This is a genomic window from Streptomyces sp. SID13726, assembly GCF_010548375.1.
Taxonomy (GTDB): domain Bacteria; phylum Actinomycetota; class Actinomycetes; order Streptomycetales; family Streptomycetaceae; genus Streptomyces.
On sequence record NZ_JAAGLY010000001.1, the window covers coordinates 799,637 to 914,160 of the forward strand.

Below are 114,524 nucleotides of genomic sequence, written 5' to 3' on the forward strand. Positions count from 1 at the left end.
GCGCGCATCGACGAGGAGATGGTCTACGCGGCCGCCCAGGGCTCGCTCGCGATGATGGCCCGTGGCGGTGTCACCACCGCGATGGACCACCACTATGTCTTCCCCGCCGGCTCCGGAGACCTGTCCGGCGCCATCATCCGCGCGGCCCGCGAGACCGGTGTCCGCTTCACCCTGGCCCGCGGCTCGATGGACCGCAGCGAGAAGGACGGCGGGCTGCCCCCGGACTTCGCCGTCGAGACCCTCGAAGGCGCCCTCGCCGCGACCGAGGCCACCGTCGAGGAGCACCACGACTCCTCCTTCGACGCGATGACCCAGGTCGCCGTGGCCCCCTGCTCGCCGTTCTCCGTCTCCACCGAACTCCTGCGCCAGGGAGCCGAGTTGGCCCGCCGGCTCGGGGTGCGGCTGCACACCCACGGTTCGGAGACGGTCGAGGAGGAGCAGTTCTGCAAGGAGCTGTTCGGCATGGGCCCGACCGACTACTTCGAGTCCACGGGCTGGCTCGGCGAGGACGTGTGGATGGCGCACTGCGTCCACATGAACGACTCCGACATCGCCGCCTTCGCCCGGACGAAGACCGGCGTGGCCCACTGCCCTTCGTCCAACGCCCGTCTCGCGGCCGGGATCGCGAGGGTCCCGGACATGCTCGCGGCCGGTGTCCCGGTCGGCCTCGGCGTCGACGGTACGGCGTCCAACGAGTCCGGCGAGCTGCACACCGAGCTGCGCAACGCCCTGCTCATCAACCGCCTCGGGGCGCACCGGGAAGCCGCTCTGAACGCCCGTCAGGCGCTGCGTCTGGGCACCTACGGCGGCGCCCAGGTCCTCGGCCGCGCGGCCGAGACGGGCTCCCTGGAGCCGGGCAAGCTCGCCGACCTGGTGCTCTGGAGGCTCGACACCCTCGCGCACGCGTCGATCGCCGACCCGGTGACCGCGCTGGTCTTCGGCGCGGCGGCACCGGTCACGGCCTCCTTCGTGAACGGCCGTCAGATCGTCGAGGACGGACGCCTGTCGCACGTCGACGAGGACGCGATCGCGCGCTCGACGCGGGAGCAGGCCCGGCGCCTGGCCCGGATCGCCGGTCACTGACCTCTCGTACGGCAACGATCTCCGGCCGGGAGGGACGGCTCCCGGCCGGCAGTCGTGGACGCCCAGCGGTGTTCACGACGGCCGTGCCCGGGGCGCGTGTTGGACGCGCGCGCCCCGGAACGGTCCTCCGTCAACGGTCCCCGCACGGCCGCGCACCACCTCCATGAAACCCACGGCACCGCCTTTCCGCGGCCGTGTACCCGCCCGGAGGAGAGCCGCAGTGTCAGTTCACCCCGTCGACGAGAAACTCCCCGCCCTCAAGATGGCGACCACCGGCCTCCAGCACGTGGCCGCCATGTACGCCGGAGTCGTCGCCCCGCCCCTGATCGTCGGCGCGGCCATCGGCCTCTCCGCCGCCGACCTCACCTTCCTCACCGGCGCCTGTCTGTTCACCGCGGGCCTCGCCACCTTCCTCCAGACCCTCGGCGTCTGGAGGATCGGCGCCCGGCTGCCCTTCGTCAACGGCGTCACCTTCGCCGGTGTCGCCCCCATGACCGCGATCGTCGCCTCCACGGACGACCGGTCCGACGCCCTGCCGGTCATCTTCGGCGCGGTGATCGTCGCGGGCCTCCTCGGCTTCCTCGCCGCCCCCTTCTTCAGCAAGGCGATCCGCTTCTTCCCGCCCGTGGTCACCGGCACCGTCATCACCCTGATCGGCGTCTCGCTCCTGCCGGTCGCCTTCGGCTGGGCGCAGGGGCCCGACCCCACTGCCCACGACTACGGTTCGGCGACCAACCTGGGCCTGGCCGCGGCAACCCTCCTGATCGTGCTGCTGCTACGGCGGTTCACCCGGGGCTTCGTCAAGCAAGTGGCCGTGCTGCTGGGCCTGGTGGCCGGCACCCTGGTCGCGATCCCCTTCGGAGCCACGGACTTCGCCCCCGTCGCCGACGCGGCCGTCGTCGGATTCCCGACCCCCTTCCACTTCGGCGCCCCGCAGTTCCAGCTCGCGGCGATCCTCTCGATGTGCGTGGTCATGGTGGTCTCGATGACCGAATCGACCGCGGACATGCTGGCGTTGGGCGAGATCGTCGAACGCCCCGCCGACGAGCGGACCATCGCGGCCGGCCTGCGCGCCGACACCCTCGGCTCCGCCCTCAGCCCGCTCTTCAACGGCTTCATGTGCAGCGCCTTCGCCCAGAACATCGGCCTGGTCGCCATGACGAGGATCCGCAGCCGGTACGTCGTCGCCACCGGCGGCGCCTTTTTGGTGCTGATGGGACTGTGCCCGATGGCCGCCTCTCTCATCGCCGTCGTACCGCGCCCGGTGCTCGGCGGCGCCGGGGTCGTGCTGTTCGGCTCGGTCGCCGCGAGCGGCATCCAGACCCTGGTCAGGGCGGGCCTGGACAAGGACAACAACGTCCTGATCGTCGCCGTCTCGCTCGCCGTCGGCATCATCCCGATCACCGCGCCGGAGTTCTACCACGCCTTCCCGGAGACCGCGCGGATCGTCCTGGACTCGGGGATCTCGACCGGCTGTGTGGCCGCGGTGGCGCTCAACCTGGTCTTCAACCACCTCGGCAGGGGCAGCGACGCGCAGGACGTCACCCACCCCATGGAGGCCGTCCCCGCTCAGTCGATCTCGTAACCGTCCCCGTACACCTTCCACTTGAGCGGGGTGTCGAGATCGAGGTTGCCCGCCTTCAGGAACACCCGCTGGGCCGTCTCGACCCGGCTGACATCACTGTGGGCGGCCTCCTGTCTCATCGCCCACACCCGGGCGTCCAGGAAGGCGTTCAGATACGTCTTCTCGCCGCCGCCGTCCGTCGGGGTGGCCGCGTGCCGGCGGGCCCGGGCGCGGATGCCGCCGAAGCTGAGGGCGTCGGTACCGGGGCCGTGCATGACCATCGCGTCGTAGTAGACGAACTGGCCGAGCGTGCCGAGGCCGTCCTTCTTGGCGCGCCCGACCGCCGGGCCGAAGTAGACGCGGTCCCGCTCGTCCCGCTGCGCCTTGCGGAACGCCGAGGTCTTGGCCGCCTTCCGCCAGGCGGCGGGGAAACCGTCGAGCCCGTCGTGCGAGTCGGTGCCGTCCGCCGCGCGCAGGGCGGGCAGATACCCGGCCAGGGGGTTGCCGGAGACCCGGTCCGTGTAGAGCTCGACCAGCGCCAGCATGTCGCTCGTACCGGAGCAGAAGCCGATGATGCCGCCGGTGTAGCCGCGGCCGTCCCCGATGTCCTCGATGTACTTGTACTGCGCCTGCCAGTCCAGCGAGGAGTTCTCCGCGCTGGACACCAGCCGCATCGCGATGTCCTTCTTGCCGGGGTCGTCGAGCCCGGTCGGATCCGCGGCCTCGGCGGACGGCCACTGCGTGCTCAGCACCCCGGCCCCCAGGACGGCGAGCAGGGTGCGGCGGGCGGCGGTTCTGGACAGGAGGGGCACGTCGTCTCCAAGTGAGGCGCTGTGAAAGGGGTTTGAGAGTTGCGCGCCGACTTGGGAATGCCGTGGGGTGCCCATGGCAGGTCACTGTGAGATCGGGTCACTTCCTGTCGACCGCCTGCGAAGGGCCCGGGCGCAGGGCCACCGCCGCCAGCAGCAGGGCCGCCGCCGCGATCGCCGTCCCCACCCGGAACGCCAGCTGGTAGCCCGCCGCCGTGGCCGCCACCGTCTCCGCGCCACCGGCCAGCAGGCCCTCCGTCCGGCTCGCCGCCAGGACCGACAGCACCGCGAGACCCAGCGAACCACCCACCACCTGCGTGGTGTTGAACAGCCCCGACGCCAGTCCCGCGTCCTCCTCCCTCGCCCCCGACATCGCGAGCCCCGTGAGCGCGGGCATCGCCGCCGCGAACCCGGCGGCGAGCAGGAGCAGCACCGGCAGGACGTCCACGGGATACGAGCCGTCGGCGGGGGCGCGGCTCAGCAGGGCCATCCCGGCGACGATGAGCGTGAGGCCCGCCAGCAGCACCCGGTACGCACCGAACCGGCCCACGGTCCGCGCCGACAGCCCGAGCATCAGCACACCGATCGCCACCGGCGCCGGCAGGAAGGCGGTGCCGGTGAGCAACTCGCCGTAGCCGAGGACGCGTTGGACGTAGAGCGCGCCGAGGAACTGGAAGCCGTACATGGTGGCGATCATCAAGATCTGGACGGCGTTCGCCCCGGACAGCAGCCGGGACCCGAACAGCCGCAGCCGCAGCAGCGGACGGACGGTCCGCGCCTGGCGCAGGACGAACGCCGTGAACAGGGCGAGGGCGAGCGCGGCCAGGAGGAGCGTGCAGGGCAGGCCGCGGTCGCCGGAGCCGACGATGACGTACACCGTCAGCATCAGCGCGCCGGTCACCAGCGCGGCTCCCGGGTAGTCGGCGCCCCGGCCGAGACCCGCGCCCTCCTCGGGGGCGAGCACGCGCACGGCGGCCAGCAGGGCGACGAGCCCGATCGGCAGGTTGATCAGGAAGATCCAGTGCCAGTTCAGGGCCTGGGTCAGCGCCCCGCCCAGGAAGGTGCCGAGCGCCCCGCCCGCCGCGCCGACCGCGCTGAACACCGCGATGGCCCGGGCCTGTTCGCGTGGCTCGGGGAACAGGGCGACCAGCATGCCCAGCACCACCGCCGCGGTCATCGCCCCGCCCACGCCCTGCAGAGCCCGGGCCGCGATCAGCGTGCCCTGGCCGGTGGCCACCCCGCACAGCACGGACGCCGCGGTGAACACGGCGAGCCCCGCCGTGAACATCCGCTTGCGGCCGACCAGGTCACCGAGGCGGCCCACCAGCAACAGCAGCCCGCCGAACGGGATCAGATAGGCGTTCACCACCCAGGCGAGCCCGGGCCCCGAGAAACCGAGGTCGCTCTGGATGGCCGGCATGGCGACCGTGACGATGTTCCCGTCCAGGATCGTCATCAGCGTGCCCGCGCACAGGACGGCGAGGGCCGCCCGGCGGGAGTGGGTTCGGTGCGCCCCTGGGGTCGGGGTCTCGACGACGGTCGTCATGACGGCGTGGCCTCCGCGGTTGCCGTAGGTTCCGGTAAGTGTCGTAGGTGCACGACTTGTAACGGAGGACATCGTCGGTGACCATGGGGGAGCGGCAGAAGGAGGCAGTTCGATGTCCCAGAGGAACACCGGTGTTACCTCGCAGGTGGTGAACGCGCACGCGTGCCCGGTGCGGGAGGTTCTTGACAGGGTCTCCGGCAAATGGAGCGTGCAGATCCTCGTCGCGGCGGCCCACGGGCCCATCCGCTTCACCGAACTGGAGCGCAGCATCGAGGGCATCAGCCGCCGCATGCTGACCCTGACCCTGCGCAACCTGGAGCGCGACGGACTCGTCACCCGTACCGTCCATCCCACGGTGCCGCCCAAGGTCGAGTACGAACTCACCCCGGTCGCCCGCGAGTTGCACGACACCCTGCAACGCCTGACCGACTGGGCCGAGCGCAACAGGGTCTACATCGCCGAGGCCCGGGCGAGCTACGACGCCGAGCGGGAACCGGAGCCGGCCTGAGCTCATGACGCCGGGCGGGAATCCTGGCTACAGCAGGCTCGGGTCCGAGGCCAGCCCCTTGAAGACCTCGCCCGCGTTCGCCACCAGGCGGCGCTCCTTGAGGTCCATCAGGCCGCCGACCGCGGTGATCTCGGCCGCGACCGTGCCGTCCTTCTTGCGGATGGTCTGCTGTATTCGGAACGTCTTGCCCTCGCCCCACTCGAAGGCGCAGCTCACCTCGACCTCGTCGCCCGCGAGCAGCTCCCGCCGGTAGCGGACGGTGGTCTCCAGGGCCACCGGCCCCACCCCGCTGCCGATCAGCTCCGCCTGGGTGATGCCCGCCGCCTTGAGCAGCGACCAGCGGGCGTGCTCGGCGTAGTTGATGTACACGCTCTGGTTCAGATGGCCCTGCACGTCCGTCTCGTACCCGCGGACGGTCACCGGAACGGAAAACGACTCGCTCACGTCAATCCCCTCTCGTACCAAGCCGGTTGCCGACCCGATCCTGACACGTGCCCGCTACACGCGGCGCGGGGAGGCCAGCAGGTACCGGGCTCTGGTGCGGGGCTCGGTGTACTCGCCGGTCTGCCAGCCGGCGCTCTCCAGGGTGATCGCGCAGGCCCGCAGCGCCCCGGCGTCCTGCGCGTGCACGGCGACCGCCTCCGGCTGCGGGGTCGCCCGCACCCGGTAGCCGGGCACGCCCCCCGCTTCCGGCGGGTGACCGGCCGCCTCCAGGGCCAGCGCCGCCGCCTGCACCAGATGACCGCGCTCCCAGCCGCACGGCCGGTCCGTGGCCCCGTCCGGGTTGGTCATCCGGCGCAGCTCCAGCAGTCCCTGCCAGGCGCTGTGCACCTCACGCACCCGGGCCGGACCGGTCGCCGCGGGCTCCTCGGTGCCGCCGATGTGCGCGGCGAACACCTCGGTGGCCGGGGCGGCGGGCTGCGCGGGCGCCTCCTCGACCGTCTCCCGGACACGATGGCCCGTCGGCGTGAGGAAGTGGTCGTGCGGCGGCCTGGGGTGCCGGAAGGCCAGCCCACGTCTGACCAACTGCGCCAGCTGAGCCTCGGTGCCCCTCAGCCGCCCGGTGACGGGATCGGCGGCCTCGATGACCCGCCGCTGCGCTGCGGTGGGCGGTCGCGTCACGGCGGGCTCCTTCCTGGAGACGGGGTCACGGCCGCCTCCGTCTTGAAGGCCGGCTGCCGGCCCCGTTCCTCCCGAAGGCAGGCAACGTCCCCGTCCGTCGGCGACACAGCTCACCACCCCCTCCGTCGGCGAGGCGGCTCACCGCCCCCTCCGTTCCGAAGGCTACGACCCCGGTCTGACATTCCAGCCCGCGATCACCGGTCGCCCGTGCTCCGTGCCCAGTCGGCACAGCGTCCCCGTGGCCAGCTGGAACAGTGCCCCGGCCGACGGGGGCAGGCCGAGGCGGCGGGCGGTGAGGACGCGCAGGAAGTGGCCGTGTGCCACCAGCACCACGCACCCCTCGGTGTTGGCGTGGGCCGCGTCCACCTTGGCCAGCATCCGGTCGGCCCGCTCCCCGACCTGCTCCGGGCTCTCCCCGGGGTGGTCGGGCGGGCCCGGCGCGACCCCGTCCGTGAAGAGGAACCAGTCGGGCCGCTCCCGCTGGATCTCGACGGTCGTGACGCCCTCGTAGCCGCCGTAGTCCCACTCGCGCAGATCGACGTCGACCCGCAGGTCGTGCAGCCCGATCAGCTCCGCGGTCTCCCGGGCCCGCTGGAGCGGGCTGACGAAGGCGGCGCCGATGCGGTGGGAGCGGATCAGCGGCACCAGCCGGCGCGCCTCCTCCCGGCCGCGCTCGGTCAGCGGCACGTCCGTCCAGCCCGTGTGCCGTCCGGACCGCGACCACTCGGTCTCGCCGTGCCGGACCAGAAAGAGATCACCCACGCGCGCGCCCTCTCCCGCTCGCTGCGAGCACCGTCTCGCCTGCGAGCACCGTGCCACACGGTCCCCGGGGCCCGCAGGGCGGACTGGGCCGGACAGCCCCTAGAACCCCGGCAGCGCCTGCACCGACTGCGCGAGCTGCCCGACCGCCAGCACCAGCGGGGGCACGGGCTGCACGAACTCGGTGAGCCGGGTCAGGGCCCGCCGCAGGACCGAGGGCTGCGGCTCGTCCTCGTCCAGTTCCTCACGCAGCCGGCGCAGCTCCCGCGTGGTGGCCTCGGGGTCGGCGAGCGCGGCCCGGTGCTCCGCCAGCAACCGCTCGACCTGCGTGAGGAGTTCGGCCGTACGCTCGGCGTCGGCCGGCTGGAAGGAGACCGAGCCGGAGAACGCCCGGGCGTGGTCGCCGATGGCCTGGTTGCCGACGTAGTGGGTGCCACCGCTGATCATCAGGCCGTTGTTGACCGGAGGATCCTGTCGCCTGTCGTCACTGTCCATGAGCCGCCTCCTGCCCGCGCTACTTGCCGGACCCGCCGACCGCGCCCAGGGCCGTCGCCCCGGACTGCTGCGGGACGTTCTGGTTGGCGGTCGCGCCCGAGCCGATCGCCTGGTTGCCGATGATGCTCATCCCGCCCTGCTGGATCAGGCCCTGGTTGAGGATGGTCTGCTGCTGGGCGCGGAAGTCGGTGGTGTCGTAGCCGCGCGCGTCGAGGAACTCGCGGATCGCGGCGAGGGTGTGCCGCTCCACCAGGGACGTGATCCGTACGGCGTCCACGACCTGGAAGTAGTTCTGGTAGTCCGGGCTCAGGGCCAGCTCCCGGACGCTCAGCCGGGCGCCGAAGTCGTAGACCGGGTCCTGCTCCAGGGCTTTGAGCTCGTCCGCCATCCGCCTGCTGTGCCGCTCCTCGAAGCGGGCCTGGCGCAGCGCCCGGAACGGAGCGGCGTAGAAGGCGACGCCGGTGCGGGGGACGGCCTCCAGCAGCAGCCCCCGCCGGGCCTCGGCGGAGAGAGGCCCGCGCAGCCGGTCCACGACGTGGTAGTCGGCCCGGACCGGGCCGAGCACGTGGTTGCTGCAGTGCAGATGGAGCGTTCTGCCGGTGGTCGAGAAGTGCAGGAACACGCTCGGCACCACGTCCCCGCCCCACAGCGGCACATGGACCGCCAGATAGTGGCGGACCGCGCCGGTCGGCTGCTCCATGATCCGCTCGATTTCCTCGGCGGACAGCCGGGCCGCCGGGGCGAGGCTGGTGGTCCTGATGAACCGGTCGTCGTCACCGATGCTGGTGCCGCTCGCGAAGACCCGGTCCTCGACGACGAGGGACCCGAGCGGCCGCGCCCCGTCCGCCGCCGCGTCGGCCGGCCCGCGCGCGGCGGTCGCCAGCAGCCGCGCGCGTACGTGGTCGACGAGCTCGGTGACCGTGAACGGCTCCGGCACGGCCGGGCGCGGGACCGCGCCCACCGGGTCGTCGGCGGGCAGCAGTGGCACCGCGATCGGCCACTGCGAGGCGGCCTCCGAGTAGCCGATGAAGGGCGTGTAGCCGCTGTACACCGTGACGTTGCCGTCCTGCGCCTCCCTGATGGCCGCCAGCCGCTCGGCCATCCACTTCCGCGGCGGCACGGTGGGACGCGGCTGCCGGGCGAACGCCTCGCGGGTCATGGTCGTGCGCAGCAGCCGGTCGACGTCGAGATCATGGCGTACGACGGTGGCGTACGCGTAGGCCACCGCCACGAAGGAGACGAGGGCGGCCGGCACCCCGGCCAGATAGGCGCCCAGCACCCAGCTCACGAAGCCGGGGGTGGGCAGCGCCGAGACGACGACGCCGAACAGGAAGCCGAACGCGACCGTGACACCGGCCGCGATCCCGGCGCCCACCAGGACCCTGCCCTCGGGCTGGTGCCGGCCGCGGGTGGCCAGGCTGGGTCTGCCGTCGGCGCGCTGGGCGGCGGACAGGAGCAGCGCGGCGAACACCAGCCACAGGGGCGCGAACACCGCCACGGCGGTGAAGGCCGCGGTCAGCCGCTGATCGCGGCGCAGCCGCATCTCCTGGGCCGTCAGACAGTGGCGGGCCACCGTCACCAGGTCGACGTCGGGTGAGCCGGCCACGGCCGCGGCCTCGTCGGCCAGGAGGTCCTCCACCACCCGGTCGGCGAAGCCCTCGTCGACGTAGGCCGCGGCGCACAGATACCGGGTGACGTCACCCGGAGTGCTCCCGACCGGCATGTGGACCGGCGCGGACGTCATGCCGGGCCCTCCCTTGCTCCAGCGGCGCCGCCGCGCCGCCAGGGCGCCGGTGGACCTGGTGGTGGGTGTCGCGGGCAGACCGGTGGTCAGCAGCGCGAGCAGCGCGCCGACCGCCAGGCCGAAGATGAGGGCGCTGAGCAGCAGGTCCTTCAGCAGTTCGTCGGAGGGCGCCAGCAGCACGTCGGGGACGAATGCCTTCTGCATGCCCCACCACGACAGGTTGGCGACCGCCGACACCAGCACGCCCACGGCGAGGCAGCGCGGCCAGGTGGCCGTCCCGCGGGCCTGCATCCGGGCCGCGAAGAAGGCGAGCCCCACGAGCAGCAGCAGCACGGCGAGGTCGTTGACGACCAGGGCGGAGGTGCTGCCGTAGCGGTCGGAGGAGAGCGACCAGGCGGGCAGGAACGCGGCCTCCAGGACCCGGCGCAGCAACTCCTCGTCGGTCCGCAGCTGCCGGTAGAACTCCTCCTCGTACACGTCCCACAGCGGTCCCTGGACCCATGGGCTGCCCGCGAGGACGACGGTCAGGACCAGGAGCGTGATCCGGCCGCGTAAGGCCGGGGGCGTGCCCGAAGCACGCCTGTTCGAGATCAACAACCGGGACCCCCATCCCCCCGATCCCCCCGGATCAGTGGCCGCACTCTATGGCATCCCCGCTCTCGCCGACCGTGAATCCCATCCACACCACCCGCTACTGCCGATAGCCGCTCAGGAACCGGCCGATCCGCCCGATCGCCGCCTCCAGGTCCTCCGCGTGCGGCAGGGTGAGGATGCGGAAGTGGTCGGGGGAGGGCCAGTTGAAGCCGGTGCCCTGGACGACCTGGATCTTCTCGCGCAGCAGCAGGTCCAGGACGAACTTCTCGTCGTCGTGGATCTTGTGGACCTTGGGGTCGAGCCGGGGGAACGCGTACAGCGAGCCCTTCGGCTTCACGCACGAGACGCCCGGGATCTCGTTGAGCTTCTCCCAGGCCACCGTGCGCTGTTCGTACAGGCGCCCGCCCGGGGCGGTGAGGTCGTGGATGGACTGGCGGCCGCCGAGCGCGGCCTGGATGGCGTACTGCGCGGGCGCGTTGGCGCACAGCCGCATGGAGGCCAGCATGGTCAGGCCCTCCAGGTAGTTCTTCGCGTGCTGCCTGGGTCCGGTGACCACCAGCCAGCCCGAGCGGAAGCCGGCCACGCGGTACGTCTTGGAGAGACCGCAGAAGGTCAGGACGACCAGGTCGGGGGCGAGGGCCGCGACCGAGTGGTGCACGGCGTCGTCGTAGAGGATCTGGTCGTAGATCTCGTCGGCGAAGACCATCAGGCCGTGCCGGCGGGCGAGGTCGAGGATGCCCTCGATGATCTCCTTGGGGTAGACCGCGCCGGTGGGGTTGTTCGGGTTGATGATGACGACGGCCTTGGTGCGGTCGGTGATCTTCGCGGCCATGTCGTCCAGGTCCGGGTACCAGTCGGCCTGTTCGTCGCAGAGGTAGTGGACCGCCTTGCCGCCGGCCAGCGTGGTGACCGCCGTCCAGAGGGGGAAGTCCGGGGCGGGGATGAGGATTTCGTCGCCGTCCTCGACCAGTGCCTGTACGGCCATGGAGATCAGCTCGGAGATGCCGTTGCCGAGGAACACGTCGTCGACGCCGACCTCCAGGCCCAGGGTCTGGTAGCGCTGGGCGACGGCCCGGCGGGCGGAGAGGATGCCGCGCGAGTCGGTGTAGCCGTGCGCCTGCGGGAGCATCCGGATCATGTCCTGGACGATCTCCTCCGGCGCCTCGAAGCCGAACAGCGCGGGGTTGCCGGTGTTGAGGCGCAGCACGCTGTGGCCCGCCTCCTCCAGTGCGTCGGCGTGCTCGATCACCGGGCCGCGGATCTCGTAACAGACCTCGCTGAGCTTGCTCGACTGCCGGAACTCCATGCGCTGCCGCCTCTCCGGTTTCGGGTGTTGCTTGGTTTTACCAAGTAGCTGCTTGGAAAGTCCAACAACTTGTCTAGACTGCGTCGCATGTCACCTCGCCGAAGCTACGACCAGTACTGTTCCGCGGCCCGGGCGCTCGACGCGGTCGGCGACCGCTGGACGCTGCTGATCGTCCGGGAGCTCCTCGCCGGCCCGCGCCGCTACACCGATCTGCACGCCGACCTGCCCGGTGTGAGCACGGACGTACTCGCCTCACGGCTGAAGGACATGGAGCGCGACGGCCTGACGACCCGGCGCCGGCTGCCCCCGCCCGGCGCGGCCTACGTCTACGAACTCACCGCCCGCGGACGCGAGTTGCTGCCCGTACTCCAGGCTCTCGGCACCTGGGGCGGACCCGAGCTCGGCGACCGGCGGCCCACCGACGCGGTACGCGCGCACTGGTCGGCGCTGCCCCTGCTGCGCTCCCTGGAGGGCGAGGGACTCGTCGAAGTACGCCTGGAGGAAGGCGACTTCCACCTGTACGTCGGCGCGCAGCACGGTCCCGCGTACGGCGACGGACCCGCCCCCGGCGAGCCCGACGCCCGGCTCGTCCTGGACGCCGGGACCTGCGGGGCCGTCGGCCGGGGGGAGCTGAGCCTGACGGACGCGGTGCGGGACGGGCGGGTCGAGGTGACCGGGGACGGGGCGATCGCCAAGGCGCTCAGGGAGGGGTGAACGCGAAGAAGGCCCGCCGGAGCGGGCCTTCTTGACGGTGTGTCAGGGTGCGGGCATCAGGCGCCCGGCGGCACCCGGGACGGCCGTCCCGAACCGCGTGTCAGCGCGTATCCGCCGACACCGGCGAGCGCGGCCAGCGCCCCGCCGATCGCGGTCCACACCCAGCGGTCGGACCACCAGCCGGAGGACCAGCCGTCCTCGGGCTCGATCGCGGACAGCACGGCGGAGGAGGAGTCCTCCGAACCGTCCTTCTCCGCCTCGGACCTGACCGCGATCCCCGGCACCAGCGGCTCGGCGAGCGAACCGTCCACCGCGGCCGACCCGCCGATGTCCTTGGAGCCGACCCGCAGTTCGGCGCCGACCGGGAGGCCCAGGTCGGCGGTGCTGAGCCCGGTGACCGTCAGCCGGACGTAGTACGTGCCCGGCAGCGGGTCGTTGGCCCAGGTCTCCGACCAGGCGCGGACCGTGCGCAGCGTGCAGGCCAGCTCCACCTCGCGCGCGTCCGCGGCGGCGGTGCGGGTCTGGGCGCCGTACTGGCAGGACTGGCGGCGCCGCAGCCCGTCGTACACGTCGAGCTGCCAGGTCTCGGCGGCGTGGGTCTCCGGCAGCTTCACCGTGGCCTCGACGGTGGGCCGTTGACCGGCGTCCGCGGGGAACGACCAGTACAGGTAGTCACCCGTCGAGCCGCTCGCCGTGGCGGTCTGCCCCTGCTCGACCTCGGTCGCGGTACGGAACGACGTGCCCGCCAGGGTGGGCGCGTCACCGTCCGTCGAGGCCGAGTCCGAGGGGGTCGGCGAGGAGTCGGCCGCGGCCGGTGCGACGGCCAGGCCCAGCAACAGCAGGGAAGCGCTCAACGCGCGTGTGATCCGCATCAGTTGGTCCTCCAGACCGCTACCCGCCAGCGCGACAGCCAGCCCCACAGCAGACCGGCGACGAAGCCGGCGAGGATCAGCGCGCCGAGCAGCCACCAGCCGCGCCCGAGGCCGAACGAGGCCACGTCGCTCGCCTTCGACGGCCCGTCCACGACGTCCACCGTCAGCTCCAGCGGCAGACCCGGAGCGGTCTTCACCCCGGAGGCGGCCGAGAAGGAGTTGGTGACCTGGAGGCACACGGTCTCGGCCGGGGCGTCCTCGTCGTCGGAGTCGCTCTCGGCCTTCGGGTACCTGAGCCCCGTGGAGATCACGTCCGTACGGCCGTTGCCCGCCGCCTCGCCGCGCACGATCTCCCGGCCGTGCACGGTGACCGCCCGCAGCAGCACCCCGTACGACGGGTTCACCGCCCGGTCGGCCCCCACGCTCACCGAAGTCCGCAGCTCCTGGCCGGGCTTGACGTCCACCCGGTACCAGCGCTGCTGGGTGAACTCCTCACGGTCGGTGTACAGCCCCGACTTCAGGGTGGGCGCCGTGGCGCAGGAGTCGGTGCCCTCGGTGGCCACCGGCGTCACCACCGGGTCGGCCGCCCGGTCCACCAACTGGTTGACCTTGTCGGTGAGTTCGGTGGTGTGCTCGACCGAGGTGTAGGTGCCCCCGGTGGCCTCCGCGATACAGCTGAGCTGCTTGCTCATCTTGGTGTTGGGGACCAGGCCGAGGGTGTCGATGGTCAGGTCGACGCCCTTCGCGGCGATCTCCCGGGCCACCTCGCACGGGTCCAGCGGCGCGCAGGTGTCCTCGCCGTCGGTGATCAGCACGATCCGCTTGGAGCCGTCGCCCGCGGCGAAGTCGCCGGCCGCCTTCAGCAGCGCCGGGCCGATCGGCGTCCAGCCGGTGGGGGAGAGGGTCGCCACCTGCGTCTTGGCCTCGGTGCGGTCCAGCGTGCTGACCGGGTAGAGCTGCGCGGTGTCCTTGCAGCCCGTCTTGCGGTCGTCGCCCGGGTAGTCGGCGCCGAGGGTCCGGATGCCGAGCTGGACCTCCTCGGGCGTCGCGTCCAGCACCTCGTTGAAGGCCTGCTTCGCCGCCGCCATCCGGGTGCCGCCGTCGATGTCCGCCGTCCGCATCGAGCCGCTCACGTCGAGGACGAGGTCGACCTGGGGTGCGGCCTGGCCGGTGGGTTCACCGGCGACCGCCGCGACCGGGAAGGCGATCCCGGCCGTCAGGGCGACGAGCAGGGCGCACACTCCTGCCGCCAGCCGTTTTCTTGTGATCATCGCCGGATCCTATTGATCAGGTGCGCCGCACGACAAAACGGCCGCTCAGAGCAGGGGGTTGGGCAGCCGGGTCCACTGGTCGCCCGGTGTCCCCGGCGACAGCCGCATCAGCGTCAACGCCTTGGCGGGCAGCGGCTGTTCGAGCAGCGCGGCCAGATCGGGGGTGCGCGGCAGATCCCGTACGGCCGTCTCCAGCGCCCCGCGCAGCTCGGCCGCCGAACCCGCCGTACCCGCGAGCGCGCCCGCCACCAGGGAGCCGAACAGCTTGCGGCGCAGGGTGGTTTCGTCGTCCGTGACGATCCGTCCGGACAGCGCCGGGACCGGAACGCCGTGCCGGGCCAGCCGCGCGGGGCTGACCCGGATGTCGGCGAGGTCCCGGTACACGAGGCGCACGGGCGCGTCCGACTCGGACAGGACGACGAGGAGGTTCTGGCCGTGCGCCTCCAGGGCGACACCGAGGTCGAGCAGGCGCAGTCCGGCCGTGAGGGCCAGCCGGGCGAACTGGGCCAACCAGGCGGGGTCGTCGGCCAGTTCGGTGGTGGCGAGGGCGGCCACCGGCAGGACCCGGTCGCCGTAGGCCTGGGGCGACTCCCGCAGCACGGCGGCGAGATCCGGGGAACCGGCCGTCGCGGCCCCGAGGGTGCGGGTGAAGTGCAGCAGGCCGTCCATGCGTTCCGACAGGGTCTCCGCGAACGCGGAGAGGGCCGCGGACATGCCGATGGAGTAGACGGAGATGTCCCGCACCGAGGACGTCAGCCGGGCGCTCAGCGCGGTCTTGACGTGCGTCGGACCGTCGGCGAGGGCGAGGGTGCGCAGGGACATCAGCGGGTGCGCGTCGAGACCGTCGGTGACCGTCCGCTTCAGCACATGCTCCGCCTGCCACGGATGCACGGGCAGCAACAGCCGCTCCCCGTCCCGCAGTTCCGACGGCCACTCGCCCGTCACCAGGCACTCGCCCGCCGGGGCCGGCACCAGCCCCAGCCGTACCGACGGCCGGTGCTCGGGCCCGTACGCCAGCTGCTCGGCCACCGAGAAACCGGGCCGGGAACGGCAGTTGGGGTGATAGGGGTGCCCGTCGACGATCCGCTGTTCCCACTCCCAGTCGTGCACCGGCCACTTGGCCGGGGTCCCGGGCTGCCCGGCCCTCGACAGCGCCAAAGAGGCCACGCTGTCGGCGAGTTCGGCCGCCGGCTCGGCGCCGTGCGGTACGCCGAGGGTGGTCATCAGGCGCGCCGGATCGTCGTAGCCGGCCTCGTCGAGGTGTACGACGGTGACGTAGGCGGCGGTGGCGAAGGGGTCCGGGTGCGGGCCGTGCAGCCGGCGGCCGTCCGAAAGGCGCAGGGTGAGACCCTCCCGGCCGGCGGTCCGCTCCGCGATCCACGGCAGCGGATCGTGCGTGAGCCCACGCCACAGGCGGGACAGCACCGCCGCACGGGCGCCGGGCAGTGCGGCCGAGTACCGCGCCGCGAGGTCGGGGCGCAGCACGGCCAGCTCCTCGGCGAACTCGGCCTCGGCGGCGGGAGGACGGTGCACGGGGGGCTCCTCGGGTACGAGTGGGGTCACGGCGGGGCGGTGACGGCAGACATACTGATCGTCATCGCCCCAGATGAACCGTAGAGAACGAGTGGATCGCGTGGATCTCCAGCCCCCGCCCGCCGACAGCGCCGACGTCGCCCACCGCGCCGACGCGTACGCGGCAGCGCCCCTGCTCAACTGCCTGCTGCGGGAGGTGGCCGAGCCACTCCCGCGATCCGGCGGGCACCGCGTCCACCGGCTGCCCGGCGGCAGACTGCTCAGGGTACGGGGCGAACGGCGGCCCGCCGAGCCCGAGGTGCGCACGGAGGACGGCTGGCGGCGCGTCGGCCACCCCGAGCTGGTGAAGCTCGTCGCCGAGGAACTGACCCGGCACACCGGACTGTCCAACCACGAACTGCCCGCCGAGATGACCGACAGCCGGGACGCGGTGGCCGCCCTGCTCACGGCCCGGGAACGGGCCACGGCGCCCGCGGACCCGTATCTGCGCTCCGAGCAGTCCCTCGTCACCGGCCACCCGCACCACCCCGCTCCCAAGGCCCGCGGCGGCGGACCCGTCGCCGCCTGGCTGAAGTACGCCCCCGAGGCCCATGCCCGTTTTCCGCTGGTCCTGCTCGGCGTGCGCGCGGACACGGTCGTCGAGGAGGGCGACACCTCGGCCCTCGACGCGCTGGGCGAGGCCCCGCCCGGCTACCGGCTGCTCCCGGCCCACCCCTGGCAGCTCGACCTGGTCGGGAGCGCCGGGGCCTGTGCGGAGGCCTTCGGGGACGGCCGGCTGATCCGGCTCGGCACCACCGGCTTCGAGACCTGGCCGACCGCCGCGATCCGCACGGTGTACGCCCCCGAGCGGGACCTCTTCCTGAAGTTCAGCCTCGACGTGCGCATCACCAACGACATCCGCCGGCTCTGGCGCCACGACCTGCTGAAACTCCGCCGTACTGATGAAGCGGCCGCCTCGGCCCTCGCCGCGGGTCCCGCCGGGTGGCTCAGTGACCGCGGCTACCGCACCGCCGACTTCGCCTTCGAGGAACTCGCCGTCCTGGTCCGCGACGGCCTGTACGACCGCATCGCGCCCGGCACGACCCCGCTGCTCGCCGCCGCCCTGGTGGAGGGCTTCGAGGGCAGCCCCCTCGACGGCACCGAGGACCCCGGGGCCTGGTGGGAGGCGTATCTGGGCGCGGTGGTCCCGCCCGCGCTCGCGGCCTTCGCCGACCACGGCGTCGTACTCGAAGCGCATCTTCAGAACACCCTGGTCGCCGTGGACGCCGACGGCACGCCCGTGCGGGCGCTGTTCCGGGACGCCGAGGGCGTGAAGCTGCTGCCGGACGTGTCCAGGGCGGCCGGGTGGGAGCGGCTGGTGTACTGCCTGGTCGTCAACCACCTGTGCGAGGTCGCCGCGGCCGGCGGCGAACGGCACCCCGGGTTCGACCCCTGGCCGGCCGCGCGCCGGGAACTGGCCCGCCACGACCTCCCCGAGGCCCGGGCCCTGCCGGCCGCGCCGACCCTCCCCGGCAAGACCAACCTGCTGCTGCGGTGGACCGGCGCGGACGGGGCGGACGCCCGCTATCTGCCGCTGCCCAACCCGCTGGCCGGGGCCTGAGCGCCGACACGCCTCGGGGGCGCCCACCACGGAACCGATCCGCGGCGGACGCCCCCGAGGCGTCTGTCGGTACCTGCTGATCAGAACCAGCTCTGGTACGTGCCGGCGTTGCACCCGAGGGTGCGGAAGCCGACATTGCTGTCGTCGATGCAGCGGTTCGTCGCCTGGTTCTTCAGCTCGATCGTGTTGTCGGCCCACTTCTTGACGTACCAGCTCTGGTTCGGGCTGGAGTCACAGTTCGCGGTCTTGAAGCCCTGGTCGCTGTCGAACATGCAGCGGTTGGTGTTGACGTTCTTCAGCTGGACGGTGCCGTCGTTCCAGCGGTGCACGATCCAGTTCTGGGCGTTGCTGCCGTTGCAGTCCCAGGTGCGGAACCCGTTGTTGGTGTCGTCGATGCAGCGGTTCGTCGCCTGGTTCTTGAAGGTGTTGATGGCGTCCGCGGCCGAGGCGGTGGACAGCGGCAGCAGGGCGAGCGCGGTGGCGGTGGTGCCGAGCGCCGCGATGCGGCCGAGCGTGGCGAGGGACATGGGTGTGCCTTTCGGTCGGGTGGGACTCCCGCACCGCGGTATGCGGCGCGGGAAGGGAAGGAAGGACGGATGCGGCGGCGGACCGGTCAGCGGCACTGGGTGCTGACGTTGCCGGTCTCGTCGCCCTTGAGGTAGATCGCGCTGACGTAGCCCACTCCGCCCGCGCGGAGCGGGAGTTGGATCCACTTGTCGTTGGTGTAGCCCTCGGCGGAGATGCGCTCGCCGGTCTTCCAGCAGTTCGCCGGGTAGGTCTCGTTGGGATAGACCTTGCTGACCGGATCGCAGCCGGTGACACCGGCGCAGGCGCGGACGTTGGCCTCCGCCCACGCGGTCACCGTGGTCTGCCCGCCACCGCCTCCGCCCCCTCCGCCGGGCGTGCAGGGCAGGTTGACCCCGCGCTCGCGCAGATACGGCACCGGGTCGATGCCGCGGACCGTGGTGGACGTACCGATCCGGACCCGCAGATGCAGGTGCGGCCCGGTCGCCTCGCCCTCGGCGCCCATGAGAGCGATGCGCTGCCCGGCGGTGACGCGCTGGCCGACGGAGACGTCGCGCTGGTACATGTGCCCGTACTCGGTCACGGTGCCGTCTTCGTGCAGGATGCGGATCCACTGCCCGTAGCCGCTGGCGGGGCCGGAGGCGATGACCTCACCGGCGCCGACGGCGTAGATGGGCGTGCCCAGGGCGTTGGCGATGTCGACGCCGTCGTGGCTGCCGCTGTAGCCCTGGCTGATGACTCCGGCGGTGGGGCACGAAGCGGCGAACGCCGCCGCGGCGGCCGGCGCGGCGACGGCCGGGGCCGCGGCCGTCAGGGGCAGGAACACGGCGGCCGCCGCGACGAGTCCGGCGAGCGGATGCAGACGCACGGGACTTCCTCTCCGGTGATGCGGTGTGGGGACGGCCCGGAAGCTATCCGCGCCGCGGCACCGGGCGGCACCCGGAACGTTCCGGAATGACAGCGCGCGACCGCGGCCGATAGGGCTCTCCAAGACAACCGGACGGTTTCCGAGCCCATGGGGGAGACACACCGTGCGAACCACCACCCGACGCCTGATACAGGGGCTGTGCGCCCTGCTGGTCGTGGGCGGGCTGACGCCCGCCACGACCGCCACCGCCGACGGCGGGGAGAGACCCGCCGCGCAGAACCCGGCCGCCGACTGGCGCGTCGACCTCGCCAGCACCTCGGCCGATCAGCACAACACCCGCCACCAGGCGGACGGCCGGCTCACCATCGGCGACCGCCGCGCCCGCCCCGCCTCCGCCCCCGGCCGGGCGTACGCCCTCTACACCGCCCCGGCCCAGAGCCTCGGGCGGCAGACCGACTCCTTCACCGTCCGCCGCGAGGCCCGGGTGCCGTCGGGGAGCCAGGTGCTCACCGAGGTCCGCGGCAGCGGCCACCCCGGCGACTGGACACAGTGGACCGCCCCCGACTCGGCGGGCCGGCTGCGGCTGTCCCAGGCCGTGTCCGTCCTCCAGGTGCGGCTCACCCTCCTGGGCGGCGGGACCGGCTCCCCGGTCGTCTCGGACGTCCGGGTGCACGCCGACCCGTCCCGGTCCGCCGCCCGTGCCGGTGCCGGGGCGAGCGCCGCGGCGTCCGTGTCGTACCGCCTCTTCGCCACCCGTGAGGGACTGACCGGGCAGACCACGGCCAACGGCCATGTCATCCAGCCGCGCGACCACTTCGTGGCCCTGCCCTCGCGGCGGATGCTCGCGAGCAACGGAGGCCGCGAGTACCAGGTGCGGCTGTGCTACGCGCGCACCGGACGCTGCGAGACCGCCCCGGTGTGGGACGTCGGTCCCTGGAACACCAAGGACGACTACTGGAACCCGCCGGGCCAGCGCCAGATGTGGAACGACCTCCCGCAGGGCACCCCGGAGGCCCAGGCGGCCTACCAGAACGGCTACAACGGCGGCCGTGACGAGTTCGGCCGCCGGGTCGCCAACCCGGCCGGGATCGACGTGGCCGACGGCACCTTCTGGGACGGCCTCGGCATGACGGACAACGACTGGGTCGACGTCACCTTCCAGCCCACCGACGGCGGCGGGGGCGGCGGGACGACCAACGTCACGGCCTGGGCGGAGGCCAACGTCCGCGCCTGCGCGGGCATCACGGGCTGCGATCCGGTCAGCAAGGTCTACCCGAACGAGACGTACCCGGCGAACTGCTGGAAGACCGGCGAGCGGATCTCCGCCGAGGGCTACACGAGCGACAAGTGGGTCGAACTCCCGCTGCGCGCGGGCGGGGTGGGCTACGTCAGCGCGATCTACCTCAAGGGCGACGAGACCGGCGGTGTGAGCCGCCGCTGCGGCACCTGACCCGCTGAGCGCCGCCGCCCACCCCGTAACGTGCCGGAGTCCCTTCCCGGCCGTCCTGCGGCACTGTCGCCGCAGGACACCGACTGGAAGGACAGGGACCCGTGAGGCTGTGGCGAGGGAAACCGGGCTGGGTGGCGGCGCTGATCGCGCTGCTGATGACGGCGGGGGTGTGCGCGAGCGCGCCCGCCGCGACGGCGGCGCCCGCCGCCCGCCCGGACTTCAGACTGCCGTTCGCATGCGGACAGACCTGGCAGTTGCAGACGTACCTGGGCCACGCGCCCGACGACAAGAAGCTCGACATGTACCGGGTCGGCGGCCCCACCCTCGGCGCCACGGTCGCCGCCTCCGCCGCCGGCACGGTCACCGAGTTCTTCGAGCCCGGCGGGCTGGAGATCAACCACGGCGGCGGCTGGTTCACGGTCTATCTGCACATGGACCGCATCGACGTGCGCCTCGGCCAGCGCGTCGACTCCGGCACCCCCCTGGGACGGCTCGGCCTCGTCGGCACGGAGGAGGCGCACCTGCACTACGAGCAGCTCTACGACACCAACGGCGACAACGACGGCGAGACCGACGAGATGGTCCACCCGGTGATCCAGGGCACCGAGTACCGGCTCAGCCCGGACGGACCGTTCCCGCAGGTCAAGAGTACTAACGCGTGTGACGGCGGGGGCGGTCAGCCCGACCGGTTCTGGGTGGACACCTACGCGGACGCCACCGGATACAAGTACGTCGACTGCGTCGGCGACAGCGCACCGCGCTGCGCACCCCAGGGCACCCTGCGCAAGGGCACCAACTACGTGCTGTGCAAGCAGTGGGGGGACAAGGTGGGCAACGACACCTCGTACAACCACTGGTGGCTGCTCACCGACCTCGACGAGGTGGCGCCGGGCGGGTCGGGGCGGGCGTACGTCTCCGCCTACTACCTCCAGAAGTGGGGCAACGACGAGGCCAAGGACAACGACGGCCGGGACATCCGTACCTGCACCTGACCGACCGGTCCGGCCGGCGCCACGCGGCACCGGCCGGACCGGGGAGGATCACGTGCACTCGGACACGGCGGGGCGGTCCTTCGTCCGTACGGCCGGAAGCCACGCCTTGCCGTCCCGCAGCCGGACCCGGTACCACGTGGTGGTGCGGGTGCCGACCTCGTCGGTCACCGGCAGGCCCTTGCTCGTCCGGCACTCCGCGGACAGGGCGTCCCCGTGCCACACCCGGGTGGGTACGACGTTGTCGATGGTGTACGCCGCCTCGGGGTCGACCGCCAGCCCCAGACTGCACATCGGGTCGCGTGCTTCGGCCCGGTCGCGGCAGAGCTTCTCCACGTTGTACACCGTGACCCGGGCGATGGCCGGGGCGGTGCCGGAGATGTTCTCGGCGTGCACCTCGGTGTCGTTCCGCGCGCCCCGGTCCCCGCCGTTCCCGACGAGGTACGGCAAGCCGACGGCCGCCGCCGCGCCCAGCGCCGTGGCCGTCACGGCGCCGAGCACCAGCCGCCGCCGACGGCGTGGCGGACTGCTGGGACTGCTGTCGGACCCCGTCTCGGCCCCCGTTTCGGACGCGGCCTGCACACGGGCCAGCAGCTCCGCCGCGGTGTGCTCGGCGCGGGTCGCGTGGGCCGGTGCCAGGCAGTCGGTGACGAGCGCGCGCCACGCCGGAGGCACGGCGGGATCCAGCCGCAGCGGCGCCCGCCCGGCCGCGAACTCCTGTACGGCCGTGCCGCGGGCCGCCGCCGTCGCGCCGGGGAACGGCGAGGCGCCCCCGGTGAACACCTGGTGGATCACGATGCCCAGGGCCCAGACGTCGGTGCTCGGCCGCACCTGCACCCCGCGCTCGCCCAGAGGGGCCCGCCAGCGCTCGGGCGGCAGGTAGTCGGGCGTGCCGGCGGGCGGCATCCAGCCGTGCGTGCCGAGGGTGCCGTCCAGCTCGGCGGCGAGCCCGAAGTCCGACAGCCGGACCGAACCGTCCGCCATCAGCAGGACGTTGTCGGGCTTGAGGTCGCCGTGCACCCAGCCCTGGGCGTGCAGATACGCCAGCCCCTCGCAGATCTGCGTCAGGATCCGGGCTCCCGCGCCGTCGGGCAGGTCCCCCTCGCTCTCCAGCAGCTGCCGCAGACTCCGCTCGGCGCGCTCCATCACCAGGACGACCGCCCCGTCGAGCTCGGGACGGTCCGGCTCGTCCAGGACGACGGAGTCGAGCAGCCGCACGAGCCGGGGGTGGCGGGTCCGGCGCCCGAACTCGCTCTCCCGGCGGGCGCTCTCCGCGAGCCCGCGTGCCTGGCGGGGCGCGAGTCCGGCGGTGGGCATGAACTTCAGGGCGACGATTTGGGTGTCGTCCGCGGCGGGCGTGCTGTGGTCCTTGTCAGCCGGGGCTGTGCTGCGGCTGTTGTCCGTGGGGCCGGTGTTGCGGCCCTTGTCCGTGGCGCCTGTGCTGTGGCCGTTGTCCGTGGCGCCCGTGCTGCGGCTCTTGTCCGTGGCGCCCGTGTTCCGGTTCTTGTCCGTCGCGTGGGCGCCACGGTCGGCGTCCGCCGGGCCCACGCGACGCCCCTCGTAGACCCATCCCCAGCCGCCCTCGGCGATCGGATCGCCGACCTCCCAGTCCCCGACCCGCAGTCCGCGGGGAACTCTCGGCACCGCCCCGCTCACCGGCCCGCTCCCGCCCCGGCCGCCGTGCGTGCGGGAAGGAGGCCGAGGTGCCGCTCGTCGACCAGGCCGAAGCGGAGCGCGACCCCGACGAGCGTCTCGCGTTTGCCATTGCGACGGGCACCGCGGCCCGGCTCCCGCTCGGCGGGCGGGACGATGCGGAGCTTCTCGTCGGCGAGGTAGTCGATGTGGGCGCTGACCGCGCGGGCCGTGAGCCGTTCGCACTGCGGGTGCCGGCGCAGCCGCTCGACGATCTCGGGCGTGGTCGGTACCGCGAGCGCCGACTCGTCGCGCAGCCGGGGCTCGCAGAGCGCGACCAGCACCAGGAAGTACGCGGCGGTCTGGTCGAGCGAGTACGCGGTCAGGGTCCGGGTGCCCAGGTGCTCGCCCTCAGGACCGCTCGGATCGAGGTAGACGTGGTCGGGCGCGAAGACGTGGAAGCTCACCCCGGCTCCCCGCGTGGGCAGCACGACCCGCGCGAACTCGAAGGGGATGGGCGCCCCGACGCGGCGCGGCGGCACCCGCAGATACTCCCCGGCGCCCTCCGGGTTCTCCACCAGATAGCTCTGCGTCGTACTGAAGTTGCTCAGCAGCCAGTGCTCGTCGGTCACCCGGATCTCCCCGGCCAGCCGGGACACCGACGGGTCCGGGAGCCGCAGCTCCACGGGTGCCGTGTCGCAGCCCCGGCCGAAGCGCGCCACCTCTCCCGGGCCGAGCCGTACCGTCCGCACCGGTTCCTGTGGCAAATGGATCACTATGCCGCTCATCGTCCCCCGATTCTCACGGTTTCCCTTGCGCCGTGCGCCGGTCAAACGCACGGACTCCCTGCAGTAACACCCTCCCCAGGCGGATCCGGTTGCACCCGCACGCGGTCCGTCGCGGGCGTACGCAGAACTACGTATAGCCTGGTGAAATGCTGAGGGAGGTCACCGCAACCCATTACGTCGAGCCCCTGCGCTCGGGCGGCTCCGTCCCCGGCGTCTTCGAGGCCGACGACCTCGGGACGTACGTCGTGAAGTTCACCGGCTCCGCGCAGGGCCACAAGGCGCTGGTGGCCGAGGTGATTGTAGGGGAACTGGCGCGGGCGCTGGGGCTGCGCTTCCCCGAGCTGGTCCTGGTGCACTTCGACCCGCGGATCGCCTCGGACGAACCCCACCAGGAGGTCCGGGAACTCCACGGTGCCAGCGCGGGCCTCAACCTCGGCATGGACTACCTGCCGGGCGCCCGCGACTTCACCCCCGAGGCCGCCGAGGTGTTCCCGGTCGACCCGCTGGAGGCCGGCCGGGTGGTCTGGCTCGACGCGCTCACCGCCAACGTCGACCGTACGGTGCACAGTTCGAACCTGATGATCTGGCCGACGCTCGGCATCGCGCCGCCGCGTCTGTGGCTGATCGACCACGGCGCCGCGCTCGTCTTCCACCACCGCTGGGAGGGCACGGACCCGACCAAGGCGTACGACTTCCGCCACCACGCCCTCGGCCACTACGGCCCCGACGTGCGCGCCGCCGACGCGGAACTCGCGCCGAAGGTGACGCCGGAACTGCTGCGCAGGATCGTCGCGGAGGTCCCGGACGCCTGGCTGACGGACTTCGGCACGCCCGCCGAGATGCGCGAGGCGTACGTCGACTACCTGCACGCGCGTGTGCGGGCCTCCGCCGACTGGCTCCCCACCGACTTCCCCACCCGGGAGGAACTCGCCGCCGAGCAGGCCCTGCGGGCGGCGCGGACGGAACAAGGACGGCCGAAGTGGCTCAAGCGGGTCCCCGACCTGCACGGCGAACCGGCCGCGGAACAGGACTGGTCGGTGCACCTCGGATGAGCCCCGTCGTACAGATCGAGTACTGCACCCAGTGCCGCTGGCTGCCCCGCGCGGCCTGGCTGGCCCAGGAGTTGCTCACCACCTTCGAGACGGAACTCGACGAGCTGTCCCTCAAGCCCGGCACGGGCGGCGTCTTCGTGGTCCGCGTGGACGACGAGATCGTCTGGGACCGCCGCGAACAGGGCTTCCCGGAGCCGACGGCCGTGAAGCGGGCCGTACGCGACCGAGTGGCCCCGGGGAAGTCCCTGGGCCACTCGGACAAGAACTCCGAGGACAGGCTCAGCCCTTGAGCTGCTCGTACGCCGGCAGCGTCAGGAAGTCCGCGTAGTCGGCGTCGAGGGAGACCTGGAGGAGCAGGTCGTGGGCCTGCTGCCAGTGGCCGGCCGCGAAGGGCTCCTCGCCGATCTCCGCGCGGATGGCGGACAGTTCCTCGGCGGCGACCTTGCGGGCCAGTTCCGGGGTGGCCTTCTCGCCGTTCTCGAACTCGACGCCCGCGTTGATCCACTGCCAGATCTGCGAGCGGGAGATCTCGGCGGTGGCCGCGTCCTCCATGAGGTTGAAGATGGCGACCGCGCCGAGCCCGCGCAGCCAGGCCTCGATGTAACGGATGCCCACCTGAACGGCGTTGACCAGTCCGTTGTACGTCGGCTTCGCCTCCAGCGAGTCGACCGCGATCAGGTCGGCGGCCTCGACGTGGACGTCCTCGCGCAGCCGGTCCTTCTGGTTCGGCTTGTCGCCGAGGACCTTGTCGAAGGACTCCATGGCGATCGGGACCAGGTCGGGGTGGGCGACCCAGGAGCCGTCGAAACCGTCGCCGGCCTCACGGTCCTTGTCGGCGCGGACCTTCTCGAAGGCCACCTTGTTGACCTCGGCGTCCCGGCGGGACGGGATGAACGCCGCCATGCCGCCGATCGCGTGCGCCCCGCGCTTGTGGCAGGTGCGGACGAGGAGTTCGGTGTACGCCCGCATGAACGGGGCCGTCATGGTGACCGCATTGCGGTCCGGCAGGACGAACTTGGCGCCGCCGTCACGGAAGTTCTTGACGATGGAGAACAGGTAGTCCCAGCGGCCCGCGTTCAACCCCGAGGCGTGGTCGCGGAGTTCGTAGAGGATCTCCTCCATCTCGTACGCGGCCGTGATCGTCTCGATCAGGACGGTCGCGCGGACGGTGCCCTGCGGGATGCCGCAGTACTCCTGCGCGAAGACGAACACGTCGTTCCAGAGCCGCGCTTCGAGGTGCGACTCGGTCTTCGGCAGGTAGAAGTACGGGCCCTTGCCGAGGTCGAGCAGACGCTGGGCGTTGTGGAAGAAGTACAGGCCGAAGTCGACGAGGGCGCCCGGCACTTGGGCGCCGTCGGCGTCGGTCAGGTGCCGCTCGTTCAGGTGCCAGCCGCGCGGGCGCATGACGACGGTGGCGAGCTCCTCGTCGGCCTTGAGGGCGTACGACTTGCCGGACCTCTCGTCGGTGAAGTCGATGTTCCGGGTGTAGGCGTCCGCCAGGTTGACCTGTCCCAGGACGACGTTCTCCCACGTGGGCGCCGAGGCGTCCTCGAAGTCCGCGAGCCAGATCCTGGCACCGGAGTTGAGCGCGTTGACGGTCATCTTGCGGTCGGTGGGACCGGTGATCTCGACCCGGCGGTCGTTCAGGGCCGCGGGGGAGGGCGCCACCTTCCAGGAGTCGTCCGCGCGGATCGCGGCGGTCTCCGGGAGGAAGTCGAGCGTGGAGGTGCGGGCGATCTCGGCGCGGCGCTCGGCGCGGCGGGCGAGGAGCTCGTCACGCCGGGGCGTGAACCGGCGGTGCAGCTCGGCCACGAAGGCGAGCGCCGCCTCGGTGAGGACCTCCTCCTGCCGCGGCAGGGGCTCGGCGTCGACGATGGCCAGCGGGGACGGCGCTGGTGCGGACATGAGCGGTCACTTCCTTCAGCGGTGGCACCGGGTGCCAGTCGAACCGGGTACGCGAGCGGCGCCCCTCGCAAGGGTGGGGCGCTTCTGAACAGTGGATACTAGTTTCCTCATCGTGGAAGTTCAATCGTCTGTTGATGTCGAGATTCTCCGAGTCGAGCGAACGTGGCTCTGCGTGCCACCGCGCTCACTCAAGGTGCGCCAGATCCGCCGCCGTGTCGATGTCGTACGGCTCGGCCACGTCCCCGCACTCGACGAGCACGAGCGCGTCCCGGTGCTCCCTCAGATAGGCGCGTGCCCCCCGGTCGCCGGTCGCAGTCGCGGCGATCCCGGCCCAGTGCGCGGCGCCCAGCAGGACGGGATGCCCGCGTACACCGTCGTAGGCGGCCGAGACCAGCGAGGACTCGTCCTCGAACGCGGCCAGGACTCGGGTCACCGCCTCCGGCCCGATGCCGGGCTGGTCGACGAGCGACACCAGCGCCGCCCGCGCCCCCGTACCGGCCAGCGAGTCCAGCCCGGCCCGCAGCGACGCCCCCATGCCGTCGGCCCACTCCGGGTTCTCCACCAGCACACAGCCGCCGAGATCCGCCGCCGGCGGTCCGGCCGCCGCGGCCGCCCCCAGGACCACGTGCAAGCGGGCGCAGCCGGCCGCGCGCAGGAAGCCGACCGCGTGTTCGACCAGCGGGCGGCCCCGGTGCCGGAGCAGTGCCTTGGGCCGGCCGCCGAGCCGGCGTCCGCCGCCCGCGGCCAGGAGCACTCCGGCGACCTGCTGTTCGTTCTCCGTCATGCGTCCTGCATACCTGACGTGCCGGGGTGCGCCGGGTTTCGCGGGGCTGAATTTCGGTCCGCACGGTGGCGCCCGGCGCCCTGCGTGGCGTTTACTGACCCGCGTCCCCCGGCGCCCGACCAGCGTCACGGGGCTGTTCGGCGGGATTCACCACGCAGGGCGCACGACGGCGTGCGAGGGGGAGTGCTGTGTTGCGGAGCTTGGGGCAGAGACCAGTGACCGGCAGCGACAACGATCCGAGAGTGGCGGAACTGCGGACCGCGGTGTCCCGGCTGCGCCGCGAACTCGCCGCGCACCCCGCCGAGTTCCCGGACCGCGGCATCGCCGAGGACGAACTCGCCGCGCTGGCCGCGATGACGATCGACGGAACGCCCGAAGTCCCGCGCCTGCGACGGTCGTTGCTGCTGATCGCCGGGGCGATCGGGTCGGTCAGCGCGCTGTCGCGGGGGCTGACGGACGTACGCAACGCGGTGGAACTGTTCGGGGAGCCGCGCCGCTAGGGCCCGCGACGCCGGGCCGATCCGGACGCACCCCCTAGGGGAACGAACCCCGGTACCCCTTGTGCGTGCCGCGGTGCTCGAACTCCGGGCAGAGCCAGGTCTCCTGGACGAACTCGGTGAGGTCGTCCCAGACCGCGAAGATGCCCGTCGGACCGTGCTTGGCGTCCACCCTCCGGTAGCGGTCCTTGACGTCCCGGAAGCAGGCCAGCCCGGCCATCATCCCGTTGCCCAGCGGGCTGTAGTCGGACCACGCGCACGAGACGCAGGCCCGCAGCCGGGCGGCTCGCGGCAGTGCGCGCTGGATGTCGCGCAGCGCCTGCTCGAAGTCGAACCGGAGCGTCCCGCTGCCGAACTCGTATCCGTCCAGGTGCAGGGTGGTGCTCAGGGTCTGCAGATCCGGCCCGGGCCGGGGGCCCGCCGGATCCCCGAGCCGCAGGACGCAGCGCAGCGTGCCGGGCCGGACGCCGCTGCCCCTGACGTCGACGGGCAGGGGTGTTTCCCACTCCAGGAGGCAGAAGTACAGCGCCCCGTCCCTGAACGAGAACATCCGCTCGGGCGGCTCCCCGCCCAGCGCGCCCAGGTCGTCCATCACGTCGCCCTCGAAGTGGACGCCCCTGATGGTCGTACGGATCGACTCCCGCCCGTCGGACTCGAAGACGACGTCCTCCGTGCCGTGCCGGTCGGTGTACCGCCCGGGCCAGCGCTGTAAGGCCGTCACGCCGGGCTCTGGCTGGCCAGTGCCTCGGAGAGTTCCGACGCCACCTGCTGGAGCACCGGCACGATCTTCTCGGTGGCCGCCTCGGTGACCCGCCCCGCCGGACCGGAGATCGAGATGGCCGCCGCGGTGGGGGAGTCGGGCACCGACACCGCGAGGCAGCGGACGCCGATCTCCTGTTCGTTGTCGTCGACGGCGTACCCCTGGGCGCGCACGTCGGCGAGGGCCGCGAGGAAGCCGTCCGGCGTGGTGATCGTCTTCTCCGTCGCGGCCGGCATGCCGGTGCGGTGGAGGAGGGCGCGCACCTCGGCGTCCGGGGTGTTGGCGAGCAGGGCCTTGCCGACGCCCGTGGAGTGCGGCAGGACACGCCGGCCGACCTCGGTGAACATCCGCATCGAGTGCTTCGAGGGCACCTGGGCGACGTAGACGATCTCGTCCCCGTCGAGCAGTGCCATGTTGGCCGTCTCGCCGGTCTCCTCGACCAGGCGGGCGAGATAGGGGCGGGCCCAGGTGCCGAGCAGCCGGGAGGCGGACTCGCCGAGGCGGATCAGGCGCGGGCCGAGGGCGTAGCGGCGGTTGGGCTGCTGACGGACGTAACCGCAGGACACGAGGGTGCGCATCAGGCGGTGGATGGTGGGCAGGGGCAGTCCGCTGCTCGCGGACAGCTCGCTCAGTCCGACCTCTCCGCCCGCGTCCGCCATCCGTTCCAGCAGATCGAAGGCGCGCTCAAGGGACTGGACCCCGCCACCGGCGGACTTGGCGGAGTCGGTGGTGCTGGCGCTGGACGTCGGCACGGCGCGTTCCTTTCGGGGCTGCCTTTCGGGTCTGGGCAGGAGGGCAGAAGCCTACCCGGCAGTCGGTTGACTCCCCGCTGGTGCATAGCTACGTTCTGCTTGTTGGAATTCTAATTCCGCTTTGTGGAAACGTCCAGAGTTCCGGCGGTCGGCGCACTGTGAGGAAGTGTGCCCTTGACGGCGCCCGACCGGGAGTGAAGACTCCTTCAACAGAAAGTTGAATTCCGTTACGCGGAAGTCAACTGCGGCAGAGAGGGGTGCGGGTGTCCGACACTGAACTGGTGCTGCGCTCGACGCGTGTCATCACACCCGAAGGGACGCGGGCCGCCTCGGTCGCGGTCGCGGACGGGACGATCACGGCCGTCCTGCCGTACGACTGCGAGGTGCCGTCGGGCGCCCGGTTCGAGGACCTCGGCGACGACGCCCTGCTGCCCGGCCTGGTCGACACCCACGTGCATGTCAACGACCCGGGCCGCACCGAGTGGGAGGGCTTCTGGACCGCCACGCGCGCGGCGGCGGCCGGCGGCATCACCACCCTCGTCGACATGCCCCTCAACTCCCTTCCGCCCACCACGACCGTCGACCACCTGCGCATCAAGCAGGAGGTCGCCGCCGACAAGGCCCACATCGACGTCGGCTTCTGGGGCGGCGCGCTGCCCGACAACGTCAAGGACCTGCGCCCGCTGCACGAGTCGGGGGTCTTCGGCTTCAAGGCGTTCCTGTCCCCGTCCGGCGTCGAGGAGTTCCCGCACCTCGACCAGGACGGGCTGGCCCGGTCACTGGCCGAGATCGCCTCCTTCGGCGGCCTGTTGATCGTGCACGCCGAGGACCCGCACCACCTGGAGGCCGCCCCGCAGCAGGGAGGTCCCCGCTACGCCGACTTCCTGGCCTCCCGGCCGCGCGATGCCGAGGACACGGCGATCGCCCAACTCATCGCGCAGGCCAAGCGGTTGGACGCGCGTGTGCACGTGCTGCACCTGTCGTCGAGCGACGCGCTCCCGCTGATCGCCCGGGCCAAGGCGGACGGTGTGCGCATCACCGTCGAGACCTGCCCGCACTACCTCACCCTCACCGCCGAGGAAGTCCCGGACGGAGCCAGCGAGTTCAAGTGCTGCCCGCCCATCCGGGAGTCCGCCAACCAGGACCTGCTGTGGCAGGCGCTGGCCGACGGCACCATCGACTGCGTGGTCACGGACCACTCGCCGTCGACGGCGGATCTGAAGACCTCCGACTTCGCCACGGCGTGGGGCGGCATCTCCGGCCTCCAGCTGAGCCTCGCGGCGGTGTGGACGGAGGCCCGCAAGCGCGGCCACTCCCTGGAGGACGTGGTGCGCTGGATGTCCGGGCACACCGCCGAACTGGTGGGTCTGGACGCGCGCAAGGGCGCCATCGAGGCCGGCCGTGACGCCGACTTCGCGGTCCTCGCGGCCGACGAGACCTTCACCGTGGACCCGGCCGCCCTCCAGCACCGCAACCGGGTGACGGCGTACGCAGGCAAGACCCTCCACGGAGTGGTGAAGTCGACCTGGCTGCGCGGCCGACGCATCGTGGCGGACGGCGAGTTCACGTCCCCGCAGGGTCAACTGCTCACCCGTACGCCCTGATCGACCCGCACCGGCCAACTCCCGAAAGGTACAAGTACGTGACGGCGATTCCCAGCTTCACCGGCGACGCGAACCCGTACGGCGGCGGTGACCCGTACGCGGACTACCGCACCGCCGACTTCCCCTTCACCCAGCACGTCAACCTCGCCGCGCGGACCCTCGGTGCCGGGGTCATCGCCGCCAACGACGAGTTCTTCGCCCAGCGCGAGAACCTGCTGATGCCCGAGCCGGCCGAGTTCGACCCCGAGCGCTTCGGGCACAAGGGCAAGATCATGGACGGCTGGGAGACCCGGCGCCGCCGGGGTGCCTCGGCCGAACACCCCTGGCCGACGGCGGAGGACCACGACTGGGCGCTGGTACGGCTCGGCGCGCCCGGCGTGATCCGGGGGATCGTGGTCGACACGGCGCACTTCCGCGGGAACTACCCGCAGGCGGTGTCGGTCGAGGGCACCTCCGTCGCCGGCTTCCCGTCCCCGGAGGACCTCCTCGGCGACGACGTGAAGTGGACGACGCTGGTCCCGCGCACACCGGTCGGCGGCCACGCGGCGAACGGCTTCGCCGTGTCGCTGGAGCAGTGCTTCACGCATCTGCGGGTCAAGCAGCATCCCGACGGCGGCATCGCGCGCCTGCGGGTCTACGGCGACGTGGTCCCGGACCCGGTCTGGCTCTCCGCCCTCGGCACCTTCGACGTGGTCGCTCTGGAGAACGGCGGCCGGGCGGAGGACGCCTCCAACCTCTTCTACTCACCCGCGTCCAACACCATCCAGCCGGGGCGTTCCCGCAAGATGGACGACGGCTGGGAGACCCGGCGCCGCCGTGACCAGGGCCACGACTGGATCCGCTACTGCCTCGCGGCCCAGTCCGTGATCCGGGCGGTCGAGATCGACACCGCGTATCTCAAGGGCAACAGCGCGGGCTGGGCGTCCGTCTCGGTCCGCGACGGCGAGTCCGGCGACTGGACGGAGATCCTGCCCCGCACCCGCCTCCAGCCCGACACCAACCACCGCTTCGTCCTCCCGGCCCCGGCCGTGGGCACGCACGCGCGCGTCGACATCTTCCCGGACGGAGGCATCTCCCGGCTCCGGCTCTTCGGTTCCCTGACGGAGAGCGGTTCCGCGGCGCTGGCGGCGAGGCACCAGGAACTGGGCGGCTGAGCCCGGGAGTTCCCCGCCACCGTCTCTCGCGTGCCGGAGGGGCCGAAGTCGTTCGACGACCTTCGGCCCCTCCGGCACACGAGGACCAGGAAAACGCCCCTACGTCACGCCGCATGACCCCCGTCCACCGCGAACTCCGCCCCGGTCACGTACTCCGCCCCCGCCAAGTACGCGACCACGGACGCCACTTCGTCCACCGCCCCGAACCGCCCGAGCGCCGTCATCGCCGCCTGCCCGGCAGCGAAGGGCCCGTCCGCCGGATTCATGTCCGTGTCGACGGGCCCGGGATGCACGACGTTCGCGGTGATCCCCCGAGCCCCCAACTCCCGCGCGAGCGCCTTGGTCAGGCCGACCAGCGCGGACTTGCTCGTCGCGTACAGGACCCCACCGGGCCCCGGAACCCGCTGGGCCATACAGCTGCCGATGGTGATGATCCGGCCCCCCGACCGCATCCGCGAGGCCGCCGCCTGCGACGCGAGGAACACGCCCCGGACGTTGACGGCCAGCACCCGGTCCACCTCCGCCAGGGACAGCTCCTCCAACGGCCCCAGCACCCCCACCCCCGCGTTGTTCACCAGCACGTCCAGCCCGCCGAGCGTCTCCGCCGTACGGGCCACGGCGCCCGCCGCCTCACCGGCGTCCGCGGAGTCCGCCCGCAGGGCCACGCCCCGCCGCCCCAGCGCCTCGACCCGCCGTACGACGTCCGAGGCCCCCTCCTCGCCGTGCACATAGGTCACGGCCACGTCCGCTCCCTCGCGCGCCAGCCGCAGCGCCGTGGCCGCGCCGATCCCGCGACTGCCCCCGGTGACGAGCGCGACCTTGCCGTTCAGCGTTCCGTACGTCGTTGTCATGTCACCCATCCCACCGCCCGCGCCCCCGGACCGCTGGCGGCCGGCGGACATCGACCTCGGCCGGACCGGCGCCCGCCGATGAGTTGCGGGCGCGGGTGGGGTCTGAGCTGATGACAACAGACCGCACCGCAGGAAGAAGGCACCCACCATGGGCAAGCTCGTCTCCCAGATCTTCGTGACCCTCGACGGCGTCTACCAGGCCCCCGGCGGCCAGGAGGAGGACCGCAGGGACGGTTTCGCACAGGGCGGCTGGGTCGTCCCCTACGACGACGAGGACTTCGGACGGTTCGTGGACGACGTCTTCGGCGGCGTCGGCGCGTTCCTCCTGGGCCGCCACACGTACGACATCTTCGCCGGGTTCTGGCCGAAGGTGACCGACCCGGCCAACCCCGTCGCCGCCAAGCTCAACGCCCTGCCGAAGTACGTCGTCTCGTCCACCGTCACCGACCCCGGATGGAGCGGCACCACCGTGATCGCCGGCGACCTCGCCAAGGAGGTCACCGCGCTCAAGGAACGCACCGACGGCGACGTCCAGGTGCACGGAAGCGGCGTCCTGCTGCGGTCCCTGCTGGACCTCGGGCTCGTCGACACCCTGCACCTGATCACGTTCCCGGTCGTGCTCGGCGCGGGCCGCCGGCTCTTCCTCGACGGCGCCACCCCGACCGCCTTCCGGCACGCGGGCGGACGGATCACCTCGACCGGCGTCTCGATCCAGTCGTACGACCTCGCGGGTAGCCCGGAGTACGGCTCCTTCGAACTCCCCGAGAACGCCTGAACGCGCCCTGAACGCGCCCTGGTGCGTCCTGTCGAACGCCCTGCTCCGCCCGGCCGCCCGGTGATCGTGAAGACGCCGGGCGGCAGGTTAACTTCCTGAAAACTCATCGGACTTGCCGGGAAATTCTCCGGAGTTGTCATTGACATGCCACTGTCTACGCGCGTCATCATGAGGGCATGAGATTCCCCCCACGGATCACTCGAATCGGCGCCGCGGCCGCCGTCCTGTCCGCCGTTCTCGTCGGCGGCACCGTCAGCACCGCCACCCCGGCGGCCGCGGCGGTCGGCAGCGTCTGCTACTCGAAGCTGCCGTCCCAGGCCTACGACACCCTGGACCTCATCGACCAGGGCGGTCCCTTCCCCTACTCGCAGGACGGAGTCGTCTTCCAGAACCGGGAAGGCGTCCTGCCCAGCCAGTCGACGGGGTACTACCACGAGTACACCGTCATCACCCCTGGTTCTTCCACGCGCGGCGCGCGCCGGATCGTCACCGGTCAGAAGAACCAGGAGGACTACTACACGGCGGACCACTACGTCACGTTCAAGCTGGTCAACTACGGCTGCTGACACCGCCGCCGGCCCCTGGAGAACGGTGCGACCAGCCGGAGGTCCGGTCCGCGTTCAGCCGGACCTCCGGCTCTCCGCGACGGCGAACAGGGCGAACGCCAGCACGACGAGGGCGACGCTCACATAGATCCCGTAGCCGTCGAGGAAACCGATCCGCTGGACGAGCCCGACACGCCAGTCGGTGAACTCGTGCAGCAGACCCATGACGCCCTGCACCAGGGCGAGGAAACCGAGCAACTCCAGCAACTGCTTCATGGTCGGACTCTCGTCCCGCGGACCCCCCACGCACATCGGCCGCGGGGCGGGACCCGGCCCGCGAAAGCATCGCCCGCGCGGGGCGTCGTACACCGAAAGTCTGCGGCGCCGCGACTTTGGTCGCGGATCGCGCTCGCGGGGAGGTGTGGCAGGCCCTCACTGCGTAGATTTGTCGACCGTGAATGGTGACGAGACGGTTCCCGAACCCCCGGCCTTTCCCGGGCGGCGCTGGCTGATGCCGTCCGCCGTGATCCATGAGTTCGACCCCGCGGCCGCCCGGCCCGGACGGCGGCCCAAGCGCACCGCGCGCGACTGGATCGTCGACTTCTCCTGCTTCCTCGTGGCCGTCTTCATCGGCCTGGTCGCCGCGGACGCGCTGGGCGACAACCCGCGGGTGTCCCACACCGCCGCCGGCATCGACCAGCTGCTCGGCGCGCTCGCCTGCGCGGCCGTGTGGCTGCGCCGCCGCTGGCCGGTCGGCCTCGCCGTGGCCACGATCCCGCTCTCGGTGCTCTCGGACACCGCGGGCGGCGCCTGCATGATCGCCGTGTTCACCCTCGCCGTGCACCGCCCCTTCCGGTACGTCGCCTGGGTCGGCGGCCTCAACATCGCCGTGGTCCCGATCACCTACCGGCTGCGGCCCGACGCGGACCTGCCGTACGTCGTCACGGTCGTCCTCGCCGTCCTGCTGATCGCCGGGATCGTCGGGTGGGGCCTGCTGGTGCGTGCCAAACGGCAGCTCATGCTCAGCCTGCGCGACCGCGCCCGGCGCGCCGAGAACGAGGCCCGGCTGCGGGCCGAGCAGGCGCAGCGGCTGGCCCGTGAGGCCATCGCGCGCGAGATGCACGACGTCCTCGCGCACCGGCTGACCCTGCTGAGCGTGCACGCGGGCGCCCTGGAGTTCCGGCCGGACGCGCCCCAGGAGGAGATCGCGCGGGCCGCCGGAGTCATCCGGGAGAGCGCGCACGAGGCGCTCCAGGACCTGCGGGAGATCATCGGCGTCCTGCGGGCCGGGGACCACGACGACTCAGGACGCCCCCAGCCGACCCTCGCCGCCCTGGACACACTGGTCGCCGAGTCCCGCGAGGCCGGCATGAAGGTCACCCTCGACCACCGGGTCACCGACCCCGCCACCGTCCCCGCCTCAGCCGGCCGCACCGCCTACCGCATCGCCCAGGAGTGCCTCACCAACGCCCGCAAGCACGCCCCCGGCACCGAGGTCACCGTCACGGTCACCGGCGGCCCCGGCGACGGCCTCGCCGTGACCGTGCGCAACCCCGCGCCCGAGGGCGAGGTGCCTCCCGTCCCCGGCTCGGGGCAGGGCCTGATCGGACTCACCGAGCGCGCCACCCTGGCCGGGGGACGGCTGTCGCACGGGGCGGAGCGGGACGGGGGGTTCCGGGTGGAGGCGTGGCTGCCGTGGGGGTGACGGACCCGTGGGACCCATGGGGGTGACGGCCCCGGCCCGCCGGGACGCAACTCACCGGTCCGCAAGGGTGATTGCGCCCCGCCCCGGCGTGATTACGTAAGGCCCATGACTGTGATCAGACTGCTCCTCGTCGACGACGACCCCCTGGTGCGGGCCGGCCTGTCCCTGATGATGGGCGGCGCCGACGACATCGAGATCGTCGGCGAGGCGGCGGACGGCGCCGAGGCCGAGGCCGCCGTGGACCGGACCCGTCCGGACGTCGTCCTCATGGACATCCGGATGCCGTCGGTGGACGGCCTCACCGCCACGGAACGCCTGCGCGCCCGCCCCGACGCCCCGCAGGTCGTCGTCCTGACCACCTTCCACGCGGACGAACAGGTGCTGCGCGCCCTGCGGGTGGGGGCCGCCGGGTTCGTCCTCAAGGACACCCCGCCCGCCGAGATCCTCGCCGCCGTCCGCCCGGCGGCGGCCGGCGACCACGTGCTCTCGCCCACCGTCACCCGTCAGCTGATGGCGCACGCGGTCGGCACCGCCGCCGACACCCGCCGCACGCGCGCGCGTGAGCGCATCACCGCCCTCAACGACCGTGAGCGCGAGGTCGCCGTCGCGGTCGGCCGGGGCCTGTCCAACGCCGAGATCGCCGCCGCCCTCTACATGAGCGTCGCCACCGTCAAGACCCACGTCTCCCGCGTCCTCGCCAAGCTCGACCTCAACAACCGGGTGCAGATCGCCCTGTTGGCGTACGACGCGGGTCTGCTGGAGGACGCGGAACCGGAGCCGGAGGGGCACTAGCGGGGGCCGTCGTGCGTTGACGGTGTGAAGGGGGAGTCCATGGCTGAGGAAGTGATCGACCTGGGGGAGTACGGCGAGGCGTTCCGTACCGACCCGCATCCCGTGTACGCCGAGCTGCGTGCGCTCGGCGCCGTCCACCGGGTGCGACCGCCCGGCTCGGACGCCGGGTACGCGACGTGGCTCGTCGTCGGCCACGAGGAGGCGCGTGCCGCGCTCGCCGATCCGCGGCTCGCCAAGGACGGCCGCCGCATCGGGGTGACGTTCCACGACGAGCAGCTGATCGGCCGCCACCTGCTCGGCAGCGACCCGCCCGAGCACACCCGGCTGCGCGGCCTGGTCTCCCGCGCCTTCACCATGCGCCGGGTGGAGCGCCTGCGGCCCAGGATCCAGGAGATCACCGACGACCTCCTCGACGCGATGCTGCCGCACGGCCGCGCCGACCTCGTGCGCTCCCTCGCCTACCCGCTGCCGATCACCGTGATTTGCGAACTCCTCGGCGTGCCCGAGATGGACCGCACGGAGTTCCGCAAGCTTTCCACCGAGGCCGTGGCACCCACCAGCCCGGAGAGCCTGTACGACGCCATGCTGCGCCTCGGCGAGTACCTGGCGGAGCTGATCGAGGACAAGCGCTGCGCGGGCCCGAGCGACGACCTGCTCGGCGACCTCATCCGGACCACCGCCGAGGACGGCGACCGGCTCTCCGCCGCGGAACTGCGCGGCATGGCCTTCATCCTGCTGATCGCGGGCCACGAGACCACGGTCAACCTCATCACCAACGCCGTCCACGCCCTGCTGACCCACCCCGACCAACTCGCCGCCCTGCGCGCCGACATGAGCCTGATCGACGGCGCGGTCGAGGAGGCGCTGCGCTACGAGGGCCCGGTGGAGAACGCGACGTTCCGGTACGCCGCCGAGCCCGTGGAGATCGCGGGGCGCACCATCGCCGAGGGCGACCCGGTGATGATCTGCCTCAGCGCGGCCGACCGCGACGACTCCCGCTACCCGGCCCCGGACCGCTTCGACATCCGCCGTGACCCCCGCGGCCACCTCGCCTTCGGCCACGGCATCCACTTCTGCCTGGGCGCCCCGCTTGCCCGCCTGGAGGCCCGCACCGCGATCGGGACCCTGCTGGACCGCGCCCCGGACCTCGCCCTCGACGGACCGGCGGGGGAGTGGCTGCCGGGGATGCTGATCAGGGGGGTGCGGAGCCTGCCGGTGCGGTGGTGAAGCCCGGTGGTCCCGGGCGGGTTCAGAGGGCCTCGGCGGGCCCCGGTGGGTTTCAGAACGCGGCGGCGGCGCTCGCGCCGCCCGGGATCTCCGCCAGCCGTACGGCCCGGCGCTCCCGCCGGGACACCTCGCACGCCTCGGCGATCCGCAGTGCCTGCAGGGCCTCGCGGCCGTCGCAGGGGTTGGCTCTCTCGCCCCGGACCACCTCGATGAACGCGGCCAGCTCGGCCTCGTAGGCCGGTCCGAACCGCTCCAGGAACCCGGTCCACGGCTTGTCCGCGGCGGGCGGCCCCGTGGGCTCGGTGGACGCGATGGGCGTACGGTCGTCCAGGCCCACCACGACCTGGTCCAGCTCGCCGGCCAGCTCCATGCGCACGTCGTACCCGGCGCCGTTCATCCGGGTCGCCGTGGCCGTCGCGAGGGTCCCGTCGTCGAGCGTGAGCAGGGCGGCGGCGGTGTCGACGTCCCCCGCGGCCCGGAACATCGGCGGACCGGCGTCGGACCCGGCCGCGTACACGTCGACGATCTCGTGCCCGGTCACCCAGCGCAGGATGTCGAAGTCGTGGATCAGGGTGTCCCGGTACAGCCCGCCGGACAGCGGCAGCCACTCGGGCGGCGGCGGTGCCTGGTCGGAGGTCAGCGCCCGCACGGTGTGCAGCCGTCCCAGCCGCCCTGAGCGCACGGCCTCCCGCGCACCCGTGTAGCCCGTGTCGAAGCGGCGCTGGAAGCCCATCTGGAGAATCGTCCCGGCGGTCTCCACCTCGGCGATCGCGTGCAGCGTGCCGGGCAGGTCCAGGGCGATGGGCTTCTCGCAGAACACCGGCAGTCCCGAGCGCGCCGCCCGCCCGATCAGCTCGGCGTGGGCCGAGGTCGCCGTGGTGATCACCACGGCGTCCACGCCCCATTTGAAGATCTCGTCGACGCCCGGCGCCGCGGTCTCCCCGAGGCGCTGGGCGAGCTCCTGGGCCCGCCCGCCGTTCGCGTCCGTGACGATTAAGGAACCGACCTCCCGATGGCGGCTGAGCGTGTTCGCATGAATGGTGCCGATGCGGCCCGTCCCTATGACCCCGATGCGCATGTGAACAAAATGTGGTCGCGAACCCCGCGCTGTCAATCCGTATGTCCGGACAATCTGACTACACGACTTCCCGTCAACAACGCACGGAGCTACGCTCGCTCCCGTGCCGAAACCAGAAGTAGACCCGACCGTGACGCTTGAGCTCAGTGTGGACCGCGGCAGCCCGGTGCCGTTGTACTTCCAGCTGTCCCAGCAGCTGGAGGCGGCGATCGAGCACGGAACCCTCACCCCCGGCAGCCTGCTGGGCAACGAGATCGAGCTCGCCGCCCGGCTCGGCCTGTCCCGGCCCACGGTCCGCCAGGCCATCCAGTCGCTCGTCGACAAGGGCCTGCTCGTGCGCCGCCGCGGGGTCGGCACCCAGGTCGTGCACAGCCAGGTCAAGCGCCCCCTGGAGCTCAGCAGCCTCTACGACGACCTGGAGGCGGCCGGGCAGCGCCCCGCGACGAAGGTCCTGGTCAACACCGTCGTCACCGCCACCGCCGAGATCGCCGCGGCACTCGGCGTCCCCGAGGGCAGCGACGTGCACCGCGTGGAACGCCTCCGCCTCGCCCACGGCGAGCCGATGGCCCACCTCTGCAACTACATCCCCCCGGCCCTCCTCGACCTCGACACCGCCCAGCTGGAGACCACCGGCCTGTACCGCATGATGCGCACGGCCGGAATCACCCTCCACAGCGCCCGTCAGACGATCGGCGCGCGAGCGGCCACGACAGCGGAGGCGGAACGTCTGGCCGAGGAGACCGGCGCCCCCCTCCTCACGATGCAGCGCGTGACGTTCGACGACACGGGCAGAGCGGTCGAGTACGGCACGCACACGTACCGGCCGACGCGCTACTCATTCGAATTCCAGCTGCTGGTGCGCCCCTAGAGCGACGTGGCCGGCCCCCACGCACTTGCGGGCGGCGGCGAATCGCACACCCCCCTGTGCTGCCCCGTTCGGCACCTCGTGTGAGCGTGCGGCAGAATCGGGCCTTGATGAGCACCTACGGCAACTTCAGCGCCCCCATAGGCTCCCGCCGCGCCCCCGCCCTGCGAACGGTGGGCACGAGGGAACGCCGCTCACACCTGACCGCACCCCGCGTGCCGACGGTGGGCATCGACATCGGCGGCACCAAGGTCATGGCGGGTGTCGTCGACGCCGACGGCAACATCCTGGAGAAGGTCCGCACCGAGACCCCGGACAAGTCCAAGAGCCCCAAAGTCGTCGAGGACACCATCGTCGAACTGGTCCTGGACCTCTCCGACCGCCACGACGTCCACGCCGTCGGCATCGGCGCGGCCGGCTGGGTCGACGCCGACCGCAACCGCGTGCTGTTCGCCCCCCACCTGTCCTGGCGCAACGAGCCGCTGCGGGACCGTATCGCCGGTCGCCTCGCGGTCCCCGTCCTGGTGGACAACGACGCCAACACCGCCGCCTGGGCCGAGTGGCGCTTCGGCGCCGGACGCGGCGAGGACCACCTCGTCATGATCACGCTGGGCACCGGCATCGGCGGCGCGATCCTGGAGGACGGCCAGGTCAAGCGCGGCAAGTACGGCGTCGCCGGCGAGTTCGGCCATATGCAGGTCGTGCCCGGCGGCCACCGCTGCCCGTGCGGCAACCGCGGCTGCTGGGAGCAGTACAGCTCCGGGAACGCGCTGGTCAGGGAGGCCAGGGAGCTGGCCGCCGCCGACTCCCCGGTGGCGTACGGGATCATCGAGCACGTCAAGGGCAACATCGGCGACATCACCGGCCCGATGATCACCGAGCTGGCCCGCGAGGGCGACGCGATGTGCATCGAGCTGCTCCAGGACATCGGCCAGTGGCTCGGCGTCGGCATCGCCAACCTGGCCGCCGCCCTCGACCCGTCCTGCTTCGTCATCGGCGGCGGTGTCTCGGCCGCCGACGACCTGCTGATCGGCCCCGCGCGGGACGCCTTCAAGCGCCAGCTCACCGGCCGCGGCTACCGCCCCGAGGCCCGTATCGCCCGCGCCCAGCTCGGCCCCGAGGCCGGCATGGTCGGCGCCGCAGACCTCGCCCGCCTGGTCGCCCGCCGCTTCCGGCGCGCCAACCGGCGCCGGGTGGAGCGGCACGAGCGCTACGAGCGGTACGTGGAGGCCCGCCGCACGTCGAGGGACACCGCATGACGGCATCCCTGCCGCGCCAGGCCACGGCGCCCCCCGACGAGCCGCAGCGCCCCACCGAGGACCGCCAGCACCGGATCCGCCGCCGGGCGATCACCCTGCTCATCATCGTGCTGCTCATCGGCGTCCCGGCCGGCTACCTGGTGATCTCCGCCAACCAGAGCCGCGACAGCGGCAAGGACAAGGAGGAGAAGTACTCGGCGACCGGCCTCACCCCCGGCTGGCCCTCCAAGGTCCAGCGCCGCCTCTACCAGGTGCCGGTCCCGCACCCCTCCGACCTCGTCGCCTCCTACGAGACCAACAACTGGAAGACCAGCCGCCTCTACGTCCAGTTCCGGACGACCGACGCGGGCCTGGACGCCTTCCTCACCGGCATGGGCGTCAGCCGCGCCGACCTCAAGAGGGGCGACGTCTCCATCGGCGAGCGCGACCAGAAGGTCACCGGCTGGAAGTTCACCGAGATGAACCGGTGGTGGGGCCTGACCCACGCGCAGAAGGACCCGGCGCCCACCCAGGACGTCATGATCAACATGGCCGTGCCGAGCAAGCCCAGGGTCTACGTCGTCTCACGCACCGTTCCGTGATCTGTCCGCTCCGGTGAGCGGGCCTGGGCCTGGGTCTGGGTCTGGGTCTGGGCCTGCCCGGCCCTGCCTGGCCCAGTCCAGCCCGTCGCCGGAGCCGATTGTCAGACCCCGCCCGTAGAGTCGAAGACGACTGATCCGACATGCGGGCGGGAGGTGACAGGACGTATGACCGACAGGGCTGTGGTGGTGGCTGAGCGCGGGGGCGAGCGGCGGGATGAGCAGCGGGGGTCGGCCGAGCGCAGGGGTGAGCCGCAGAGGTTGGCCGAGCGCAGGGGTGCGTCGCAGGGGGTGACCGTCCCCGTCCGGCTCGCCGCCGTCTACCTGCCCGCGCCTCTCCCGCGCGCGGGCCGGATCGCGTTCTGGGACCCCGAGGGCGCGCCCCTTCCGACGGGGGACCTCGAAGCGCTCGGCACAGACACCGGCCACCTGCCCACCGCCTCCGCACGGCAGGGTGAGGACCCCTCGATCGCCGACGTCCTCGCCGCGGGGCCCGAGTCGCGCGACGGCGGTCCGCCGCTCGTCGAGCACATCGACCTCACTGTCGTACGGCCGCACGGCCCGGGGGTCCGGCGCCGCACCGCCCCCGCGCTGTCCCTCCCGCTCGGCGAGGCCCTGCCGCTCCTCGTCCGGGCCCGGAGCGACCCCGCAGCGCATCCCGCCACCGCCTGCTGGGGCGCGGCAGCCCTGCACGCACTGCGGCTGACCGCCCGCGGCCGGCTGCTGCCCGGCCTCACCTCCGGCGGCCACGACGCCTGGCGGGCCGGCCCGCTGGACCCCGGCGACATCGCGCACCTGCGCGCGATCGCGGCCGCCCTGCCGTACGAGGGCCACGCGGTACCGCTGCCCGGCCCCGGCCCGCTCCGACTGCCCGAGCCGGAAGCGCTGATGCGGTCCTTCCTGGACGCGGTCGCCGACACCCTGCCCCGCACCCCCGCCGCCCCGTACGCGTCCGGCAAGCCCTTCGCGGCCCGCGCGGCCCAGCGGCTGCCGCACGCCCAGGACTGGGCCGCCGAGGTCGCCGCCGGCATGGACGCGGGCGTGCGGGTCTCGCTCCGTCTGGACCTGTCGGCCTACCACCTGTTCAACCGCGAGGACACCGGAGCGCGCAGCGCGGGCGCGGCGATCGTCCAGGTGCACAGCCTCGCCGACCCGACCCTCGTGACCGACGCGGCGACCCTGTGGGCGGGGGCCGCCGACGCCGTCTTCGGACCACGCGCACGCGTGGACGCCGCTCTCGCGGTGCGGCGCGCGGCCAGGGTCTGGCCGCCTCTGGACCGGCTCTCCGAGCAGGACGTCCCCGACGTACTGGCCCTGTCCGACGAGGAGTTGGGCGATCTGCTCGGCGTGGCGGCGTCCCGGCTCGCCGCCGCCGGAGTGGCCGTGCACTGGCCGCGCGACCTCGCCCAGGACCTCACCGCGGCCGCCGTGGTCCGGTCCGCGCCGGGCGCGGCGACCGACGGCACCGGCTTCTTCGAGAGCGAGGAACTCCTCCAGTTCCGCTGGCAGTTGGCGCTCGGCGGCGACCCGCTCAGCGAGGCCGAGATGGACGAGCTGGCGGAGGCCCACCGACCCGTCGTACGCCTCAGGGACCAGTGGGTCCTGGTCGACCCGGCCCTGGTCCGCAAGGCCCGCAAGCGCGAACTGGGACTGCTCGACCCGGTCGACGCGCTCTCCGTCGCCCTCACCGGCAGCGCCGAGGTCGACGGCGAGGCGGTGGAGGCCGTGCCGGTCGGCGCGCTCGCCGCGCTGCGCGACCGGCTGACGGCCGGGGTGCTCCCCGCCGAGCCGCCGCCGGGCCTGCACGCCACCCTCCGCGACTACCAACTCCGCGGACTGGCCTGGCTGGACCTCATGACCTCGCTCGGCCTCGGCGGCTGTCTCGCCGACGACATGGGGCTCGGCAAGACGATCACCGTCATCGCCCTGCACCTGCGCCGGGCGCGCCGCGAGCCGACCCTCGTCGTCTGCCCCGCCTCCCTCCTCGGCAACTGGCAGCGGGAGATCACCCGGTTCGCACCCGGCGTCCCGGTCCGCCGCTTCCACGGCCCGGAGCGCACCCTGGACGGCCTCGACGGCGGCTTCGTCCTCACGACATACGGCACCATGCGGTCGACCGCGCCGCGACTGGCCGAACAGCACTGGGGCATGGTCGTCGCGGACGAGGCCCAGCACGTCAAGAACCCGTACTCGGCGACCGCGAAGGCCCTGCGCACCATCCCGTCACCCGCGCGCGTGGCCCTGACCGGCACCCCGGTCGAGAACAACCTCTCCGAGCTGTGGGCGCTGCTCGACTGGACGACCCCCGGACTGCTCGGCCCCCTGAAGTCCTTCCGCGCCCGGCACGCGCGCGCGGTGGAGAACGGCGAGGACGAACAGGCGGTGACCCGGCTCGCCCGGCTGGTCCGGCCCTTCCTCCTGCGCCGCAAGAAGTCCGACCCGGGCATCGTCCCGGAACTCCCGCCCAAGACGGAGACCGACCACCCCGTCCCGCTCACCCGCGAACAGGCCTCCCTGTACGAGGCGGTGGTGCGCGAGTCGATGCTGGCGATCGAGACGGCGGAGGGCATCGCGCGCAGAGGGCTGGTGCTCAAGCTGCTCGGAGCGCTGAAGCAGATCTGCGACCACCCCGCGCTGTACCTCAAGGAGGAGGTCCCGCCCGCGGCCGGCGACCGCATGGCCACCCGCTCCGGCAAACTCGCCCTGCTGGACGAGCTGTTGGACACCCTGCTGGCCGAGGACGGCTCGGCGATCGTCTTCACCCAGTACGTGGGCATGGCCCGCCTGATCACTTCCCACCTCGCCGCCCGCGCGGTCCCGGTGGACATGCTGCACGGGGGGACGCCGGTGCCGGAGCGGGAGCGCATGGTGGACCGTTTCCAGAGCGGCGCGATCCCCGTCCTGGTCCTGTCCCTGAAGGCCGCGGGCACCGGCCTCAATCTCACCCGCGCGGGCCATGTCGTCCACTTCGACCGCTGGTGGAACCCGGCCGTCGAGGAACAGGCCACCGACCGCGCCTACCGCATCGGCCAGACCCAGCCCGTCCAGGTCCACCGCCTGATCACCGAGGGCACCGTCGAGGACCGCATCGCCGAAATGCTCGAATCCAAGCGCGCCCTCGCCGACGCGATCCTCGGCTCCGGCGAGTCCGCCCTCACAGAACTGACCGACCACGAACTCACCGACCTGGTCTCCCTGAGGAGGCCGTCATGACACCGGGCCCCGCGGACGAGGCCCGACGAGCCCTACGAGCGGCCCGTGAGGCGAGGGCACGTGGTTTGGCGACGGGGGGTGACGGGGCCGCCGGGGAGGCGGGGGCTGACGGGGGCGTGGGGCGGGGCGGGTCCGGGGGCTCCGGTGGTACGTCGGGTTCTTCGGCTGCGTCGGGTTCGTCGGGCGGGGTGGCGGCACAGGGGGACGCCGACGGGGCCGGGGTTGGCTGTGCGGCCGGGGCGAGTGACGCGGTTGGGGCCACTAATGCTGTCGGGGACTCCGGCGTGGCCCGAGTTGCCGGCGGGGCCGGGGCTATCGACGTGGCCCGAGCTGCCGACGGGGCTGGGACCACCGACAGGGCCGGGGCTACCGACGTGGCCCGAGCTACCGGCGGGGCCGGGACCACCGAGGCGAGCCCTGGGGACGTCGGCCGACACCCCGACGACTCCGTCCGGCTTCTCGATGATCCGGATCACCTCTCTGGTGGCCCTGGCCATCACTCCGGTGAGTCCGGCTACTACTCCGGCGACTCCGGTCGGCCTCCCGGTGGTTCCGGCCACAGCTCCGGTGACTCCAGCCGCCAGCCTGGTGCCCTCGGCCGCTACTCCGGTGACTCCGGTGGGCCTTCCGCTGGTTCTGGCCGCTACTCCGGTGCTTCCGGCCACATTCCCGGTGGTTCCGGCGATCACTCCGGTGATTTCGACGGTCACTCGGGTGACTCCGGTCGGCCTTCCGCCGGTTCCGGCCGCCACTCCGGTGATCCCGGCTACCTCCCCGGTGTCCCTGGCCGTCTTTCCGGTGACTCCGACGGTTACTCGGGTGACCCCGGTGGGCCGTCCGCTGATCCCGGCCGCCACTCCGATGGCCCCGGCCACCTCCCTGGTACCCCCGGCCATCACTCCGGCGAGCCCGGCTGCTTCTCCAGCGACTCCGGTCGGCCGTCCGCTGATCCCGGCCGTCACTCCAGTGACCCCCACCACACCCCTGGTGCCCCGGCTCACCACTCCGACGACTCCGGCCACCACCCCGACGCCCCCGACCGGCCCCCCGCTGATCCCAGCCGCCCTCCCAGCGGCGCCGAAGGCTCCCCGGGTGCCCCCGTCCAACGCCCCGTGCCCCGCCCCGCGGACGCCGCCCGAGAAGCGTTGCGTGCGGCTCGCAAGAGCCAGGCGGAAGCGGCCGCCCGTGAGGTGGAGGCCGTACTCGCGCGTCGGTCGCGGCCCGCCAGCTCGGCCGCGTCCCGGGACCGTACCCGTGCGCGCCGCCCAGCCGCGGGGAACCGGGCGCGTGACGTACGGGAGTTGCTGGCCGACGCGTTCCGGATGCCGGACGAGGCGTCCGCTCCCGCCGACACCGACTCGTCTCCCCGGCCCGACGAAACTCCTGCCCGCAGCGGCACCGCTTCTCCGAACCCGCCGCACGAGCCCCCCGCCCCCACCATCGACACCAACCCTTCACTCACACCCGAAGCCGCCCCGGCACACCTCGACACCGCCCAGCCCCGGCTCACCCCCGGGCACGACACCCCGGCACACCTCGACACCATCGAGCCCCGGCTCACCCCCGGGCACGACACCCCGGCACACCTCGACACCATCGAGCCCCGGCTCACCCCCGGGCACGACACCCCGGCACACCTCGACACCGCCGAGCCCCGACCCACCCCCGGACACGACACCCCCGCGAACACCCCCACCCCCCGCCACCCCAACTCCATGGCCGCCCCCAACCGGGACAACGACCTCCGCCGTACCTTCCCCGCCTTCCCACCCCACGCCTCCCCGGATTCCCCGGACTCCCGGTTCGCCGCCACCTGGTGGGGCAACGCGTGGGTCACCGCGCTGGAAGAGGGCGCGCTGGACGTCAAGCGGCTGGCCCGGGGGCGTGGTTACGCCGAGCAGGGGCATGTGGACGCGATCACCGTGACGCCGGGGCTGGTGCTCGCCTACGTGCAGGGGAGCCGACCGCGCCCGTACCGCGTGCAGGTGCGGCTGCGGACGCTCGGGGACGCGGACTGGGACCGGTTCCTGGACCTCGCCGCCGACCGGACCGGGCACATCGCCGCGCTGCTCGACAAGGAGATGCCCCAGTCGCTGGCCGAGTGCGGAGTGCCGTTGCTCCCGGGCCCCGGCGACCTGGAACCGCAGTGCAGCTGCCCCGACCGCGGTCACCCCTGCAAGCACGCCGCCGCCCTCTGCTACCAGACGGCCCGGCTGCTCGACGCCGACCCGTTCGTGCTGCTCCTGCTCCGCGGCCGGGGCGAGCGCGAGCTGCTCGACGCCCTGTCCCGCCTCAGCGCCGCCCGCGCGGCCCGTGCCGCCCAGGACCAGGAGCCGACGCGGTTCCCCGGAGTGCGGGCCACCGAAGCCCTCGCGGCCCGTCGACTCCCGCCGCTCCCGGCCCCGTTGCCCGCGCCCGCCCACCCCGAGCAGCCCCCGGCGTACCCCGCCTCGCCGGGCGGCCCCGACCCCTTCGCCCTGGACCAGCTGGCCACCGACGCCGCCGCCCGCGCCCACGCCCTGCTCGCCACCGGCCGCGACCCCGTCGGCGAACTCACCCTGTGGCAGGACGCGGTACGCCTCGCCGCCGCCCGCCCCGGCTCCGGACTCACCGCCGGGACCCGCGCCCTCTACGCCTCCCTCGCGGCCGCCACCGACCGCACCCCGGCCGACCTGGCCCGCGCGGTCGCCGCCTGGCGCCAGGGCGGGCTCGAAGGTCTCGCCGTACTCGAAGAGCCGTGGGACCCTCCGGCGGGCCGTTTCGACCGTGCCCGCCCCCTCCTCCTCGCCGCCGACCTCCCCGCCTTCCGCCCCGCGCACAACCGCCTCACCCACCCCCGCGGCCATGTCCAGCTCCGCCTCGGCCGCGACGGCCTCTGGTACGCCTACGAGTCGGAACCGGGCCACGACGACTGGTGGCCCCGCGGCACCCCCGACCTGGACCCGGTCGGCGCCCTCACGGGCCTCGGCACACCGGGCGACCTCTGACCGCCCCGTGCGGACCCCGCAGGCCGCTCCGCCCCCCGTCAGGTGAAGGCGGTGTGAGAGTTCCCCGGTGATGTTCGGGAGCCGGGTACGGGGTCCGGGGTCCCAGGGGCTGGCCGCTCAGAAATGGCGGCTAGCGTGGAGCCGTGAGTGAGACGAAGACCCCCGCCCTCCAGTACCGCTTCGACGGCCCGGAAGACGCCCCGGTCCTCATCCTGGGCCCGTCGCTCGGCACGACATGGCACATGTGGGACCGGCAGGTCCCGGAGCTCGTCAAGCAGTGGCGTGTCTTCCGGTACGACCTGCCGGGACACGGCGGCGCGCACGCCTACCCGGCGGGCTCCGTCCGCGACCTCACCGACCGGCTGCTGGCCACCCTCGACCAGTTCGGGGTGCAGCGCTTCGGCTACGCGGGCTGCGCGCTGGGCGGCGCGGTCGGCATGGAGCTGGCCCTGCGCCACCCGGAGCGGATCGCCTCGCTCGGCCTGATCGCCGCCTCGCCGCGCTTCGGGACGGCCGACGAGTTCCGCCAGCGCGGGGTGATCGTACGGACGAACGGGCTCGACCCCATCGCCCGCACCTCGCCGGAGCGCTGGTTCACCACCGGGTTCGCCGCCGCCCAGCCCGCGATCACCGACTGGGCCGTGCAGATGGTGCGCACCACCGACCCGGGCTGCTACATCGCGGCCTGCGAGGCGCTCGCCGCGTTCGACGTACGGGCGGAACTCGCCGGTGTCACCGTGCCGACCCTGGTCCTCGTCGGCTCCGACGACCAGGTCACCGGACCGGCCGAGGCCCGCACCCTGGTCGCCGGCATCCCGGACGCCCGGCTCGCCGTTGTCCCCGGCGCCTCCCACCTGGTGCCGGTCGAACAGCCGGCGGCCGTCACGGACCTCCTGGTCAGACACTTCTCGACCGCCTGGCAGCCCGCCTTCGACTCGTCCACCGGCCAGACCGCGATCCCGGCGGCACCGGCCAAGGCGGTCCTGACGGCCGCTCCGCCGCAGCCGGTGCCGATCGCCGAGATCGCCCCGGCCGTCCCCGACCCGCAGACGGCGGTCCGCGCCGACCCGTACGACGCCGGCATCAAGGTCCGCCGCGAGGTGCTCGGCGACGCGCACGTCGACCGGGCGCTCGCGCAGGCCGACGAGTTCTCCGGCGACTTCCAGGAGTTCATCACCCGCTACGCCTGGGGCGAGATCTGGGACCGGCCGGGCCTCGACCGCCGCTCCCGCAGTGTCGCCACCCTCACCGCCCTGGTCGCGGGCGGGCACCTGGACGAGCTGGCCTTCCACACCCGGGCCGCCCTGCGCAACGGCCTCACCCCCACCGAGATCAAGGAGGTCCTGCTCCAGGCGGCCGTGTACTGCGGTGTCCCGGCGGCCAACAGCGCGTTCAAGGTGGCCCAGCAGGTCATCCGCGAGGAGACCACGCCCACCGAGTGAGCCCGGCGCCCCGCTCGGCGCCCGCGCGGAGGCAGGATGGGGGGCATGAAGCTCACGAAGATGTCGCACGCCTGTGTCCGCCTGGAGAAGGACGGACAGACACTCGTCCTCGACCCCGGGGCCTTCAGCGAGGAGGACGCCGCCCTTGGCGCCGACGCGATCCTCGTCACCCACGAACACCCCGACCACTTCAGCGAGGAACGCCTGCGGACGGCCCTGGACGCCAACCCGGCCGCCGAGATCTGGACCCTGAAGTCGGTCGCCGACAAGATCGGGACGGCCTTCCCGGGCCGCGTGCACACCGTCGGCCACGGCGACACCTTCACCGCCGCCGGCTTCGACGTCCAGGTCCACGGCGAACTCCACGCGGTGATCCACCCCGACATCCCGCGCATCACCAACGTCGGCTATCTGATCGACGGCGGCCGCGTCTTCCACCCCGGCGACGCCCTCACCGTCCCCGGGAACGCCGTCGAGACGCTGATGCTCCCCGTCATGGCCCCCTGGAGCAAGATCTCCGAAGTCATCGACTACGTCCGCGAGGTGAAGCCCCAGCGCGCCTACGACATCCACGACGCCCTCCTCACCGACCTCGCCCGCCCGATCTACGACAACCAGATCGGCGCCCTCGGCGGCGCCGAGCACCTGCGTCTGGCGCCGGGGGAGAGCACGGCTCTGTGAGTGTCAGTGCCGCCTAGTAGGTTGTGAGGCATGCGCATCGCGACCTGGAACGTCAACTCGATCACCGCCCGTCTCCCGAGGCTGCTGGCCTGGCTGGAGAGCACCGGCACCGATGTGCTGTGCCTCCAGGAGGCCAAGCTCGCCGAGGAGCAGTTCCCCTTCGACCAGCTCCGCGAGGCGGGCTACGAGTCGGCGGTCAACGCGACCGGCCGGTGGAACGGCGTGGCGGTGATCTCCCGGGTCGGCCTGGAGAACGTGGTCAAGGGCCTGGCCGGCGACCCCGGTTACGACGGCGCCCCGGAACCCCGCGCGATCTCCGCGACCTGCGGCCCGGTCCGCGTCTGGTCGGTCTATGTGCCCAACGGCCGCGAGGTCGACCACCCGCACTACGCCTACAAGCTCCAGTGGTTCGAGGCCCTCAAGGCCGCCGTCGCGGGCGACGCCGCGGGCAGCAGGCCCTTCGCGGTCCTGGGCGACTACAACGTGGCACCGACGGACGACGACGTCTACGACGTGGCCGCCTTCGAGGGCCTCACCCACGTCACCCCGGCCGAGCGCGCCGCCCTCACCTCCCTGCGCGAGGCGGGCCTGTCCGACGTCGTCCCGCGGCCCCTGAAGTACGACCACCCGTACACCTACTGGGACTACCGCCAGCTCGCCTTCCCCAAGAACCGCGGCATGCGCATCGACCTGGTGTACGGCAACGAACCGTTCGCGAAGGCCGTCACCGACGCCTACGTCGACCGCGAGGAGCGCAAGGGCAAGGGCGCCTCGGACCACGCGCCCGTGGTGGTCGACCTGGAGGTGTAGCCGCCGGTCACGGCACGAGCGCGGCCAGGTCCACCGACCCGGCCAGCGCGGCGAGCCCCTTGTCGCCGGGGTGCAGATGGTCGCCGCTGTCGTACGCCGGCAGCATGCGTGAGGGGTCGGCCGGGTCGCGCACCACGGCGTCGAAGTCCAGGACGCCGTCGAACACATCGGTGTCCCGGATCCAGTCGTTGACCGCGACCCGCTCGGCGTCGACGGCGGCCGTGCAGCGGGCCTCGCCGCCGCACGGCACGATCGTCGCCGCGAGCATCCGCAGCCCGCGCGCGTGTCCCCGCTCGGCCAGCTCCCTCAGTCCCGCGACGACCTCCCGCGCCGAGGTGCCCCACCGCACGTCGTTGACGCCCTGGAACACCACCGCCGTACGCGCCGAGGTCTGCGCGAGGACGTCCCGGTCGAACCGGTGCAGCGCGCTCACCCCGGAGGTGACCGTGGAGACCCCGTCCCCCGGATACCGGTCGCTGACCACACGGTTCCCGGAGATCCCCTGGTTGAGCACCCCGTAGTGCGGGACCACATGCTGGGCCCGCAGCCGGGCGCCGAGCACGTCGGGCCACCGCCGGTTCGCGTCCACCGTGGACTTGTCCCCGTCGGTGATCGAGTCCCCGAGCAGCACCACCGACCCCGGCCCGCCGCCCACATCCACCCCGGTCAGCAGCGGCCAGCCGGTCAGGACCGAGGTGTACGCCGCCGAGGAGCCGTCCGCCGTGTGGTCGCCCGGGACACTGAGGTACGACCGCTGCTGCGCGAGCGCGTGCACGGGAGCCGCCGCCACCGGGCCGGGCAGATGGAGGCTGACCAGCAGCCCGGTGTCCGCGGGCACCACGAAGGCGAGCGGATCGCTGAACACCTGCGTCCCGGCCGGGATGTCGATGCCGGAGGCACCCCCGAACGACACCGCCACCGGCGCCTCCCGGGCCGTGGCGCCCCGGTCCTGCACCGCCACCGTCACCCGGCCGAGCCGTACCGGCGCCGCCGCGAAGGTGTTGTCGAACCGCAGCCGCACCCGGGGCCCGCCCACCGAGGTGTGCACCACCAGCCGCAGCGTCCGGTCGGTCCACGGCCCGACCGCCGGGTGCCCGGAGGTGGCGGTCGCCCAACTCCCGGTCCAGTCCGGCGCGTCGGCCCGCACGGACACCGCGAACACATGCAGGTCGGTCGCCCGCGGCAGCCGTACCGAAGTCACCTCACGGCCCGGCGCGAGCGGCACCGTGACGACGTACAGCCGCGCCCTCTCGGCGAGTTGGCCCCCGGGCGTGTTCACGTGCGGCAGCGCCACCGCCTTCGTGGCGAGCGGGCCGCGGCGCCAGTCGGGGGCCGTCAGCCGGTACTCCGAGCGGTCGCCGTCGGCGTACGACACCGTGCCCGTGCCGCCGGCCTCCTCGCCGCCGGTGCCCGCCACCAGGAAGGCGAGCGCGTCGCCGCGGCCGCCCACCCGGACGTTCTGCCCGTCGGCCCGTACGTTGTCCGGGGCCCCCGGCGCCCGGTCCGGCAGGGTCAGGCGCGCGCCCTGCACGGTGAGGGCGCGGCCCGGTGTCCAGCCCGCGGCGGTGAGGTCCCGGGCCGACAGCGAGGCGCCTTTGCCGTCGAAGTCCGCGTCACCGGGGCGTTCGTCGTCGCTGACCGCGGAGTTGTCGAACAGCCGCTCCAGCGGGAGCGGTTCGCGCCGCTCGTGGTGGACGGACGCCTTCGCGGGCGCGGCGGACGCGGTGCAGCCCGGCACCAGCGCCGCGCACAGCGCGAGGACCGCCGCACCACCTCGGACACGTCGGTGCACAGACGGCTCCTGCGGCTCGTGGGGGACGAAACGTGCATCGCGAAGCTAAGGAGACGACGACGGCACGTCAACGCGCCATGCGTGAACTCGGCGTGAATCAGCCGGGAAACGGCGGCCCGCGCGCCTGTGGTGCGGGCGGTGGGGGGAATGACACGCTGGGCGTATGAAGATCCCTTTTCTGGGCGGCCGGAGTGAGAAGTCCGGGACCCGCGACCCCGAGGGCATCGCCGAACTCCTCTCCGAGTGCGAGCTGCTGCGCTCGCACGCGTCGCGTTCGGGTGTCCGACTCGACGACACGGCGGCCTCGTTGGAGGCGCTCGACCAGATGGTCCCGCGCTGGCGTGACGACGAGGACGTCCTGCTCTGGCTCGGCAACGACGCCGGGCTCTATCTCGGCACGGTGATCGTGCGGACCGTCCCCGGGGCGGCCTGGGACCTGCGGCCGGACGGGCAGCCCGTGATCCGGCTGGAGTCCGGCCGTGAGTTCGACGTCGTGGCCTCGGGGCACGAGTGGGCCGCGAGCGGCGTCCCCGAGCTGTCGCAGCTCTACGCGGAGGTCGCGGAAGAGTGAATCCCTGGCCGACACTTCGGCGTAAATACGGCTAATGCCCGAAAAGTGCGTGTCGTTCCTTAAGTGCGATCTTGCCTCGATAGGTTGCGGCAACCACGACACAGCTGAGAGTGAGTAGGGCTGGGCATGGCCGTCCTCGATCCGTTGATCGAACTGCGTGACGTCAACAAGTACTACGGAGAGCTGCATGTCCTCCAGGACATCGACCTCACCGTCGGCAAGGGGGAGGTGGTCGTGGTCATCGGCCCTTCGGGGTCGGGCAAGTCCACGCTCTGCAGGACGATCAACCGCCTGGAGACCATCAAGTCCGGTTCCATCACGCTCGACGGACAGCCCCTGCCCGAGGAGGGCAAGGCCCTCGCGAAGCTCCGTGCCGAGGTCGGCATGGTCTTCCAGTCCTTCAACCTCTTCGCCCACAAGACGGTTCTCCAGAACGTCTCGCTGGCCCAGGTGAAGGTCCGCAAGCGCAAGAAGGACCAGGCCGACCGGCGCTCCCGCGAACTCCTCGACCGAGTGGGCCTCGCCGACCAGGCCGACAAGTATCCGGCCCAGCTCTCCGGCGGCCAGCAGCAGCGTGTGGCCATCGCCCGTGCCCTCGCCATGGAGCCCAAGGCCCTGCTGTTCGACGAGCCGACCTCCGCCCTCGACCCGGAGATGATCAACGAGGTTCTGGAGGTCATGCGTCAACTGGCCCAGGAGGGCATGACCATGGTCGTCGTCACCCACGAGATGGGCTTCGCCCGGTCGGCCGCCCACCGCGTGGTGTTCATGGCCGACGGCCGGATCGTCGAGGACCGCGCGCCCGACGACTTCTTCACCCACCCGGACAGCGAGCGCGCCAGGGACTTCCTCTCCAAGATCCTCAAGCACTGAGAGGGGCGACGGCCATGCCCACGAGCCTCGACTACGATGGTCCGTTCATCCCCACGGTGATGGCGACCGAGCCCCCAGGGACGCTGCTGCCGGGTGGGGGTCCCCCCACGGCCCTTGAACCGTAGGGGGCAGCAGTCACAGAGCCATACCCGCCCGGCGCCGGCCGGAGATCACTGCTCGCGCAGCGGAATCGACACGTACGACGGGTCGTTCGCCGGCGAGGAGAAGGTCAGCTGAGCGCCGGACGGGTTGTGCTCGATGTAGAGCGGGTCGACCGTGTCGACCACCAGGGCCAGACGGTGCCCTGCCGGGACGTCGTAGGCCGTGGAGAACAACTCCAGGTCCACGGCGAACGGCTTCCCGGGCGTCCGCCCGTGGAAGGTGTACGGCGCGTTGGAGACCAGCTTGCCGAGGCCGAGCGGCCCCACGTCGTACAGGTAGGCGACGAGGGTGCCGCTCTCCTTGGTAGGAGTGACGGTGGTGTGCAACTTCGCGGTACCGCGCACCTGTTGGGCGCTCGCGTACTTCTCCGACTGCCATACGGCGGCCCAGCGGCGGGGGAGCAGGGGGATCGAGGCGACCGGGGGAGCCTGGGCGAGCTGGTCGAGGATGCTGGACAGGAAGACGATCCCGCCGTCCGCGCCCGAGTCGACGTTGGTGTGGATCGTGGTGGTGCCGGACAAGGCGATCTTCTTCGTGGTCGCGCCGACCGACTTCCAGTCGGGGTAGCCCTCGTAGCCGCCCGTGGAACGGGACTTGAGCTGGACCGGCTGCTCGCGGTCGATGCCGTTGTCCGCGCCCTTGAGGTAGTGGTCGAACCAGCGCCCGGTGTCCGTCCACACGTCGTTGGGCAGACCGAACAGGCCGGTCAGTTCGGCGGTGGCGTGGTCGCCGGGGCGGAACTCCAGTCTCTTCGGGCCGGTCAGCTTCTCGTAGAAGTCGGCGTACTGGTTGGGCGGGAAGATCGTGTCGCCCCAGGCGTTGGCCATCATGACCGCGGCGCCGTTCTGGTTCAACTGATCCACATATGTGGCGGCCGAACGTTTCTTCCCCCAATCGATCATGTCCTGTTCCTTCGTCAGGTTCGACGCGTAGAAGTCGTCGAAGATCTGCCGGAGTTCGGCGCTCTGGCGGCCGGTGACGAGGCTCGCGCCGTCGAGGAGCGCGGTGGCCTGGACGTGCTGGGTGCGGCCGGAGTAGATCGAGTCGATCAGGTCGGCCCAGCCGCTGAGGGCGGCGACGGCCTTGACGCGCTTGTCCTTCGCGGCGGTGAGCAGGCTGATGCCGGCGCCGTAGGAGACGCCCGCCATGCCGATGTGCCGGTCGTCCGCGGGGGTGTTGGCGAGCGCCCAGTCGATGACCTTGGAGGCGTCGGCCGTGTCGGGAGGGCCCGCCACTTCTATCTCCCCGCCCGACTGCCAGAACCCCCGGACGTTGTAACTGACCACGATGTAGCCGGAGTTCGCGAGCTTCTGGGCCTGGGCGAGGTACTCGACCTGGGGCAGGCCCCAGCTCGTGGGCAGGACGAGGAGCGGGTAGCGCCGCGTGCCGTCGGCTCCGGCGGGCGTGACGACGTTCGCCTTGAGGACGGTGCCGCCGTCACCGGCGATGTCGACGAAGCGGACGGCGTCGGCAGCCTGGGCAGTGGGGGTGAGCCCGAGGGCGCTACCGGCGATCAGAGTCGCGGAGACGGCGCCCACGGTGGTCGTACGCAGGGCCTTGCGAGGGTGTCCCACGGGTCACTCCCTACTCGTGTCAATGCAAAGTGACCAGACGGTAACCTCGGCGCTTTACCGGAGGTAACCCGTCGGTAAGTTACGTGGGAGTAACGATTGTTGTGGTGTGAATCAATTCAGGAGGCGCGGTGTGAGTTCGGTGCGGCCGAGGGCGTCGGCAGCGGCGCCTGGGCCGCGCGGGTCACGTCCGCGACGAGTTCGGCGACATCGGGGCCGTACGCGTGCGAGTTGACCACCTTCAGCAGGAGGACGAACGGACTGCCCCCGTACTTGCGGGCCAGCCGCTCGTGGTTGCGTGCCAGATAGCGGGTCGCGGCCTGGTTGGTGATCGCGGTCTGGCCGCAGAACAGGAACACGGGCCGGCTCAGGCCGGGCTGCCCGGCGGTGAGGCGGGCCAGCAGGACGTACTCGGAGAGCCCCTTCTCCAGGCGGTAGCGCTCGCTGCCTATCTGGTACGTCATCCGGACCGGGCCAGGTTCCGAGGAGTCGATGTTCACGTGCACCCCGGGCAGCATGGCGCTCATGTGCGCCATCATGCGGCGGTTCGACGACGGGCCGCCGACGCAGAACTCCGTGCGCTCCCCGAAGCCCTGCCGGGCCACGTCCTGGGCCACCACGTCGGCGTGCGCGCCGCAGTCCTTGATGAGGGCCGAGAGTTCGAGCAGGGCGAACACGTCGTAGCGGTGCACCGCGAGATCGGTGCCGCCGGCGTCCCGGTTGACGACCAGCAGCGACTCGGAGTTGTCCGGCAGCCCGAAGAAGGCCTGCTTGCGGCGGAGCTTGCGCTTCCACAGGTACGTCCGGGCGAGCCAGCCGAGCGCGGCGCTGATGCCGGCGGCGGCCACGCCCAGGACGATGTTGCGCACGTCGTCATTCATGTGCGCGCATGCTAGCGGTCGAACGCAAACCCGTGTTCGAAGTCGGCCTCTTGCGCTCCTGACGAGGGCATGACGATGGAATAGGCTGCGCGAACGGCCCTTCAGTGGAGGTACGGATGCGTCGCCCAGTCGCGCGGAAACTCTCGGTCCTGGCGGTCTCGGCCGCCGTGGTGTCGGTCGGAGCGGCAGCCCCGCCGCAGGCCGCCCCGACACCCAGGAAAGTCCCCGTGGCCGTCGGCTACGGCGGCGCGGTCGCCAGTGTCGACGCGGACGCGTCCGCCGCCGGCATCGAGGTCCTGAGAAAGGGCGGCAACGCGGTCGACGCGGCCGTCGCCACCGCCGCGGCCCTCGGGGTCACCGAGCCGTACTCCTCCGGCGTCGGCGGAGGCGGCTACTTCGTCTACTACGACGCCAAGTCCCGTACGGTCCACACCATCGACGGCCGGGAGACGGCACCGCTGACCGCGGACTCCGACCTGTTCGTCGAGAACGGCAAGCCGCTCGCCTTCGCCGACGCCGTCACCAGCGGACTGAGCGTCGGCACACCCGGAACGCCTGCCACCTGGGCCACGGCCCTGGACAGGTGGGGCAGCAGATCCCTCGGCAACGTGCTCAAGCCCGCCGAGCGGATCGCCCGCGACGGGTTCACGGTCGACGACACCTTCCGCTCGCAGACCGCGTCCAACGAGACACGGTTCCGGTACTTCCCGGACACCGCGAAGCTCTTCCTGCCCGGCGGGCAGCTCCCAGTCGTCGGATCGACCTTCAAGAACCCCGATCTCGCCCGCACCTACGCGGAGTTGGGCCGCAAGGGCGTCGGCGCGATCTACCGCGGCGACCTCGGCGACGACATCGTCGATACCGTGAACAACCCGCCGGTCGACCCCGGTTCGGGCTGGAACGCGCGGCCGGGGAAGCTCTCCGGGAAGGACCTCGCCGCGTATCGGGCCAAGCTCCAGAAGCCCACGAAGACCTCCTACCGGGGGCTCGGCGTCTACTCCATCGCGCCCTCCTCCTCCGGCGGCACGACGGTCGGCGAGGCCCTCAACATCCTTGAGAACACCGACCTTTCGAAGGCCAGTGAGGTGCAGTACCTGCACCGCTACATCGAGGCCAGCCGGATCGCGTTCGCGGACCGGGGGCGCTGGGTCGGCGACCCCGCCTTCGAGGACGTACCGACCAAGGGGCTGCTGTCCCAGCGGTTCGCCGACTCGCGGGCCTGTCTGATCAAGGACGACGCGGTGCTCACGAGTCCGGTGGCGCCGGGGGATCCGCGCAAGCCCGCGGACTGCTCGGCGGGCGGGACGGCGGCTCCGACGACGTACGAGGGCGAGAACACCACGCATCTGACGGTGGCCGACAAGTGGGGGAACGTCGTCTCCTACACGCTGACCATCGAGCAGACCGGGGGGAGCGGGATCACCGTCCCGGGGCGGGGGTTCATCCTCAACAACGAGCTGACGGACTTCTCGTTCAGCCCGGCCAACCCCGCCGTGCACGACCCGAACCTGCCCGGTCCCGGTAAGCGGCCCCGGTCCTCGATCTCGCCGACGATCGTGCTCGACAAGCACGACAAGCCGGTCGTGGCGCTGGGTTCGCCCGGTGGGGCGACGATCATCACCACCGTGCTCCAGGTGCTGACCGAGTTCGTGGACCGCGGGCTGCCGCTGGTGGACGCGATCGCGGCACCTCGGGCGAGTCAGCGCAATGCGGCGCAGACCGAGTTGGAGCCGGGGCTGTACGACAGTGCTCTGAAGGCGAAGCTGGAGGCCATCGGGCACTCGTTCAAGCTGAATCCCGAGATCGGGGCGGCGACCGGGGTGCAGCGGCTGCCCAATGGGAAGTGGCTCGCTGCTGCCGAGACCGTTCGGCGGGGTGGGGGGTCCGCGCAAGTGGTGTACCCCGCGCCGTAGTTGTCCGCGGGCGCGCGGGGGCTGGTCGCGCAGCTCCCCGCGCCCCTGGCGGCCTCACCTGAACGTCAGCTCGCCTGCTGCCGCGTCAACCGTCACCCGGCCGCCTTCTGTGACGGTGCCGTCCAGGAGCAGGCGGGACAGGTGGTTGTCGACCTCCCGCTGGATCGTGCGGCGCAACGGCCGGGCGCCGTACTCCGGTTGACAGCCGCGTTCCGCCAGCCAGTCGACGGCGCTGTCGGTGAAGTCGACCGTGACGCCCTGGGCGTGGAGCAGGCGGCGGGTGCTCTCCAGCAACAGCCTGGTGATCTCCCGTAGTTGCTCCGCCGAGAGCTGCCGGAAGACGACGATCTCGTCGATGCGGTTCAGGAACTCCGGGCGGAAGTGGTCGCGCAGCGGGCGCAGGATCTGTTCGCGCCGGGCCTCCTCGTCCGACCGGGCGCCGAAGCCGATGCCCGCGCCCTTTCGCGTGACCGCCTCCGAGCCCAGGTTGCTCGTCATCACGATCACCGTGTTGGTGAAGTCGACCGTGCGGCCCTGGGAGTCGGTGAGGCGGCCGTCGTCGAGGACCTGGAGGAGGATGTTGAAGACGTCCGGGTGGGCCTTCTCCACCTCGTCCAGGAGCAGCAGCGAGTAGGGGTGCCTGCGGATCGCCTCGGTGAGCTGGCCCGCCTCCTCGTGGCCGACGTACCCGGGCGGGGCGCCGACCAGGCGGCTGACCGTGTGCCGTTCCTGGTACTCGCTCATGTCGAGGCGGACCATGCGCTCCTCGTCGCCGAAGAGGGACTCGGCGAGCGCGCGGGCCAGTTCGGTCTTGCCGACGCCGGTCGGGCCGAGGAAGAGGAAGCTGCCGATCGGGCGGTCCGGGCTCGCGAGGCCCGCGCGGGAGCGCAGCACGGCGTCCGAGACGACCCGGACGGCCTCGTCCTGGCCCACGACCCGCCGGTGCAGATGCTCCTCCAGCCCCAGCAGACGGTCCTTCTCCGCCTCGGTGAGGCTGCTGACCGGGATGCCGGTCAGCCGGGACACGACCTCGGCGACCGCCTCGGCCGTCACCTCCAGGTGCTGACCCTCGTCGGCCTCGCCGTCCCCGGCCGCCTGACCGATCCGCTGCTTCAACTCGGCTATCTTGTCCCGGAGTTGGGTGGCCTGCTCGTACTGCTCGTCCGCGACGGCCTGGTCCTTGTCCCGGCTCAGCCGGTCGACCTCGTGCTCAAGCGCCCGTACGTCCGTGCCCTTGGTCCGCGCCCGCAGCCGTACCCGCGCTCCCGCCTGGTCGATGAGGTCGATCGCCTTGTCCGGCAGCCGGCGGTCGGTGACATAGCGGTCCGAGAGCCGTACGGCGGCCATCAGCGCCTCGTCGGTGTAACGGACCTGGTGGTGGGCCTCGTAGCGGTCGCGCAGACCGCGCAGGATCTCGATCGTGTCGTCGGTCGTGGGCTCCGGGACCAGGACGGGCTGGAAGCGGCGGGCCAGGGCCGCGTCCTTCTCGATCCTGCGGAACTCCTCCAGAGTGGTCGCGCCCACGATGTGCAACTCGCCTCGGGCCAGGGCCGGTTTGAGGATGTTGCCGGCGTCCGTCGAGCCGCCGCCCTCGCCGCCCCCACCCGCGCCGACGACGGTGTGCAGCTCGTCGATGAAGACGATCAGCCGGGCGGAGTTGTCGCGGATCTCGCCGACGATGCCGGTCAGCCGCTCCTCGAAGTCGCCCCGGTAGCGGGTGCCCGCGACCACCCCGGTCAGGTCGAGGGCGAACACCCGCCGCCCGATGAGCACGTCGGGGACGTCGCCGTCGACGATCCGCTGGGCCAGGCCCTCCACGATCGCCGTCTTGCCGACGCCCGCGTCACCGATGAGCACCGGGTTGTTCTTGCCGCGCCGGGACAGCACCTCGACGGTCTGCTCGATCTCCTCGTCCCGTCCGATCACCGGGTCGATTCGGCCCTGCCGGGCCAGCTCGGTGAGGTCGCGGCCGTACTTGTCCAGGGTGGGCGTGCCCGTGTCGCGGGGGGCCTCACCGAGGGGCCGGCCGGCGTCGGACGCGGCCCCGGGAGGCATCCCGGTCGGGGCGAACAGGGCTGAGTTCAGGATGTGCCCGGCCGCCGAGTCAGGGTTCGCGGCCAGGGCGCTCAGGACGTGCTCCGGGCCGATGTGACCGGCGCCGCGGGACCGGGCCAGGTCGTGCGCGTCCAGCAGGGCCCGCTTGGCGGCCGGGGTCAGGGACAGCGAGGTCGGCGGCGGCGCCTCCTCGGGCTGGTGCCGTACGGGTCCCGAGCGCTCGTCGATCTCCGAGGCGAGCGAGTCGGGGTCGGCGCCGGCCCGGCTCAGCAGGGTCCGGGTCGGCTCGGCGGCGAGCGCGGCTCGCAGCAGGTGCTGGGTGTCCAGGTCCCGGCTGCCGTGCTCGGCGGCGTACTGCGCGGCGCCCCGCACCAGCTCCCGGGCCGGCCGGCTCAGCAGCTGGCCGATGTTGATCTGCCGGGGGCCCGGGCGCGGCCCGCCGAAGAAGCGGGCGAGGAACTCTCCGAAGGCGTCATAGCTCTCCGGACCGCTGAATCCGCTGGTCATGGCGTTCCCATCCGGCATCCCCGCGCGGGCCGGGGACGCCCTCGCTGATCGACGTGCCGGGGTCGGGTAACCCGGGTGCCAGCCGGTTACACCTTCGCACGGATGGGGGAGTGGAGCACTTTCAGTGAGCGTGCTTCCAGTGAGCGCCGGGCGGGACGAGGTGAACGTGGACCTCCGGGTGCCGGTTCTGAACAGCCCCGTCCGGCTCCCCGACCCGGGAGGCCGGCTCAGCGAGCCGTCAGGACCCGGGGCCCGGCGTCCGTGATCGCCACCGTGTGCTCGGCGTGCGCCGCCCGTGAGCCGTCGTTCGTCTTCAGGGTCCAGCCGTCCGGCGCCTCGTGGTACCCGTCCGTGCCGCCGCCGATGAGCATCGGCTCGATCGCGAGGGCCATGCCGTGCCGCAGCCGGAGACCGCGTCCCGGGCGCCCCTCGTTCGGCACCGGCGGGTCCTCGTGCATGTGGCGGCCGATGCCGTGTCCGCCGAAGCCCTCCGGGATGCCGTAGCCGCCGTCCCGGCACACCGTGCCGATCGCGTGCGCGATGTCCCCGATGCGGTTGCCCACGACCGCCGCCTCGATACCGGCCGCGAGCGCCCGCTCGGCGGTCTCGATCAGCCGTGTGTCGGCCGCGCGCGCCCTGCCGACCGTGAAGCTGATCGCCGAGTCGCCCGCCCAGCCGCCGAGTTGGGCCCCGCAGTCGATGGAGACGAGGTCGCCGTCGCGCAGCCGGTACGCGGTCGGGATGCCGTGCACGATCGCGTCGTTGACCGACGCGCAGATGACGGCCGGGAACGGGGTCGGCGCGAAGGACGGCCGGTACCCGAGGAACGGCGAGCCCGCACCCGCCTCGCGCAGCACCTCCCGCGCCACCTCGTCCAGCTCCAGCAGGGAAACGCCCACGTCAGCGGCTTTGTGTACGGCGGTCAGGGCGCGCCCGACCACCTGTCCGGCCTCGTGCATGGCATCGATCGATGTGTCCGTCTTCAGCTCCACCATGCCAATTACTATACCGGTATTAGAATGGGGTCATGGTGCGCACCCCTCTCACCCCAGAAGAACGCGAACGCGGCGAGCGGCTCGGCCTACTGCTCCGTGAGGCACGCGGCGGCCGCAGCATGACCGAGGTCGCGGCGAGCGCCGGGATCTCCGCGGAGACCCTCCGGAAGATCGAGACCGGGCGGGCTCCGACGCCGGCCTTCTTCACGGTCGCCGCGCTCGCCAGGGCCCTCGGACTGTCCATGGACGAACTGGCCGGACTCTGCGAGATGGCGCGCCTGTGACGGGAGTTCGCGCACCGGTCGGGACCGCGCCATGAGACTCCTGCTGCTGCTTTGAAAACTTGCTGTAGCCCGTTCGTAACACTGCTGGTGTTGCCTTACGGACCGTAGTGCTCCGGTCTAACGGGAGTTGAGCGATGGCAGTGGATCAACTCCCGGGCCGGGTGCGGGAGTTCATGGCCTGTCTGGAGGGCGTGCTGGCCCGTCTGGATCAGGGTGGCGGCTGGTGCAGGGTGTTCTGGCAGCGCGACCCGGACGGGATGCGGGCCTGCCTCGACGGACGCGAGGTGCCGCCCTGGGACGTGGTCGAGGCGCTCCTCCAGGACCTCGCCGTCGAATACGGTCCCGAGGCGGCCCGCGCAGAGGCGGAACGGGTCCGGCCGCTGCACGCCGCCGCCCAGTCCGCCCACGACGACCGCCCCGGCGGCCGGGACGCCCTCGGCGACCGCTTCGACGTCATGCTCCGCGAACAGCGCTACGCCATGGAACGCCAGGCCGAACTCGGCCGCCTGCTGGCCTCCGCCACCACCCGGGAGGAGGCCGACGCCCTCCGCCTCGACCTCGCCTGGGCCCGCGACGACCACGAACGCGCGACCCGCCGCTGCGCCGAACTCCAGGCCCGGATGGCCGAGTTGGACCAACGGGTGCGGGGCGGCCGGGCGTCGGAGACACGGCGGGGGCAGGGCGCGGACGGGACCTACGGGGGCGTCTCGTACGGGCCTGATCTTCGCGCGACCGGCACACCCGCCGCCGACCCCCGCGCGACCGGCACACCCGCCGCCGAGCCCCGCGCGACCGGCACACCCGCTGCCGACCCCCGCGCGAGCGGCACACCCGCCGCCGAGCCCCGCGGACCCGGCGCGCACCGGGCCGCGGACCCGCGCGAGAGCACCCCCGACACCGACCGCTTCCCGAACCTGCCCCGGCAGCGCGACACCCGCACGGCCGACGTACCGGAGACCCCACGGGAACCCGCCCCCGCACCCCCGGCGCCGGAGGCCCCCGCCCCCAAACCCCGCAAGCGCCGCCGCGGCAGCGCCCGGTTCGCCGGGATGGCCGAGGAGGAGGGCGCCCCCGTCGTCGTACCCCCGACAAGCGGACCCGATCTGCCCGCCGCACCCGTGGCGAAGGGGCGGAGCCCGCGCGGGGCCCGGTTCGCGGGGGCCGGGGCGGCGCCGAAAGCGCGGTCGGAGCGGTCGGCCGAGCCGGTGGACGCGGTGGACGCGGTCGCGCGGCGGGAGACCGCCGACACGGTCGAGCCGCTGGTCCGGCTGCGCGCGGAGGGCCGTACCGGCGAGGCGCACGTACTGCTCGTCGAGGTGGCCCACTGGCCCGCCGACCGGTTCCCGCTGCTCGCGGCGGAACTCCAGCGGGCCGGGCTCGGCGCCGATTGGGCGACCCTGCTGTGGGAGGCCGCCTCGCTGCCCGCCGACCGGCTCGTGGCCGCCGCCGACGCGCTGGCCGCGGCCGGGCGGGCCGGGGACGGGGAGCAGGTGCTGCGCCAGGGCGTCGCACGGCCCGCCGCCGAGATCGGCGAGGCGGTGCTCGCGCTGATCGCCGAGGGCCGCCGCCGTGAGGTGAACGCCCTCCTCGACGCCTACGTCCGTGTCCGCGCCCCCGAGGAGGCCGCCCGCAGCGCCGAACCCGGCCCGCGGACCCTCGTGCCCCTCCTGCTGGCGGCCGCGCGGGGCGTCTCGGACCAGCGGCACTGGGATCTGGTGCACGCCCTGCGGGTCGCCGGGTTCTCGGCCTGACAGGTGCACCGCAAATCCGGCGGCCGGCCGTGTCACTCGTCCAGTGGGGTGCGAAACACGATCGACTCCGCGGGTTGACGACGATGGTCTTGGCAAGCCTCTCCAGGAGGCTTACGTTCGTGCCTCTACGGCCTTCATCTACGGGCGTAGAGGCTCTGCGTCCCGCCGAAGGAGCAGCTCATGGCCAATGTCGTACGTGCCGCTCTGGTCCAGGCCACCTGGACCGGCGACACCGAGTCCATGGTGGCGAAACACGAGGAGCACGCCCGCGAGGCGGCCCGACAGGGCGCGAGGATCATCGGGTTCCAGGAAGTGTTCAACGCCCCCTACTTCTGCCAGGTCCAGGAACCCGAGCACTACCGCTGGGCCGAGCCGGTGCCCGACGGCCCCACCACCACGCGGATGCAGGAACTCGCACGCGAGACCGGCATGGTGATCGTGGTGCCGGTGTTCGAGGTCGAGCAGTCCGGCTTCTACTACAACACCGCGGTCGTGATCGACGCAGACGGCACCGTCCTCGGCAAGTACCGCAAGCACCACATCCCGCAGGTCAAGGGCTTCTGGGAGAAGTACTACTTCAAGCCCGGCAACCTCGGCTGGCCGGTCTTCGACACCGCGGTCGGCAGGATCGGCGTCTACATCTGCTACGACCGCCACTTCCCGGAGGGCTGGCGGCAGTTGGGCCTCAACGGAGCCCAGCTCGTCTACAACCCGTCGGCCACCCACCGGGGCCTGTCCTCCTACCTGTGGCGCCTGGAGCAGCCCGCCGCGGCCGTCGCCAACGAGTACTTCGTCGCCGCCATCAACCGGGTCGGCGTCGAGGAGTACGGCGACAACGACTTCTACGGGACGTCGTACTTCGTCGACCCGCGAGGACAGTTCGTGGGGGACACGGCGAGCGACAAGGAGGAGGAACTGGTCGTCCGGGACCTCGACTTCGACCTCATCGACGAGGTACGGCAGCAGTGGGCGTTCTACCGCGACCGCCGTCCCGACGCCTACGAAGGGCTGGTGCAGCCGTGACCAAGGACCTGCTGGGCCGACACCGGGCCGTCCTGCCCGACTGGCTCGCCCTCTACTACGAGGACCCGCTGGAGATCACGCACGGCGAGGGCCGCCATGTGTGGGACGCCGAGGGCAACAAGTACCTCGACTTCTTCGGCGGCATCCTCACCACGATGACCGCGCACGCCCTGCCCGAGGTCACCAAGGCGGTGAGCGAACAGGCCGGGAGGATCATCCACTCGTCCACTCTGTACCTCAACCGGCCGATGGTCGAAATGGCCGAGAGGATCAGCCAGTTGTCCGGCATCCCGGACGCGCGGGTCTTCTTCACCACCTCCGGCACCGAGGCCAACGACACCGCCCTGCTGCTCGCCACGACCTACCGCCGCAGCAACACGATCCTGGCGATGCGCAACAGCTACCACGGCCGCTCCTTCAGCGCGGTCGGCATCACCGGCAACCGCGGCTGGTCGCCCACCTCGCTGTCCCCGCTCCAGACGCTGTACGTCCACGGCGGCGTCCGCACCCGCGGCCCGTACGCGGCTCTGAGCGACGACGACTTCATCGCGGCCTGCGTCGACGACCTGAAGGACCTCCTCGGCCACACCCGCCCGCCCGCCGCCCTGATCGCCGAGCCGATCCAGGGCGTCGGCGGCTTCACCTCCCCGCCCGACGGCCTCTACGCCACCTTCCGCGACGTACTCCACGAGCACGGCATCCTGTGGATCGCCGACGAGGTGCAGACCGGCTGGGGCCGTACCGGCGACCACTTCTGGGGCTGGCAGGCACACGACCGGAGCGGCCCGCCGGACATCCTCACCTTCGCCAAGGGCATCGGCAACGGCATGTCCATCGGCGGGGTCGTGGCCCGCGCCGAGATCATGAACTGCCTGGACTCCCACAGCATTTCGACGTTCGGCGGCACTCAGATCACCATGGCGGCGGGGCTCGCCAACCTGTCCTATCTCCTGGAGCACGACCTCCAGGGCAACGCCCGGCGCGTCGGCGGACTGCTCATCGAGCGGCTGCGGGCCGTCGCCGCGCAGGTCCCGGGCGTACGGGAGGTGCGCGGGCGGGGGCTCATGCTCGGCGTAGAACTCGTCAAGCCCGGCACCGACGAGGCCGACCCGCAGGCCGCGTCCGCCGTGCTGGAGGTCGCCCGCGCCGAAGGGCTGCTGCTCGGCAAGGGCGGCGGGCACAGCACCAGCGCGCTCAGGATCGCCCCGCCGCTGTCCCTGACCGTCGCGGAGGCCGAAGAGGGCGCCGCGATCCTCGAACACGCTCTGAGGAGCACCATCCAGTAGGTCCACAGCAAGGGAACACCGTCATGAGCACCACCTTGGAGCCCCTGGAGTCCTTGGAGCCGACCCTGTCGGTCCGTCAGGTCCTCATGCTGGAACGGGTCCTGGCCGGGGAGCCCGAGGTGGTGGCCGGTGCGAGCCAGCTCGACCGGGCCGTGCGCTGGGTGCACGTGGCCGAGGCCGCCGACGTCGGGGTGATGCTCAGCGGCGGTGAAATGGTCCTCACCACCGGGGTGTTGCTGGCCGGTGACGACGGCAAGCAGGCCGAGTACATCCAGTCCCTGCACCGCGCGGAGGCCGCGGCCGTGGTCCTCGGACTCGGCCGCGCCTTCCCGGCCCCGCCGGACGTGATGCGCCGGGCGGCCGAGCGGTGCGGGCTGCCGATGGTGGTCCTGCACCGCCCCTTCCCCTTCGCGGAGTTGACCGAGGAGGTCCAAGCCCGGCTCGTGCGGCGGAAGTTCGCCGCCGTCAGCATGTCCGAGGCCGTCCGCACCACGCTCACCGCGCTCATCACCGCGGACGCCCCGCTCCAGCACCTGCTCGACGAGATCGCCCACCACAGCGGCTGCCCCGTCGTCGTCACCAACCTCGCCCACCGCGTCCTCGCCACCGCGGGGGAGCGGTCCGCGGTGGACGACGTGCTGCGCGACTGGGAGCGCATCGCCCGCCAGGCCGGAGGCAGCGAGGGCGACGGCTGGATCCGCGCCGAACTGGTCGGACGCGGGGAGCGCTGGGGCCAGATCATGCTCTGCGGCTACCGGGGTGACACGGCCACGGGACGGCTCCTCGCCGACCGCGCCGCCGAGGCCCTCGTCCTGCACCGCATGCTCGGCGGCACCTCCGCCCACACCTGGGAGGAGCAGTCCGCCCAGAGCCTGCTCACCGACCTGGTCAGCGGGGTCGTACCGGCCCGGCAGCTGCTGCCCCGCGCCCGGGCCGCCGGACTGCCCGTGAACCGGCGCACCTTCGTGCCGCTCGTCGTACGGGACGGCGACCCCGCCGAACTCGACCGGGTGCTACGGCTGTTGGGGCTGTCCGGCATCGTCGCCGAACTCGCCGACGGGGCCACCGCCGTACTGCTGAGCCTGGCCCGGGACCAGGACGCCGCCGTCCTCACGGCCAACTTCGCGGCCCGGCTGACGAGGACCGCCGTGGCCGCCGCGGACCCGAGGACCGCCTGGGACGACGTACCGGCGGGGCTGCGGGAGGCCCAGCACGTCGCCGACGCCGTCGCGGACTCGGCACCGGCCCTCGACCTGCCTCCCGTGGTGCGGCTCAAGGACGTCCATCTGCGCGGCCTGATACGGCTGTTGCGTGACGACCCGCATGTGCAGTCCTTCGCGGAACGCGAGCTGGACGGACTGCTGTGCGGCTCCGGTTCCGGTTCCGCGGACGATCTGCTCGCCGTGCTGCGCACCTACCTCGCCACCGGCCGCAACAAGTCCCGCACCGCCCAGCTCCACCACGTCTCCCGCCCCGCGCTCTACCGGCGGCTGGAGGCGATCCAGAGCCGGCTCGGCGTCGACCTCGACGACTTCGAGCAGGCCGCCTCGGTGCACATCGCGCTCCTCGCGCACGACGCGCAACAGGGCTGAAACATGCCACGACCTGGGAAAACGGCGGTGAAACATGCGCTCACGACAGGGTGACACCGTGGCACGCCCAGGCCCCTCAGACGTGACACGCTGCAACTCAAAGCCGGTTTTCGGACTTCCTACGCTTCTCGCACACCGAGCGACCGGAGGTCCCGATGAGCAGAGTGATTCGTGCCGCCCTCTTCCAGACCGCGTGGACGGGCGACAAGGAGTCGATGATCCAGGTACACGAGCAGGCGGCCCGGGACGCGGCCGCGCAGGGTGCTCAGGTCCTGTGCTTCCAGGAGCTGTTCTACGGGCCGTACTTCTGCCAGGTCCAGGACAAGGCGTTCTACGAGTACGCCGAGCAGATCCCGGACGGGCCCATCGTCAAGCGATTCCAGGCGCTGGCCAAGGAGTTGGGCATCGTCCTGATCCTGCCGATGTACGAGGAGGAGCAGCCCGGCGTCCTCTACAACACCGCCGCCGTGATCGACGCGGACGGCTCGTACCTCGGCAAGTACCGCAAGCACCACATCCCCCAAGTGCCCGGATTCTGGGAGAAGTTCTACTTCCGCCCCGGCAACCTGGGATGGCCGATCTTCGACACCAAGGTCGGGAGGATCGGTGTGTACATCTGCTACGACCGCCACTTCCCGGAGGGCTGGCGGGCGTTGGGCCTCGCGGGTGCCGAGATCGTCTTCAACCCGTCGGCCACCTCGCGCGGACTGTCCGCCTACCTCTGGCAGTTGGAGCAGCCGGCCGCGGCCGTCGCCAACGAGTACTTCGTCGGCGCGATCAACCGGGTGGGCGTGGAGGAGCTGGGCGACAACGACTTCTACGGGACGACCTACTTCGTCGACCCGGAGGCGCAGTTCGTGGGCGAGGTCGCCTCGGACAAGGAGACCGAACTCGTCGTCCGCGACCTGGACATGGCCAAGCTCAGGGAGGTCCGCGACCGCTGGCAGTTCTACCGCGACCGCCGTCCCGACGCCTACCCGCCGCTGACCGCACCCTGACCGAACCGACCACCCTGGCAGGAGAGGGAACATGAGCAGCCGTACCGTCATCAGCGGTGGTCTCGTCATCACCGCGTCCGACGAGATCCACGCAGACGTGCTGATCGAGGACGGCCGCATCGCCGCCCTCGCCGTGCCCGGTACCCAGAGCTGGACCGCGGACCGCACGATCGACGCCACCGGGAAGTACGTCATCCCCGGTGGCGTCGACGCCCACACCCACATGGAGCTGCCCTTCGGCGGCACCTTCGCCTCCGACACCTTCGAGACCGGCACCCGGGCCGCCGCCTGGGGCGGTACGACCACCATCGTCGACTTCGCGGTGCAGAGCGTGGGCCACTCCCTGCGCGAGGGCCTGGACGCCTGGCATGCCAAGGCCGAGGGCAACTGCGCCATCGACTACGGCTTCCACATGATCGTCTCCGATGTGAACCAGGAGACGCTCAAGGAGATGGACCTGCTGGTGGAGGAAGGAGTCACCTCCTTCAAGCAGTTCATGGCCTACCCCGGCGTCTTCTACTCCGACGACGGCCAGATCCTGCGCGCCATGCAGCGCTCCGCCGAGAACGGCGGCCTGATCATGATGCACGCCGAGAACGGCATCGCGATCGACGTGCTGGTAGAGCAGGCGCTGGCGCGCGGCGAGACCGATCCGCGCTATCACGGTGAAGTGCGGAAGGCCTTGCTGGAGGCCGAGGCCACGCACCGCGCCATCAAGCTCGCGCAGGTCGCCGGCGCGCCCCTGTACGTCGTGCACGTCTCGGCCATGGAGGCAGTGGCCGAGCTGGCACGCGCGCGTGACGAGGGGCTCAACGTCTTCGGCGAGACCTGTCCGCAGTACCTGTTCCTGTCCACGGACAACCTCGCCGAGCCCGACTTCGAGGGCTCCAAGTACGTGTGCAGCACGCCCTTGAGGCCCCGCGAACACCAGGCCAAGCTGTGGCAGGGGCTGCGCACCAACGACCTCCAGGTCGTCTCCACCGACCACTGCCCCTTCTGCTTCACGGGCCAGAAGGAGCTCGGCCGGGGCGACTTCTCGAAGATCCCCAACGGCCTCCCCGGCGTCGAGAACCGGATGGACCTGCTCCACCAGGGAGTCGTCGACGGACACATCTCGCGCCGCCGCTGGATCGAGATTGCCTGCGCCACCCCGGCCCGGATGTTCGGCATGTACCCGAAGAAGGGCACGATCGCCCCGGGCGCCGACGCGGACGTCGTGATCTACGACCCGAACGCCGAGCAGGTCCTGTCCGTGGACACCCACCACATGAACGTCGACTACTCGGCCTACGAGGGCAAGCGCATCACCGGCCGGGTCGAGACGGTCCTCTCGCGCGGCGAACTCGTCATCACCGAGCGGGAGTACACCGGGCACGCCGGACACGGCGCCTACACCCCCCGCTCCACCTGTCAGTACCTCAACTAGGAGTGGCGCCCATGGACTTCGGACTCGTTCTCCAGACCGACCCGCCCGCCTCGAAGGTCATCAGCCTGATGCAGCGGGCCGAGCAGAACGGCTTCACCTACGGCTGGACCTTCGACTCCGCCGTGCTGTGGCAGGAACCGTTCGTGATCTACAGTCAGATCCTCTCCAGCACCACGAAGTTGACGGTCGGCCCGATGGTCACCAACCCGGGCACCCGCACCTGGGAGGTCACCGCCTCCACCTTCGCCACCCTCAACGACATGTTCGGCAACCGCACGGTCTGCGGCATCGGCCGCGGCGACTCCGCGATGCGCGTCGCCGGACGTACGCCCAACACGCTGGCCCGGATCAGCGAGGCCATGAAGGTCATCAGGGCGCTCGGCTCGGGCCAGGAGGCCGACCTCGGCGGCACGGTGATCAGGTTCCCGTGGATCAAGGAGGGCGCCGAACTCCCCGTATGGATGGCGGCGTACGGCCCGAAGGCGCTGAAGATGACCGGCGAGGAGGCCGACGGGTTCATTCTCCAGCTGGCCGACCTGTACCTGACCGAGTACATGGTGAAGGCCGTCAAGGACGCGGCCGTCGCCGCCGCCCGGGACCCGGCCGACGTCAAGATCTGCGTGGCCGCCCCCGCCTATGTCACCGAGGACGACTCGCCCGAGGCGCTCGCCCACGCGCGCGAGCAGTGCCGCTGGTTCGGCGGGATGGTCGGCAACCACGTGGCCGACCTGGTGTCGAAGTACGGCTCCGGCGGTGGTCTGGTCCCTCAGGAACTCACCGACTACATCAAGGCGCGCGAGGGGTACGACTACTCCCACCACGGGCGCGCCGACAACCCGGACACCGCGTTCGTGCCCGACGAGATCGTCGACCGGTTCTGTGTCATCGGACCGGTCGAGAAGCACATCGAGAAGCTGAACGCGCTGCGCGAGCTGGGTGTCGACCAGTTCGCCGTGTACGACATGCACGACGCCCAGGAAGCGACCATCGACGCGTACGGCTCCGAGGTCATCCCCGCCGTCAACGCCTGAGAGCCACCCCGACCCCCCACTCCTTGTCCCCCCTCCCCGCCGTCCCGAGGAGGGGTGGCGGGGCCGGGACGGGCCTCCCCGCCCGTCCCGGCCCCGCCCGAGGCCCCCGCACGGCCTATCCCGTTCCGTCCTGATCGATTGGCCTGCCCATGACCGAAACAGTCCCCACGGGGTCGCCGATACCGCAGAACGCCGGCACCGACGGCCGCGTCGAGCTCGCCCCCGAGGCCTTCCCCGCCGACAGCCCCTTCGCCAACGAGGACCTGCGTCCCGTACCGGTCTCCGAGCGCAAATGGACGACGTACAACTTCGCGGCCCTGTGGATCTCCATGGCGCACTGCATCCCCAGCTGGACCCTGGCCTCCGGCCTGGTCGCGCTCGGCATGGACTGGAAGCAGGCCGTGTTCACCATCGCCCTGGCGAACGTCATCGTGCTGCTGCCGATGCTCGCCACCGGGCATGCCGGGCCCAAGTACGGCATTCCCTTCCCGGTGCTCGCCCGGGCCTCCTTCGGGCTGCGCGGCGCCAACATCCCCGCGCTGATCCGGGCCGCGGTGGCCTGCGGCTGGTTCGGCATCCAGACCTGGATCGGCGGCAGCGGCATCTTCGCGCTGGGCTCCAAGCTGACCGGCGGCCACTGGGAGAACGCCGGCAAGATCGCGGGCAACCCCTGGCCCCTGTGGCTGTGCTTCCTGCTGTTCTGGGCGCTCCAGATCGCGATCATCTACCGCGGCATGGACTTCCTGCGGCACTTCGAGAACTGGGCCGCGCCCTTCGTGATCGCCGGCGCGCTCGTCCTGCTGATCTGGATCGCGGTCAAGGCTGACGGCTTCGGCGCGCTCCTCGACCAGCCCTCGAAGCTGGGCTGGGGCCCGGACTTCTGGCCGGTCTTCTTCCCGTCCCTCATGGGCATGATCGGCTTCTGGGCCACTCTGTCCCTGAACATCCCCGACTTCACCCGTTTCGGCGCCAGTCAGAAGGCGCAGACCTGGGGCCAGTCCCTCGGTCTGCCCACGACCATGACCCTGTTCGCGATCCTCGCGGTGCTGGTCACCTCCGGCTCCGAGGTCGTCTACGGCGAGGCCATCTGGGACCCGGTCGCACTGGCCGCCAAGACGGACAACGCCTTCGGGCTGCTCTTCGCGCTGATCATCGTGCTGGTCGCCACGATCTCCGTGAACATCGCGGCGAACGTGGTCTCACCGGCGTACGACCTGTCCAACCTGGCCCCGAAGTTCGTCAACTTCCGTACGGGCGCGCTGATCACGGGTGTCGTGGGCATCCTGATCTTCCCGTGGAAGCTGATCTCCACGCCGGAGTTCTACATCTTCACCTGGCTCGGCGTGGTCGGCGGTCTGCTCGGCACGGTCGCGGGCATCCTCATCGCCGACTACTGGATCGTCCGGCGCACGGTCCTGCACCTCGCGGACCTCTACACGCCCGGCGGCCGCTACTGGTACGCGAACGGCTGGAACTGGCGGGCGATCGTCGCCTTCGTGGTGGGCGGTCTGCTCGCCGTCGGCGGCTCGTACTCCGGCTTGGGCGCGGACGGCAAGAAGACCGGGCCGTTCCCGGCCGACGGACTGATCCCGTTCCTCAAGCCGCTGGCCGACTACGGCTGGGCGGTGGGCCTTGGCACATCGCTCCTGCTGTACGTGGCGCTGATGCTGCCGAAGGGCAGGCAACAGGAGGGCATCGCGGCCTGACCGGACGCCACGCGCGTGTGGAGGGCCGCCACGCGCGTGTGGAGGGCGGTCGGAACCTGTTCGCTCAGGCCTTCTGACCGCTCTCCAGGGCCGCCACCGCCTCCTTGGCGGCCTTGATCGCGCCCTTGTTGATCTCGTCCGTGCTGGGCGCCTTCTTCGACTCGAAGTCGCTGCCGTTGTACGTCACGGTCACCAGCGCGTTCGACGCCTGGACGATCACCACGCCCTCACGGGTCTGCTGCTTGTCCTCGGTGGTGAGGTTCACCACCGAGTACCCGGCGTCACCGACCCCGGGGACGGCCCCGCCGCCGCTCTTCTCCGAGATGTTGTCCTTGTACGACTTGGCGGCCGCGTCGGCGGACTCCGTGATCTCGAAGGACACGTCGAGCCAGCGGTAGTCGTACCCCTTGAGCGCGTTCCAGGAGCAGGTGCGGCGCAGGGCCGTGTCCGTCGAGGGGATCTCCTTGCCGGCCGTCTTGGCGCCCGGCACGAGCGACTTGAGGGTCGCCGCGGCGATGCTGCCGCAGGGCGCGGGCGCGGCGGCGTACTGCTTCGAGACGGCCGCCGTCGACTCGCCCGAGGGGGACTTCTCGGCGGACCTCGGCGCCGACTCCTTCTCGGCGGCCGGAGTCGCGGCCGGGGACGTCAGCGCCCAGCCCGCCGCGGCGAGCACGACGACGGGCGAGATGCGCGCGGTCAGGGCCAGTGGCAGGGAGAGAGTTCGCACAGCGCACTTTTCGTGGGGGACGGACGGTGCGGACGGGGTCCGCACTGCGGACGGGACGCCAGTTTCACACGTCTCCCTGTGGGGCGGAAGTGCGAACTCGCTCCGTACCTGTGCCGTCACCGCGTCCCGCCGTCGATGCGTCATGTGTCCGTTTATGTCCGGGCGATGGGCCGGTACAGGGCCGATTCGAGGCGGTCCACGGCCAGGAACGCCCCGTAGGCCACGAGGTGCACCAGACAGTGGTCGGTGTGCTCAGGGCGCCGCCAGGCCGCCACGTCCGCGTCCGTGATCCGGTACGGCGCGAACGCCGCCAGCAGCACCAGACGGGCGCCGGGCCGCTCCCGCCGGTCCGGGAAGCCGTCCAGGCCGAGCGGCGGATGCGAGCCGTCCCAGTCCAGCAGGGCCTCCTCGACGAGCTCCTGGTCGTCGAGGTCGAGGAGACCCGCGCCCGCCATGGCCGCCCGCAGCAGCGCCGCGTACGCGAGTCCGACGGGCGCGCCGTCCGCCCACGCGGGCGCCTCACCGGGATCGGGCGGATCGAGCAGGGCCAGGGAGGCACCGGGGCGGGCGGGACGGCGCACGGTCCGGGCGAGGGTACGGCCCGCGAGACTGCGTACGGCACGGAACCGCTGGGCGTTGCCCGGCAGCACCTTCTCGGTCAGCAGGGCCGACACGATCCGGTTGATGAAGTGGAAGGCGAACACGGTGCCGAGATAGCCCGGGGCGTGTTCGCGCGGGAAGGGGTAGGGCCCCGCGCCGAGACCGCCCGGCACCCGTGTGCGCCGGCCCCAGTCCAGCACGCGCGCGTGCTCCTCGTCCGCGGGACGCTCTCCCCGGGCCACGCGTTCGGCGAGGGCGTGGTCGCCGGTGGCGTGCAGCAGCATGGTGTGGGCGTCCACGCAGAACGGGCAGCGGTTGGCGAGCGACACCCCGAGCGCCGCCAGCTCCTTCCCGGTACGGCCGCCGGGGCCCGCGATCAGCGACTCGCGCAGCAACGCCCAGGTGGGGGCGAGGAGTTCGGGGGCGGAGGAGAGCACCACGAAGGTGGGAGGTGTCTCGATGCCGAAGTCCCGGGCGATCTGCCCGTAGACCTCGGCGACGGGTCCGGTGGCCGTCTTCGGCGGCAAGGGCTCGGTGTGGCGGAAGGAAGTGGACATGGGCAGCAGCCTGCGCCTCGGGGGTGCCCCGGGTCGTCGTACGGCCGAAGGGAGTCGGTGCTGCGCCGGCGGGCGCGGACCGGGTGCCGCACTACTGCGAGGGGAGTAGCGCGGGAGTTGTCCACAGGGCTGACGCCGGTGTCGGCGGCGCGGTCTAGCGTGGGGGCATGAGCGGGTACCCGGCCGAGTCGGCCACACGCAGGCGCCTCGCCGACCTGGCCCTCGCGGTCGTGGTCGGCGCCCTCGCCGTGACCGCGGCGGCCTTCGACGCGGACACCACCGCCGTCGACTACACGCTGATCGCGGTGGGTTCGGCCGCCCTCGCGCTCTACCGCCCCGCACCGCTGGCGGTGCTGGCCGTCGCCACCGCCAGCGGCACGGCGTACGTCCTGCACGCCCACCCGGGGGCGCTCGCCGCCCTCCCCGTCCTCGCCGCCGTGCTCACCGCGGCGCAACTGGGCCACCGGGGCTGGGCGGCCGCCGCGAGCGGGGTCTACCTGACGGCGTACCTCACCACGGGACCCTCCCTCCAGGACTCGGTGGGCAAGGCCGGGCTGCTCGCGGGCTGGTTCCTGTGCATGGTCGTGGGCGGCCTCGCCGACCGCAACTGGCAGGCCTATCTGCGCCAGACCGAACAGCGCGCCCTGGAGGCCGAGCGCACCCGGGAGGAGGCTGCCCTGCGCCGCGCCGGGGAGGAACGCCTGCGCATAGCCCGGGAGTTGCACGACTCCCTCACCCACAGCATCTCCATCGTCAAGCTCCAGGCGGGCGTCGCCGTCCACCTGGCCCGCAAGCGCGGCGAGGAGGTGCCGCCCGCCCTGCTCGCCATCCAGGAGGCGAGCGGCGACGCGATGCGCGAACTGCGCGCCACGCTGGAGATCCTGCGCTCCGACGAACAGAACGGCACGCCCGCACTGCTCGTCGAGCGGGCCCGGGCGGCGGGCCTCGCCGTCGATCTGACCGTGGCCGGCGAGGAGCGGCCCCTGCCCGCCACCCTGGACCGCGCCGCGTACCGGATCGTCCAGGAGGCCCTGACGAACGCGGCCCGGCACGCGGGCCAGGCGAAGGTGCGGGTCGAACTGGCCTACAGGGACGACGACTTGACGATCCGCGTGGAGGACGACGGAGCCGCCTGCCCCGAGCGCCCGTCCGAACCCGGCCACGGCCTCACCGGCATGCGTGAACGCGTCACGGCACTGGGCGGGACGCTGGAGACGGGGCCGCGGGTGGAGGGTGGGTTCTCGGTGCGGGCGGAACTGCCGCTGGGGGTGGAGGAGTCGGCGTGAGGGGATATGAGTTCCCGGCGTATGCGGGGGTGACGGTGTGATCAGGGTGGCGCTCGTCGACGACCAGGCGCTGATGCGGGCCGGGTTCCGGGCCCTGCTGGACGCCGAGGACGGGATCGAGGTGGTCGGCGAGGCGGCGGACGGCGAGCGGGGCGTGGAGCTGGTGCGGGCCGAGGTGCCGGACATCGCGCTGATCGACGTGCAGATGCCGGTGATGACGGGCATCGAGGCGACCCGCCGAATCGCCGCGGACCCGCAGCTCGCGGCGGTCCGGGTGGTGATCCTCACCAACTACGGCCTCGACGAGTACGTCTTCGAGGCGCTGCGGGCGGGCGCGAGCGGCTTCCTCCTGAAGGACACCGAACCGGCGGACCTGCTCCAGGCCATCGAGGTGGTCGCGCACGGCGAGGCCCTGCTCTCCCCGTCGGTCACCCGCACCCTGATCGGCGAGTTCGTCTCCCGCCCGCCGGACCGCTCCACCGCCCCCGGCCTCGAATGCCTCACCCGCCGAGAACGCGAGGTCACCGCCCTGGCCGCGCGGGGCCTGACCAACGAGGAGATCGCCGCGCACATGGTGATCAGCCCGCTCACGGCGAAGACGCACGTGAGCCGCGCGATGACGAAGCTGGGGGCCCGGGACCGGGCTCAACTGGTCGTGTTCGCCTATGAGTCGGGGCTGGTGACCGCGCGCGGCGGCTGATATTCCGTTGCCCGTCCCGGCCGGCGATCAGCACTCTGGGGCGATGACCGAGACGACACCGCGAGTGCACCAGGAGATCCTCGCCTACTACGCCCGGGGCGGGGAGGACGCGCGACTGAGACCGGGCGGCGCCACCGCCGGGCGGCTTGAGTTCTGGCGTACGCAGGAGGTGCTGCGACGACTCCTGCCCGGCCCGCCCGCTCGGGTGCTGGACGTCGGCGGTGGCAGCGGCGTGCACGCGGAGTGGCTCGTGGCGGACGGGTACACGGTCGACCTCGTCGATCCGGTACCGCTCCACGTCCGGCAGGCGGCACGGATCCCCGGGGTCACCGCACACACCGGCGACGCCCGCGAGCTGTCCGTACCGGACGACACGTACGACGCCGTGCTGCTGCTCGGGCCGCTGTACCACCTGCCCGAACGGCCCGACCGGACAAGGGTGTTGGCCGAGGCGCACCGGGTGGTCCGGCCGGGTGGGCCGGTGGTCGCGGCCACCATCAACCGCTACGCGCAGCTGCACGACCTGCTGCACAAGGAAAGCTATTTCACCCCGGGTCACCGTGAACGCACCGACGCCGTGCTCGTCGACGGTCGGCACCCGTTTCACGACGACGGCTTCTTCACCGTCGCCCACTTCGCCCAACCGGACGAGGTGAGAGGGGAGTTCACCGAGGCGCGATTGACCGTAGAGGGTCAGTACGGCGTCGAGGGCGTCGCCTGGTTGCTGGGCGGAGTGGAGGACTGGCTGGACGACCCCGAGCGCCGGGAGACGCTGCTGGCGGCGTGCCGGCACATCGAGTCCGAGCCGACGCTGCTCGGGGTGAGCGGACACCTGCTCACGGCGGGCAGACGGCCCCTGTGAGAGGGGGCCGTCCGCCCGGCGGGGTTCAGGCGGCCGTACCGCCCGAGTAGTCGCTGTCGAAGGTGGTCTCGACGGTGGTGGCCACGGACTGGGCCACCCCAATACCGGTGAGGATGATGCCCAACTCGCGGTTGCTCGACAGGGAGTTGCTGCTGATGTTCATGGAGCCCGCCTCCACCTCCTGGGTGGACAGGCCGTAGTCGGCGACCATGGCCTTGGCGTGGATGTAGAAGCCGTCCGGGTCGGAGTACCCGACCACGGTGCCGCCGGCCGCCTCGATCTCGGAGACCTCGCTCGCGTAGTCACCCGGGGTCTCCAGCACCACCCGCACCTTCACCCCCGCCTTCGCGCGGGCCGCGATGGCGTCCACCACCGTGCTGTCGCTGAACTCCAGTTCCTCGACGTCGAGCGTCTTGGTCGCGGCGTTGACGACGGACAGCAGACGGCTGCGGGAGTCGGTGGGGGACCACAGCAGGTGATCGCCGTCGGTGGGGGTGACCGAGGTGCCGGCGTAGTCCGCGGCGAAGACCTTCTCGATCGCGGCGACATCGCGGGTGTCGTCGGTGAACACACCGTAGTCACGCCCGGTCGCGTAGTACTGCGAGGTCAGATTCCCGGTGAGGACCAGCGACTTGGCGCCGTCCACCGTGATCGTCTTCTGGTGCGTGTAGACGAAGCTCGCCGGCGACCACACCACGCCCACACCCGCGTTCGTCAGCGCGGTGTACGCCGAGCTGTTGGCGCTCTGGTGCGCGCGGTCCAGGACGACCCGCACGGTGACGCCCTTGTTCTTCAGGGCTATGAGGTCGTTGACCGCCGTCGTGTCCTCCAGCTCGTACATGGTCATGTCGAGCGATGTGGTGGCCGAGTTGACGAAGTCGTAGATCGTGGGCTGCCCGCCGCTCTGCGAGAAGGCGAAGGCGGTGTAGGTCGCGGCGCCGGCGGGGACGGAGGCGCCGAGTACGGCGGCACCGGCGGCGAGGGCGACACCGGTACGGGTGAGGACCTTCCACAACATGAGGGACTCCTGGTCGAGTTGGGGCCCGCGTGGGGGTCGCGGGCGTCCGCATGGCACCACGCGCGTAGATCACGGTGGAAGGGGAGCCCGGTGAACTCGGCGTTACCGACGGTCCGCACGGTCCGGCAAAAGGGACTTCGTGCAGGTGGGATGCGGTTCATGGAGTTCTCGTGTGATCGCAAAATCTTCGTAGCCGGGTCGGTGTGGAATGAAAGGATCCAGGGAGGCGACCGCTTCGGACCGGCCGAGGCGTGCGCCCGACCAGCGAGGTGAGAGATGTCGTTCACCACCCGCCCCACCCTCCAGGGCACCTTCGGCATGGTGTCCTCCACCCACTGGCTGGCCTCGCAGTCGGCGATGGCGGTCCTGGAGGACGGCGGCAACGCGTTCGACGCGGCGGTGGCCGGGGCCTTCGTGCTGCACGTCGTCGAGCCGCACCTGAACGGTCCCGCCGGCGAGGTGCCGATCCTGCTCGCACCGGCAGGCGGGGAGGTACGGGTGCTGTGCGGGCAGGGCGTCGCACCGGCCGGGGCGACCGTGGCCCACTACCGGGCACTCGGCCTGGACCTCGTACCCGGCACCGGCCCCCTCGCCGCCGCCGTCCCCGGCGCCTTCGACGCCTGGATGCTGCTCCTGCGCGACCACGGCACCAAGCCCCTGGCCGACGTCCTCAAGTACGCCGTCGGGTACGCCGAGGACGGCCACGCGCCCGTGGAGAACGTCGGCGCGACCGTCGAGAGCGTGCGAGAGCTGTTCGAGACGGAATGGACCTCCTCGGCAGAGGTGTATCTGCCGGGCGGCAGGGCCCCACGCCCCGGCGAGCTGTTCCGCAACCCCGCCCTCGCCGCCACCTGGAAGCGGCTGCTCGCGGAGGTGGCGGACGCGGGCGACCGGGTCGCGCAGATCGACGCGGCACGCGAGGTCTGGCGCACCGGCTTCATCGCCGAGGCCCTCCTGCGGCAGTCCCGGCACCCCACCCTGGACACCAGCGGCACCCGGCACACCGGCACCCTCACGGCCGCCGACCTCGCGGGCTGGTCCGCGAGCTACGAGGCCCCGGCGACGTACGACTGGAACGGCTGGACCCTGTGCAAGGCCGGCCCGTGGAGCCAGGGACCGGTGCTCCTCCAGCAGCTCGCGCTGCTCCCGCCGGAGCTGCCCCGGTACGGCTCCGCCGAGTACGTGCATCTGCTGGTCGAGGGCTGCAAGCTGGCCATGGCCGACCGGGAGGCCTGGTACGGCGACGCGGCCGACGTACCCCTCGCCGAGCTGCTTTCGCCGCACTACAACGCGGACCGTCGCGCCCTGGTCGACGACAAGGCCTCGTACGAACTCCGCCCCGGCAGCCCGGGCGGCCGTACCCCCCGACTGAGCGCACACGCGCGCGTGGTCGTCTCCGACGAACCCGGCTTCAGCCCGTTGGGCGTCGGCGAGCCGACGGTCGCGAAGCGCCCCACCTCACCCGTACCGGGCGAGCCCGAGGTGGGCCCCGACGGCACCACCCGGGGCGACACCTGCCACCTCGACGTCGTCGACCGCTGGGGCAACATGATCGCCGCCACCCCCAGCGGAGGCTGGCTCCAGTCCAACCCGGTCGTACCCGAGCTGGGCTTTCCGCTCGGCACCCGGCTCCAGATGACCTGGCTGGAGGAGGGCCTGCCGAACTCCCTCACCCCCGGCCGCCGCCCCCGCACCACCCTCACCCCCTCGATCGCCCTCCGCGACGGCGTCCCGGTCCTGGCCTTCGGCACCCCCGGCGGCGACCAGCAGGACCAGTGGCAACTCCACTTCTTCCTGGCTCTGGCCCTGCGCTCCCCGGTCCGCGGGGGCCTCGACCTCCAGGGCGCCATCGACGCCCCGAACTGGCACAACGACAGCTTCCCGGGCTCCTTCTACCCCCGCGGCATGCGCCCGGGAAGCGTCACCGTGGAGGCGCGGACGGCCCCGGAGGTGGTGGCGGAGCTACGGCGACGGGGGCACGACGTGACGGTGGGGGAGCCGTGGTCGGAGGGCAGGCTGTGCGCGGTGGCGCGGGACCCGGAGACGGGGGTGCTGTCGGCGGGGGCGAATCCTCGGGGGATGCAGGGGTATGCGGTGGGGCGGTGACGGGGCCGTGTGTTCGAGGGCCTGGGCGCACCTCGCGGAGCCGGAACGGGAACCGGCATGGCAAGGGGGGACTCGGCACGGCCAGGGGGAACCGGCGTGGGATCGGGAACCGGAATGAGGACCCCCGAACCCGCTGTTCACGCCGATTCCACTCGCCCTCCACCGGACCGGCGAGGATTGTCAGTCCCGCGTGCTCTCATGGAGTCATGATCGTAGACACGGAAACCATCGACGAGTTTCTCGACCGGCATGCGGGCGACGTGGAAGAGGCGGTGCGTGAGGCCGCCGCGACCGAGATCATGCCGCGCTTCCGGCGGCTCGCCGCACACGAGGTCGACCAGAAGGCCGGCCCCCACGACCTGGTCACGGACGCCGACCGCCTGGCCGAGCGGTACCTCACCGAGAGGCTCGGTGCCCTCCTGCCCGGCTCCGTGGTGGTCGGCGAGGAAGCCGTCCACGCGGACCCGACGTCGTACGAGGCGATACAGGGCGACACCCCGGTCTGGATAGTCGACCCGGTCGACGGCACCCGCCAGTTCGTGCACGGCGACCCCGGCTTCTGCACCTTGGTCGCCCTGGCGAAGAACGGCGTACTGCTGGCCTCCTGGACCTACGCCCCCGCCCGCGACCAGCTCGCAACGGCGAGACGCGGCCGAGGAGCCTTCCTCAACGGCGAGCGACTGCACGCGGGCACCCCCGACCCGGCCCGCGACCTCCAAGTGGCCACCTCCCACCCGGACTACACGACCGACGACCAGAAGCGCGGCCTCCTCGGCCTGTGGACGGACGGCATCGCACCCCGCCCGTGCGGCTCGGCGGGCCTGGAGTATCTGGCGGTGGCCCGAGGCGAGTTGGACGCCACGGCCTTCTCATGGGAAGCGGCTTGGGACCACGCGGCCGGCCTCCTCCTGGTGGAGGAAGCAGGCGGCACCCACCTGACCCTGACCGGCACCCCGTTCCGCATCACAGGCGGCAACACCCTCCCGTTCACAGCGGCCCGGGACAAGGCGACGGCTCAGCGCATACGGACGCTGCTGGCGTCCTGACACGCCGCTGAGGAGTTCTAGCCGCCGACGGTGCGAAGGGGACGGGGTGGGGGGTGTCCGCCCGCAGCGGCCGGCGTCCGTTACAGAGCCCTTCTGACACGGACCGAGCCGCCGGACCGAGGACGGATACCCCCCACCCCGGCCCCGACCCCACCACCGACGGAACGCGCTACAGCAGGCCCCACCGGGGCGTTGCGGGCCGCCGCAGGCCTCAGGGGCGCGGGGAACTGCGCAAAACGCTCGCCCCCACCGAACCCGCCCCCAACCACCCACCAAACCGCCCAACCCACCCCGCCCAACCCACCCCGCCCCCCAACCCTGGACGCCCCCCGGCATATCCTGATCCTCTGGCCATCGGCTGACGAAGGGGTCCGAAGGTGCCGTCGATGCTCGATGCGGTCGTGGTGGGTGCGGGACCAAACGGCCTGACGGCCGCCGTAGAGCTGGCTCGACGCGGCTTCGACGTGGCCGTCTTCGAGGCCCGGGAAACCGTAGGCGGAGGCGCCCGGACCGAGGAGCTCACTCTCCCCGGCTTCCGGCACGACCCCTGCTCCGCGGCCCACCCCCTCGGCGTCAACTCCCCGGCCTTCCGAGCCCTCCCCCTCGACCGCTACGGCCTGGAGTGGCTGCACCCCGACCTCCCCATGGCCCACCCCTTCACCGACGGCACCGCCGCCGTCCTGTCGAGGTCGGTCGCCGAGACGGCCTCCTCCTTCGGCCCCCGCGACGCGGGCACGTACCGCAGGCTGGTCGAACCGTTCCTGCCCAAGTGGGACACCCTGGCCCGGGACTTCATGTCCCTCCCCCTGACCGCGCTGCCCCGCGACCCGGTCACCCTCGCCCGCTTCGGACTGGTCGGCCTGCCCCCGTCGACGTGGCTGATGCGCCGCTTCCGGGACGAGCGCGCGAAGACCCTGTTCGCGGGACTTGTCGCCCACGTCATGGCCCCCCTGGGCGGCCTCGCCACCGGCGCCGTCGGCCTGATCTTCGCCCTCGCGGCGCACGCCCGCGGCTGGCCGGTGGCCCGCGGCGGCTCCCAGTCGATCTCCGACGCGCTCACCGCGTACCTCAAGGACCTCGGCGGCACCGTCCACACCGACTACGAGGTCAAGCGGCTCGACGACCTGCCGCCCGCGCGCGCGTACGTCTTCGACACCTCACCCACCGCCCTGGCCCGCATCGCCGGCTTCGGCAACTACTACGAGGGCTACCGCTACGGCCCGGGCGCCTTCAAGGTCGACTACGCCCTCGACGGCCCGGTGCCGTGGACCGCGAAGGAGGCGCGCAGCGCGGGCACCGTGCAGATCGGCGCCGACTCCGCGGAGATCGGCATCGCTCTGCGCGCCGCGTCCAGGGAGGGCCGCGCACCCGACAGGCCGTTCATGATCACCGTGCAGCCCAGCGTCGTGGACCCCGGTCGGGCCCCGGCGGGCAAGCACGTCTTCTGGGCCTACGGCCATGTCCCCAGCGGCTGGACCGGCGACCTCACCGACGCCATCGAGCGCCAACTGGAGCGCTTCGCCCCGGGGTTCCGCGACCGCGTGCTCGCCCGGGCCACCGCGGGCCCGCCCGAACTGGCCGCCCGCAACGCCAACTACGTCGGCGGCGACATCGCCTCCGGCGCGGTCAGCGGACTCCAGATCATGCTGCGCCCGAAGCTGTCCCTCTTCCCGTACGGCACCCCGCACCCGGCCGTGTTCATCTGCTCGTCGGCGACTCCGCCGGGCCCGGGCGTGCACGGGATGTCGGGACACAACGCCGCGAAGGCCGTGTGGCGGAGGCTGCGACAGCAGGCCTAATGCTCATAAGTCGGCCACGGATGCAATGAGTTCACGCCGAGAACAGTGAGATTCACGTGTCTTCTTTGTCACTGTCTTCACATGCTCCGAGAACCGTGAAGATTCAAGTTCGGTAAGTAGAGTTCCGGTTCATGAAAGACCGGAAAGGTTCCTTCCGTTTCGGCTCCCGCAGTGCCGTGCGCCTCGGTGACCTCGCTCAACTCGTGCGGGCCCCTGCCGCGTTGAGCGTCCCCGGCGACGTGCTCGCCGGAGCGGCCGCGGCCGGACGCCCCCTGAACGCCCGTGTCCTCGGCACCATCGGTTCGTCCGTCTGCCTCTACTGGGCGGGCATGGCCCTCAACGACTACGCCGACGCGACCGTCGACTCCGTGGAACGCCCCCAGCGGCCCGTGCCCTCCGGCCGGGTCCCGCGCCGGACCGCGCTCGCCGTGGCCGGCGGCCTGACCGCGGCGGGCCTCGGCCTCGCCGTCGCGGCGAACGGCCGCCGCGGACTCCTGGGAGCGCTCCCTCTGACCGGCCTGATCTGGGCCTACGACCTGGGGCTCAAGGCCACCCCCGCGGGCCCGGCCACCATGGCGGCTGCCCGTACCGTGGACGTCCTGTCCGGCGCGCTCACCGCGGCCCCCACGGCCACGGCGCTGCGCCGGGGCGCGGCCCCCGCCGCCCTCGTCGGCGCCCACACCTACACCCTCACCGCGCTCAGCCGCCACGAGATCTCCGGCGCCCCCACCCGCGTACCGGCCGCGACCCTCGCCGTCTCCACGGCGACCGCCCTCGCGGCGGCACTCCCGGTCCGCGGAACGGCCTCCACCACGGCCCCCGTCGACTTCCGCACCCCAGCCACCGCAGTCACTCCAGCCACTGCCATCACTCCAGCCACCGCCGTCACCACCACCGGCACCTTCGCCTACCTGGCCACCTACGGCACCGCCCAGGCCCGCGCCGTACGGGACCCGTCCGCGGCGAACGTACGACGGGCCGTGGGCGCCGGAATCCTCGGCCTGATGCCCCTCCAGGCGACGCTCACCGCGCGCGCCGGAGCCCGCGCGGTCGCCGCCGCCCTCGGTGTCGTCCACCCCCTCGCGCGCCGGCTGGCGCGTCGCATATCCCCTACCTGAGCCCCACCACCCCCCAGGCAGAGACCGATGCCATGAAACCCAACCCCCTCAGATTCGGCTACGGCACCAACGGCTTCACCCACCACCGGCTCTCCGACGTCCTCGCGATCCTCGCCGACCTCGGCTACGACGGCGTCGCCCTCACCCTTGACCACAACCACCTCGACCCCTACGCCGACGACCTGTCCCGGCGGGTCACCGCGCTCGCCCGCGCACTCGACCGGCACCACCTGACCGTCACCGTCGAGACCGGCGCCCCCTACTTCCTCGACCCCTGGCACAAGCACCGGCCGACCCTCATGTCGGACGGCTCCGGGCTCCGCGTCGACCTGCTGCGGCGCGCCCTGCGCATCGCGGCCGACCTCGGCTCGCCCACCGTCCACCTGTGCAGCGGCCCGGCCCCGGACGGGCTGCCGGAGCCGGACGTCTGGAAGCGGCTGGCGACCGGCGTCGAGACGGTCCTGGAGACGGCGGAGCGGTACGGCGTGGCGCTGGCCTTCGAGCCGGAGCCGTACATGTTCGTGGACAGTGTGGAGCGCTGTCTGCGTCTGGCCGAACTCGTCGGCGGACACGAGCTGTTCGGCGTCACGCTGGACATCGGCCACGCCCACTGCGTGGAGGAGCGCCCGCTGCTCGACTGCGTCCGGCTGGCCGCCCCGCTGCTGCGCAACGTGCAGATCGAGGACATGCGGCGCGGGGTCCACCAGCACCTCGAACTCGGCACCGGGGAGATCGACTTCCCGCCCGTGCTGGCCGAGCTCGGCGCCCTCGGCCACCGCGGCCTGGTCTCCGTCGAGATCCAGGGCGGCGCGCTCGACGCGCCCGAAGTCGCCCGCCGCTCGATCGAGTTCCTGCGTACGGCGTCGTAGCCGCCCTCCGTTCTCCGAGCATCAGAGGTTCCCGTGAAGGTCATGCACCCAACCGACCCCTCTTCCGCCGTGCGTTCCCTCCTGGACGAGGACGCCCGTACCTGGCTCGACGGGGCCGCCGCCGCGGTCGCCGCCGACGCGGCCGCGATCCGCCGGCTCTTCCCCGCCGTGCGCAGTCACTGCGGTCGCTCCCGGCTCGACGCCCACTGGAGCGTCGACGAGGCCGCCCGTGCCGTCCTGCTCACCGCGCTGCCCCTGCGCGGCGCCGCCCTCGCCGGCGAGGTGGGCCCGCTGTACCGGTTCGGCGACCCGGCCGAGCAGCGCGCCGTGCTCCGCACGCTGCCCCTGCTCGACCTGGACGCCCTCGCCCTGCCCCTCGTCCGCGAGGCCCTGCGGGGCAACGACACGACCCTGATCGAGGCCGCCCTCGGCCCCTACGCCGACCGGCACCTCCCGGACCCCGAGTTCCGGCAGGCCGTGCTGAAGTGCGTCTTCTGCGAGATCCCGCTCGACCGGGTGCACGGCCTCACCGGCCGCGCGGACCGCGAACTGGCCAGGATGCTCGCCGACTTCGCCCACGAGCGGCTCGCCGCGGGACGCCCCGTACCCACCGACGTCCGGCCCGTCCTCCACGCCTTCCCGGACGTCCTCACCCCCCGACTCCAGCTCGTCTTCGAGGCACTTGAGGAAGAGGCCTGACCCGTGCGCATCTTCGACCCCCACATCCACATGAGCTCCCGCACCACCGACGACTACGAGGCGATGTACGCCGCCGGAGTACGCGCGGTCGTCGAACCCGCCTTCTGGCAGGGCCAGCCCCGCACCTCGCCGGAGAGCTTCTACGACTACTTCGACGCGCTGCTGGGCTGGGAGCCGTACCGCGCCGCGCAGTTCGGCATCCAGCACTTCTGCACGATCGCCCTCAACCCCAAGGAGGCCAACGACCCGCGCTGCACCCCGGTCCTGGACGAACTCGACCGCTATCTCGCCAAGGACCGGGTCGTCGCCGTCGGTGAGATCGGCTACGACTCCATGACCCCGGAGGAGGACGAGGCGCTCGCCCGCCAGCTGCAACTCGCCCTGGAGCACGGCCTGCCCGCCCTCGTGCACACCCCGCACCGAGACAAGGCGGCGGGTACCGGACGGACCCTCGACGTCGTCCGCGAGTCGGGCATCGACCCCGCGCTGGTCGTCCTCGACCACCTCAACGAGCTCACCGTCGGCATGGTCCTGGACAGCGGCTGCTGGGCCGGGTTCTCGATCTACCCGAGGACCAAGATGAGCGAGGACCGCATGGTCACGATCCTCCAGGACGTCGGGACCGAGCGCGTGCTCGTCAACTCCGCCGCCGACTGGGGCCGTTCGGACCCGCTCAAGACCCGCAGGACGGCCGACGCGATGGCGGCCGCCGGGTTCGGGGAGGACGCCGTGGACCAGGTGATGTGGCGCAACCCCGTCGCCTTCTACGGGCAGAGCGGGCGGCTCGACCTGGACGAGCCCAAGCCGGACGACGAGTCCTCCTTCCAGGGCAACTCCATCCGGCGCGGGGGAGCGTGACCGACCCGTGCGCTTCCTGCATCCGGACGGCACCACCGTCCACCTCGGCTACTGCAGCAACGTCCACCAGGCCGAGGACCTCGAAGGCGTCATCGCCCAACTCGCCGACCACGCCGAGCCCGTGCGCGAACACCTCGGCGTGGACCGGCTCGGCATCGGACTCTGGCTGGCCAGGGGAGTGGTCACCGAACTCGCCGCGGACACGGGGGCGTTGGCGCGGCTCAGGACCGAGCTGCGCTCGCGCGGCCTGGAGACCGTCACCCTCAACGCCTTCCCGTACGCCGGGTTCCACCGCGAGGTCGTCAAGAAGGACGTCTACCTGCCCGACTGGGCCGACGAGGCGCGACTGACGTACACCCTCGACTGCGCCCGCGTGCTGGCCGCCCTGCTCCCCGACGACACCGACCGCGGCAGCGTCTCCACCCTGCCGCTCGCCTGGCGCACCCCCTGGCCCGCCGCCCGCGCCGACGAGGCCCGCCGCGCCCTGGACCGCCTCACCGACGGTCTCGCCGCGATCGAGTCGGGGACGGGCCGCCGTATCCGCGTCGGCTTCGAACCCGAACCCGGCTGCGTGGTGGAGACCACCGCCCAGGCCGTACGGCACCTGGGCGGACTGGACCCGGACCGGCTCGGGGTGTGCCTCGACGCCTGCCATCTGGCCGTGCAGTTCGAGGAACCCGCCGAAGCGCTGAAGCGGCTCGCGGATGCCGGGCTGCCCGTGGTCAAGCTCCAGGCGTCCTGCGCCGTCGAGGCCGCGGACCCGTCCGACCCGGCCGCCCGCGCCGCCCTCCGGCGGCTCGCCGAACCCCGCTTCCTGCACCAGACGCGCGCGGCCACCGCCGCCGACGTCCTGGCGGCCGACGACCTGCCCGACGCCCTCGGCGGAGCACTGCCCGCCGACGCGGGACCGTGGCGCGTCCACTTCCACGCCCCGCTGCACACCGAACCCGAACCGCCGCTGCGCGGCACCGCCGACCAGCTCCGCCAGGTCCTCACCGGACTGCTCGCCGGACCCTCGGCCGTCTGCGACCACATCGAGGTCGAGACCTACACCTGGTCCGTCCTGCCCGAACCGCCCGCCGACCTGTCCGCCGGCATCGCCGCCGAACTCGCCTGGGCCCGCGACCGGTTGACCGACCTCGGCCTCAAGGAGGACCCCTCATGACCAACCGAGTCGTCGTGCTCGACATCGTCGGCCTCACCCCGAACCTGCTCAAGCACATGCCCGCCGTCTCCGCGCTCGGCGACCGCGGCTTCCGGTCCCGGCTCGACACCGTGCTGCCCGCCGTCACCTGCACCGTCCAGTCCACCTTCCTGACCGGCGAACTCCCCTCGAAACACGGGGTGGTGGCCAACGGCTGGTACTTCCGCGACCTCGGCGAGGTCATGCTGTGGCGGCAGCACAACGCCCTCGTGGGCGGCGAGAAGATCTGGGACACGGCCCGCGCGCAGCGCCCCGACTACACCGTGGCCAACGTCTGCTGGTGGTACGCCATGGGCGCCGACGTCGACTGGACGGTCACCCCGCGCCCCGTCTACTACTCCGACGGCCGCAAGGAACCCGACTGCTACACCTGGCCGCCCGCCCTGCACGACGAACTCACCGCCAGGCTGGGCGACTTCCCGCTCTTCACCTACTGGGGCCCGAACGCGGGCATGCCCTCCACCCAGTGGATCCTGGCCGCCGCCCGGCAGATCTTCGACGAGAAGCAGCCCGACCTCACCCTCGTCTACATCCCGCACCTCGACTACGAACCCCAGCGCTCCGGCCCCGACTCAGCCGCGACGATCCGCGCGGCCCGCCAACTCGACGACGCGCTGGGCCCGTTGATCGACCACTTCCTGGAGGCTGGGGCCACGGTCGTCGCGCTCAGCGAGTACGGCATCGCCCCCGCCTCCCGCCCGGTCGACATCAACCGCGCCCTGCGCCGCGCCGGGTTGCTGGAGGTCCACACCCAGGACGGCATGGAGTACCTCGACCCCTGGACCTCCCGGGCCTTCGCGGTCGCCGACCACCAGCTCGCCCACGTGTACGTCAGGGACCCGGCCGACACGGACACGGTCGCGAAGATCGTCCGCGAACTCGACGGCGTGGAACGGGTGTTGGACGCCGAGGGCAAGCGCGAGCACGGGCTCGACCACGAACGCTCCGGTGAACTGGTCGCCCTCGCCGACTCCGACGCCTGGTTCACGTACTACTACTGGCTCGACGACGAGCGCGCCCCCGACTTCGCCCGCCAGGTCGAGATCCACCGCAAGCCCGGCTACGACCCCGCCGAACTCCTCTACGACGAGACGGTCCCGGCGGTGAAGCTGCGTGCCGTCGGCCAGGTCGCCCGCAAGAAGCTCGGCTTCCGGTACCGCATCCGCACGGTCCCGCTGGACCCCTCCGGCGTCAGCGGCAGCCACGGCCGCCTGCCCGACGACCCCGACCACGGCCCCGTACTCCTGTGCTCGCGGCCCGAGCAGGCCAGGGAGGCGTACGCGGCGACGGAGGTCAAGTCCCTGCTGCTGGGCCTCGCCGGCCTCGAAATCCCCGAGACCGGCATCGAGACCCCTGAGACCGGCCTCGAAACCCCCGAGAAAGGAACCCCGGAGTGACCCCCCACCCTCCGACCCCCCACCCCCCACTCCCCACCGTCCGCCCCCTCCTCGACCCCGCCCCCGAATACGCCAAGTGGCAGGCCGAGGAGCCGGTCCGCCGTGTCACGGTCTGGGGTGACAACAGCCCCTGGCTGATCACCCGCCACGAGCACGCCCGCTCCGTCCTCGCCGACCCCCGCTTCAGTGCCGACGCCACCCGCGACGGCTTCCCCGGTCTGCGCCCCCACGCGCCGCCGCGCGGGCCGGGACAGTTCTTCCTCATGGACCCGCCCGACCACACCCGGCTGCGGCGCATGCTCATCCCCGACTTCACCTTCCGCCGGGTCGAGGCGCTGCGCCCGGCCGTCGCCCGAATCTGCGACGAGCTGCTCGACGCGATGACGTCCGGCGGCGCCACCGAGGCGGACCTGGTCACGGCGTACGCTCTTCCCCAACCTTCGCTCGTCATCTGCGAGTTGCTCGGGGTGCCCTACGAGGACCACGCGTTCTTCCGGGAGCAGGCGCAGGCGTTCACCAGCTTCAGCACCGACACCACCGACGTGCTCGCGGCCCGCCGGGCCCTGTACGGCTATCTCTCCGAACTCCTCGCGGCGCGGGGCAAGGAGCCTGCCGACGATCTGCTGTCCCGGCTCGCCACGGACCGGGTGGCCACCGGCGAGGCGAGTGCCGAGGAAGCGGTGGGCGTGGCGTTCGTGCTGCTGCTGGCCGGGTTCGAGACGACCGCGAACATGTTCCCGCTGTCGGTCGTCGCCCTGCTGCGCAACCCGGAGCAGCTGGCGGCCCTGCGCGCCGAGCCGGAGCTGTGGCCCGCGGCGGTGGAGGAGCTGCTGCGGTATCTGACGGTCTCCCACTGGGGCCTGCGCCGGATCGCGACCGAGGACGTCGAGGTCGGCGGGGTCCTGATCCGCGCGGGCGAGGGTGTCGCCGTGGCGATCCAGGCGGCCGACCGGGACCCGTCCGTCTACCGGGACCCCGACAGCCTGGACGTCCGGCGGGACGCGAGCGGCCATCTCGCGTTCGGCCACGGGCTCCACCAGTGCGTCGGCCAGTCCCTGGCCCGCGCCGAACTCCAGATCGGGCTGCCGGCCCTCTTCGAGCGGCTTCCCGGGCTGCGGCTGACGGCGTCCCCGGAGGACCTGGCCCTGCCGATGTCCGCGATGCACGGGGTGCGCTCGCTGCCCGTCGCCTGGTAGACCGGGGCTGCCCCGGGCGGGGCGGGCTGGAAGAGTGGCCGCCATGACCACCATCAGCCTCGTCCGGGGCGACATCACGCGGGAGAGCGCCGACGCGATCGTCAACGCCGCGAACTCCTCCCTCCTCGGCGGGGGAGGAGTCGACGGCGCCATCCACCGCCGGGGTGGCCCCGCGATCCTGGCGGACTGCCGCAGGCTGCGCGCGGCGCACTACGGCAAGGGCCTGCCGACCGGCCAGGCGGTCGCCACCACCGCCGGTGAGCTGGACGCCCGCTGGGTGATCCACACCGTCGGGCCCCGCTACAGCCAGGAGGAGGACCGCTCCGAGCTGCTCGCCTCCTGCTATCGCGAGTCCCTGCGCGTCGCCGACGAACTCGGCGCCCGTACCGTCGCCTTCCCCGCCGTCTCCGCCGGTATCTACGGCTGGCCGATGGACGACGCGGCCCGGATCGCGGTGGCGACCGTACGGGAGACACCGACCTCGGTCGAGGAGGTCAGGTTCGTGCTCTTCGACGAGACGGCGTACCAGGCGTTCGCGCGGCGGACCGGCTGACACACCAGGGGCTCGTACCCTGACGGCCGAACGTGCCAGGGCACCCGAAAACAGGGCGGCGGGACGGGAAAATGCCTGTTCAGGGCCGTCTCGGCGGGCTGCGGTCGGCCGGGCACGGGTCCTGCGACCGGTTGCGGGGTGCGGGAGCGCTTTCCACGGTGGGGCCAACGAAGTCATTTCGAAAGGAACGTGCATGCGCCCCCTCGTCTCCCGCGGCCTCCTCCTGCCGCCCCTGGTCTGTGCCGCGCTGATCCTCGGCCCGGTCGGCACCGCGGCCGCCGCCGACGCGGGCCGCGGCGGGTCGGACCACGGTGTGGCGCACCTGGCCACCTGGTACGGCACCGACGACGCCGACGCCCTCGTGGACCGCCTCGACGCCCTGGACCGGGCCGAGCACGGCAGCGTCCTGCAGCCCCTCCTCGACGCGGTGACCGACGTCGCCGCCCTGGACGACACCGGCCTCGACGCCGACGTGGCGGCCGCCCACGCGAAGGCCGTGGAGGAGGCGAACGCCAAGGTCCAGGAGCAGCTGCGTCAGCTGGCCGGCACGGACCGGTCAGCGGCCGCCGCCGACCCGGTCTCGGATCTGCTGGCCTCGCTCCAGTCCACGGTCGACAACCTCCTCAAGGCACTGACCTCGCTCGACCTGGGCGGTGTCCTCAGCGCGGTCACCGGCCTGCTGGGCACGGTGGTCGGCGCGGTCACCGGACTCCTCGGCGGCGGCCTGCCCTCGCTGCCCGCCCTGCCCCAACTCCCCGCCCTGCCCTCCCTGCCGGCCACCGGCTGACCCGACGGCGCCCGGCACCGCCCGGGCATCGCACACGGCACCCCCGCGTGAACGCACGCGGGGGTGCCGTATGTCGTCATGTCCCCAGGACCCCACAAAGTCCGACAGAGTCATTGCCTCGGATGCCTTCGGGATCTAGGTTGAGTCGCATCCTGTGCCTCAAAGTCACCAATAGCGCACAGGAATTGACGCTCCCTCAGTACGCGCACCCGCACTGTCGTCCCGAGGAAGGTTCCGCCGATGTCCCATCCGTATCTGCCCGCCCCCATCAGTCGCAGGCGTCTGCTGGAGGGAGGCGCGGCCGTCCTCGGCGCCCTCGCACTCTCCTCCGGACCCGTGGCCGGCCGCGCCCACGCGGTGGACGGTTCCCCGGAGTGGAACGGCGCCATGGACCTCTTCCGGGTGGGCACCGAGCCGCCGCACACCACGCTCATGCCGTACGGCACCCTCGGCCAGGCGCTCGCCGCCGACCGCACCCGCTCGCCGTACCGGCTGAGCCTCGACGGCAAGTGGAAGTTCGCGTACGCCGACCGCCCCGACGACCGGGACACCGACTTCTACCGCACGGACGTCGACGACTCGGGCTGGGACACCATTCCCGTGCCTTCGGTATGGCAGGTGCATGGCTACGACTTCCCGATCTACATCAACATCACCTACCCGTGGTGGGGTCCCAACGGCCTCGGCGAGGAGGCCCAGCCGCCCGCCGCGCCGACCCGTTACAACCCCGTCGGCCAGTACAGACGCACCTTCACCGTCCCGAAGGACTGGTCGGGACGTCGGACCTTCCTGCACTTCGAGGGCGTCAAGTCGGCCCACTACGTGTGGATCAACGGCACGCTCGTCGGCTACCACGAGGACTCCTACACGTCCGCCGAGTACGACATCACCCCGCACCTCAGGCCGGGCACCAACCAGATCGCCGTGGAGGTCTACCGCTACTCCGACGGCGACTGGCTGGAGGACCAGGACATGATCCGGCTGAGCGGCATCTTCCGCTCGGTCCACCTCTACTCCACGCCCTCCGTCCACCTGCGCGACTTCAAGCTGGACACCCCGCTCGGCGACGACTACACGTCCGCGCGGCTCTCGGTCACGGCGAGCGTCCGCGACTACGGCGGCGACAACTCGGGGCGCTACACGGTCGAGACGCAGCTCTACGACACCGGCGGCCACCCGGTCTGGTCCCGGCCGCTCCAGCAGACCGTGGCGCTCGACGCGGGCGCCGAGACGACCGTACAGGCCGAGAAGGCCGTACCCGCGCCGAAGCTGTGGTCGGCCGAGCACCCCGACCTCTACACCGCCGTCCTGCGGCTGCGCGATCCCGCGGGCAAGGTGATCGAGACGCTCTCGCACCGCGTCGGTCTGCGCGAATTCGCCCTGAAGGACGGGCTGATGCGGATCAACGGCAAGCCGGTGTCCCTCCGCGGCACCAACCGCCACGAGATGCACCCGGACCGCGGCACCGCGCTCACCCGCGCGGACCTGGTCGAGGACATCACGATCATCAAGCGGCTGAACATCAACACCGTCCGCACCTCGCACTACCCCAACAACCCGCTGTGGCTCGAACTCGCCGACGAGTACGGCCTGTACCTCGTCGACGAGACCAACCTGGAGACCCACGGCATCCGCGACCAGTACCCCGGCAACCACCCCGACTGGAGCGCGGCCTGCGTGGCACGCGCTCAGAACATGGTCCACCGCGACAAGAACCACGCCTCGGTGGTGATCTGGTCGCTGGGCAACGAGGCGGGCGGCGGCAGCACGTTCGTGAACATGCGCGACTGGATCAAGTCGTACGACACCACACGCGTCGTCCAGTACGAGGGCGACGACCGGCCCACCATCAGCGACATCCGCTCGGAGATGTACGAGAGCCCCGCACGCGTCGAGCAGCGCGCCAAGGACACCGCGGACACCCGGCCGTACGTCATGATCGAGTACTGCCACGCGATGGGGAACTCCAACGGCAACTTCAAGAAGTACTGGGACCTCGTCCGCCGCTACCCCGTCCTCCAGGGCGGCTGGATATGGGACTTCGTCGACCAGTCCCTCAGCGAGCCCGTCCCCAGGCGGCAGTTGCTCACCGAGAGCGGACCCGGCGCGCTGACGGGTGAAGTCCTGCCCGCGAGCGCCAGGTTCGACCGCGAGAGAGGTGTCTCCGGCAGTACGGTCTTCGCCCGCGACGCCCGCCTAGACCTCACCGGCTCGCTCACCCTGGAGGCCTGGGTCACCCCGAAGGTGACGGGTGGTCACCAGCCCTACATAGCCAAGGGCGACACCCAGTACTCCCTCAAACAGTCCGGGAGAACACTGGAGTTCTTCATCTACGGCGGCGGCCAGTGGATCGCCGTCAACTGGACGACCCCGGACGACTGGACGGGCAAGGAGCACCATGTCGCCGGTGTCTTCGACGCGACCGCGGGCACGCTGACGCTCCACGTCGACGGTCAGGCAAAGGCGACGCGGACCACCACCCAGCGGCCCAGCAGCAACACCGCGCCCCTCACCCTGGCCTTCGACGTCGACAACCCCACCAGGGAGCTGAGCGGCACGATCAGGAAGGCGCGGGTGTACGCCCGCGCCCTGAGCGCCGCCGAACTGGCCTCCGACGGACGGGGAGCCGGTGACGAGGGTGTGCGGTTCTGGTTCGACGCGGCGACCGTCGGGCTCCGTGAGAAGCGGCCCGCGCAGAAGACGTTCTTCGCGTTCGGCGGCGACTGGGGCGACAACCCCAACGACGGCGCCTTCGTCGCGGACGGCATCGTCACCGCCGACCGCGGCCACACCGGCAAGGCGGCCGAGGTCAAGCAGATCTACCAGGCGGTCAACGCGTCCTGGGCCTCCGGCGGGGCGGTCACCCTGACCAACGAGTACCTGTTCACCAACCTCCGGGAGTTCGACGGAAGTTGGACCCTCGCCGCCGACGGCAAGGTGGTGCAGCGCGGCCGGCTGACACGCGACCAGCTGAACCTGGCACCCCTGTCGAGCAAGGACATCACCGTCCCCTACAAGCTGCCCGGCACCCCGGCGCCCGGCACCGAGTACTTCCTCCAACTCTCCTTCACCACCCGGGAGTCCACCCCCTGGGCGAAGTCCGGCTTCGAGGTGGCCAAGCAGCAGCTCGTCGTCGACGCGGGCAGCCCGGCGGTGACCCCGGTGCCGCTGGCGAAGGTCCCGGCGCTGGCGTACGAGGACACGTCCGGCCATGTCACCGTCAGGGGCAAGGACTTCTCCGTCACCGTCGACCGCGGCAGCGGGACCATCACCTCGTACAAGGCGCACGGCACCCGTCTGATCACCTCCGGTCCCGTGCCCAACTTCTGGCGGGCGCCCACCGACAACGACCACGGCAACGGACAGCACACCCGCAACCAGACCTGGCGGGACGCCGGTACCGGCCGCAAGGTGACCGACGTGAGCGTGCGGGCGCTGCGGGACCGGGCCGTCGAGATCAAGGTGAGCGGCACCCTGCCGACGACGACCGAGTCGACGTACACCACGACCTACACGGTCTTCGGCAACGGCGAGATCAAGGTCGACAACACCCTTCACCCGGGGGCGAGTTCACTGCCGTACATCCCGGAGGTCGGCACGATCCTGTTCCTGCCGCGCCGGCTCGACCGGCTCCACTACTACGGGCGCGGACCCGAGGAGAACCACTGGGACCGCAACGACGGCACGGACGTGGGTCTTTACTCCGGCACGGTCGCCGAGCAGTGGACGCCCTACATCCGCCCGCAGGAGAACGGCAACAAGACCGACGTCCGCTGGGCCGCGCTGACCGGCCGCGACGGCGTGGGCCTGCTCGTCTCCGGTGAGCCCCTGCTGGAGGTCAACGCCTCGCACTTCACCCCGGAGGACCTGTCCAACGGGGTGCGCCACGACTACCAGCTCACCCCGCGCGACGCGGTCGTCCTGCGCGTCAACCACCGGCAGATGGGCGTCGGCGGCGACGACAGCTGGGGCGCGCACACCCACGACGAGTTCAAGCTGTTCGCGAACCGGGACTACACGTACACCTACCGGCTGCGACCGCTGACGAATGTGAGCCACGCCACGGCAACCTCTCGGCGGCCGACGGCGACCTCTTAGCACGCCGGGGGCTGAGGAGATCGCGGCGTACCAAGAGTGGGGCGCCCTTCGCGGGGCGCCTCACTCAGCGGTGTCGCTGGACACGCGAGGTTGATGTCGGATTCTCGCCAGCCGAGGTCCGGCGGGTGGTCGATGCTGGACGTATGCAGACGGGGATGTACACCGAGACCGAGCGCTGTGTGCGCGCCGTGCAGTCGAAGGACGCGCGGTTCGACGGATGGTTCTTCACGGCTGTCACCACGACCCGCATCTACTGCCGGCCGAGCTGTCCCGTCGTACCGCCCAAGCCCGAGAACATGACCTTCCACCCGAGCGCGGCGGCCTGCCAGCAGGCGGGTTTCCGGGCCTGCAAGCGGTGCAGGCCCGACACCAGCCCGGGCTCGCCGGAGTGGAACCAGCGTGCCGACCTCGTGGCCCGCGCGATGCGGCTGATCGCCGACGGCGTGGTCGACCGCGAGGGCGTGCCCGGCCTCGCCACCCGGCTCGGCTACAGCACCCGGCAGATCGAACGCCAGCTGCTCGCCGAACTGGGCGCCGGTCCGCTCGCCCTCGCCCGCGCCCAGCGGGCCCAGACGGCGAGGATCCTCATCGAGACGACCGAGCTGCCGATGGCGGACCTCGCCTTCGCGGCCGGGTTCTCCGCGATCCGCACCTTCAACGACACCGTGCGCGAGGTCTTCGCGCTCTCCCCGAGCGAGCTGCGCGCGCGGGCGCCGAGGAAGTCGGTGGGCGGCACCCCGGGCGCGCTGGTGCTGCGCCTGCCGTTCCGCGTACCGCTCAACCCCGACAACCTCTTCGGCCACCTCGCGGCGACCGCGGTCCCCGGGGTGGAGGAGTGGCGGGACGGGTCCTACCGGCGCACACTGCGGCTGCCGTACGGCCCAGGAATCGTCACCCTGACACCCCGCCCTGACCACATCGCCTGCCGGTTGATGCTCGGCGACCTGCGCGACCTGACCGTCGCCATCAGCCGCTGCCGCCGGATGCTCGACCTGGACGCCGATCCGGTCGCGATCGACGACCAGTTGCGCACGGACCCGCTCCTGGCGCCGCTGGTGGACAAGGCGCCCGGGCGCCGGGTGCCGCGCACCGTCGACGAGGCGGAGTTCGCCGTACGGGCCGTGCTGGGCCAGCAGGTCTCCACGGCCGCCGCCCGCACCCACGCGGGCCGCCTGGTCACCGCGCACGGCGACCCGGTGGACGACCCCGAAGGCGGCCTGACCCATCTGTTCCCGTCCCCGGAGGCGCTGGCCGCGGTGGACCCCGGCGCACTCGCGATGCCCCGCACCCGACGCACGACGTTCACCACCCTGGTCTCCGAACTGGCCGAGGGCAGGCTCCAGTTGGGTGTGGAGACGGACTGGACGGAGACCCGTGCACGCCTCCTGGCCCTGCCCGGCTTCGGCCCCTGGACCGTCGACGTCATCGCCATGCGCGCCCTCGGCGACCCGGACGCCTTCCTCCCCACCGACCTCGGAATCCGCCGCGCGGCCCAGGAGTTGGGCCTCCCCTCGACCCCGGCGGCGCTGACCGCCCGCGCGGCGGCCTGGCGGCCCTGGCGGGCCTACGCGGTCCAGTACCTCTGGGCGACCGACAGCCACCCCATCAACTTCCTTCCCGCATAAGGACGTTCCCCAGTGAAGCAGCACACCGTGATCGACAGCCCCTACGGCCCCCTGACCCTCGTCGCCGACGACGGCGTCCTGTGCGGCCTCTACATGACCGACCAACGCCACCGCCCGGCGGAGGAGTCCTTCGGCGAGCCCGACGACAGCTGGTCGGGCGAGGCCGAAGCCCAACTGCGGTCCTACTTCGCGGGCGAGTCAAAGGACTTCACCCTGGAACTACGGTTCCTCGGCACCCCCTTCCAACGCACCGTCTGGGACCAACTCCGCAAGATCCCCTACGGCGAGACCCGCACCTACGGCGAACTCGCCACCGCCCTCGGCAACCCCAACGCCTCCCGAGCCGTAGGCCTCGCCAACGGCCGAAACCCCATCGGCATCATCGTCCCCTGCCACCGAGTGGTCGGCGCGGACGGCAGCCTCACGGGGTACGGCGGCGGGCTGGAGCGGAAGCGTCAGCTGCTGGACTTCGAGCGGGGGGCCGCGTTGTTCTGAGCTCGCGTTCGTACCACACCCCTTCCTTCCCGCCCAGGTCCCCCGGATCGGCAGGCCCGACCTCGATGAACCCGTTCTTGGTGAGCACCTTCTGGGACGCGAGGTTGGTGTGGGCGGTGGCTGCGCGCAGGGTGTGGAGGGCGTAGCGGGTTGTCGCGAGTCGGCACAGTTCGCGGACGGTCGTGGTCGCCAGTCCGTGGCCCGTGGCGTGTTCGGCGACGCGGTAGCCGAGTTCTGCCGTGCCGTCGACCAGGTCGACCAGGTTGAAGCGGCCCAGTACCGCACCGTGCTCGTCGAGGAGGACGTGGAAGGCGCAGAGGCCGGTCTCCTGTTCGGACAGCAGGGCGTCGAAGCGGGCGGGGAAGTGGGTGAAGAAGGCGTCGCCGCGGTCGGAGACGGAGGCGGCGAACCAGGCGCGGTTGGCGAGTTCGAAGGCCAGCACCGCCGGGGCGTGCCCGGCGTGCAGGCGTTGCAGTTCGGGCATGGGTGCCGCCTTCAGCTCGGGTCGGCCAGGGTGCGGAGCAGCTTCGGCAGCGCCGTGCCGATCGGTTCCCGGATCACCTCGTCGGCGAGTTCGTCGTACGGCGTCGGCTCGGCGTTGACGATCACGAGCCGGGCGCCGTGGTCGGCGGCGACCCCCGCGAGGCCCGCCGCCGGCTGGACCTGGAGGCTGCTGCCGACGGCGATGAACACCTGGCACGCCTTGGTGATCGCCACCGCCTCACCCAGCACCACCGGATCGAGCCGCTCACCGAACATCACCGTCGCCGACTTGAGGATCCCCCCGCACACCAGACACCGCGGGTCGTCCTCCCCGGCCTCGACCCGGGCCAGCGCGTCCTCCATCGAGCCGCGCGCGTGGCACTCCGTGCACACGACACCCCGCGCGCTGCCGTGGAGTTCGACCACCTTGCGAGCGGGCATCCCGGCGAGCTGGTGCAGCCCGTCCACGTTCTGTGTGATCACCCGCACCGGCACACCGGACTTCTCCAGCTCGGCGACGGCCCGGTGCGCGGCGTTCGGCTCCGCCTGGAGCGTCCGGTTCGCGCGCCGCATCCGCCACGAGCGGCGCCGGATCTCGGGATCGCCCATGTAGTAGTCGTACGTCACGAGCTTCTCCGCCTCGGGATCCTTGCGCCACAGGCCGTTGGGCCCGCGGTAGTCGGGGATTCCGGAGTCGGTGGAGATACCGGCCCCGCTGAGGAGCGCGACGAGGGGCTTGGTCATGGGACCGAGGGTAGGGCGGGTGATCCGGATGCGGCGAGCGGATATCCGACCGACGGGCCGCTGAGAGCCCGGTGTCCAGGTCCGACCGTGGCAGCAGAGCACTCCGACGGGCTGAACACGGCCCCGGACGGACCTCGCGTCACCCCACCCGGTGCCCGTTCTCCAGCTCCGCCGTCCCCGCCCCGTCCGCCAGCGCGTCCAGCGCCGCCAGCACCCGGTGGCCGAGCGTGCCCGGCAGATACTCGGCCAGCTCCTCGCGCGGCACGAGCCGCCAGGAGAGCAGCTCCTCCTCCTGGAGCCGGATCGCCTTGAACTCGTCGTCGGTCAGCACACCGCCGTCGTAGAGGTACGCCACCAGCGGCGGCCACGTCGGCCGGTACACCCAGTCCACCGCGAGCAGCCGGCCGAGGTCGCGGTCGAGCCCGATCTCCTCAAGGGTCTCGCGGCGCGCGCCCTGACGCGGGGTCTCGCCGTCGTCCGACTCGATGGTGCCGCCCGGAAGCGCCCAGCCCTCACGGTAGTTGGGCTCGACCAGCAGCACCCGGCCCGCCGCGTCCCGGAACAGGGCGGCGGCACCGGCGAGGATCCGGGGCAGCCCGGCGATGTACGTGGCGAAGTCTTCGGTGGAGGTCACCCTCGAAGGGTAACCAGCTCCCACGGATGCCTACGGCGGCTCGGTGGGCGGTCAGGCCCATGGCACCGGCGTCACAGCCGACCCCCCCCTCACCCCTCCACCCCCACCAACTCCAGAGTCCGCTCGGCCAGTTCACTGATCCGCACCCCGTCGAACCCGAACACCGCACTGCGCACCCGGTCCTCCAGCGGCTCCTTCCACTGCCCCGGAATCGCGTCCGCCCCCGTGAGCACGCCCGCCACCGACCCCGCCGTCGCCCCGTTGGAGTCCGTGTCCAGGCCGCCCCGGACCGTCAGCGTGATGGTGCGGGTGAAGTCGCCGTCGCCGTACAGCAGACCGGCGGTGAGGACGGCGGCGTTCGGGACCGTGTGGATCCAGCCGAGGCCGCCGGTCTCCTCCGAGACCGTCGTCAGGGTGTCCTCCCAGGTCATCCGGGTGTCGTGGAGGGAGACCACGCGCCGTACGGTCCGGGCGAGCCGGCTGCTCGCGGGGATCACGGTGAGTGCCTGGTCCACGGCCTGGCGCACGGTGTCGGCCGTGAACGCCGCCGAGATCAGCGCGGCGGCCCACATCGCCCCGTACACCCCGTTCCCGGTGTGCGAGAGCACCGCGTCCCGGCGGGCCAGGGAGGCGGCGCGGCGCGGGGCGCCGGGGCAGGTCCAGCCGTAGATGTCCGCGCGGATGAGGGCGCCGATCCACTCCTGGCAGGGATTGTCGTACGTCGCCGTCAGCGGGGGTTTGAGTCCGTTCGCCAGGTTGCGATACGCGGCCCGCTCCGCGGTGAACGTCTGGAGATACGGCAGCCGCAGCAGCCACAGGTCGCCCACCTGCTCGGTGCTGAAGGCGAAGCCGTGGGTCTCCAGGAGGTCGAGGCCGAGGATGGCGTAGTCGACGTCGTCGTCCCGGCAGCTGCCGTGGATACGGCCGCGCACGCACTCGCGCCACTCGGGGCGCAGCTCGAAGCCGTCGTTCTCGCCGACGGGCTCGGGGAGGTAGTCGGTCAGGGGCAGGGCGGCGGCCTGCCGGAGATAGCGGTCGATCCGGTCCCGCGTCCACAGGTCGCCCTGCTCGACCGGCTTGCCGAGCATGTTGCCCGCGATCCGGCCCAGCCAGCCCCCGAGGATGCGGTCGCCGAGCTCTGGCTCAGTGCCCACAGGGGTCATAGCTCCGGTTTACCCCATTCCGCGTCCGTGCACAGAGGGTCCGCAGGGCCTTCTCAGGCTTCGGGCGGGGCATGACGCCGGGGGCCGTCTCCGGTTAAGGTCGCAGCGGCGCGACTGGCCTTGACGTGCGCGAGGCCCGGAGAGCAAGGGGAAGACGTGACACAGCGCGTGCTCATCGCCGCGGACAAGTTCAAGGGCTCGCTCACGGCCGTACAGGTCGCTGAGCGGGTGACGGCCGGGCTGCGCCGGGTCAAGCCGGACGTGGAGGTCGAGGCGCTGCCCGTCGCCGACGGCGGTGACGGCACCGTCGCCGCGGCCGTCGCGGCCGGTTTCGAACGCAGAGAAGTGCCCGTCGCCGGGCCCCTCGGCCAGGAGATCACCGCCGCCTTCGCGGTCCGCGGCAACACCGCCGTCGTGGAGATGGCCGAGGCCAGCGGCCTCCAGCGGCTGCCCGCGGGCGTCTTCGCGCCGCTCACGGCATCGACGTACGGCTCCGGCGAACTGCTGCGCGCTGCGCTCGACGCGGGCGCCCGCACGATCGTGTTCGGGGTCGGCGGCAGCGCCACCACCGACGGCGGCGCCGGGATGCTCTCCGCGCTGGGCGCCCGCTTCCTGGACGCCGACGGCGAGCCCGTGGCCCCCGGCGGCGGAGGACTCGCCGACCTCGCCTCGGCCGACCTGTCGGACCTGGACCCACGGCTCGCGTCCGTCGAGTTCGTCCTGGCCAGCGATGTCGACAACCCGCTGACAGGCCCCAAGGGCGCCCCCGCGGTCTACGGCCCGCAGAAGGGCGCCTCCCCGGACGACGTCGAGGCCCTGGACAGCGCCCTCGCCCACTACGCGAAGGTGCTGGAGGAGTCCGTCGGCGCGAAGGCCGCCGAGTACGCGGCCTCGCCGGGCGCGGGCGCGGCCGGCGGCATCGGCTACGGCGCCCTCCTGGTCGGCGCCCGGTTCCGCCCCGGCATCGACGTCATGCTCGACGTCCTGGGTTTCGCGCCCGCGCTGGAGTGGGCGGACCTGGTGATCACCGGCGAGGGCTCGCTCGACGAGCAGACCCTGCACGGCAAGGCCCCGGCGGGCGGCGCTGCCGCCGCGCGCGCCGCGGACAAGGAGGTCGTCGCCGTGTGCGGCCGCCTCGCCCTGCCCCCGGAGGCCCTCGGCCGGGCCGGCATCCGCCGCGCCTACCCGCTCACCGAGGCCGAGCCCGACATCCAGCGCTGCATCACGGAGGCGGGCCTGATCCTGGAGGACGTGGCGGAGCGCATCGGGCGGGACTTCCTGACGTAGGGGGAGCGAGGTAAGGCCGCGCGGCCGGTGCCGGGGTGAGCGCGCAGTGACTGGATGAGCCAGTCGGCCAGTCAGCCAGTCCTCCAGTCAGCCACTGTGCCGGGGAGCGGCTGAGCCACTGGGCCAATTGGCCACTGGGCCACCGAACCACTACGCCAGCGAGCGGCTCAGCCACTTGGCCACCGAGCCACTACGCCAGCGAGCGGCTCAGCCACTGCGCCACCGAACCATTAAGCCACCGAACCACGCGCCGCCGCCCGCCCGCCCGCGCCACCCACCGCCGCCCCTCACCCCCGCACCCCCGACAACCGATACGCGTCCAACGCCAGCGTCATCTCGATCAGATCCCGCGGCCGCGCCAGCGACCGGGCCGTCAGCTGCTCCAGCCGCCGTAACCGGTTGAACACCGTATTGCGATGGCAGTACAGCCGCCCGGCGGCCCGCCCCGCCGACCCCTCGCACACCAGCCACACATCGAGGGTCTCCAGGAGTACGGCCCGGTCGGCGGGCTCCAGCTCCAGGAGCGCGCCGAACACGTCGGACACCAGCCGGTCCGCCAGCTCCGGCTGGCTCACCACGAGCGCGGTCGGCATCCGCTGGTCAAGGCGTACGACCGCGGTGGCGTCCGGCGGACAGGTGCGCAGCGCCAGTTCGGCGAGCCGCCGGGCCTGACCCAGCTCGGCGAGCCCCGGCACCACCGGACTGATCCCGCCGGGCCCCGAACAGCGCCCCTCCAGCGCCCGCGCCACACCGTCGAGCCCCTGACCCGGCGCGAGCGCCACGACCGCCACCTCACCGTCGGCCCGCATCCGCCAGATGAACCGGAACCCGGCACCCCGCACCGGCCGCTCGGCCGCCTCCCGCCGGTCCGCCCGCAGCACCACCACCGCGTACGGCCCGTGCTCCGGCAGATCGAGCCCCGCCGCCGCCCGGGCCGCGAGCCCGGGAGTCGCCTGTCCCTCCAGGAGCGCGTCGAGGAGCGCCTGCAACTGCTCGTCCGTACGCCGCCGCAGCTCCGCCTCGGTGGCCCGGTACGCCTCCGACGCCGCCTGGGCCTGCGCGTCCACCGCCGACCACACCATCGTCGTCGACCGCATCAGCGCCGCCAGCCGCTCCGGCTCCCGCCCGGCCGTCCCCTCCACGAGCGCGTCCCACACCAGGTAACCGGCGTTGCGGTACGCGTGCACGAGCAGGTTGAGCGGCAGCCCCTGCCGGGCCCGGCGTCGGCCCGCGTCCTCGGCGTACTCCAGGTCGCGGCGCGGCGAGTCGCGGGGCGCGGAGATCGTCTCGATGCCGATCCGCATCGCCTCCTCCGCCTCCCGCCACTGCTGGTCGTACGGCAGCACCTGCGCGTAGACGGGGGAGTGGTCGGTGAGTTGCCTGAGGTGCTCGTCGACGAGCTCCGGCACCCGTTCCAGCAGAGTCGTGCAGGACTCCGCGAGCAGCTTCCAGTCATGACCGGTCCGCGGCCGTCGCCCTCCCATTCCCGGAGGATGCCACCGGGACCCGGCCGCGCACAGGCCCCTGACACGCGGTGTTGTGCACGCGCACAACGACGGCACCGGCCCGCTGGGCACCCGCAGCGATTGTGCCGCGGGCCGTGGACGGACGCCCGTACCGGTGCTGGGGTGAGCGCCACACCGAGTGCGGACAAGGGGGGAGTCCATGACCGGAGCCGGACTGGTCGTCCGTGACCTGTCGGTCGGATACGGCCCCGTGCGGGCCCTGCGCCGGGTGTCCCTGGAGGTGCCCGAGGGCGCCGTGGTGACGGTGCTCGGCGGCAACGGCGCCGGCAAGTCCACCCTGCTGCGCGCGATCAGCCGCACCCTCTCCTTCCACGGCGGCGCGGTCACCGAGGGCACGGTGACCCTGAACGGCCGCCGCCTCGACGCCCTGCCACCGGACCGGGTGGTCGCCGCCGGGGTGTCCCAAGTACCCGAGGGAAGACGGGTGTTCGCCCGCATGACGGTCGCCGACAACCTCCGCGCGGGCGCCCTCGGCGGCAGCAGATCCGGCCGCGCCACGGCCCTGGACCGCGTCCACGAACTCTTCCCGGTACTCGCCGAACGCGCCTCGCAGCGCGCCGGACTCCTCTCCGGCGGCGAACAGCAGATGCTCGCCGTCGCCCGCGCCCTCATGGCCGGACCTCGTGTGCTGCTCCTCGACGAACCCTCCCTGGGACTCGCCCCGTTGATGGTCCGCCGCATCGCCGACACCGTCCGCGAGATCAACGCCCAGGGCACCTCGGTCCTCCTCGTCGAACAGAACGCGGCACTCGCCCTGCGCCTCGCCACCCACGCCTACGTCCTCGAAGTCGGCGAAGTCGCCCTGTCGGGCCCGGCCGCCGAACTGTCCGCCTCCGATGAGGTCCGCCGCCGCTACCTCGGCGTGGTCGACGAGGACGCGGCGGCCGACGCGGAACAGGCGACCGGACGGACCCTGGCGAGGTGGGAGGGGTGACCGGCCCGAACATCCCGGCCCTGGAGGTCCGCGACCTCACCGTCCGCTTCGCCGGACTCACCGCCCTCGACGACGTGAGCCTCACGGTCCGCCCTGGCACCGTGCACGCCCTCATCGGCCCCAACGGCGCCGGAAAGTCAACCTGCTTCAACGTCCTCTCCGGCGTCTACCGGGCCACCGAGGGCAGTGTCCGCTTCGGCGCGCACGAACTGACCGGCATGCCCGCACACCGCATCGCCGCGCTCGGTGTCGCCCGCATCTTCCAGAACCTCGCGCTGCCGCCGCACGCCTCCGTCGAGGACTGCCTCCTCCTCGGCCGCCACCGGCTCACCCGCACCGGCTTCCTCGCCGCCGGACTCCGGCTCCCGTCGGCGGCCCGCGAGGAACGCCGGCACCGCCGACGCGTCCGGGAGATCGCCGAGTTCGTCGGCATCGCGGACTGTCTGACCCGGCCCGCGGGCTCACTGCCGTACGGCCGGCAGAAGCTCGCCGAACTCGCCCGCGCGCTCTGCATGGAACCCCGCCTGCTGCTCCTCGACGAGCCGGTCGCGGGCATGACCGCCGACGAACGGCGCCGAACGGCCGCCGTGATCGCGGGAGTCCGGGACTCCCTCGGCATCTCGATCGTGCTGGTGGAACACGACATGGGGGTGGTGATGCGGCTCGCCGACGCGGTGACCGTACTGGACTTCGGGCGCCGGATCGCCGACGGCGCCCCCGCCGACGTACAGAACGATCCGGCCGTCGTACGGGCGTATCTGGGGGCCGCGTCATGAGCACCTTCGCCGAAATCCTGCTGAACGGCGTCTCGTTGGGCTCGGTGTACGCGCTCATCGCGCTCGGGTTCGTGGTGATCTTCCGGGCCACCGAGGTCGTCAACTTCGCCCACGCCTCCCTGCTGTTGGCCGGTGGATACGTCACCGCGAGCCTCCACGACGACCTCGGCTTCTGGCCCGCGCTGCTCGTGGGGATCGCGGGGGCCGCGCTGGTCGGGGCCGCCGTGGAGTTCCTGGTGATGCGGCGCTACCGGGGCGGCGACCACAGTGTGCTGGCCATCGTCACCATCGGCGTCGACATCCTGCTGACGACCGAACTGACCCGCCGTATCGGCACGGACGTCCTCGCGCTCGGCGACCCGTGGGGCGACGACGTGCTGAAGATCGGGCCGATCTCCCTCGCCCACACCCGGATCGCCGCGTTCGCGGCCGCCGCACTGCTCATCACCCTGTTCCTGCTGGCCTTCCGCTACACCTCGTGGGGCGTGGCCATGCGGGCGGCGGCGGAGAGCGCCGAGACGGCCGCGCTGATGGGCGTACGGCTCGGGCGGGTCTCGCTCGGCGCGTGGGCGGTGGCGGGCGGACTCGCCGCCGTGGCCGCCCTGTTCCTCACCGTCTTCCCGACCCCGGGGCTGGAACGGGCCACTTCGCTCGCCGCGCTCAAGGCGTTCCCGGCGGCCATCCTCGGCGGGCTGGACTCGACGACGGGCGCGCTGGTCGGCGGCCTGCTGGTCGGCGTCACGGAGTCCCTCGCGACCGGCTACCAGGGCGATCTGACCTTCCTGGGACGGGGGTTGGGAGATCTCGCCCCCTACCTCGTGATGGTCGCGATCCTGCTCATCCGGCCCGCCGGGCTCTTCGGCACGAAGGAGCTCGCCCGTGTCTGAGGCCCTGGTGAAGCCGCTGCGGATCGTCCGGACCCGGACATGGCTCTGGGGCGCCGGGGCCGTCGTCCTGCTGGCCCTGCCCTTCTACCTGGACCGGTTCTGGCTCCAGGCGGGCCTGTTCGCGATGGCCGCCGCCATCGGCGCGATCGGCATCAACCTTCTCACCGGCGCCACCGGCCAACTCTCCATGGGGCACGCCTTCTTCCTGGCCGTCGGGGCCTACGGCTACTGCGTGTTCGCGGCCGACGGCGGCGACGGACTGACCGGGCTCGGCCTGCCGACCTGGCTCGCGGCCGTGCTCGCGGTCCTGGTCGCCGGGGTCGCGGGAGGGCTGTTCAGCCCCATCTCCGGGCGGCTCAGCGGCGCCTACCTGGGCATCGCCACGCTCGCGCTCGTCTTCATCGGCCAGCACGTCATGTTCAACGCGCATGACCTGACCGGCGGCGCCAACGGCCGGGACGTACCGCCCCTGAGCCTCTTCGGCCTCACCTTCGACGACCGTGAACTCCTCGTCGCCGCCGTGCCGTTCGGGTCCGCGGAGAAGCTCTGGTACGCCGGTCTGGTCCTGCTGGCGGCGGGCGCGCTGTTCGCCCGGGGCGTCCTGCGCGGCCGGCCGGGACGCGCCATGAACGCCATCCGCGACCACCGCATCGCCGCCGGGGTGCTCGGTGTCCCGGTCGCCCGCCACCGCGCCGCCGTCTTCGTGCTCTCGTCGATGTACGCGGGTCTCGCGGGCGTCCTGCTCGCCCTCGTCTTCCAGCGGACCGTGCCCGACTACTTCGGCATCACGCTCTCCCTGGAGTACCTCGCGATGATCGTCATCGGCGGCCTCGGCTCGGTCTCCGGGGCGGTCGCCGGGGCCGTCTTCGTCTCACTCCTGCCGCAGCTGCTGACCCGCTGGAGCGACGCGCTCCCGCTCGTCTCCGTCCCCGGCACGGGCGGCATCGCACCGGGCGAGGCGTCCCGGTACCTCTACGGCGCCGCCGTCGTGCTGGTGGTGCTGTTCCTGCCCGGCGGCCTGGTCAGCGTGGCCGCCCGGCGTCGCACCAGAACCCACACGGAGGAACGATGATCACGACGATGTACGTGACCAGGACCGCCGCCGGTGCCCTCGCCGCGTTGCTGCTGCTGGCCGGATGCAGCTCCAAGGCCAAGGACTCCGACGGGAACGGCGACAAGGCGGCCGCGGGCGGGGTGAAGACCGGCGAGGGCGTCTCCGGCAGGACGATCACCCTCGGCGCGCTCACCGACATGACCGGCGTCTACGCGACCCTCGGCAAGAGCGTCACCCAGGCCCAGCAGCTGTACGTGAAGCAGCTGAACGCCGCCGGAGGCGTCTGCGGCTACCAGGTGGCCCTCTCGGTCCGCGACCACGGCTACGACCCGCAGAAGGCCGTCTCCGGCTACACCGAGCTGGAACCGAAGGTGCTGGGCTTCGCGCAGTTCATCGGCTCACCCTTCGTCGCCGCGGTCAAACAGCGCGTCGACGGCCAGGACAAGGGCCTGGTGCTGCCGCAGGCGTGGTCGTCGGCGCTGCTGGGCAGCCCGTACATCCGGGTCATCGGATCGACGTACGACATCGAGACGATCAACGCGGTCGACTTCCTGATCAAGGAGAAGGGGATCAGGAAGGGCGACAGGATCGGCCATGTCTACTTCGAGGGCGACTACGGCGAGAGCGCCCTGGTCGGCTCGAAGCACATCGCGAAGGAGGCCGGGCTGACCGTCGTCGAGCAGAAGATCAAGCCCACCGACAACGACATGACCGCCCAGGTCGCCGCCCTCAAGCAGGCCGGCGTCAAGGCGATCGTGATCAGCGCGGGCCCGCGCCAGGCGGCCTCGCTGGTCGGGGACGCGGCGGCGGGCGGCTTCGCGGTGCCGATCATCGGCAACAACTCGGCCTTCGCCCCGCAGCTCCTCGCCACCCAGGCGGGCCCGGCCCTGATGAAGAACTACTACGTGGCCTCGCCCTCGCTGCCCATCGGCGCGGACACCCCGGAGGCGAAGAAGCTCGTCGCCGACTATCAGGCGGCCTACCCGAAGGACGCCCTGGACAACGGCATCGTCGCCGGCTGGACCGCCGCGTCGGCCTTCGGCGAGGCCCTGAAGAAGGCCTGCGCGAACAAGGACCTCACCAGGGAGGGCGTCGACAAGGCCCTCCTGTCGATCGACTCCTACGACATCGGCTTCGGCGTGGCCCAGGACTTCACCGACCCGAAGGCCCCCTCCTCCCGGCAGAGCGTGATCCTCCAGCCGGACAAGAGCGTGACGGGCGGCATGAAGGTCGTACGGGAGGCAGGGGCGTCGGAGGCGGCGGAGGCGTACACACCGGGGGCCTGAGCACGGCCGAGGGGCCCGAACCGGAATCGGTTCGGGCCCCTCGCCCATGTCAGGAACATCCGCTACGGAAGCTGTGCCGCCCGTGCCTCGCGACGGTTGTCGCGGAAGTTGTTCACCCGGCGGGCCGTGGCGAACAGGGGGATCACCGCGCCCATGACCAGCTGGAGCGCGCAGCCCGTCTGGAGCAGCAGCTGGCCGCCGGGGGCACCGAAGGCCCAGGCCGCGAGCAGGCCCATCCCCAGGACGATCCAGGAGAGCATGCCGACCGCGAGGCGGCCCCGCGGCTTCGGGTACTCGACCCGGCTCACCATCAGCCACGCGGTGCCCAGGATCGCCAGGAGGGTCGCCACGAAGGGCAGCTCCAGGAGCACGATGGAGACCACGGTGAGTGCGCCGAACGGTGACGGCATGCCCTGGAAGGTGCCGTCCTTCACCGTCACACAGGAGAACCGCGCGAGTCTCAGCACCACCGCCAGCAGGACCACCACCGCTCCGACCGCGGCCACCTTCTGCGAAGCGTCGTCCGCCACCATGCCGTAGACGAGGACGAAGTACGCCGGCGCGAGGCCGAAGCTGATCAGGTCCGAGAGGTTGTCCAGCTCGGCGCCCATCGGCGAGGAGCGGAGCTTGCGTGCCACCAGGCCGTCGAACAGGTCGAAGACCGCCGCGCACAGCATCAGGATGACGGCGGTGGCCGCGCTGTTGCGCGCCATGCCGGATTCCTGGCTGTCGGTGAGGTGCGGGATCAGGATGCCGGTGGTGGTGAAGTACACCGCCATGAAGCCGCACGTGGCGTTGCCGAGGGTCAGGGTGTCCGCTATTGAGAGGCGGAGAGAAAGAGGCATCTCCTCCTCGTCGTCGGCCTCTTCGGCCTCGGGCACCCAACCCGCCTGGGTCTCAGGATCAATCACGGTCAATGCGAGTCACCCCAGCCACCGTCTTCTGGCCGACCTCGACCGCGACCTCCACGCCTTCCGGCAGGTAGATGTCGACGCGCGAGCCGAAGCGGATCAGACCGATGCGGTCACCCTGCTCGACCTTCGTGCCCTGCGGGATGTAGGGGACGATACGGCGGGCCACCGCGCCGGCGATCTGGATCATCTCGATGTCACCGAGTTCGGTGTCGAAGTGCCAGACGACGCGCTCGTTGTTCTCGCTCTCCTTGTTGAAAGCCGGAACGAACCCGCCGGGGATGTGCTCGACCGACGCCACCGTGCCGGAGAGCGGCGCGCGGTTGACGTGGACGTTGAGCGGGCTCATGAAGATCGCGACGCGGGTGCGACCGTCCTTCCACGGCATGATGCTCTGCACCACACCGTCGGCCGGGGAGATGACCCGGCCCTGGGCGATCTCACGCTCGGGGTCGCGGAAGAACCACAGCATGCCCGCCGCCAGCGCGGTGGTGGGCACGGCGACGGCCTTCGCGACGCCGGAGCGGCGTGCGCGCAGCAGGCTGACGGCTGCGGTGGCGACGGTCGGAAGGAGCCACGGCGATGCTCCGCGCGCGAGGCGTACGCCTGCCAGGCTGTCGCGAGGTGCAGAGGTTTGGCTGTGGGGCATGGATGACCTTCGTAGCGGATGATGCCGCGCACTAGACGGGGGACGGCGGCTTTCCGGGATCGTACCGGTCGCGGGCCACAACTGGGTAAGCCAGGAAGCCGAGTCGGTGGCTGAAGCGTGTTGACGGGGTGTGATCTTCTTCTCCAAGAAAACACCCCGTATTCGGACATCTAGCCCTGGAACCGATACTCTTCGAGCAGCCTGCGACCGATGATCATTTTCTGGATCTCGGCGGTACCTTCACCGATCAGCAGCATCGGAGCCTCCCGGTAGAGACGCTCGATCTCGTACTCCTTGGAGAAGCCGTAGCCGCCGTGGATCCGGAAGGCGTCCTCCACGACCTCCTTGCAGTATTCGGAGGCGAGGTACTTCGCCATCCCTGCCTCAAGGTCGTTTCGCTCCCCGGAGTCCTTTTTGCGTGCCGCGTTGACCATCATCGCATGCGCGGCCTCGACCTTGGTAGCCATCTCGGCCAGCTTGAACTGAATCGCCTGGTGCTGAGCGATCGGCTTGCCGAAAGTGTGACGCTGCTGGGCGTACTGGACACCGAGTTCGAAGGCACGCTGAGCGACACCGCAACCACGCGCCGCCACATTGACGCGGCCCACCTCGACGCCGTCCATCATTTGGTAAAAACCTCGGCCGGTGGCCCCGCCGAGCACGCGATCGGCCGGAAGTCGCAGGCCATCCATGATCAGTTCGGTGGTGTCGACGCCCTTGTAGCCCATCTTGTCGATCTTCCCGGGGATGGTGAGACCGGGGCGGACCTCTCCGAAACCGGGCTCCTTCTCGATCAGGAAGGTCGTCATCGACTTGTGCGGCTTGGCGGCCGCTTCCTCGGGAGAGTGTCCTTCGTCACTTCGGACGAGTACGGCGACCAGAGTTGACGTTCCGCCGTTCGTCAGCCACATCTTCTGGCCGTTGAGGACGTACTCGTCGCCGTCCCTGACCGCCTTGGAGGTGATGGCGGACACGTCGGAGCCCAGACCCGGCTCGGACATCGAGAAGGCGCCCCGGACATCGCCGGCCGCCATGCGCGGCAGGAAGTGCTCCCTCTGCTCCTGGGTGCCGTGCTGCTTGAGCATGTACGCCACGATGAAGTGGGTGTTGATGATGCCGGACACCGACATCCACCCGCGGGCGATCTCCTCCACGCACAGCGCGTACGTCAGGAGGGACTCGCCCAGACCGCCGTACTCCTCGGGGATCATCAGGCCGAACAGGCCCAACTCCTTGAGCCCGTCGACGATCTGCTGCGGGTACTCGTCGCGGTGCTCCAGCTCCGTCGCGACCGGGATGATCTCCTTGTCCACGAAGTCCCGGACGGTGGACAGGATCTCCTGCTGGACGTCCGTGAGGCCGTGGGTCTGGGCGAGGCGTGCCATGGGGGTCAGCCCTCCTGAAGTTCCGGGCGGCCGGGCTGCTCGCCGCCGCGCTCCTTGATGTAGGTCTCGGTGGGCACCATGACCTTGCGGCGGAACACGCAGACCAGCGTGCCGTCCTGCTTGTAGCCCTTGGTCTCGACGTACACGATCCCGCGGTCGTTCTTCGACTTGGAGGGCCACTTGTCGAGCACGGTCGTCTGGCCGTAGATCGTGTCGCCGTGGAAGGTCGGCGCCACGTGCTTCAGCGACTCGATCTCCAGGTTGGCGATCGCCTTGCCGGAGACGTCCGGTACCGACATGCCGAGCAGCAGCGAGTAGATGTAGTTCCCGACCACGACGTTCTTGCCGAAGTCGGTCGTCTTCTCGGCGTAGTTGACGTCCATGTGGAGCGGGTGGTGGTTCATGGTGAGGAGGCAGAAGAGGTGGTCGTCGTACTCCGTGACCGTCTTCCCGGGCCAGTGCTTGTAGACCGCCCCGACCTCGAACTCCTCGTAGGTGCGCCCGAACTGCATGCTCACGCCTCCGGGATCTCGAACTTGGAGGTGCGCTGCATACCGGCCGCGCGTCCCTTGCCGGAGATGACCAGCGCCATCTTGCGGCTGGCCTCGTCGATCATCTCGTCGCCGAGCATCGCCGAGCCCTTCTTGCCGCCGGCCTCGGACGTGCACCAGTCGTACGCGTCCAGGATCAGCTCGGCGTGGTCGAAGTCCTCCTGCGAGGGCGAGAAGATCTCGTTGGACGCCTCGACCTGACCCGGGTGCAGCACCCACTTGCCGTCGAAGCCGAGCGCGGCGGCGCGCTGGGCGACCTCGCGGTAGCCGTCCACGTTGCGGATCTGGAGGTAGGGGCCGTCGATCGCCTGGAGGTCGTTCGCGCGGGCCGCCATCAGGATCTTCATCAGGATGTAGTGGTAGGCGTCCGCCGGGTAACCGGGCGGCTGCTCACCGACGACCAGCGACTTCATGTTGATCGACGCCATGAAGTCGGCCGGGCCGAAGATGATCGTCTCGACGCGCTGGGACGCGGTCGCGATCTCGTTGACGTTGTTGAGGCCCTGCGCGTTCTCGATCTGCGCCTCGATGCCGATCTTGCCAACCTCGAAGCCCATGGTCTTCTCGATCTGGGTCAGCAGGAGGTCGAGGGCGACGACCTGCTGGGCCGTCTGCACCTTCGGCAGCATGATGCAGTCGAGGTTCTGCCCTGCCCCCTCGACGACCGTGACGACGTCGCGGTACGTCCACTCGGTGGTCCAGTCGTTGACGCGCACGACCCTCGTCTTGCCGGTCCAGTCACCCTCGTTGAGGAACTTGACGATGGTGTGCCGCGCCTCGGGCTTGGCGAGCGGGGCGCACGCGTCCTCCAGGTCGAGGAAGACCTGGTCCGCCGGGAGGCCCTGCGCCTTCTCCAGGAAGCGGGGGTTGCTTCCCGGTACCGCGAGACACGAGCGGCGGGGACGCAGACGGTTGACGGTCATGCGGGGACCTCCAGGGGGTCGAGCTTGTTCGCTGTGCGGATCTCGTCGACGATCCGCCCGATGATTCCGGTGATGTCGAAGTCCTTCGGGGTGAACACCGCGGCCACTCCGGCTGCCCGGAGCTGTTCGGCGTCACCATTCGGGATGATGCCACCGGCGATCACCGGTATATCTGTGGCACCGGCCACACGGAGCCGGTCCAGGACGTCCGGCACCAGTTGCGCGT

Annotated in this window: 102 protein-coding genes (2 of these 102 running past the window's edge); 61 read left to right on the plus strand and 41 right to left on the minus strand. The window is 71.9% G+C overall.

Going from position 1 to position 114,524, the window contains the following annotated elements; all coding sequences use genetic code 11:
- Window positions 1-1,083 carry the 3' portion of an 8-oxoguanine deaminase gene (locus tag G3I78_RS03330; protein WP_164421189.1) on the plus strand. Its footprint begins 294 nt before the window's first position, so 1,083 of the gene's 1,377 nt are visible here — the last part of the coding sequence; its start codon lies off the left edge, out of view; it ends in the stop codon at window positions 1,081-1,083.
- A 220-nt stretch (window positions 1,084-1,303) separates the two neighbouring features.
- Window positions 1,304-2,668 carry a nucleobase:cation symporter-2 family protein gene (locus G3I78_RS03335; RefSeq protein WP_164421190.1) on the plus strand — a complete coding sequence of 455 codons (1,365 nt, stop codon included), beginning with the start codon at window positions 1,304-1,306 and terminating at the stop codon, window positions 2,666-2,668.
- Here G3I78_RS03335 and G3I78_RS03340 read toward each other — a convergent pair.
- Both G3I78_RS03340 and G3I78_RS03345 read right to left on the minus strand, forming a co-directional pair.
- Window positions 2,653-3,459, minus strand: coding sequence for a chitosanase (locus G3I78_RS03340; protein ID WP_343243636.1), 807 nt, complete (start codon window positions 3,457-3,459; stop codon window positions 2,653-2,655). The genes G3I78_RS03335 and G3I78_RS03340 overlap by 16 nt on opposite strands.
- A 97-nt stretch (window positions 3,460-3,556) precedes the next feature.
- A complete protein-coding gene (locus tag G3I78_RS03345; RefSeq protein WP_164421192.1) occupies window positions 3,557-5,002 on the minus strand; it encodes an MFS transporter in 1,446 nt (481 codons plus the stop codon).
- 112 nt (window positions 5,003-5,114) lie between these two features.
- On the opposite strand from G3I78_RS03345, the gene G3I78_RS03350 reads away from it, so the two are divergent.
- Window positions 5,115-5,510 (plus strand): helix-turn-helix domain-containing protein, encoded by a 396-nt coding sequence (locus G3I78_RS03350; protein WP_164421193.1) that lies wholly within the window; start codon window positions 5,115-5,117, stop codon window positions 5,508-5,510.
- A gap of 27 nt (window positions 5,511-5,537) precedes the next feature.
- Here the strand turns inward: G3I78_RS03350 and G3I78_RS03355 are convergent, their stop codons facing one another.
- From G3I78_RS03355 to G3I78_RS03380, 6 genes are all read right to left on the minus strand, one after another.
- Window positions 5,538-5,954: an acyl-CoA thioesterase gene (locus tag G3I78_RS03355; RefSeq protein WP_164421194.1), complete on the minus strand. Its 417-nt coding sequence runs from the start codon at window positions 5,952-5,954 to the stop codon at window positions 5,538-5,540.
- A gap of 54 nt (window positions 5,955-6,008) precedes the next feature.
- Entirely contained in the window at window positions 6,009-6,632 is a 624-nt protein-coding gene (locus G3I78_RS03360; protein ID WP_164421195.1) for a hypothetical protein, read from the minus strand.
- A gap of 162 nt (window positions 6,633-6,794) precedes the next feature.
- The gene (locus tag G3I78_RS03365; protein WP_164421196.1) at window positions 6,795-7,394 is read right to left on the minus strand and encodes a histidine phosphatase family protein; all 600 of its coding nucleotides are present in this window, start codon (window positions 7,392-7,394) and stop codon (window positions 6,795-6,797) included.
- Between the two features lie 99 nt (window positions 7,395-7,493).
- The gene (locus G3I78_RS03370; RefSeq protein ID WP_164421197.1) at window positions 7,494-7,886 is read right to left on the minus strand and encodes a DUF5955 family protein; all 393 of its coding nucleotides are present in this window, start codon (window positions 7,884-7,886) and stop codon (window positions 7,494-7,496) included.
- A 19-nt stretch (window positions 7,887-7,905) separates the two neighbouring features.
- Complete coding sequence (locus G3I78_RS03375; protein WP_164421198.1) at window positions 7,906-10,227, minus strand: hypothetical protein; 2,322 nt, start codon at window positions 10,225-10,227, stop codon at window positions 7,906-7,908.
- Window positions 10,228-10,321: 94 nt separating this feature from the next.
- Window positions 10,322-11,530 (minus strand): pyridoxal phosphate-dependent aminotransferase, encoded by a 1,209-nt coding sequence (locus G3I78_RS03380; protein ID WP_164421199.1) that lies wholly within the window; start codon window positions 11,528-11,530, stop codon window positions 10,322-10,324.
- Between the two features lie 87 nt (window positions 11,531-11,617).
- Here G3I78_RS03380 and G3I78_RS03385 point away from each other — a divergent pair, with 87 nt between their 5' ends.
- On the plus strand, window positions 11,618-12,244 hold the full coding sequence (locus G3I78_RS03385; protein WP_164421200.1) for a winged helix-turn-helix transcriptional regulator: 627 nt from the start codon (window positions 11,618-11,620) through the stop codon (window positions 12,242-12,244).
- Between the two features lie 56 nt (window positions 12,245-12,300).
- Here G3I78_RS03385 and G3I78_RS03390 read toward each other — a convergent pair whose 3' ends face one another.
- From G3I78_RS03390 to G3I78_RS03400, 3 genes are read right to left on the minus strand one after another with little or no spacing between them, the layout of a single operon-like run.
- Window positions 12,301-13,116: a hypothetical protein gene (locus tag G3I78_RS03390; RefSeq protein WP_164421201.1), complete on the minus strand. Its 816-nt coding sequence runs from the start codon at window positions 13,114-13,116 to the stop codon at window positions 12,301-12,303.
- Window positions 13,116-14,387 carry a VWA domain-containing protein gene (locus tag G3I78_RS03395; RefSeq protein ID WP_164421202.1) on the minus strand — a complete coding sequence of 424 codons (1,272 nt, stop codon included), beginning with the start codon at window positions 14,385-14,387 and terminating at the stop codon, window positions 13,116-13,118. Before G3I78_RS03395 ends, G3I78_RS03390 begins: the two co-directional genes overlap by 1 nt.
- Window positions 14,388-14,432: 45 nt before the next feature.
- The gene (locus tag G3I78_RS03400) at window positions 14,433-15,920 is read right to left on the minus strand and encodes an IucA/IucC family siderophore biosynthesis protein (RefSeq protein ID WP_164421203.1); all 1,488 of its coding nucleotides are present in this window, start codon (window positions 15,918-15,920) and stop codon (window positions 14,433-14,435) included.
- Window positions 15,921-15,993: 73 nt separating this feature from the next.
- Here G3I78_RS03400 and G3I78_RS03405 point away from each other — a divergent pair, with 73 nt between their 5' ends.
- The gene (locus G3I78_RS03405) at window positions 15,994-17,520 is read left to right on the plus strand and encodes an IucA/IucC family protein (RefSeq protein ID WP_164421204.1); all 1,527 of its coding nucleotides are present in this window, start codon (window positions 15,994-15,996) and stop codon (window positions 17,518-17,520) included.
- Window positions 17,521-17,600: 80 nt separating this feature from the next.
- On the opposite strand, the gene G3I78_RS03410 is transcribed toward G3I78_RS03405, so the two are convergent.
- Both G3I78_RS03410 and G3I78_RS53090 read right to left on the minus strand, forming a co-directional pair.
- Window positions 17,601-18,047 carry an RICIN domain-containing protein gene (locus tag G3I78_RS03410; protein ID WP_164421205.1) on the minus strand — a complete coding sequence of 149 codons (447 nt, stop codon included), beginning with the start codon at window positions 18,045-18,047 and terminating at the stop codon, window positions 17,601-17,603.
- 86 nt (window positions 18,048-18,133) lie between these two features.
- Window positions 18,134-18,913: a M23 family metallopeptidase gene (locus G3I78_RS53090; RefSeq protein ID WP_343243637.1), complete on the minus strand. Its 780-nt coding sequence runs from the start codon at window positions 18,911-18,913 to the stop codon at window positions 18,134-18,136.
- A 163-nt stretch (window positions 18,914-19,076) separates the two neighbouring features.
- On the opposite strand from G3I78_RS53090, the gene G3I78_RS03425 reads away from it, so the two are divergent.
- Entirely contained in the window at window positions 19,077-20,363 is a 1,287-nt protein-coding gene (locus G3I78_RS03425) for an SH3 domain-containing protein (protein WP_164421206.1), read from the plus strand.
- A 101-nt stretch (window positions 20,364-20,464) separates the two neighbouring features.
- Window positions 20,465-21,355: a M23 family metallopeptidase gene (locus G3I78_RS03430; RefSeq protein WP_343243638.1), complete on the plus strand. Its 891-nt coding sequence runs from the start codon at window positions 20,465-20,467 to the stop codon at window positions 21,353-21,355.
- Window positions 21,356-21,403: 48 nt separating this feature from the next.
- Here G3I78_RS03430 and G3I78_RS03435 read toward each other — a convergent pair whose 3' ends face one another.
- Window positions 21,404-22,996: a serine/threonine-protein kinase gene (locus G3I78_RS03435; protein ID WP_164421207.1), complete on the minus strand. Its 1,593-nt coding sequence runs from the start codon at window positions 22,994-22,996 to the stop codon at window positions 21,404-21,406.
- Between the two features lie 8 nt (window positions 22,997-23,004).
- On the minus strand, window positions 23,005-23,772 hold the full coding sequence (locus G3I78_RS03440) for an FHA domain-containing protein (RefSeq protein WP_164421208.1): 768 nt from the start codon (window positions 23,770-23,772) through the stop codon (window positions 23,005-23,007).
- A 146-nt stretch (window positions 23,773-23,918) separates the two neighbouring features.
- Here G3I78_RS03440 and G3I78_RS03445 point away from each other — a divergent pair, with 146 nt between their 5' ends.
- Window positions 23,919-24,824 (plus strand): HipA family kinase, encoded by a 906-nt coding sequence (locus tag G3I78_RS03445; protein WP_164421209.1) that lies wholly within the window; start codon window positions 23,919-23,921, stop codon window positions 24,822-24,824.
- Window positions 24,821-25,114, plus strand: coding sequence for a SelT/SelW/SelH family protein (locus G3I78_RS03450; protein ID WP_164421210.1), 294 nt, complete (start codon window positions 24,821-24,823; stop codon window positions 25,112-25,114). Before G3I78_RS03445 ends, G3I78_RS03450 begins: the two co-directional genes overlap by 4 nt.
- On the opposite strand, the gene aceB is transcribed toward G3I78_RS03450, so the two are convergent.
- Both aceB and G3I78_RS03460 read right to left on the minus strand, forming a co-directional pair.
- Window positions 25,104-26,729, minus strand: coding sequence for a malate synthase A (gene aceB, locus G3I78_RS03455; RefSeq protein ID WP_164421211.1), 1,626 nt, complete (start codon window positions 26,727-26,729; stop codon window positions 25,104-25,106). The genes G3I78_RS03450 and aceB overlap by 11 nt on opposite strands.
- Before the next feature lie 184 nt (window positions 26,730-26,913).
- The gene (locus tag G3I78_RS03460) at window positions 26,914-27,513 is read right to left on the minus strand and encodes a nucleotidyltransferase family protein (protein ID WP_164421212.1); all 600 of its coding nucleotides are present in this window, start codon (window positions 27,511-27,513) and stop codon (window positions 26,914-26,916) included.
- A 215-nt stretch (window positions 27,514-27,728) separates the two neighbouring features.
- Here G3I78_RS03460 and G3I78_RS03465 point away from each other — a divergent pair, with 215 nt between their 5' ends.
- Complete coding sequence (locus G3I78_RS03465; protein ID WP_343243639.1) at window positions 27,729-28,013, plus strand: DUF5955 family protein; 285 nt, start codon at window positions 27,729-27,731, stop codon at window positions 28,011-28,013.
- Window positions 28,014-28,047: 34 nt separating this feature from the next.
- Here the strand turns inward: G3I78_RS03465 and G3I78_RS03470 are convergent, their stop codons facing one another.
- Both G3I78_RS03470 and G3I78_RS03475 read right to left on the minus strand, forming a co-directional pair.
- Window positions 28,048-28,731: a DUF6304 family protein gene (locus G3I78_RS03470; RefSeq protein ID WP_164421214.1), complete on the minus strand. Its 684-nt coding sequence runs from the start codon at window positions 28,729-28,731 to the stop codon at window positions 28,048-28,050.
- Window positions 28,728-29,522: an IclR family transcriptional regulator gene (locus G3I78_RS03475; protein WP_164421215.1), complete on the minus strand. Its 795-nt coding sequence runs from the start codon at window positions 29,520-29,522 to the stop codon at window positions 28,728-28,730. Before G3I78_RS03475 ends, G3I78_RS03470 begins: the two co-directional genes overlap by 4 nt.
- A gap of 263 nt (window positions 29,523-29,785) precedes the next feature.
- Here G3I78_RS03475 and allB point away from each other — a divergent pair, with 263 nt between their 5' ends.
- Complete coding sequence (allB, locus tag G3I78_RS03480) at window positions 29,786-31,126, plus strand: allantoinase AllB (RefSeq protein WP_164421216.1); 1,341 nt, start codon at window positions 29,786-29,788, stop codon at window positions 31,124-31,126.
- Window positions 31,127-31,164: 38 nt separating this feature from the next.
- A complete protein-coding gene (gene alc / locus G3I78_RS03485; protein ID WP_164421217.1) occupies window positions 31,165-32,280 on the plus strand; it encodes an allantoicase in 1,116 nt (371 codons plus the stop codon).
- 104 nt (window positions 32,281-32,384) lie between these two features.
- Here alc and G3I78_RS03490 read toward each other — a convergent pair whose 3' ends face one another.
- A complete protein-coding gene (locus G3I78_RS03490) occupies window positions 32,385-33,140 on the minus strand; it encodes a 3-oxoacyl-ACP reductase family protein (protein WP_203614096.1) in 756 nt (251 codons plus the stop codon).
- A 139-nt stretch (window positions 33,141-33,279) separates the two neighbouring features.
- Here G3I78_RS03490 and G3I78_RS03495 point away from each other — a divergent pair, with 139 nt between their 5' ends.
- Together G3I78_RS03495 and G3I78_RS03500 are read left to right on the plus strand one after the other, a co-directional pair.
- Window positions 33,280-33,906 carry a dihydrofolate reductase family protein gene (locus G3I78_RS03495; RefSeq protein WP_164421219.1) on the plus strand — a complete coding sequence of 209 codons (627 nt, stop codon included), beginning with the start codon at window positions 33,280-33,282 and terminating at the stop codon, window positions 33,904-33,906.
- Window positions 33,907-34,082: 176 nt separating this feature from the next.
- On the plus strand, window positions 34,083-34,472 hold the full coding sequence (locus G3I78_RS03500; protein WP_164421220.1) for a ribonuclease domain-containing protein: 390 nt from the start codon (window positions 34,083-34,085) through the stop codon (window positions 34,470-34,472).
- A 54-nt stretch (window positions 34,473-34,526) separates the two neighbouring features.
- Here the strand turns inward: G3I78_RS03500 and G3I78_RS03505 are convergent, their stop codons facing one another.
- Window positions 34,527-34,727, minus strand: coding sequence for a hypothetical protein (locus G3I78_RS03505; protein WP_164421221.1), 201 nt, complete (start codon window positions 34,725-34,727; stop codon window positions 34,527-34,529).
- Between the two features lie 169 nt (window positions 34,728-34,896).
- Here G3I78_RS03505 and G3I78_RS03510 point away from each other — a divergent pair, with 169 nt between their 5' ends.
- The 3 genes from G3I78_RS03510 (at window position 34,897) to G3I78_RS03520 (ending at window position 38,175) form a co-directional block, all read left to right on the plus strand.
- Window positions 34,897-36,156 carry a histidine kinase gene (locus G3I78_RS03510; RefSeq protein WP_164421222.1) on the plus strand — a complete coding sequence of 420 codons (1,260 nt, stop codon included), beginning with the start codon at window positions 34,897-34,899 and terminating at the stop codon, window positions 36,154-36,156.
- 105 nt (window positions 36,157-36,261) lie between these two features.
- A complete protein-coding gene (locus G3I78_RS03515; protein WP_203614097.1) occupies window positions 36,262-36,948 on the plus strand; it encodes a response regulator transcription factor in 687 nt (228 codons plus the stop codon).
- A 39-nt stretch (window positions 36,949-36,987) separates the two neighbouring features.
- Window positions 36,988-38,175 (plus strand): cytochrome P450, encoded by a 1,188-nt coding sequence (locus G3I78_RS03520; protein ID WP_164421223.1) that lies wholly within the window; start codon window positions 36,988-36,990, stop codon window positions 38,173-38,175.
- A 52-nt stretch (window positions 38,176-38,227) separates the two neighbouring features.
- On the opposite strand, the gene G3I78_RS03525 is transcribed toward G3I78_RS03520, so the two are convergent.
- Window positions 38,228-39,253, minus strand: a complete 1,026-nt coding sequence (locus G3I78_RS03525) for a Gfo/Idh/MocA family oxidoreductase (RefSeq protein WP_164421224.1) — start codon at window positions 39,251-39,253, stop codon at window positions 38,228-38,230.
- A gap of 130 nt (window positions 39,254-39,383) precedes the next feature.
- On the opposite strand from G3I78_RS03525, the gene G3I78_RS03530 reads away from it, so the two are divergent.
- From G3I78_RS03530 to G3I78_RS03565, 8 genes are all read left to right on the plus strand, one after another.
- Window positions 39,384-40,121, plus strand: coding sequence for a GntR family transcriptional regulator (locus G3I78_RS03530; protein ID WP_164421225.1), 738 nt, complete (start codon window positions 39,384-39,386; stop codon window positions 40,119-40,121).
- 107 nt (window positions 40,122-40,228) lie between these two features.
- Window positions 40,229-41,377 (plus strand): ROK family glucokinase, encoded by a 1,149-nt coding sequence (locus G3I78_RS03535; RefSeq protein WP_123763956.1) that lies wholly within the window; start codon window positions 40,229-40,231, stop codon window positions 41,375-41,377.
- Window positions 41,374-41,958 (plus strand): sugar kinase, encoded by a 585-nt coding sequence (locus tag G3I78_RS03540; protein WP_164421226.1) that lies wholly within the window; start codon window positions 41,374-41,376, stop codon window positions 41,956-41,958. Before G3I78_RS03535 ends, G3I78_RS03540 begins: the two co-directional genes overlap by 4 nt.
- 165 nt (window positions 41,959-42,123) lie before the next feature.
- Window positions 42,124-45,168, plus strand: a complete 3,045-nt coding sequence (locus G3I78_RS03545) for a DEAD/DEAH box helicase (protein ID WP_239157583.1) — start codon at window positions 42,124-42,126, stop codon at window positions 45,166-45,168.
- Window positions 45,169-46,313: 1,145 nt separating this feature from the next.
- Window positions 46,314-48,155 (plus strand): SWIM zinc finger family protein, encoded by a 1,842-nt coding sequence (locus G3I78_RS03550; protein ID WP_239157584.1) that lies wholly within the window; start codon window positions 46,314-46,316, stop codon window positions 48,153-48,155.
- A 143-nt stretch (window positions 48,156-48,298) separates the two neighbouring features.
- Complete coding sequence (pcaC, locus tag G3I78_RS03555; RefSeq protein ID WP_164421227.1) at window positions 48,299-49,597, plus strand: 4-carboxymuconolactone decarboxylase; 1,299 nt, start codon at window positions 48,299-48,301, stop codon at window positions 49,595-49,597.
- 45 nt (window positions 49,598-49,642) lie between these two features.
- Complete coding sequence (locus G3I78_RS03560; RefSeq protein WP_164421228.1) at window positions 49,643-50,278, plus strand: MBL fold metallo-hydrolase; 636 nt, start codon at window positions 49,643-49,645, stop codon at window positions 50,276-50,278.
- 30 nt (window positions 50,279-50,308) lie between these two features.
- Entirely contained in the window at window positions 50,309-51,088 is a 780-nt protein-coding gene (locus tag G3I78_RS03565) for an exodeoxyribonuclease III (RefSeq protein ID WP_164421229.1), read from the plus strand.
- Between the two features lie 7 nt (window positions 51,089-51,095).
- Here the strand turns inward: G3I78_RS03565 and G3I78_RS03570 are convergent, their stop codons facing one another.
- Window positions 51,096-52,880: an SGNH/GDSL hydrolase family protein gene (locus tag G3I78_RS03570; RefSeq protein ID WP_164421230.1), complete on the minus strand. Its 1,785-nt coding sequence runs from the start codon at window positions 52,878-52,880 to the stop codon at window positions 51,096-51,098.
- A 163-nt stretch (window positions 52,881-53,043) separates the two neighbouring features.
- Here G3I78_RS03570 and G3I78_RS03575 point away from each other — a divergent pair, with 163 nt between their 5' ends.
- Both G3I78_RS03575 and G3I78_RS03580 read left to right on the plus strand, forming a co-directional pair.
- Window positions 53,044-53,451: a DUF6278 family protein gene (locus G3I78_RS03575; protein ID WP_164421231.1), complete on the plus strand. Its 408-nt coding sequence runs from the start codon at window positions 53,044-53,046 to the stop codon at window positions 53,449-53,451.
- 126 nt (window positions 53,452-53,577) lie between these two features.
- The gene (locus tag G3I78_RS03580; RefSeq protein ID WP_164421232.1) at window positions 53,578-54,324 is read left to right on the plus strand and encodes an amino acid ABC transporter ATP-binding protein; all 747 of its coding nucleotides are present in this window, start codon (window positions 53,578-53,580) and stop codon (window positions 54,322-54,324) included.
- 170 nt (window positions 54,325-54,494) lie between these two features.
- Here the strand turns inward: G3I78_RS03580 and G3I78_RS03585 are convergent, their stop codons facing one another.
- Together G3I78_RS03585 and G3I78_RS03590 are read right to left on the minus strand one after the other, a co-directional pair.
- A complete protein-coding gene (locus tag G3I78_RS03585) occupies window positions 54,495-56,060 on the minus strand; it encodes a CocE/NonD family hydrolase (protein WP_164421233.1) in 1,566 nt (521 codons plus the stop codon).
- Between the two features lie 116 nt (window positions 56,061-56,176).
- Window positions 56,177-56,938: a hypothetical protein gene (locus G3I78_RS03590; protein ID WP_164421234.1), complete on the minus strand. Its 762-nt coding sequence runs from the start codon at window positions 56,936-56,938 to the stop codon at window positions 56,177-56,179.
- 116 nt (window positions 56,939-57,054) lie between these two features.
- Here G3I78_RS03590 and ggt point away from each other — a divergent pair, with 116 nt between their 5' ends.
- Window positions 57,055-58,851 carry a gamma-glutamyltransferase gene (gene ggt / locus G3I78_RS03595; protein ID WP_164421235.1) on the plus strand — a complete coding sequence of 599 codons (1,797 nt, stop codon included), beginning with the start codon at window positions 57,055-57,057 and terminating at the stop codon, window positions 58,849-58,851.
- A 54-nt stretch (window positions 58,852-58,905) separates the two neighbouring features.
- Here the strand turns inward: ggt and G3I78_RS03600 are convergent, their stop codons facing one another.
- Window positions 58,906-61,413, minus strand: a complete 2,508-nt coding sequence (locus G3I78_RS03600; RefSeq protein ID WP_164421236.1) for an ATP-dependent Clp protease ATP-binding subunit — start codon at window positions 61,411-61,413, stop codon at window positions 58,906-58,908.
- 227 nt (window positions 61,414-61,640) lie between these two features.
- Window positions 61,641-62,408 (minus strand): type I methionyl aminopeptidase, encoded by a 768-nt coding sequence (gene map / locus G3I78_RS03605; protein ID WP_164421237.1) that lies wholly within the window; start codon window positions 62,406-62,408, stop codon window positions 61,641-61,643.
- Window positions 62,409-62,440: 32 nt separating this feature from the next.
- On the opposite strand from map, the gene G3I78_RS03610 reads away from it, so the two are divergent.
- From G3I78_RS03610 to G3I78_RS03650, 9 genes are all read left to right on the plus strand, one after another.
- Window positions 62,441-62,692 (plus strand): helix-turn-helix transcriptional regulator, encoded by a 252-nt coding sequence (locus tag G3I78_RS03610; RefSeq protein ID WP_164421238.1) that lies wholly within the window; start codon window positions 62,441-62,443, stop codon window positions 62,690-62,692.
- 134 nt (window positions 62,693-62,826) lie between these two features.
- Window positions 62,827-64,443 carry a hypothetical protein gene (locus tag G3I78_RS03615; RefSeq protein WP_164421239.1) on the plus strand — a complete coding sequence of 539 codons (1,617 nt, stop codon included), beginning with the start codon at window positions 62,827-62,829 and terminating at the stop codon, window positions 64,441-64,443.
- Window positions 64,444-64,623: 180 nt separating this feature from the next.
- Entirely contained in the window at window positions 64,624-65,466 is an 843-nt protein-coding gene (locus tag G3I78_RS03620) for a nitrilase-related carbon-nitrogen hydrolase (RefSeq protein ID WP_164421240.1), read from the plus strand.
- Window positions 65,463-66,752, plus strand: coding sequence for an aspartate aminotransferase family protein (locus tag G3I78_RS03625; RefSeq protein WP_164421241.1), 1,290 nt, complete (start codon window positions 65,463-65,465; stop codon window positions 66,750-66,752). The genes G3I78_RS03620 and G3I78_RS03625 overlap by 4 nt, the downstream gene beginning before the upstream one ends.
- A gap of 23 nt (window positions 66,753-66,775) precedes the next feature.
- Window positions 66,776-68,344, plus strand: a complete 1,569-nt coding sequence (locus G3I78_RS03630; RefSeq protein ID WP_164421242.1) for a PucR family transcriptional regulator — start codon at window positions 66,776-66,778, stop codon at window positions 68,342-68,344.
- Window positions 68,345-68,499: 155 nt separating this feature from the next.
- A complete protein-coding gene (locus tag G3I78_RS03635) occupies window positions 68,500-69,342 on the plus strand; it encodes a nitrilase-related carbon-nitrogen hydrolase (RefSeq protein WP_164421243.1) in 843 nt (280 codons plus the stop codon).
- A 31-nt stretch (window positions 69,343-69,373) separates the two neighbouring features.
- Window positions 69,374-70,768, plus strand: a complete 1,395-nt coding sequence (hydA, locus tag G3I78_RS03640) for a dihydropyrimidinase (protein WP_164421244.1) — start codon at window positions 69,374-69,376, stop codon at window positions 70,766-70,768.
- A gap of 11 nt (window positions 70,769-70,779) precedes the next feature.
- The gene (locus tag G3I78_RS03645; protein WP_164421245.1) at window positions 70,780-71,799 is read left to right on the plus strand and encodes a TIGR03842 family LLM class F420-dependent oxidoreductase; all 1,020 of its coding nucleotides are present in this window, start codon (window positions 70,780-70,782) and stop codon (window positions 71,797-71,799) included.
- 149 nt (window positions 71,800-71,948) lie between these two features.
- Window positions 71,949-73,505 carry an NCS1 family nucleobase:cation symporter-1 gene (locus tag G3I78_RS03650; RefSeq protein ID WP_164421246.1) on the plus strand — a complete coding sequence of 519 codons (1,557 nt, stop codon included), beginning with the start codon at window positions 71,949-71,951 and terminating at the stop codon, window positions 73,503-73,505.
- Window positions 73,506-73,569: 64 nt separating this feature from the next.
- Here G3I78_RS03650 and G3I78_RS03655 read toward each other — a convergent pair whose 3' ends face one another.
- On the minus strand, window positions 73,570-74,232 hold the full coding sequence (locus tag G3I78_RS03655; RefSeq protein ID WP_164421247.1) for a hypothetical protein: 663 nt from the start codon (window positions 74,230-74,232) through the stop codon (window positions 73,570-73,572).
- Window positions 74,233-74,384: 152 nt separating this feature from the next.
- Window positions 74,385-75,389 (minus strand): carboxymuconolactone decarboxylase family protein, encoded by a 1,005-nt coding sequence (locus G3I78_RS03660; protein ID WP_164421248.1) that lies wholly within the window; start codon window positions 75,387-75,389, stop codon window positions 74,385-74,387.
- A 167-nt stretch (window positions 75,390-75,556) separates the two neighbouring features.
- Between G3I78_RS03660 and G3I78_RS03665 the strand changes: the two genes are divergently transcribed.
- From G3I78_RS03665 to G3I78_RS03675, 3 genes are read left to right on the plus strand one after another with little or no spacing between them, the layout of a single operon-like run.
- On the plus strand, window positions 75,557-76,675 hold the full coding sequence (locus G3I78_RS03665; protein WP_164421249.1) for a sensor histidine kinase: 1,119 nt from the start codon (window positions 75,557-75,559) through the stop codon (window positions 76,673-76,675).
- 37 nt (window positions 76,676-76,712) lie between these two features.
- Window positions 76,713-77,375, plus strand: coding sequence for a response regulator transcription factor (locus G3I78_RS03670; RefSeq protein WP_164421250.1), 663 nt, complete (start codon window positions 76,713-76,715; stop codon window positions 77,373-77,375).
- 43 nt (window positions 77,376-77,418) lie between these two features.
- A complete protein-coding gene (locus G3I78_RS03675) occupies window positions 77,419-78,237 on the plus strand; it encodes a class I SAM-dependent methyltransferase (RefSeq protein ID WP_164421251.1) in 819 nt (272 codons plus the stop codon).
- A gap of 25 nt (window positions 78,238-78,262) precedes the next feature.
- Here G3I78_RS03675 and G3I78_RS03680 read toward each other — a convergent pair whose 3' ends face one another.
- Complete coding sequence (locus G3I78_RS03680; protein WP_164421252.1) at window positions 78,263-79,255, minus strand: phospholipase D-like domain-containing protein; 993 nt, start codon at window positions 79,253-79,255, stop codon at window positions 78,263-78,265.
- Between the two features lie 276 nt (window positions 79,256-79,531).
- On the opposite strand from G3I78_RS03680, the gene G3I78_RS03685 reads away from it, so the two are divergent.
- The 15 genes from G3I78_RS03685 (at window position 79,532) to G3I78_RS03755 (ending at window position 99,105) form a co-directional block, all read left to right on the plus strand.
- A complete protein-coding gene (locus G3I78_RS03685) occupies window positions 79,532-81,361 on the plus strand; it encodes a gamma-glutamyltransferase (protein ID WP_164421253.1) in 1,830 nt (609 codons plus the stop codon).
- A 206-nt stretch (window positions 81,362-81,567) separates the two neighbouring features.
- The gene (locus G3I78_RS03690; RefSeq protein WP_164421254.1) at window positions 81,568-82,407 is read left to right on the plus strand and encodes an inositol monophosphatase family protein; all 840 of its coding nucleotides are present in this window, start codon (window positions 81,568-81,570) and stop codon (window positions 82,405-82,407) included.
- A 386-nt stretch (window positions 82,408-82,793) separates the two neighbouring features.
- Window positions 82,794-84,206 (plus strand): NAD(P)/FAD-dependent oxidoreductase, encoded by a 1,413-nt coding sequence (locus tag G3I78_RS03695; protein ID WP_164421255.1) that lies wholly within the window; start codon window positions 82,794-82,796, stop codon window positions 84,204-84,206.
- Between the two features lie 131 nt (window positions 84,207-84,337).
- Entirely contained in the window at window positions 84,338-85,324 is a 987-nt protein-coding gene (locus G3I78_RS03700; RefSeq protein WP_203614098.1) for an SCO3242 family prenyltransferase, read from the plus strand.
- A 32-nt stretch (window positions 85,325-85,356) separates the two neighbouring features.
- Window positions 85,357-86,193 (plus strand): sugar phosphate isomerase/epimerase family protein, encoded by an 837-nt coding sequence (locus G3I78_RS03705; RefSeq protein ID WP_164421256.1) that lies wholly within the window; start codon window positions 85,357-85,359, stop codon window positions 86,191-86,193.
- A gap of 42 nt (window positions 86,194-86,235) precedes the next feature.
- Entirely contained in the window at window positions 86,236-86,892 is a 657-nt protein-coding gene (locus G3I78_RS03710; protein WP_203614099.1) for an EboA domain-containing protein, read from the plus strand.
- Window positions 86,893-86,895: 3 nt separating this feature from the next.
- Window positions 86,896-87,750, plus strand: coding sequence for a TatD family hydrolase (locus G3I78_RS03715; protein ID WP_164421257.1), 855 nt, complete (start codon window positions 86,896-86,898; stop codon window positions 87,748-87,750).
- A 7-nt stretch (window positions 87,751-87,757) separates the two neighbouring features.
- Window positions 87,758-88,915 carry a metabolite traffic protein EboE gene (gene eboE / locus G3I78_RS03720; protein ID WP_164421258.1) on the plus strand — a complete coding sequence of 386 codons (1,158 nt, stop codon included), beginning with the start codon at window positions 87,758-87,760 and terminating at the stop codon, window positions 88,913-88,915.
- Window positions 88,912-90,351, plus strand: coding sequence for a nucleotide pyrophosphatase/phosphodiesterase family protein (locus G3I78_RS03725; protein WP_164421259.1), 1,440 nt, complete (start codon window positions 88,912-88,914; stop codon window positions 90,349-90,351). The genes eboE and G3I78_RS03725 overlap by 4 nt, the downstream gene beginning before the upstream one ends.
- On the plus strand, window positions 90,348-91,547 hold the full coding sequence (locus G3I78_RS03730) for a cytochrome P450 (protein WP_164421260.1): 1,200 nt from the start codon (window positions 90,348-90,350) through the stop codon (window positions 91,545-91,547). The genes G3I78_RS03725 and G3I78_RS03730 overlap by 4 nt, the downstream gene beginning before the upstream one ends.
- A 43-nt stretch (window positions 91,548-91,590) precedes the next feature.
- Window positions 91,591-92,100 (plus strand): O-acetyl-ADP-ribose deacetylase, encoded by a 510-nt coding sequence (locus G3I78_RS03735; RefSeq protein ID WP_164421261.1) that lies wholly within the window; start codon window positions 91,591-91,593, stop codon window positions 92,098-92,100.
- Window positions 92,101-92,293: 193 nt separating this feature from the next.
- Window positions 92,294-92,887: a hypothetical protein gene (locus G3I78_RS03740; protein ID WP_164421262.1), complete on the plus strand. Its 594-nt coding sequence runs from the start codon at window positions 92,294-92,296 to the stop codon at window positions 92,885-92,887.
- A gap of 240 nt (window positions 92,888-93,127) precedes the next feature.
- Window positions 93,128-96,985: a glycoside hydrolase family 2 TIM barrel-domain containing protein gene (locus G3I78_RS03745; RefSeq protein WP_164421263.1), complete on the plus strand. Its 3,858-nt coding sequence runs from the start codon at window positions 93,128-93,130 to the stop codon at window positions 96,983-96,985.
- 155 nt (window positions 96,986-97,140) lie between these two features.
- Window positions 97,141-98,610: an AlkA N-terminal domain-containing protein gene (locus tag G3I78_RS03750; RefSeq protein WP_164421369.1), complete on the plus strand. Its 1,470-nt coding sequence runs from the start codon at window positions 97,141-97,143 to the stop codon at window positions 98,608-98,610.
- Window positions 98,611-98,622: 12 nt separating this feature from the next.
- Window positions 98,623-99,105, plus strand: coding sequence for a methylated-DNA--[protein]-cysteine S-methyltransferase (locus tag G3I78_RS03755; protein ID WP_164421264.1), 483 nt, complete (start codon window positions 98,623-98,625; stop codon window positions 99,103-99,105).
- Here G3I78_RS03755 and G3I78_RS03760 read toward each other — a convergent pair.
- The 4 genes from G3I78_RS03760 to G3I78_RS03775 all read right to left on the minus strand — a co-directional run bounded on the left by G3I78_RS03760 (window position 99,032) and on the right by G3I78_RS03775 (window position 102,129).
- A complete protein-coding gene (locus G3I78_RS03760; protein WP_203614100.1) occupies window positions 99,032-99,589 on the minus strand; it encodes a GNAT family N-acetyltransferase in 558 nt (185 codons plus the stop codon). The two genes, G3I78_RS03755 and G3I78_RS03760, sit on opposite strands and share 74 nt — an antisense overlap.
- Before the next feature lie 11 nt (window positions 99,590-99,600).
- Entirely contained in the window at window positions 99,601-100,332 is a 732-nt protein-coding gene (locus tag G3I78_RS03765; protein WP_164421265.1) for a Sir2 family NAD-dependent protein deacetylase, read from the minus strand.
- A 139-nt stretch (window positions 100,333-100,471) separates the two neighbouring features.
- Window positions 100,472-100,966, minus strand: coding sequence for an NUDIX hydrolase (locus tag G3I78_RS03770; protein ID WP_164421266.1), 495 nt, complete (start codon window positions 100,964-100,966; stop codon window positions 100,472-100,474).
- 89 nt (window positions 100,967-101,055) lie between these two features.
- Complete coding sequence (locus G3I78_RS03775; RefSeq protein WP_164421267.1) at window positions 101,056-102,129, minus strand: ADP-ribosylglycohydrolase family protein; 1,074 nt, start codon at window positions 102,127-102,129, stop codon at window positions 101,056-101,058.
- A gap of 168 nt (window positions 102,130-102,297) precedes the next feature.
- On the opposite strand from G3I78_RS03775, the gene G3I78_RS03780 reads away from it, so the two are divergent.
- A complete protein-coding gene (locus G3I78_RS03780; RefSeq protein ID WP_164421371.1) occupies window positions 102,298-103,416 on the plus strand; it encodes a glycerate kinase in 1,119 nt (372 codons plus the stop codon).
- Between the two features lie 287 nt (window positions 103,417-103,703).
- Here G3I78_RS03780 and G3I78_RS03785 read toward each other — a convergent pair whose 3' ends face one another.
- Window positions 103,704-104,900, minus strand: a complete 1,197-nt coding sequence (locus G3I78_RS03785) for a helix-turn-helix domain-containing protein (RefSeq protein WP_164421268.1) — start codon at window positions 104,898-104,900, stop codon at window positions 103,704-103,706.
- A 181-nt stretch (window positions 104,901-105,081) separates the two neighbouring features.
- On the opposite strand from G3I78_RS03785, the gene G3I78_RS03790 reads away from it, so the two are divergent.
- The 5 genes from G3I78_RS03790 to G3I78_RS03810 are packed head-to-tail and all read left to right on the plus strand — an operon-like array spanning window position 105,082 to window position 109,879.
- Window positions 105,082-105,876, plus strand: coding sequence for an ABC transporter ATP-binding protein (locus G3I78_RS03790; protein ID WP_164421269.1), 795 nt, complete (start codon window positions 105,082-105,084; stop codon window positions 105,874-105,876).
- 11 nt (window positions 105,877-105,887) lie between these two features.
- On the plus strand, window positions 105,888-106,652 hold the full coding sequence (locus G3I78_RS03795) for an ABC transporter ATP-binding protein (protein ID WP_164421372.1): 765 nt from the start codon (window positions 105,888-105,890) through the stop codon (window positions 106,650-106,652).
- On the plus strand, window positions 106,649-107,539 hold the full coding sequence (locus tag G3I78_RS03800; RefSeq protein ID WP_164421270.1) for a branched-chain amino acid ABC transporter permease: 891 nt from the start codon (window positions 106,649-106,651) through the stop codon (window positions 107,537-107,539). The genes G3I78_RS03795 and G3I78_RS03800 overlap by 4 nt, the downstream gene beginning before the upstream one ends.
- Window positions 107,532-108,611 (plus strand): branched-chain amino acid ABC transporter permease, encoded by a 1,080-nt coding sequence (locus G3I78_RS03805; RefSeq protein WP_164421271.1) that lies wholly within the window; start codon window positions 107,532-107,534, stop codon window positions 108,609-108,611. The genes G3I78_RS03800 and G3I78_RS03805 overlap by 8 nt, the downstream gene beginning before the upstream one ends.
- The gene (locus tag G3I78_RS03810) at window positions 108,608-109,879 is read left to right on the plus strand and encodes an ABC transporter substrate-binding protein (RefSeq protein WP_164421272.1); all 1,272 of its coding nucleotides are present in this window, start codon (window positions 108,608-108,610) and stop codon (window positions 109,877-109,879) included. The genes G3I78_RS03805 and G3I78_RS03810 overlap by 4 nt, the downstream gene beginning before the upstream one ends.
- A gap of 62 nt (window positions 109,880-109,941) precedes the next feature.
- Here G3I78_RS03810 and pssA read toward each other — a convergent pair whose 3' ends face one another.
- From pssA to G3I78_RS03840, 6 genes are all read right to left on the minus strand, one after another.
- Window positions 109,942-110,760 carry a CDP-diacylglycerol--serine O-phosphatidyltransferase gene (gene pssA, locus G3I78_RS03815; RefSeq protein WP_164421273.1) on the minus strand — a complete coding sequence of 273 codons (819 nt, stop codon included), beginning with the start codon at window positions 110,758-110,760 and terminating at the stop codon, window positions 109,942-109,944.
- A 22-nt stretch (window positions 110,761-110,782) separates the two neighbouring features.
- The gene (locus G3I78_RS03820; RefSeq protein WP_164421373.1) at window positions 110,783-111,439 is read right to left on the minus strand and encodes a phosphatidylserine decarboxylase; all 657 of its coding nucleotides are present in this window, start codon (window positions 111,437-111,439) and stop codon (window positions 110,783-110,785) included.
- Window positions 111,440-111,609: 170 nt separating this feature from the next.
- On the minus strand, window positions 111,610-112,824 hold the full coding sequence (locus tag G3I78_RS03825; RefSeq protein WP_164421274.1) for an acyl-CoA dehydrogenase family protein: 1,215 nt from the start codon (window positions 112,822-112,824) through the stop codon (window positions 111,610-111,612).
- 5 nt (window positions 112,825-112,829) lie between these two features.
- Window positions 112,830-113,336: a MaoC family dehydratase gene (locus G3I78_RS03830; protein ID WP_007385824.1), complete on the minus strand. Its 507-nt coding sequence runs from the start codon at window positions 113,334-113,336 to the stop codon at window positions 112,830-112,832.
- A 2-nt stretch (window positions 113,337-113,338) separates the two neighbouring features.
- Window positions 113,339-114,298: a CoA ester lyase gene (locus G3I78_RS03835; protein ID WP_164421275.1), complete on the minus strand. Its 960-nt coding sequence runs from the start codon at window positions 114,296-114,298 to the stop codon at window positions 113,339-113,341.
- A protein-coding gene (locus tag G3I78_RS03840; RefSeq protein ID WP_164421276.1) for a protein meaA crosses the window boundary here: on the minus strand, window positions 114,295-114,524 show its final stretch. The gene runs 1,819 nt beyond the window's last position; only the last 230 of its 2,049 coding nucleotides appear in the window; its start codon lies off the right edge, out of view; its stop codon occupies window positions 114,295-114,297. The genes G3I78_RS03835 and G3I78_RS03840 overlap by 4 nt, the downstream gene beginning before the upstream one ends.

What these genes read in the sequence shown, in the direction of transcription:
- ggt (WP_164421235.1), top strand. Translation starts at nt 57,055, where the DNA reads ATGCGTCGCCCAGTCGCGCGGAAACTCTCGGTCCTGGCGGTCTCGGCC.
- G3I78_RS03610 (WP_164421238.1), top strand. Translation starts at nt 62,441, where the DNA reads ATGGTGCGCACCCCTCTCACCCCAGAAGAACGCGAACGCGGCGAGCGG.
- G3I78_RS03700 (WP_203614098.1), top strand. Translation starts at nt 84,338, where the DNA reads ATGAAAGACCGGAAAGGTTCCTTCCGTTTCGGCTCCCGCAGTGCCGTG.
- G3I78_RS03735 (WP_164421261.1), top strand. Translation starts at nt 91,591, where the DNA reads ATGACCACCATCAGCCTCGTCCGGGGCGACATCACGCGGGAGAGCGCC.
- G3I78_RS03460 (WP_164421212.1), bottom strand. Translation starts at nt 27,513, where the DNA reads ATGACGGAGAACGAACAGCAGGTCGCCGGAGTGCTCCTGGCCGCGGGC.
- G3I78_RS03810 (WP_164421272.1), top strand. Translation starts at nt 108,608, where the DNA reads ATGATCACGACGATGTACGTGACCAGGACCGCCGCCGGTGCCCTCGCC.
- G3I78_RS03835 (WP_164421275.1), bottom strand. Translation starts at nt 114,298, where the DNA reads ATGACCGTCAACCGTCTGCGTCCCCGCCGCTCGTGTCTCGCGGTACCG.
- G3I78_RS03575 (WP_164421231.1), top strand. Translation starts at nt 53,044, where the DNA reads ATGAAGATCCCTTTTCTGGGCGGCCGGAGTGAGAAGTCCGGGACCCGC.
- G3I78_RS03580 (WP_164421232.1), top strand. Translation starts at nt 53,578, where the DNA reads ATGGCCGTCCTCGATCCGTTGATCGAACTGCGTGACGTCAACAAGTAC.
- G3I78_RS03385 (WP_164421200.1), top strand. Translation starts at nt 11,618, where the DNA reads ATGTCACCTCGCCGAAGCTACGACCAGTACTGTTCCGCGGCCCGGGCG.
- G3I78_RS03650 (WP_164421246.1), top strand. Translation starts at nt 71,949, where the DNA reads ATGACCGAAACAGTCCCCACGGGGTCGCCGATACCGCAGAACGCCGGC.
- G3I78_RS03440 (WP_164421208.1), bottom strand. Translation starts at nt 23,772, where the DNA reads ATGAGCGGCATAGTGATCCATTTGCCACAGGAACCGGTGCGGACGGTA.
- aceB (WP_164421211.1), bottom strand. Translation starts at nt 26,729, where the DNA reads ATGTCCGCACCAGCGCCGTCCCCGCTGGCCATCGTCGACGCCGAGCCC.
- G3I78_RS03560 (WP_164421228.1), top strand. Translation starts at nt 49,643, where the DNA reads ATGAAGCTCACGAAGATGTCGCACGCCTGTGTCCGCCTGGAGAAGGAC.
- G3I78_RS03710 (WP_203614099.1), top strand. Translation starts at nt 86,236, where the DNA reads ATGCACCCAACCGACCCCTCTTCCGCCGTGCGTTCCCTCCTGGACGAG.
- G3I78_RS03800 (WP_164421270.1), top strand. Translation starts at nt 106,649, where the DNA reads ATGAGCACCTTCGCCGAAATCCTGCTGAACGGCGTCTCGTTGGGCTCG.
- G3I78_RS03635 (WP_164421243.1), top strand. Translation starts at nt 68,500, where the DNA reads ATGAGCAGAGTGATTCGTGCCGCCCTCTTCCAGACCGCGTGGACGGGC.
- G3I78_RS03675 (WP_164421251.1), top strand. Translation starts at nt 77,419, where the DNA reads ATGACCGAGACGACACCGCGAGTGCACCAGGAGATCCTCGCCTACTAC.
- G3I78_RS03690 (WP_164421254.1), top strand. Translation starts at nt 81,568, where the DNA reads ATGATCGTAGACACGGAAACCATCGACGAGTTTCTCGACCGGCATGCG.
- G3I78_RS03380 (WP_164421199.1), bottom strand. Translation starts at nt 11,530, where the DNA reads ATGGAGTTCCGGCAGTCGAGCAAGCTCAGCGAGGTCTGTTACGAGATC.
- G3I78_RS03445 (WP_164421209.1), top strand. Translation starts at nt 23,919, where the DNA reads ATGCTGAGGGAGGTCACCGCAACCCATTACGTCGAGCCCCTGCGCTCG.
- G3I78_RS03760 (WP_203614100.1), bottom strand. Translation starts at nt 99,589, where the DNA reads ATGCCCGAACTGCAACGCCTGCACGCCGGGCACGCCCCGGCGGTGCTG.
- G3I78_RS03405 (WP_164421204.1), top strand. Translation starts at nt 15,994, where the DNA reads ATGAACCGTAGAGAACGAGTGGATCGCGTGGATCTCCAGCCCCCGCCC.
- G3I78_RS03750 (WP_164421369.1), top strand. Translation starts at nt 97,141, where the DNA reads ATGTACACCGAGACCGAGCGCTGTGTGCGCGCCGTGCAGTCGAAGGAC.
- G3I78_RS03680 (WP_164421252.1), bottom strand. Translation starts at nt 79,255, where the DNA reads ATGTTGTGGAAGGTCCTCACCCGTACCGGTGTCGCCCTCGCCGCCGGT.
- G3I78_RS03685 (WP_164421253.1), top strand. Translation starts at nt 79,532, where the DNA reads ATGTCGTTCACCACCCGCCCCACCCTCCAGGGCACCTTCGGCATGGTG.
- map (WP_164421237.1), bottom strand. Translation starts at nt 62,408, where the DNA reads ATGGTGGAGCTGAAGACGGACACATCGATCGATGCCATGCACGAGGCC.
- G3I78_RS03725 (WP_164421259.1), top strand. Translation starts at nt 88,912, where the DNA reads ATGACCAACCGAGTCGTCGTGCTCGACATCGTCGGCCTCACCCCGAAC.
- G3I78_RS03705 (WP_164421256.1), top strand. Translation starts at nt 85,357, where the DNA reads ATGAAACCCAACCCCCTCAGATTCGGCTACGGCACCAACGGCTTCACC.
- G3I78_RS03775 (WP_164421267.1), bottom strand. Translation starts at nt 102,129, where the DNA reads ATGACCCCTGTGGGCACTGAGCCAGAGCTCGGCGACCGCATCCTCGGG.
- G3I78_RS03450 (WP_164421210.1), top strand. Translation starts at nt 24,821, where the DNA reads ATGAGCCCCGTCGTACAGATCGAGTACTGCACCCAGTGCCGCTGGCTG.
- G3I78_RS03590 (WP_164421234.1), bottom strand. Translation starts at nt 56,938, where the DNA reads ATGAATGACGACGTGCGCAACATCGTCCTGGGCGTGGCCGCCGCCGGC.
- G3I78_RS03370 (WP_164421197.1), bottom strand. Translation starts at nt 7,886, where the DNA reads ATGGACAGTGACGACAGGCGACAGGATCCTCCGGTCAACAACGGCCTG.
- G3I78_RS03515 (WP_203614097.1), top strand. Translation starts at nt 36,262, where the DNA reads ATGACTGTGATCAGACTGCTCCTCGTCGACGACGACCCCCTGGTGCGG.
- G3I78_RS03535 (WP_123763956.1), top strand. Translation starts at nt 40,229, where the DNA reads ATGAGCACCTACGGCAACTTCAGCGCCCCCATAGGCTCCCGCCGCGCC.
- G3I78_RS03665 (WP_164421249.1), top strand. Translation starts at nt 75,557, where the DNA reads ATGAGCGGGTACCCGGCCGAGTCGGCCACACGCAGGCGCCTCGCCGAC.
- G3I78_RS03395 (WP_164421202.1), bottom strand. Translation starts at nt 14,387, where the DNA reads ATGATCACAAGAAAACGGCTGGCGGCAGGAGTGTGCGCCCTGCTCGTC.
- G3I78_RS03695 (WP_164421255.1), top strand. Translation starts at nt 82,794, where the DNA reads ATGCTCGATGCGGTCGTGGTGGGTGCGGGACCAAACGGCCTGACGGCC.
- G3I78_RS03615 (WP_164421239.1), top strand. Translation starts at nt 62,827, where the DNA reads ATGGCAGTGGATCAACTCCCGGGCCGGGTGCGGGAGTTCATGGCCTGT.
- G3I78_RS03830 (WP_007385824.1), bottom strand. Translation starts at nt 113,336, where the DNA reads ATGCAGTTCGGGCGCACCTACGAGGAGTTCGAGGTCGGGGCGGTCTAC.
- G3I78_RS03500 (WP_164421220.1), top strand. Translation starts at nt 34,083, where the DNA reads ATGAGATTCCCCCCACGGATCACTCGAATCGGCGCCGCGGCCGCCGTC.
- G3I78_RS03565 (WP_164421229.1), top strand. Translation starts at nt 50,309, where the DNA reads ATGCGCATCGCGACCTGGAACGTCAACTCGATCACCGCCCGTCTCCCG.
- hydA (WP_164421244.1), top strand. Translation starts at nt 69,374, where the DNA reads ATGAGCAGCCGTACCGTCATCAGCGGTGGTCTCGTCATCACCGCGTCC.
- G3I78_RS03785 (WP_164421268.1), bottom strand. Translation starts at nt 104,900, where the DNA reads ATGGGAGGGCGACGGCCGCGGACCGGTCATGACTGGAAGCTGCTCGCG.
- G3I78_RS03745 (WP_164421263.1), top strand. Translation starts at nt 93,128, where the DNA reads ATGTCCCATCCGTATCTGCCCGCCCCCATCAGTCGCAGGCGTCTGCTG.
- G3I78_RS03765 (WP_164421265.1), bottom strand. Translation starts at nt 100,332, where the DNA reads ATGACCAAGCCCCTCGTCGCGCTCCTCAGCGGGGCCGGTATCTCCACC.
- G3I78_RS03520 (WP_164421223.1), top strand. Translation starts at nt 36,988, where the DNA reads ATGGCTGAGGAAGTGATCGACCTGGGGGAGTACGGCGAGGCGTTCCGT.
- G3I78_RS03540 (WP_164421226.1), top strand. Translation starts at nt 41,374, where the DNA reads ATGACGGCATCCCTGCCGCGCCAGGCCACGGCGCCCCCCGACGAGCCG.
- G3I78_RS03545 (WP_239157583.1), top strand. Translation starts at nt 42,124, where the DNA reads ATGACCGACAGGGCTGTGGTGGTGGCTGAGCGCGGGGGCGAGCGGCGG.
- G3I78_RS03390 (WP_164421201.1), bottom strand. Translation starts at nt 13,116, where the DNA reads ATGCGGATCACACGCGCGTTGAGCGCTTCCCTGCTGTTGCTGGGCCTG.
- G3I78_RS03345 (WP_164421192.1), bottom strand. Translation starts at nt 5,002, where the DNA reads ATGACGACCGTCGTCGAGACCCCGACCCCAGGGGCGCACCGAACCCAC.
- G3I78_RS03645 (WP_164421245.1), top strand. Translation starts at nt 70,780, where the DNA reads ATGGACTTCGGACTCGTTCTCCAGACCGACCCGCCCGCCTCGAAGGTC.
- G3I78_RS03790 (WP_164421269.1), top strand. Translation starts at nt 105,082, where the DNA reads ATGACCGGAGCCGGACTGGTCGTCCGTGACCTGTCGGTCGGATACGGC.
- G3I78_RS03825 (WP_164421274.1), bottom strand. Translation starts at nt 112,824, where the DNA reads ATGGCACGCCTCGCCCAGACCCACGGCCTCACGGACGTCCAGCAGGAG.
- G3I78_RS03820 (WP_164421373.1), bottom strand. Translation starts at nt 111,439, where the DNA reads ATGCCCCACAGCCAAACCTCTGCACCTCGCGACAGCCTGGCAGGCGTA.
- G3I78_RS03350 (WP_164421193.1), top strand. Translation starts at nt 5,115, where the DNA reads ATGTCCCAGAGGAACACCGGTGTTACCTCGCAGGTGGTGAACGCGCAC.
- G3I78_RS03620 (WP_164421240.1), top strand. Translation starts at nt 64,624, where the DNA reads ATGGCCAATGTCGTACGTGCCGCTCTGGTCCAGGCCACCTGGACCGGC.
- G3I78_RS03490 (WP_203614096.1), bottom strand. Translation starts at nt 33,140, where the DNA reads ATGGGTGACATGACAACGACGTACGGAACGCTGAACGGCAAGGTCGCG.
- G3I78_RS03600 (WP_164421236.1), bottom strand. Translation starts at nt 61,413, where the DNA reads ATGACCAGCGGATTCAGCGGTCCGGAGAGCTATGACGCCTTCGGAGAG.
- G3I78_RS03525 (WP_164421224.1), bottom strand. Translation starts at nt 39,253, where the DNA reads ATGCGCATCGGGGTCATAGGGACGGGCCGCATCGGCACCATTCATGCG.
- G3I78_RS03495 (WP_164421219.1), top strand. Translation starts at nt 33,280, where the DNA reads ATGGGCAAGCTCGTCTCCCAGATCTTCGTGACCCTCGACGGCGTCTAC.
- G3I78_RS03505 (WP_164421221.1), bottom strand. Translation starts at nt 34,727, where the DNA reads ATGAAGCAGTTGCTGGAGTTGCTCGGTTTCCTCGCCCTGGTGCAGGGC.
- G3I78_RS03740 (WP_164421262.1), top strand. Translation starts at nt 92,294, where the DNA reads ATGCGCCCCCTCGTCTCCCGCGGCCTCCTCCTGCCGCCCCTGGTCTGT.
- G3I78_RS03660 (WP_164421248.1), bottom strand. Translation starts at nt 75,389, where the DNA reads ATGTCCACTTCCTTCCGCCACACCGAGCCCTTGCCGCCGAAGACGGCC.
- G3I78_RS03410 (WP_164421205.1), bottom strand. Translation starts at nt 18,047, where the DNA reads ATGTCCCTCGCCACGCTCGGCCGCATCGCGGCGCTCGGCACCACCGCC.
- G3I78_RS03630 (WP_164421242.1), top strand. Translation starts at nt 66,776, where the DNA reads ATGAGCACCACCTTGGAGCCCCTGGAGTCCTTGGAGCCGACCCTGTCG.